The 100,441-nt window shown below is 65.9% G+C and carries 103 protein-coding genes and 1 tRNA gene (1 of these 104 only partly in view); 50 read left to right on the plus strand and 54 right to left on the minus strand.

The window, feature by feature from the left end; all coding sequences use genetic code 11:
* Positions 1–179, minus strand: partial view of a GNAT family N-acetyltransferase gene (locus ACX40P_RS13995; protein WP_459126976.1) — the 5' portion only. The gene continues 382 nt to the left of window position 1, outside the view; only the first 179 of its 561 coding nucleotides appear in the window; its start codon is at positions 177–179; the stop codon falls past the left edge of the window.
* Positions 176–2,056, minus strand: coding sequence for a signal peptide peptidase SppA (gene sppA / locus ACX40P_RS14000; protein WP_459126977.1), 1,881 nt, complete (start codon positions 2,054–2,056; stop codon positions 176–178). The genes ACX40P_RS13995 and sppA overlap by 4 nt, the downstream gene beginning before the upstream one ends.
* Before the next feature lie 563 nt (positions 2,057–2,619).
* On the opposite strand from sppA, the gene ACX40P_RS14005 reads away from it, so the two are divergent.
* The 6 genes from ACX40P_RS14005 (at position 2,620) to egtD (ending at position 9,191) form a co-directional block, all read left to right on the plus strand.
* Positions 2,620–4,017, plus strand: a complete 1,398-nt coding sequence (locus ACX40P_RS14005) for an MATE family efflux transporter (RefSeq protein ID WP_459126978.1) — start codon at positions 2,620–2,622, stop codon at positions 4,015–4,017.
* Positions 4,018–4,156: 139 nt separating this feature from the next.
* Positions 4,157–4,444 (plus strand): co-chaperone GroES, encoded by a 288-nt coding sequence (groES, locus tag ACX40P_RS14010; protein ID WP_459126979.1) that lies wholly within the window; start codon positions 4,157–4,159, stop codon positions 4,442–4,444.
* Positions 4,445–4,497: 53 nt separating this feature from the next.
* The gene (gene groL, locus ACX40P_RS14015; RefSeq protein WP_459126980.1) at positions 4,498–6,147 is read left to right on the plus strand and encodes a chaperonin GroEL; all 1,650 of its coding nucleotides are present in this window, start codon (positions 4,498–4,500) and stop codon (positions 6,145–6,147) included.
* Between the two features lie 198 nt (positions 6,148–6,345).
* Positions 6,346–6,903 (plus strand): cob(I)yrinic acid a,c-diamide adenosyltransferase, encoded by a 558-nt coding sequence (locus ACX40P_RS14020; RefSeq protein WP_459126981.1) that lies wholly within the window; start codon positions 6,346–6,348, stop codon positions 6,901–6,903.
* A 49-nt stretch (positions 6,904–6,952) separates the two neighbouring features.
* On the plus strand, positions 6,953–8,212 hold the full coding sequence (egtB, locus tag ACX40P_RS14025) for an ergothioneine biosynthesis protein EgtB (protein ID WP_459126982.1): 1,260 nt from the start codon (positions 6,953–6,955) through the stop codon (positions 8,210–8,212).
* A 1-nt stretch (position 8,213) separates the two neighbouring features.
* Positions 8,214–9,191, plus strand: coding sequence for an L-histidine N(alpha)-methyltransferase (gene egtD, locus ACX40P_RS14030; protein WP_459126983.1), 978 nt, complete (start codon positions 8,214–8,216; stop codon positions 9,189–9,191).
* Between the two features lie 115 nt (positions 9,192–9,306).
* Here the strand turns inward: egtD and ACX40P_RS14035 are convergent, their stop codons facing one another.
* From ACX40P_RS14035 to ACX40P_RS14045, 3 genes are all read right to left on the minus strand, one after another.
* Complete coding sequence (locus ACX40P_RS14035; RefSeq protein ID WP_459126984.1) at positions 9,307–9,714, minus strand: DUF2147 domain-containing protein; 408 nt, start codon at positions 9,712–9,714, stop codon at positions 9,307–9,309.
* 89 nt (positions 9,715–9,803) lie between these two features.
* Complete coding sequence (gene acnA, locus ACX40P_RS14040) at positions 9,804–12,488, minus strand: aconitate hydratase AcnA (protein WP_459126985.1); 2,685 nt, start codon at positions 12,486–12,488, stop codon at positions 9,804–9,806.
* A 221-nt stretch (positions 12,489–12,709) separates the two neighbouring features.
* Complete coding sequence (locus tag ACX40P_RS14045; protein ID WP_459126986.1) at positions 12,710–13,300, minus strand: PEPxxWA-CTERM sorting domain-containing protein; 591 nt, start codon at positions 13,298–13,300, stop codon at positions 12,710–12,712.
* Between the two features lie 275 nt (positions 13,301–13,575).
* Here ACX40P_RS14045 and ACX40P_RS14050 point away from each other — a divergent pair, with 275 nt between their 5' ends.
* Together ACX40P_RS14050 and ACX40P_RS14055 are read left to right on the plus strand one after the other, a co-directional pair.
* Positions 13,576–13,704: a hypothetical protein gene (locus ACX40P_RS14050; protein ID WP_459126987.1), complete on the plus strand. Its 129-nt coding sequence runs from the start codon at positions 13,576–13,578 to the stop codon at positions 13,702–13,704.
* Between the two features lie 111 nt (positions 13,705–13,815).
* Positions 13,816–14,319 carry a hypothetical protein gene (locus ACX40P_RS14055; RefSeq protein WP_459126988.1) on the plus strand — a complete coding sequence of 168 codons (504 nt, stop codon included), beginning with the start codon at positions 13,816–13,818 and terminating at the stop codon, positions 14,317–14,319.
* A gap of 10 nt (positions 14,320–14,329) precedes the next feature.
* Here the strand turns inward: ACX40P_RS14055 and ACX40P_RS14060 are convergent, their stop codons facing one another.
* From ACX40P_RS14060 to ACX40P_RS14120, 13 genes are all read right to left on the minus strand, one after another.
* A complete protein-coding gene (locus ACX40P_RS14060; protein WP_459126989.1) occupies positions 14,330–14,716 on the minus strand; it encodes a hypothetical protein in 387 nt (128 codons plus the stop codon).
* Positions 14,717–14,718: 2 nt separating this feature from the next.
* On the minus strand, positions 14,719–15,132 hold the full coding sequence (locus ACX40P_RS14065; RefSeq protein WP_459126990.1) for a hypothetical protein: 414 nt from the start codon (positions 15,130–15,132) through the stop codon (positions 14,719–14,721).
* A 38-nt stretch (positions 15,133–15,170) separates the two neighbouring features.
* The gene (gene gloB / locus ACX40P_RS14070; protein ID WP_459126991.1) at positions 15,171–15,902 is read right to left on the minus strand and encodes a hydroxyacylglutathione hydrolase; all 732 of its coding nucleotides are present in this window, start codon (positions 15,900–15,902) and stop codon (positions 15,171–15,173) included.
* A 2-nt stretch (positions 15,903–15,904) separates the two neighbouring features.
* Positions 15,905–16,354, minus strand: a complete 450-nt coding sequence (locus tag ACX40P_RS14075) for a VOC family protein (protein ID WP_459126992.1) — start codon at positions 16,352–16,354, stop codon at positions 15,905–15,907.
* A 150-nt stretch (positions 16,355–16,504) separates the two neighbouring features.
* Positions 16,505–17,266, minus strand: coding sequence for a tetratricopeptide repeat protein (locus ACX40P_RS14080; protein ID WP_459126993.1), 762 nt, complete (start codon positions 17,264–17,266; stop codon positions 16,505–16,507).
* Positions 17,263–17,973: an alpha/beta fold hydrolase gene (locus tag ACX40P_RS14085; protein ID WP_459126994.1), complete on the minus strand. Its 711-nt coding sequence runs from the start codon at positions 17,971–17,973 to the stop codon at positions 17,263–17,265. The genes ACX40P_RS14080 and ACX40P_RS14085 overlap by 4 nt, the downstream gene beginning before the upstream one ends.
* A gap of 42 nt (positions 17,974–18,015) precedes the next feature.
* Positions 18,016–18,402: a type II toxin-antitoxin system HicB family antitoxin gene (locus tag ACX40P_RS14090; RefSeq protein WP_459126995.1), complete on the minus strand. Its 387-nt coding sequence runs from the start codon at positions 18,400–18,402 to the stop codon at positions 18,016–18,018.
* 113 nt (positions 18,403–18,515) lie between these two features.
* Positions 18,516–19,574, minus strand: coding sequence for a M48 family metallopeptidase (locus ACX40P_RS14095; protein WP_459126996.1), 1,059 nt, complete (start codon positions 19,572–19,574; stop codon positions 18,516–18,518).
* Positions 19,574–20,644: a YjgN family protein gene (locus ACX40P_RS14100; protein ID WP_459126997.1), complete on the minus strand. Its 1,071-nt coding sequence runs from the start codon at positions 20,642–20,644 to the stop codon at positions 19,574–19,576. Before ACX40P_RS14100 ends, ACX40P_RS14095 begins: the two co-directional genes overlap by 1 nt.
* 104 nt (positions 20,645–20,748) lie before the next feature.
* A complete protein-coding gene (locus tag ACX40P_RS14105; RefSeq protein WP_459126998.1) occupies positions 20,749–21,627 on the minus strand; it encodes an alpha/beta fold hydrolase in 879 nt (292 codons plus the stop codon).
* The gene (locus ACX40P_RS14110) at positions 21,624–21,830 is read right to left on the minus strand and encodes a helix-turn-helix transcriptional regulator (protein WP_459126999.1); all 207 of its coding nucleotides are present in this window, start codon (positions 21,828–21,830) and stop codon (positions 21,624–21,626) included. Before ACX40P_RS14110 ends, ACX40P_RS14105 begins: the two co-directional genes overlap by 4 nt.
* Complete coding sequence (locus tag ACX40P_RS14115) at positions 21,830–22,243, minus strand: hypothetical protein (RefSeq protein ID WP_459127000.1); 414 nt, start codon at positions 22,241–22,243, stop codon at positions 21,830–21,832. Before ACX40P_RS14115 ends, ACX40P_RS14110 begins: the two co-directional genes overlap by 1 nt.
* A gap of 81 nt (positions 22,244–22,324) precedes the next feature.
* On the minus strand, positions 22,325–23,731 hold the full coding sequence (locus ACX40P_RS14120) for a glutamate ligase domain-containing protein (protein ID WP_459127001.1): 1,407 nt from the start codon (positions 23,729–23,731) through the stop codon (positions 22,325–22,327).
* 133 nt (positions 23,732–23,864) lie between these two features.
* On the opposite strand from ACX40P_RS14120, the gene ACX40P_RS14125 reads away from it, so the two are divergent.
* The 5 genes from ACX40P_RS14125 (at position 23,865) to ACX40P_RS14145 (ending at position 30,940) form a co-directional block, all read left to right on the plus strand.
* Positions 23,865–24,686 carry an LD-carboxypeptidase gene (locus tag ACX40P_RS14125; protein WP_459127002.1) on the plus strand — a complete coding sequence of 274 codons (822 nt, stop codon included), beginning with the start codon at positions 23,865–23,867 and terminating at the stop codon, positions 24,684–24,686.
* 13 nt (positions 24,687–24,699) lie between these two features.
* Positions 24,700–25,107: a cupin domain-containing protein gene (locus ACX40P_RS14130; protein ID WP_459127003.1), complete on the plus strand. Its 408-nt coding sequence runs from the start codon at positions 24,700–24,702 to the stop codon at positions 25,105–25,107.
* A gap of 177 nt (positions 25,108–25,284) precedes the next feature.
* Positions 25,285–27,306, plus strand: coding sequence for a threonine--tRNA ligase (thrS, locus tag ACX40P_RS14135; protein WP_459127004.1), 2,022 nt, complete (start codon positions 25,285–25,287; stop codon positions 27,304–27,306).
* Positions 27,307–27,364: 58 nt separating this feature from the next.
* Positions 27,365–27,895, plus strand: a complete 531-nt coding sequence (gene infC / locus ACX40P_RS14140; protein WP_459127005.1) for a translation initiation factor IF-3 — start codon at positions 27,365–27,367, stop codon at positions 27,893–27,895.
* A gap of 252 nt (positions 27,896–28,147) precedes the next feature.
* Entirely contained in the window at positions 28,148–30,940 is a 2,793-nt protein-coding gene (locus ACX40P_RS14145; RefSeq protein ID WP_459127006.1) for a TonB-dependent receptor, read from the plus strand.
* Positions 30,941–31,007: 67 nt separating this feature from the next.
* On the opposite strand, the gene ACX40P_RS14150 is transcribed toward ACX40P_RS14145, so the two are convergent.
* Positions 31,008–31,733 (minus strand): Crp/Fnr family transcriptional regulator, encoded by a 726-nt coding sequence (locus ACX40P_RS14150; RefSeq protein WP_459127007.1) that lies wholly within the window; start codon positions 31,731–31,733, stop codon positions 31,008–31,010.
* 175 nt (positions 31,734–31,908) lie between these two features.
* Between ACX40P_RS14150 and ACX40P_RS14155 the strand changes: the two genes are divergently transcribed.
* Positions 31,909–32,181: a hypothetical protein gene (locus tag ACX40P_RS14155; RefSeq protein ID WP_459127008.1), complete on the plus strand. Its 273-nt coding sequence runs from the start codon at positions 31,909–31,911 to the stop codon at positions 32,179–32,181.
* Positions 32,182–32,486: 305 nt separating this feature from the next.
* Positions 32,487–33,374 (plus strand): SDR family oxidoreductase, encoded by an 888-nt coding sequence (locus ACX40P_RS14160; RefSeq protein ID WP_459127009.1) that lies wholly within the window; start codon positions 32,487–32,489, stop codon positions 33,372–33,374.
* Positions 33,375–33,382: 8 nt separating this feature from the next.
* On the opposite strand, the gene ACX40P_RS14165 is transcribed toward ACX40P_RS14160, so the two are convergent.
* The 4 genes from ACX40P_RS14165 to ACX40P_RS14180 form a co-directional block, all read right to left on the minus strand.
* The gene (locus ACX40P_RS14165) at positions 33,383–36,130 is read right to left on the minus strand and encodes a [protein-PII] uridylyltransferase (protein ID WP_459127010.1); all 2,748 of its coding nucleotides are present in this window, start codon (positions 36,128–36,130) and stop codon (positions 33,383–33,385) included.
* A 138-nt stretch (positions 36,131–36,268) separates the two neighbouring features.
* A complete protein-coding gene (gene grpE, locus ACX40P_RS14170; protein ID WP_459127011.1) occupies positions 36,269–36,820 on the minus strand; it encodes a nucleotide exchange factor GrpE in 552 nt (183 codons plus the stop codon).
* A gap of 30 nt (positions 36,821–36,850) precedes the next feature.
* Positions 36,851–37,891, minus strand: a complete 1,041-nt coding sequence (gene hrcA / locus ACX40P_RS14175; RefSeq protein WP_459127076.1) for a heat-inducible transcriptional repressor HrcA — start codon at positions 37,889–37,891, stop codon at positions 36,851–36,853.
* Positions 37,892–38,084: 193 nt separating this feature from the next.
* Positions 38,085–38,582: a DUF6438 domain-containing protein gene (locus ACX40P_RS14180; protein WP_459127012.1), complete on the minus strand. Its 498-nt coding sequence runs from the start codon at positions 38,580–38,582 to the stop codon at positions 38,085–38,087.
* Positions 38,583–38,646: 64 nt separating this feature from the next.
* Between ACX40P_RS14180 and rph the strand changes: the two genes are divergently transcribed.
* The 3 genes from rph to ACX40P_RS14195 all read left to right on the plus strand — a co-directional run bounded on the left by rph (position 38,647) and on the right by ACX40P_RS14195 (position 41,621).
* Complete coding sequence (gene rph, locus ACX40P_RS14185; RefSeq protein ID WP_459127013.1) at positions 38,647–39,363, plus strand: ribonuclease PH; 717 nt, start codon at positions 38,647–38,649, stop codon at positions 39,361–39,363.
* The gene (rdgB, locus tag ACX40P_RS14190) at positions 39,360–39,989 is read left to right on the plus strand and encodes an RdgB/HAM1 family non-canonical purine NTP pyrophosphatase (protein ID WP_459127014.1); all 630 of its coding nucleotides are present in this window, start codon (positions 39,360–39,362) and stop codon (positions 39,987–39,989) included. Before rph ends, rdgB begins: the two co-directional genes overlap by 4 nt.
* A gap of 105 nt (positions 39,990–40,094) precedes the next feature.
* Positions 40,095–41,621: a tetratricopeptide repeat-containing sulfotransferase family protein gene (locus ACX40P_RS14195; protein WP_459127015.1), complete on the plus strand. Its 1,527-nt coding sequence runs from the start codon at positions 40,095–40,097 to the stop codon at positions 41,619–41,621.
* Between the two features lie 142 nt (positions 41,622–41,763).
* Here the strand turns inward: ACX40P_RS14195 and ACX40P_RS14200 are convergent, their stop codons facing one another.
* On the minus strand, positions 41,764–42,018 hold the full coding sequence (locus tag ACX40P_RS14200) for a hypothetical protein (protein WP_459127016.1): 255 nt from the start codon (positions 42,016–42,018) through the stop codon (positions 41,764–41,766).
* A 153-nt stretch (positions 42,019–42,171) separates the two neighbouring features.
* Here ACX40P_RS14200 and hemW point away from each other — a divergent pair, with 153 nt between their 5' ends.
* Complete coding sequence (hemW, locus tag ACX40P_RS14205; RefSeq protein ID WP_459127017.1) at positions 42,172–43,296, plus strand: radical SAM family heme chaperone HemW; 1,125 nt, start codon at positions 42,172–42,174, stop codon at positions 43,294–43,296.
* Here hemW and ACX40P_RS14210 read toward each other — a convergent pair.
* Positions 43,293–44,489 carry a penicillin-binding protein activator gene (locus ACX40P_RS14210; protein ID WP_459127018.1) on the minus strand — a complete coding sequence of 399 codons (1,197 nt, stop codon included), beginning with the start codon at positions 44,487–44,489 and terminating at the stop codon, positions 43,293–43,295. The two genes, hemW and ACX40P_RS14210, sit on opposite strands and share 4 nt — an antisense overlap.
* A gap of 12 nt (positions 44,490–44,501) precedes the next feature.
* Here ACX40P_RS14210 and rsmI point away from each other — a divergent pair, with 12 nt between their 5' ends.
* From rsmI to ACX40P_RS14230, 4 genes are all read left to right on the plus strand, one after another.
* The gene (gene rsmI, locus ACX40P_RS14215; protein ID WP_459127019.1) at positions 44,502–45,338 is read left to right on the plus strand and encodes a 16S rRNA (cytidine(1402)-2'-O)-methyltransferase; all 837 of its coding nucleotides are present in this window, start codon (positions 44,502–44,504) and stop codon (positions 45,336–45,338) included.
* A complete protein-coding gene (locus ACX40P_RS14220; RefSeq protein ID WP_459127020.1) occupies positions 45,335–45,688 on the plus strand; it encodes a YraN family protein in 354 nt (117 codons plus the stop codon). The genes rsmI and ACX40P_RS14220 overlap by 4 nt, the downstream gene beginning before the upstream one ends.
* Before the next feature lie 31 nt (positions 45,689–45,719).
* Positions 45,720–46,685, plus strand: coding sequence for a glutathione synthase (gshB, locus tag ACX40P_RS14225; protein WP_459127021.1), 966 nt, complete (start codon positions 45,720–45,722; stop codon positions 46,683–46,685).
* A gap of 312 nt (positions 46,686–46,997) precedes the next feature.
* A complete protein-coding gene (locus ACX40P_RS14230) occupies positions 46,998–47,606 on the plus strand; it encodes a DedA family protein (RefSeq protein WP_459127022.1) in 609 nt (202 codons plus the stop codon).
* Between the two features lie 4 nt (positions 47,607–47,610).
* On the opposite strand, the gene ACX40P_RS14235 is transcribed toward ACX40P_RS14230, so the two are convergent.
* From ACX40P_RS14235 to ACX40P_RS14255, 5 genes are all read right to left on the minus strand, one after another.
* On the minus strand, positions 47,611–48,495 hold the full coding sequence (locus ACX40P_RS14235) for a tyrosine recombinase XerC (protein ID WP_459127023.1): 885 nt from the start codon (positions 48,493–48,495) through the stop codon (positions 47,611–47,613).
* A gap of 278 nt (positions 48,496–48,773) precedes the next feature.
* On the minus strand, positions 48,774–49,427 hold the full coding sequence (fsa, locus tag ACX40P_RS14240; protein WP_459127024.1) for a fructose-6-phosphate aldolase: 654 nt from the start codon (positions 49,425–49,427) through the stop codon (positions 48,774–48,776).
* A 66-nt stretch (positions 49,428–49,493) separates the two neighbouring features.
* Positions 49,494–49,811, minus strand: coding sequence for a hypothetical protein (locus ACX40P_RS14245; protein ID WP_459127025.1), 318 nt, complete (start codon positions 49,809–49,811; stop codon positions 49,494–49,496).
* A 263-nt stretch (positions 49,812–50,074) separates the two neighbouring features.
* Positions 50,075–51,256 carry a hypothetical protein gene (locus tag ACX40P_RS14250; protein ID WP_459127026.1) on the minus strand — a complete coding sequence of 394 codons (1,182 nt, stop codon included), beginning with the start codon at positions 51,254–51,256 and terminating at the stop codon, positions 50,075–50,077.
* Between the two features lie 5 nt (positions 51,257–51,261).
* Complete coding sequence (locus ACX40P_RS14255) at positions 51,262–51,504, minus strand: hypothetical protein (RefSeq protein WP_459127027.1); 243 nt, start codon at positions 51,502–51,504, stop codon at positions 51,262–51,264.
* A 408-nt stretch (positions 51,505–51,912) separates the two neighbouring features.
* Here ACX40P_RS14255 and ACX40P_RS14260 point away from each other — a divergent pair, with 408 nt between their 5' ends.
* Entirely contained in the window at positions 51,913–52,209 is a 297-nt protein-coding gene (locus ACX40P_RS14260; protein ID WP_459127028.1) for a hypothetical protein, read from the plus strand.
* A gap of 141 nt (positions 52,210–52,350) precedes the next feature.
* Positions 52,351–53,217: a DUF6414 family protein gene (locus tag ACX40P_RS14265; protein ID WP_459127029.1), complete on the plus strand. Its 867-nt coding sequence runs from the start codon at positions 52,351–52,353 to the stop codon at positions 53,215–53,217.
* 236 nt (positions 53,218–53,453) lie between these two features.
* On the opposite strand, the gene uvrA is transcribed toward ACX40P_RS14265, so the two are convergent.
* A complete protein-coding gene (gene uvrA, locus ACX40P_RS14270; protein WP_459127030.1) occupies positions 53,454–56,351 on the minus strand; it encodes an excinuclease ABC subunit UvrA in 2,898 nt (965 codons plus the stop codon).
* A 193-nt stretch (positions 56,352–56,544) separates the two neighbouring features.
* Here uvrA and ACX40P_RS14275 point away from each other — a divergent pair, with 193 nt between their 5' ends.
* Complete coding sequence (locus ACX40P_RS14275; RefSeq protein WP_459127031.1) at positions 56,545–56,835, plus strand: hypothetical protein; 291 nt, start codon at positions 56,545–56,547, stop codon at positions 56,833–56,835.
* A gap of 10 nt (positions 56,836–56,845) precedes the next feature.
* Here the strand turns inward: ACX40P_RS14275 and ACX40P_RS14280 are convergent, their stop codons facing one another.
* Positions 56,846–57,256, minus strand: a complete 411-nt coding sequence (locus ACX40P_RS14280) for a BLUF domain-containing protein (protein ID WP_459127032.1) — start codon at positions 57,254–57,256, stop codon at positions 56,846–56,848.
* A 173-nt stretch (positions 57,257–57,429) separates the two neighbouring features.
* On the opposite strand from ACX40P_RS14280, the gene ACX40P_RS14285 reads away from it, so the two are divergent.
* The 5 genes from ACX40P_RS14285 to ACX40P_RS14305 all read left to right on the plus strand — a co-directional run bounded on the left by ACX40P_RS14285 (position 57,430) and on the right by ACX40P_RS14305 (position 61,259).
* Positions 57,430–58,011, plus strand: coding sequence for an SRPBCC family protein (locus ACX40P_RS14285; RefSeq protein WP_459127033.1), 582 nt, complete (start codon positions 57,430–57,432; stop codon positions 58,009–58,011).
* The gene (locus tag ACX40P_RS14290) at positions 58,008–59,195 is read left to right on the plus strand and encodes a zinc-dependent alcohol dehydrogenase (RefSeq protein ID WP_459127034.1); all 1,188 of its coding nucleotides are present in this window, start codon (positions 58,008–58,010) and stop codon (positions 59,193–59,195) included. The genes ACX40P_RS14285 and ACX40P_RS14290 overlap by 4 nt, the downstream gene beginning before the upstream one ends.
* Before the next feature lie 140 nt (positions 59,196–59,335).
* The gene (locus tag ACX40P_RS14295; protein ID WP_459127077.1) at positions 59,336–60,100 is read left to right on the plus strand and encodes an SDR family NAD(P)-dependent oxidoreductase; all 765 of its coding nucleotides are present in this window, start codon (positions 59,336–59,338) and stop codon (positions 60,098–60,100) included.
* 115 nt (positions 60,101–60,215) lie between these two features.
* Positions 60,216–60,632 carry a hypothetical protein gene (locus tag ACX40P_RS14300; protein ID WP_459127035.1) on the plus strand — a complete coding sequence of 139 codons (417 nt, stop codon included), beginning with the start codon at positions 60,216–60,218 and terminating at the stop codon, positions 60,630–60,632.
* Positions 60,633–60,773: 141 nt separating this feature from the next.
* Positions 60,774–61,259 (plus strand): hypothetical protein, encoded by a 486-nt coding sequence (locus ACX40P_RS14305; RefSeq protein WP_459127036.1) that lies wholly within the window; start codon positions 60,774–60,776, stop codon positions 61,257–61,259.
* Between the two features lie 16 nt (positions 61,260–61,275).
* On the opposite strand, the gene ACX40P_RS14310 is transcribed toward ACX40P_RS14305, so the two are convergent.
* Positions 61,276–61,725 (minus strand): vgr related protein, encoded by a 450-nt coding sequence (locus tag ACX40P_RS14310; RefSeq protein WP_459127037.1) that lies wholly within the window; start codon positions 61,723–61,725, stop codon positions 61,276–61,278.
* A gap of 89 nt (positions 61,726–61,814) precedes the next feature.
* Here ACX40P_RS14310 and ACX40P_RS14315 point away from each other — a divergent pair, with 89 nt between their 5' ends.
* On the plus strand, positions 61,815–62,558 hold the full coding sequence (locus ACX40P_RS14315; protein ID WP_459127038.1) for a hypothetical protein: 744 nt from the start codon (positions 61,815–61,817) through the stop codon (positions 62,556–62,558).
* 34 nt (positions 62,559–62,592) lie between these two features.
* On the opposite strand, the gene ACX40P_RS14320 is transcribed toward ACX40P_RS14315, so the two are convergent.
* The 4 genes from ACX40P_RS14320 to ACX40P_RS14335 form a co-directional block, all read right to left on the minus strand.
* A complete protein-coding gene (locus ACX40P_RS14320) occupies positions 62,593–63,252 on the minus strand; it encodes a PEPxxWA-CTERM sorting domain-containing protein (protein WP_459127039.1) in 660 nt (219 codons plus the stop codon).
* 144 nt (positions 63,253–63,396) lie between these two features.
* Complete coding sequence (locus tag ACX40P_RS14325) at positions 63,397–63,912, minus strand: PH domain-containing protein (RefSeq protein WP_459127040.1); 516 nt, start codon at positions 63,910–63,912, stop codon at positions 63,397–63,399.
* Positions 63,913–64,025: 113 nt separating this feature from the next.
* A complete protein-coding gene (locus tag ACX40P_RS14330; RefSeq protein WP_459127041.1) occupies positions 64,026–64,295 on the minus strand; it encodes a hypothetical protein in 270 nt (89 codons plus the stop codon).
* 9 nt (positions 64,296–64,304) lie between these two features.
* Positions 64,305–64,739, minus strand: a complete 435-nt coding sequence (locus ACX40P_RS14335; RefSeq protein ID WP_459127042.1) for a copper chaperone PCu(A)C — start codon at positions 64,737–64,739, stop codon at positions 64,305–64,307.
* 174 nt (positions 64,740–64,913) lie between these two features.
* Between ACX40P_RS14335 and dnaK the strand changes: the two genes are divergently transcribed.
* Both dnaK and dnaJ read left to right on the plus strand, forming a co-directional pair.
* Positions 64,914–66,821 carry a molecular chaperone DnaK gene (dnaK, locus tag ACX40P_RS14340; RefSeq protein ID WP_459127043.1) on the plus strand — a complete coding sequence of 636 codons (1,908 nt, stop codon included), beginning with the start codon at positions 64,914–64,916 and terminating at the stop codon, positions 66,819–66,821.
* 184 nt (positions 66,822–67,005) lie between these two features.
* Complete coding sequence (gene dnaJ, locus ACX40P_RS14345) at positions 67,006–68,139, plus strand: molecular chaperone DnaJ (RefSeq protein WP_459127044.1); 1,134 nt, start codon at positions 67,006–67,008, stop codon at positions 68,137–68,139.
* Positions 68,140–68,306: 167 nt separating this feature from the next.
* Here the strand turns inward: dnaJ and ACX40P_RS14350 are convergent, their stop codons facing one another.
* Together ACX40P_RS14350 and purB are read right to left on the minus strand one after the other, a co-directional pair.
* Complete coding sequence (locus ACX40P_RS14350; RefSeq protein WP_459127045.1) at positions 68,307–68,621, minus strand: hypothetical protein; 315 nt, start codon at positions 68,619–68,621, stop codon at positions 68,307–68,309.
* 175 nt (positions 68,622–68,796) lie between these two features.
* The gene (purB, locus tag ACX40P_RS14355) at positions 68,797–70,122 is read right to left on the minus strand and encodes an adenylosuccinate lyase (protein WP_459127046.1); all 1,326 of its coding nucleotides are present in this window, start codon (positions 70,120–70,122) and stop codon (positions 68,797–68,799) included.
* A gap of 187 nt (positions 70,123–70,309) precedes the next feature.
* On the opposite strand from purB, the gene ACX40P_RS14360 reads away from it, so the two are divergent.
* Positions 70,310–70,825, plus strand: a complete 516-nt coding sequence (locus tag ACX40P_RS14360; RefSeq protein ID WP_459127047.1) for an EF-hand domain-containing protein — start codon at positions 70,310–70,312, stop codon at positions 70,823–70,825.
* A 104-nt stretch (positions 70,826–70,929) separates the two neighbouring features.
* Positions 70,930–71,433 (plus strand): DUF1440 domain-containing protein, encoded by a 504-nt coding sequence (locus tag ACX40P_RS14365; RefSeq protein ID WP_459127048.1) that lies wholly within the window; start codon positions 70,930–70,932, stop codon positions 71,431–71,433.
* Between the two features lie 3 nt (positions 71,434–71,436).
* On the opposite strand, the gene ACX40P_RS14370 is transcribed toward ACX40P_RS14365, so the two are convergent.
* Positions 71,437–73,518, minus strand: coding sequence for a RelA/SpoT family protein (locus tag ACX40P_RS14370; protein WP_459127078.1), 2,082 nt, complete (start codon positions 73,516–73,518; stop codon positions 71,437–71,439).
* A gap of 52 nt (positions 73,519–73,570) precedes the next feature.
* Positions 73,571–73,870, minus strand: coding sequence for a CC_3452 family protein (locus tag ACX40P_RS14375; RefSeq protein WP_459127049.1), 300 nt, complete (start codon positions 73,868–73,870; stop codon positions 73,571–73,573).
* Between the two features lie 137 nt (positions 73,871–74,007).
* Here ACX40P_RS14375 and ACX40P_RS14380 point away from each other — a divergent pair, with 137 nt between their 5' ends.
* Entirely contained in the window at positions 74,008–74,499 is a 492-nt protein-coding gene (locus ACX40P_RS14380) for a winged helix-turn-helix transcriptional regulator (RefSeq protein WP_459127050.1), read from the plus strand.
* Here the strand turns inward: ACX40P_RS14380 and ACX40P_RS14385 are convergent.
* Together ACX40P_RS14385 and ACX40P_RS14390 are read right to left on the minus strand one after the other, a co-directional pair.
* Positions 74,496–75,278: a sulfite exporter TauE/SafE family protein gene (locus tag ACX40P_RS14385; protein WP_459127051.1), complete on the minus strand. Its 783-nt coding sequence runs from the start codon at positions 75,276–75,278 to the stop codon at positions 74,496–74,498. The two genes, ACX40P_RS14380 and ACX40P_RS14385, sit on opposite strands and share 4 nt — an antisense overlap.
* Positions 75,279–75,348: 70 nt before the next feature.
* Positions 75,349–76,254, minus strand: a complete 906-nt coding sequence (locus tag ACX40P_RS14390) for a peptidylprolyl isomerase (protein WP_459127052.1) — start codon at positions 76,252–76,254, stop codon at positions 75,349–75,351.
* 89 nt (positions 76,255–76,343) lie between these two features.
* On the opposite strand from ACX40P_RS14390, the gene ACX40P_RS14395 reads away from it, so the two are divergent.
* The 5 genes from ACX40P_RS14395 to terL all read left to right on the plus strand — a co-directional run bounded on the left by ACX40P_RS14395 (position 76,344) and on the right by terL (position 80,871).
* Positions 76,344–76,434, plus strand: a tRNA-Ser gene (locus tag ACX40P_RS14395).
* Positions 76,435–76,633: 199 nt separating this feature from the next.
* Positions 76,634–77,449 carry a hypothetical protein gene (locus tag ACX40P_RS14400; RefSeq protein WP_459127053.1) on the plus strand — a complete coding sequence of 272 codons (816 nt, stop codon included), beginning with the start codon at positions 76,634–76,636 and terminating at the stop codon, positions 77,447–77,449.
* Positions 77,450–77,535: 86 nt separating this feature from the next.
* The gene (locus ACX40P_RS14405; RefSeq protein ID WP_459127054.1) at positions 77,536–78,852 is read left to right on the plus strand and encodes a site-specific DNA-methyltransferase; all 1,317 of its coding nucleotides are present in this window, start codon (positions 77,536–77,538) and stop codon (positions 78,850–78,852) included.
* 2 nt (positions 78,853–78,854) lie between these two features.
* Positions 78,855–79,367, plus strand: coding sequence for a DUF5681 domain-containing protein (locus ACX40P_RS14410; RefSeq protein ID WP_459127079.1), 513 nt, complete (start codon positions 78,855–78,857; stop codon positions 79,365–79,367).
* Complete coding sequence (gene terL / locus ACX40P_RS14415; protein ID WP_459127055.1) at positions 79,360–80,871, plus strand: phage terminase large subunit; 1,512 nt, start codon at positions 79,360–79,362, stop codon at positions 80,869–80,871. Before ACX40P_RS14410 ends, terL begins: the two co-directional genes overlap by 8 nt.
* Positions 80,872–80,882: 11 nt before the next feature.
* Here terL and ACX40P_RS14420 read toward each other — a convergent pair whose 3' ends face one another.
* Entirely contained in the window at positions 80,883–81,437 is a 555-nt protein-coding gene (locus ACX40P_RS14420) for a hypothetical protein (RefSeq protein ID WP_459127056.1), read from the minus strand.
* Between the two features lie 268 nt (positions 81,438–81,705).
* Here ACX40P_RS14420 and ACX40P_RS14425 point away from each other — a divergent pair, with 268 nt between their 5' ends.
* Positions 81,706–82,824: a hypothetical protein gene (locus ACX40P_RS14425; RefSeq protein WP_459127057.1), complete on the plus strand. Its 1,119-nt coding sequence runs from the start codon at positions 81,706–81,708 to the stop codon at positions 82,822–82,824.
* Positions 82,825–83,198: 374 nt separating this feature from the next.
* Here the strand turns inward: ACX40P_RS14425 and ACX40P_RS14430 are convergent, their stop codons facing one another.
* From ACX40P_RS14430 to ACX40P_RS14450, 5 genes are all read right to left on the minus strand, one after another.
* Positions 83,199–83,549, minus strand: coding sequence for a nucleotidyltransferase domain-containing protein (locus ACX40P_RS14430; protein ID WP_459127058.1), 351 nt, complete (start codon positions 83,547–83,549; stop codon positions 83,199–83,201).
* The gene (locus ACX40P_RS14435) at positions 83,495–84,136 is read right to left on the minus strand and encodes a hypothetical protein (protein ID WP_459127059.1); all 642 of its coding nucleotides are present in this window, start codon (positions 84,134–84,136) and stop codon (positions 83,495–83,497) included. The genes ACX40P_RS14430 and ACX40P_RS14435 overlap by 55 nt, the downstream gene beginning before the upstream one ends.
* Complete coding sequence (locus ACX40P_RS14440) at positions 84,133–84,825, minus strand: HNH endonuclease (protein WP_459127060.1); 693 nt, start codon at positions 84,823–84,825, stop codon at positions 84,133–84,135. Before ACX40P_RS14440 ends, ACX40P_RS14435 begins: the two co-directional genes overlap by 4 nt.
* A 110-nt stretch (positions 84,826–84,935) precedes the next feature.
* Positions 84,936–86,645 carry a hypothetical protein gene (locus tag ACX40P_RS14445; RefSeq protein WP_459127061.1) on the minus strand — a complete coding sequence of 570 codons (1,710 nt, stop codon included), beginning with the start codon at positions 86,643–86,645 and terminating at the stop codon, positions 84,936–84,938.
* Between the two features lie 157 nt (positions 86,646–86,802).
* On the minus strand, positions 86,803–87,759 hold the full coding sequence (locus tag ACX40P_RS14450; protein ID WP_459127062.1) for a dsDNA nuclease domain-containing protein: 957 nt from the start codon (positions 87,757–87,759) through the stop codon (positions 86,803–86,805).
* Between the two features lie 521 nt (positions 87,760–88,280).
* On the opposite strand from ACX40P_RS14450, the gene ACX40P_RS14455 reads away from it, so the two are divergent.
* The 4 genes from ACX40P_RS14455 to ACX40P_RS14470 all read left to right on the plus strand — a co-directional run bounded on the left by ACX40P_RS14455 (position 88,281) and on the right by ACX40P_RS14470 (position 93,585).
* Positions 88,281–89,843 carry an AAA family ATPase gene (locus ACX40P_RS14455; protein WP_459127063.1) on the plus strand — a complete coding sequence of 521 codons (1,563 nt, stop codon included), beginning with the start codon at positions 88,281–88,283 and terminating at the stop codon, positions 89,841–89,843.
* A 3-nt stretch (positions 89,844–89,846) separates the two neighbouring features.
* Positions 89,847–90,701: an HNH endonuclease gene (locus tag ACX40P_RS14460; protein WP_459127064.1), complete on the plus strand. Its 855-nt coding sequence runs from the start codon at positions 89,847–89,849 to the stop codon at positions 90,699–90,701.
* Between the two features lie 543 nt (positions 90,702–91,244).
* Complete coding sequence (locus tag ACX40P_RS14465) at positions 91,245–92,339, plus strand: MrcB family domain-containing protein (RefSeq protein ID WP_459127065.1); 1,095 nt, start codon at positions 91,245–91,247, stop codon at positions 92,337–92,339.
* Between the two features lie 643 nt (positions 92,340–92,982).
* The gene (locus tag ACX40P_RS14470; protein ID WP_459127066.1) at positions 92,983–93,585 is read left to right on the plus strand and encodes an anthrone oxygenase family protein; all 603 of its coding nucleotides are present in this window, start codon (positions 92,983–92,985) and stop codon (positions 93,583–93,585) included.
* A 113-nt stretch (positions 93,586–93,698) separates the two neighbouring features.
* On the opposite strand, the gene ACX40P_RS14475 is transcribed toward ACX40P_RS14470, so the two are convergent.
* Positions 93,699–94,529: an aldo/keto reductase gene (locus ACX40P_RS14475; protein ID WP_459127067.1), complete on the minus strand. Its 831-nt coding sequence runs from the start codon at positions 94,527–94,529 to the stop codon at positions 93,699–93,701.
* Between the two features lie 90 nt (positions 94,530–94,619).
* Here ACX40P_RS14475 and ACX40P_RS14480 point away from each other — a divergent pair, with 90 nt between their 5' ends.
* The 3 genes from ACX40P_RS14480 to ACX40P_RS14490 are packed head-to-tail and all read left to right on the plus strand — an operon-like array spanning position 94,620 to position 95,633.
* Entirely contained in the window at positions 94,620–94,928 is a 309-nt protein-coding gene (locus tag ACX40P_RS14480; protein ID WP_459127068.1) for a hypothetical protein, read from the plus strand.
* A 1-nt stretch (position 94,929) separates the two neighbouring features.
* The gene (locus ACX40P_RS14485) at positions 94,930–95,436 is read left to right on the plus strand and encodes a nucleoside deaminase (protein WP_459127069.1); all 507 of its coding nucleotides are present in this window, start codon (positions 94,930–94,932) and stop codon (positions 95,434–95,436) included.
* Complete coding sequence (locus ACX40P_RS14490) at positions 95,433–95,633, plus strand: helix-hairpin-helix domain-containing protein (protein WP_459127070.1); 201 nt, start codon at positions 95,433–95,435, stop codon at positions 95,631–95,633. Before ACX40P_RS14485 ends, ACX40P_RS14490 begins: the two co-directional genes overlap by 4 nt.
* 191 nt (positions 95,634–95,824) lie before the next feature.
* On the opposite strand, the gene ACX40P_RS14495 is transcribed toward ACX40P_RS14490, so the two are convergent.
* From ACX40P_RS14495 to ACX40P_RS14510, 4 genes are all read right to left on the minus strand, one after another.
* Complete coding sequence (locus ACX40P_RS14495; protein ID WP_459127071.1) at positions 95,825–96,628, minus strand: aldo/keto reductase; 804 nt, start codon at positions 96,626–96,628, stop codon at positions 95,825–95,827.
* 533 nt (positions 96,629–97,161) lie between these two features.
* Positions 97,162–97,923 carry a DUF5677 domain-containing protein gene (locus ACX40P_RS14500; protein ID WP_459127072.1) on the minus strand — a complete coding sequence of 254 codons (762 nt, stop codon included), beginning with the start codon at positions 97,921–97,923 and terminating at the stop codon, positions 97,162–97,164.
* Positions 97,924–98,084: 161 nt separating this feature from the next.
* On the minus strand, positions 98,085–98,987 hold the full coding sequence (locus tag ACX40P_RS14505) for a reverse transcriptase family protein (RefSeq protein WP_459127073.1): 903 nt from the start codon (positions 98,985–98,987) through the stop codon (positions 98,085–98,087).
* Positions 98,988–98,991: 4 nt separating this feature from the next.
* Positions 98,992–99,294, minus strand: coding sequence for a helix-turn-helix transcriptional regulator (locus ACX40P_RS14510; protein WP_459127074.1), 303 nt, complete (start codon positions 99,292–99,294; stop codon positions 98,992–98,994).
* Between the last annotated feature and the right edge of the window lie 1,147 nt (positions 99,295–100,441).

Here is a 100,441-nt window from a genome sequence, read left to right on the forward strand (position 1 = left end):
TCGCCGCCGGTCGCGACCAGCCAGGGATAGAGACCGTCCGATGCGGCCATGCGCGTGCGCATCGTGCGCGTGTCGGGCGCCTCGCTTTCGAAGCTGACCGTGCCGCCGAGCACATAGGGCGCGTAGATCGCGGCGATGGCGGCGGCGTCCTCCGGCCGGGCGGGGCGGATCGCGATCACTGGAACAGCCGCGCGTAGAGGAGGTCGGCGAGCGACAGGTCGCGCAGCGATGCGGACGCCGGCGCATAGCCGACACATTCGACGCAGCGCGCCTGTACCGCCGATCCGGTCGCCAGCCGGCGGGCGTCGGCGATGGCCTGCGCGAAGAGCGTGCGGCGACCCTCGGCGATGCGGCCGATCGGATCGAGGCTCGCCTGATCGGCGGAACCGTCGTCGTCGGCGGGCGCGAGGCTGGCGGCGAGCTGCGCCTTCCAGTCGGGCGCCTTCTCCAGATAGACCGGGCGAACGCTCGCCGGATCGACGCCGGCGCGGCGGGCGGCCTCGGCGATGGCATCGGGCAGCCCGCCGAACCGGTCGACCAGCCCGAGCTGACGTGCGGTGCCGCCGTCCCAGACGCGACCCTGCGCGATTTCGTTGACGCGCGCCGGAGTCAGCTTGCGGGCGTTCGACACGAGGGTGATGAAGCGCAGGTATGCGTTCTCGACCCCCGACTGGATCACTCGATCGAATTCGGGGGCAAAGCCGCGGTAGATGTCGGGCTGTCCGCTGAGCGGCGTGGTCTGGACGCCGTCGGCGGTCACGCCAATCTTGGCGAGGCTGTTCTCGAAGCTCGGCAGGATGCCGAACACGCCGATCGATCCGGTGATGGTGTTCGGTTCGGCGAAGATCGTGTCGCCCGCGGTCGCGACCCAATAGCCGCCCGATGCGGCGATGCCGGCCATCGAGATGACGACCGGAAGCTTCTGCGCCTTCGCCTGCAACACCGCCTGCCGGATCTCCTCCGAGGCGAAGGTCGATCCGCCCGGCGAATCGACGCGCACGACCAGCGCCTTGAGCTCACGCTTGGCGAGGCCGTCGAGGATCAGGCGCGAGACGGTGGTGCCGCCGGCGGTGCCCGGCCCCGCCTTGCCGTCGACGATCTCCCCGGCGACAGTGATGATGCCGATCGCGTTGCCGCCGGTCGGGAGGGGATTGGCCTTCACCCAGTCGGCGAAGCGGATGGTGTTGAAGGTGCCGGCGGGCTTGGTCGCGTCGCGGCCGACCAGCTTAGCGACGCGCAGGCCGAACGCCGTGCGGTCGCCGAGGTAATCGACCAGCCCTAACGCCTTGTTCATTGCGGCGATGTCGCCCTTCGCGGCGAGCACCGCGGCGTCGGGGCGTGCCATCACCTCCGCGACGCGCGCCTTGGGCCGGGCGCGCGCGACGTTCTGTTGCCATTGTTCGAGGATCGCGCCGTACAGCGCCTGGTTCGCGGCGCGGGCCGGGGCGGACTGGCCGGTCAGCAGATAGGGTTCGACCGCCGATTTGAACTGGCCGACGCGATAGACGTGGACGTTGACGCCGAGCTTGTCGATCAGCCCCTTGTAATAGAGCTGCGACCCGCCCGGCCCCGAGAACAGCGCGCCGCCCATCGGGTTCACCCAGATTTCGGACGCATTGGCAGCGAGCAGATAGCCCGCGTCGGTATAGCCGGTGGCATAGGCGAGCACCGGCTTGCCGGTCGCGCGGACGCGGCCGATCGCGGCGGCGACTTCGGCGACGGTGGCGGGATAGCCGCCCATGAACCGGTCGAGATCGAGCACCACCGCCTTCACCCGCGTGTCGCCGCGCGCGGCATCGAGCGCGCGGACGACATCGCGGGCGCGGACTTCGCCGAGCGCGGTCGTGCCGCCGAAGCGGAACGGGTCGACCGCCTGCGGCTGCTCCACCAGCCGCCCGTCGAGCGCCAGCACCAGCGCGCCGTCGGTGATCGGCCGCACCCCCGGCCGTGCGTTCAGCACCGCGAAGAGCACGCCGAAGAACAGCAGCAGCAGGGCGAGGACCATCAAATCCTTGATGCCGACCAGCAGCCGCCAGGCCGCCCGAACCAGTTTCACGCGTGTGTTCTCCGATCAGGTTTGGGCGGACCGTAGCCGAGGGGCGGGGGTGGGGCAACGGGCTGTATTATGGGGGTAAGACGGGGTTTCGTCGAACGCACCGCCGTGCTCCCGCGGAGGCGGGAGCCCAGAGCCGCAAGCGTTGCCGTCCGTAACCCTGGGCTCCCGCCTGCGTGGGAGCGCGGGGTCACGCAAAGTTGACCGAAACGCGGTGCATTCGTCCCCTGTTGTCAACTTTGCCGCTTTTGCGTGCCGCTCGGTCGAGGGCACGTCGAGCAGATTGCCGCGATGTAGGACAGTGGTTTTCGCGCAGAGGCGCAGAGGACGCGGAGGTTGTTTGGCTTTGGTTCGGCTGCGCCCCAACCTTCGTCATTCCCGCGGAGGCGGGAATTCATTCTGGCAGAGCGTGGTGACTGCCACCGGGGGCGGTGCGTATTGATCCCCGCCTTCGCGGGGATGACGATTGTGGTGGGGGCAGTGCGTGACGTCGGGTGGCCGTGCGCGTGTGGTCGGGAGCCGATCGCGCTTTCCGTCCTGCGTCCGGCACTCTACGAGCGTCGCCCATGTCCGCCGCCCGCCGCCCGTCCGATGCCGTCAGGCCCGTCGATGTCCGGGCGGAGCTGTCCGCGCTGCTGCGGCTTGCCGGGCCGCTGGTCGGGGCGAACCTGATGCAGATGGCGGTGTTCGCGGTCGATGTCGTGTTCGTCGCGCGGCTGGGGCCGGTCGATTTTGCTGCGGCGACGCTGGGCGTGTTCCTGTTCAACCTGCTGGCGTTCGCGGGCGTCGGGCTGGTCGGGGCCGCCGAGCCGCTGATCGCCGCGGCGATCGGCCGGCGGCTGGGCGTGGTGCGGCAGGTGCGGCGGTCGTTCCGGATGGGGATGTGGCTGGCGGTCGCGGTGGCGGCGCTGGTGATGCTGATCCTGTGGATGGTCGAGCCGCTGCTGCTGCTGGCCGGGCAGGATGCGCAGGTCGCGGCGCGGGCGGGCGGGTTCTGCCGCATCCTGTCGTTCGCGACCGCGCCGGTGATCCTGTCGGCGCTGATGCGGCTGACCGCGGCGACGCTCGGGCGGCCGGGCTGGGCGCTGGGCGTCACGGGTCTGGCGCTGCTGGTCGCGGTTCTCGCCAATTGGTGCCTGGTGTTCGGCAATGCGGGCTTTCCGGCGCTGGGACTGACGGGGTCGGCGCTGGCGAGCGTCGTCGTGTCGGTCTTCACCAGCGCGGTCTACTGGGTCGTGCTGACGCGCGACCGGCGGCTGCGGCGCTATCGGCTGTTCGGGCGGTGGTGGCGCGCGGAATGGTCGCGGATGGTGGAGATCGCGCGGCTGGGTGCGCCGATCGCGCTTGGCTGGATGGCGGAGGGCGGGCTGTTCGGCGGCAGCGCGCTGCTGATGGGGCTGATCTCGGTCACCGCGATCGATGCGCATGCGGTCGCGCTGAACATCGCCGCCATCGCCTTCCAGATCCCGTTCGGCCTGGCGCAAGCGGCGACGATCCGTGTCGGCTTCGCTTACGGTGCGGCCGACACCGCGTGGATCGCGCGCGCGGGCTGGACGGCGATCGCGGTGGGGATTGGTGCGATGGTGGCGACCGCGACGGTGCTGTGGAGCGTGCCGACGTTGTTGGTGCGCGCCTATATCGATCCGGCGGTACACCCCGCGGTCGCGGTGCTGGCGGTCGAGCTGCTTGCCGTCGCGGCGGTGTTCCAGCTAGTCGACGGGGCGCAGGCGGTGGCGGCGGGCGTGCTGCGCGGGGTGCAGGATACGCGTGTGCCGATGATGATCCAGGTATTCGGTTACTGGTTCATCGGCTTCGGCGCGGCGGCGCTGTTCGGCTTCCGGCTGGGCTGGGGCGCGCAAGGCATATGGTGGGGACTGGCGGCGGGACTGGGCGTCGTCTCCGTGCTGCTGCTGTGGCGCTGGTCGTGGCGCAGGCGGGTCGTCGCCGTTCCGCACACGGCCTGACGCACAGGCCACGCATCCAGCCGAATTTTGTTCCCGCCGCCCGTTGACGATGCGCGGAGGGCTCCACATATGCGGGGCGCTGGCACTCGACGCGTTCGAGTGCCAATCCGTTTACGCCTGCAATAAAGGGACATGCTCCATGACTTTCCGTCCGCTGCACGACCGCGTGCTCGTCCGCCGCGTCGAGGCCGAGGAAAAGACCTCGGGCGGGATCATCATCCCGGACACCGCCAAGGAAAAGCCGCAAGAGGGCGAGGTCGTCTCGGCCGGCACCGGTGCGCGTAGCGAGTCGGGCCAGGTCCACCCGCTGGAAGTGAAGGCCGGTGACCGCGTGCTGTTCGGCAAATGGTCCGGCACCGAGGTCAAGGTCGACGGCGAAGACCTGCTCATCATGAAGGAAAGCGATATCCTCGGCATCCTCGGCTGAGCGCTTCCGTACCTCTCTACGTTCTCAACATTCGAATCTGAAAGGGTAGCCACATGGCAGCCAAAGACGTGAAATTCGGCCGCGACGCGCGTGAGCGCATCCTGCGCGGCGTCGACATCCTCGCCGATGCGGTGAAGGTGACGCTCGGGCCGAAGGGCCGCAACGTCGTCATCGACAAGTCGTTCGGTGCTCCGCGCATCACCAAGGACGGCGTCACCGTCGCCAAGGAGATCGAGCTGAAGGACAAGTTCGAGAACATGGGCGCGCAGATGGTGCGCGAAGTGGCCTCGAAGACCAACGACATCGCCGGCGACGGCACCACCACCGCGACCGTTCTCGCACAAGCAATCGTGCGCGAGGGCATGAAATCGGTCGCGGCGGGCATGAACCCGATGGATCTGAAGCGCGGCATCGATCTGGCCGTCACCAAGGTCGTCGAGGACGTGAAGTCGCGCTCGAAGCCCGTCTCGGGCTCGAACGAAGTCGCGCAGGTCGGCATCATCTCGGCCAACGGCGACCGTGAAGTCGGCGAGAAGATCGCGGAAGCGATGGAGAAGGTCGGCAAGGAAGGCGTCATTACTGTCGAAGAGGCCAAGGGCCTCGAATTCGAGCTGGACGTCGTCGAGGGCATGCAGTTCGACCGAGGTTACCTGTCGCCGTACTTCATCACCAACCCCGAGAAGATGTCGGTCGAGCTTCAGGATCCCTATATCCTGATCCACGAGAAGAAGCTGTCGTCGCTGCAGGCGATGCTGCCGATCCTGGAGGCCGTGGTGCAGTCGGGCCGTCCGCTGCTCATCATCGCCGAGGACATCGAGGGCGAGGCGCTCGCCACGCTGGTGGTCAACAAGCTGCGCGGCGGCCTGAAGGTCGCAGCGGTCAAGGCACCGGGCTTTGGCGATCGTCGCAAGGCGATGCTGGAAGACATCGCGATCCTGACCAAGGGCGAAGTCATCAGCGAGGATCTCGGCATCAAGCTCGAGACGGTGACGCTGGGCATGCTCGGCACCGCCAAGCGCGTCACGATCGACAAGGACAACACCACCATCGTCGATGGCGCCGGTGAAGCCGAGTCGATCAAGGGCCGCACCGATGCGATCCGTCAGCAGATCGAGGTCACGACTTCGGACTACGACCGCGAGAAGCTGCAGGAGCGTCTGGCGAAGCTGGCCGGTGGCGTCGCCGTCATCAAGGTCGGTGGTGCGTCGGAAGTCGAGGTGAAGGAGCGCAAGGATCGCGTCGACGACGCGCTGCACGCGACCCGCGCCGCGGTCGAAGAAGGCATCGTCCCCGGTGGCGGTACGGCGCTGCTGTACGCGACCAAGGCGCTGGACGGCGTCGAGGGTGCGAACGAGGACCAGACGCGCGGCGTGGACATCGTCCGCAAGTCGCTGACCGCCCTCGTCCGCCAGATCGCGCAGAACGCGGGTCATGACGGTGCGGTGGTTTCGGGCAAGCTGCTCGACGGCAACGACACGTCGCTCGGCTTCAACGCCGCGACCGACACCTACGAGAACCTGGTCGCGGCCGGCGTGATCGACCCGACCAAGGTCGTCCGCACCGCGCTCCAGAACGCGGCGTCGGTCGCCGGCCTGCTCATCACGACCGAGGCGGCTGTGAGCGAGCTGCCGGAAGACAAGGCGGCGCCGGCCATGGGCGGCCACGGCGGCGGCATGGGCGGCATGGGCGGCATGGACTTCTGATTTTCGACCGGGGCAGCGAAGGCTGCCCGAGACAGAAAATCGGATCGGCCGGCGAAGCCGAACGGCTTCGTCCGACGTCCCGACAGCGGCTCCGCCGCTGTCCGACCCAAGCAAAAAGAAAAGACCGGCGGAGCGATCCGCCGGTCTTTTCGCGTCTGCACACTGGCAACCACGCGCCGCCGATGCGAAGGAGCGCCCATGGTCAAGCTCACCAAGATCTACACCCGCACCGGCGACGCCGGTACGACGGGCCTCGTCGATGGCAGCCGCGTGTCGAAGGCCGATCCGCGCATGGCCGCGATCGGCGATGTGGACGAGGCGAATTCGGCGATCGGCGTCGCGCTGTCGTCGCTGACCGACGATGTCGTGCGCGCCGAACTGGGGCGCATCCAGAACGACCTATTCGATCTCGGTGCCGATCTGGCGACGCCGCTGGAGATCGAGGGCGCGCTGCGCGTCACCGCGCGGCAGGTCGAGCGGCTGGAACAGGCGATCGATACGCTGAACGCCGATCTGGCGCCGCTCCAGAGTTTCATCCTGCCGGCGGGCGATGCGGGCGCGGCGGCGCTGCACCTCGCGCGGACGGTGGCGCGACGGGCGGAACGCTCGGTGGTGGCATGTGGGGAGAGCACCCCGCTGTCGCCCGAAGTGGCGGCATATATCAATCGCCTGTCGGATTATCTCTTCGTCGCCGCACGTTACGTGAACCAAAGCGCGGGAAGCGACGTTCTGTGGGTTCCGGGAGCGTTGCGCTGACACCGCCGCCCCCTTGACGCGCGCGGCGCCTGGGCGGAATAAGAACGTAATGAGAACAGGGGCCGCCGATTCGTCGCTTTCGATACCGCTGGCGGATCGTTTCGCCGCCGTCCGCGCACTGACCGAGGCGCTGGTCGCGTCGCTCTCCGACGCCGATGCCACGGTCCAGTCGATGCCGGATGCGTCGCCGGCCAAATGGCATCTGGCGCATACCAGCTGGTTCTTCGAGACGTTCGTGCTGCGCGATCATGTCGCGGGCTATGTCCTGCACGACCCGCGCTTCCCGTTCCTGTTCAACAGCTATTACGAGGCGGAGGGCGCGCGCCATGCCCGCGACCGGCGGGGCATGATGACGCGGCCGTCGCTGGACGAGGTAGTAACGTATCGCGCGGCGGTAACGGGGGCGGTGCTCGACGCGCTGCCGACGCTGCCGGATGCGGCGGCGGAACTGGTGGCGCTCGGATGTCATCACGAGGAGCAGCATCAGGAGCTGCTGCTGACCGACGTGCTGCACCTGTTCGCTCAGAACCCGTGCGAGCCGGCGATCTGGCCGGGCGCGCGCAAGGTGCCGGTGGCGATGCCGGGACCGGTCGGCTGGATAAAACGGGCCGAGGCGGTGGTCGAGATCGGCCACGACGGCAGCGGCTTCGCGTTCGATTGCGAGGGGCCGCGCCATCGCGCGCTGGTACCGCCGCATGCCATCGCAGACCGCACCGTGACGAATGGCGAATGGGCGGCCTTCATAGACGATGGCGGCTACGCCGATCCGCGTTGGTGGCTGGCGGACGGCTGGGCATGGGTGAAGGCGGAAAGCATCGCCGCGCCGCTGTACTGGGAGCGCCAGGACGGGGCGTGGACGCGCTTCGGGCTGGACGGGCGGCGTGCGGTCGATCCGGCGGCGCCGGTGACGCACGTCAGCTTCTTCGAGGCGGATGCCTATGCCGCATGGGCGGGCGCACGACTGCCGACCGAATTCGAGTGGGAAGCCGCGGCGAGCGCGCATGAGGCGACCGCGGGCAACTTTCTCGACGCCGCCGGGCCGATCGAGCCGCGCCCGTCGGCTGGCGGGCCGGCGTTCTTCGGCGACGTGTGGGAATGGACCGGTAGCGCGTACCGACCCTATCCAGGCTTCGTCGCGGCGGCCGGTGCGGTCGGCGAATACAACGGCAAGTTCATGTCCGGGCAGTGCGTGCTGCGTGGCGGATCGTGCGCGACGCCGCGTGGCCACGCGCGGGCGAGCTATCGCAACTTCTTCTACCCCCATCAGCGCTGGCAGTTCACCGGCGTGCGCCTCGCAAAGGACCTCTGACATGCTGAAGCAGGAGGTCGAGGACGGCCAGGCGAGCCTCGCCGATCCGCAGTTTCGCCACGACGTCGTCACGGGACTCGCGCTGCGACCGCGCGCGATTCCGGCGCGGTGGTTGTACGATCGTGCGGGGTCGGAGCTGTTCGAGCAGATCACCGACCTGCCCGAATATTATCCGACGCGGACCGAGATCGCGATCCTGGCCGACTGTCGCGCCGATCTGGCGCGGCGCGTGCCGGCGGGGGCCGCGGTGGTGGAATTCGGATCGGGATCGTCGACCAAGACGCCCGCGCTGATCGAGAGCGTGCAGCCTGCGGCTTATGTGCCGATCGACATCTCGGGCGATTTCCTTCGCGACAGTGCCGCGGTCGTGCAGCGGCAGTTTCCGGATGTGCAGGTGTTACCGCTGGAGGGCGATTTCACGCGCCCGCTGACGCTGCCGGCGGCGGTGGTGGATCTGCCGAAACTGGGGTTCTTTCCGGGATCGACAATCGGCAACATGCTGGCGGCGGGTGCGGTCGACCTGCTGCGGTCGATGCGCGCGTCGTTGGGCGAGGGCGCGATGCTGCTGATCGGGATCGACCGGATCAAGCCGGTCGATGTGCTGGTGCGCGCCTATGACGATGCGGCCGGCGTGACGGCGGCGTTCAACCTGAACCTGCTGACGCGCATCAACCGCGAGCTGGCCGGCACGATCCCGCTCGATGCCTTTCGCCACCGCGCGATCTGGAATGATGATCGCGCGCGGATCGAGATGCATCTGGAAGCGGTGCGCGATGTCGCGTTCGAGGTGGAGGGGCGGCCGTTCGAGATGGCTGCGGGTGAGACCATTCACACCGAGAACAGCCATAAATATGGCCCTCGCGATGCCCGGCTGCTGCTGCGCGGTGGTGGGTGGACGCCGGTGGCGGAATGGACCGATCCGGATGATCGGTTCGCGCTGATCCTGGCGGAGGCGCAGGCGGAGCGGCGGGCGCCGTGAGGCTTCGCGGGGCGGTGCTTACGTAAAGCCGTGCTCCCGCGAAGGGGGGAGCCCGGAATTTCGAAGCGCGTCGTCCGTAACCCCGGCTCCCGCCCGGCGGGAGCACTGGCCCGATTTACCGCGTGCGCGTCCAGTCCTGCGTCTTGCAGAATGGGCCGATACAACCCTTTACCTTCAACGTGTTACCCACCGCGCGCAGCTCGGAGCGGTAGGTGCGCCCGCTTTCGGGATCGTAGATGCGCCCGCGCCAGCGGTCGTCGTCGGCGGTGAAGCCGGTCAGGATCGCCATGCCCTGGATGGGCCGGGTGCGCAGCTTCGCGTCGGGGTTGTTGGCATCCACCGCCGGCCCGCCGGCCCGGGGCTTCAGGATGCGGACGATACGGCCGCACATGGTCTGGCCGCAGGGTGCGACCTCGACGATCGCCTTGCCCTCCAGCGTCAGCCAGCGGCCGGTGACGGGCGCTGGGGCGGCGAGGGCGGGGGTGGAAACGACGAGGACGGCGGAAACCAACAAGGATCGCATTTTTGTTCCGTTTCCCGTCATCGGTCGAACTTCGACAATCGCAGCGATACCACGGCGCGGCGCCTGTAGGACAGGCGCCGCCCGTCCGATCACGCGGCCAGCTTGCGCAGGACGTACTGCAGGATGCCGCCGCTCAGGAAATATTCCAGCTCGTTGACGGTATCGATCCGGCAGCGGGTCTGGAAATCCTCGGTCGAACCGTCGGCGCGGGTCAGCGTGACCGTCACGTCCTGACGCGGGCGCAGGCCGGCGACGCCGGTGATCGTGAACGTCTCGCTGCCGTCGAGCTTCAGCGTCTCGCGCGTTACCCCTTCCGCGAACTGAAGCGGGACGACGCCCATGCCGACGAGGTTCGAGCGGTGGATGCGCTCGAAGCTCTCCGCGATCACGGCGCGGACGCCGAGCAGGTTGGTGCCCTTCGCCGCCCAGTCGCGCGACGAGCCGGTTCCATATTCCTTGCCCGCGACGACGACGAGCGGCGTGCCGTCCGCCTTGTGGCGCATGGCGGCGTCGTAGATCGGCATGATTTCATCGCCGTAGCGGCTCATGCCGCCCTCGACGCCGGGGACCATCTCGTTCTTGATGCGGATGTTGGCGAAGGTGCCGCGGACCATGACGTTGTCGTTACCGCGGCGCGCGCCATAGCTGTTGAAGTCGGCGCGCGAGACCTGGCGTTCCATCAGCCAGGCACCGGCAGGCGAGTCCGCCTTGATCGAGCCGGCCGGCGAGATGTGGTCGGTGGTGATCGAATCTCCGAGGATCGCCAATGGCTTGGCGTCGGTGATGTCGGTGATGGGTGCGGGATCCATCGTCATGCCGTCGAAATAGGGCGGATTGGCGATGTACGTCGAAGCAGCCGGCCACTTGTAGGTGTCGGATTTTTCGGTCGAAATCGCCTGCCAATGCCGGTCGCCCAGATAGACGTCGGCGTAGCGGGTCCGGAACATGTCGGACGTTACGTACGAGTCGATCATCGATCGCACCTCGTCATTCGTGGGCCAGATGTCTTTCAGGTACACGTCGGCGCCGTCCGAACCCTGACCGATCGGCGTGGTGACCATGTCCTGCGTGACCGTGCCCTTCAGCGCATAGGCGACGACGAGCGGCGGCGAGGCGAGGAAGTTGGCGCGCACGTCGGCCGACACGCGGCCTTCGAAGTTGCGGTTGCCCGACAGGACCGAGGCGGCGACGATGTCGTTGCCGTTGATCGCGTCCGAGATCGGCTGCGCCAGCGGACCCGAGTTGCCGATGCAGGTCGTGCAGCCGTAGCCGACGAGGTTGAAGCCCATCGCGTCGAGATCCGACGTCAGCCCCGAGCGATCGAGATAGTCGGTCACGACCTGCGATCCCGGCGCCAGCGAGGTCTTGACCCAGGGCTTCGGCGTCAGGCCCTTCTCGCGCGCCTTGCGGGCGACGAGGCCGGCGGCGACGAGCACGGAGGGGTTGGAGGTGTTGGTGCAGCTGGTGATCGCGGCGATGACCACGTCGCCGTCACCGATGTCGTGATCGCGGCCGTCGACGGCGACGCGCTCGGCGCCTTCCTTCTTGTAGACCTTGGTCAGGTCGCCGTTGAACACCTCGTCCACCTTGCTGAGCGAGACGCGGTCCTGCGGGCGCTTTGGGCCGGCGAGCGAGGCGGTGACCGACGACATGTCGAGTTCGAGCGTGTCGGTGAAGATCGGGTCGGCGGCGCCGTCCTCCCGCCACATGCCCTGCGCGCGGCAATAGGCCTCGACCAGCGCGATGTCCGCGTCCGGGCGGCCCGACAGGCGCAGATAGTCCATCGTGCGATCGTCGATCGGGAAGAAGCCGCAGGTCGCGCCATATTCGGGCGCCATGTTGGCGATGGTCGCGCGGTCGGCGAGCGTCATCTCGGCGAGGCCAGGGCCGTAGAATTCAACGAAGCGACCGACGACGCCCTTCGCGCGCAGCATCTGCGTGACGGTGAGCACGAGATCGGTGGCGGTGATACCCTCCCCCAGCTTGCCGGTCAGGCGGAAGCCGACGACTTCGGGGATCAGCATCGACACCGGCTGGCCGAGCATCGCTGCCTCCGCCTCGATCCCGCCGACGCCCCAGCCCAGCACGCCAAGGCCGTTGATCATCGTCGTGTGGCTGTCGGTACCGACCAGCGTGTCGGGATAGGCGATCGGCGTGCCGTCGCCATGATCGCCCGACGCGTCCGACGACCAGACGCCGCGACCGATATATTCGAGATTCACCTGATGGCAGATCCCGGTGCCCGGCGGCACGACGGAGAAGTTGTCGAGCGCCTTCGACCCCCACTTCAGGAACTCGTAGCGCTCCATGTTGCGGCTGTACTCTAGGTTGACGTTGTCCTCGAACGCCTGCGGCGTGCCGAATTCGTCGACCATGACCGAATGGTCGATGACGAGGTGAACGGGCACCTGCGGATTGATCTTGGCGGGGTCGCCGCCGAGCTTCGTAATCGCGTCACGCATCGCCGCCAGATCGACGACGCAGGGTACGCCGGTGAAATCCTGCATCAGCACGCGGGCCGGGCGATACTGGATCTCGCGGTCCGAGCGCGCATCCTTCTGCCAGTCGATGATCGCCTGTACGTCCTCGACCGTGACGGTCTTGCCATCCTCGAACCGGAGCATGTTCTCCAGCAGCACCTTCATCGAGAAGGGGAGGCGCGAGATATCGCCGAGCTTCTCCGCGGCCTTCGCCAGCGAGAAATAGTCGTAGGTCTTGCCCCCGGCGTCGAGGGTCGAGCGAGTAGCGAGCGTGTCCTGGCCGATGGCGGTCATGTGGGTGACGGTCCTTCCCTGTCGTGGCCCGGCGGGCGGCAGGGTGGGCGGCACGGGGCCGCACGACGCCGACGGGCGGATAGCGCGTTTGTCGGGGGCCGTAGCAGGGGGGGCGGGGAAGGGGAAGGCGCTGGCGTTCAAGAAAAACGGCATGAAGAAAGGCCGCCGACCCATGTGGATCGACGGCCTTACCTTACCTTTCGTCCGCGAGGGACGGACGGTCAGGCGAAACGGATGCGCGCGGTCGTCCGGCGGTTGCGACGCATCGCATAGCCCATGCCGCCGAAGCCGATCAGCATCATTGCCCATGTGGCGGGCTCGGGAACGGCGCCGCTGACGGGGGGCATGGCGACGGCGGCGGTGATGAGTCCCTCTCCGATGCGGGAATTACGCTCGTTCGCGGCGTCGCGTTCGGCAAAGCTGGTCGCCGTCGGGCGGCCAAAGATGGTGTCGGCGAGGCGGTAGTTGATGAAGATCGAGCGGCGCGTCTGGTCCGGGCCGGTCACGTTGAACGAAATGCCGCTCGAGAAGATCTCGCTGCTGCTGTTGACCGATGTGAAGGTGAAGCCCTTGGTGGCGATCGGCGCGCCGTTGGGATTGGAATCGAGCGTAAACGACCCCTCCCCCGTCGTGAGCGTGAAATCGAGGATCGTGGCGCGATCGTTGCTGGTCGTGAACGAGCCCGAGACGGCGGCGCCGTCGCGGAAGACGCCCTTGCTGATGGTGAAGACGAGCGCCGCTTGCGCGGTGGTGGCGGTGGTGATGCCGGCGAGCGAGATGGCGGCCGCGAGCAGCCCCTTGAACATGGTCATGATATGATTCCCCCGATGGCTCGGCGACGGTGTCGCGGGCCCGATTCCTTGTCCGACGAATTCGGTATCGGGTTAATTAGCGGGTAATTTTTGCCGCGAAACAGGCTTGCTATCCAGATTGGATCACGTCCCGTTTCGATACGGCGGGGACGCATCCCGGTCCACGTGCGGCGCGCCTCGCGGCACAGCCGACGGCGCCATGCGCATCTTTTCGCTGTCCTACATCGTCATGCCGCCATAGCTGGGCCGGCTTCACGTCATGCGGAGCCGGACCGATGCTGCCACCCAAGCCCTACACGCGCTGGACGAGCGATACCGAAACCGCGTTCCTGATGGCGCTGAAGCTGACGGGGCGGGTGCGCGACGCAGCCGCCGCGATCGGACGAAGCCTGGCGACCGCCTAGACGCGGCGGGCGCGCTATCCCGACTTCGCCGAACGCTGGGCGTCGGCGACGGCGGAGGCGCAGTCGCGGTGGAACGACGCGCACGGCCCCGAGCGACCGAACGAACCGGCGATGGGGCGCGAGCGGCTGGACGGATGGACGCCGGTGCGTCGCCGCGCGTTCCTGCGGGCGCTGTCCGAGACGGGCAATATCCGCATCGCGTGCGAACGGGTGAAGATCAGCACCAGCGCCGCCGCCCGGCTGCGCAAGGCACAGCCCGCCTTCGCCGCCGCCTGGGACGCCGCGCTGGAGCGCGCCGGGCCGATGCTGGAACAGATCGCGTGGGAGCGGGCTGTCGAGGGATGGGAGGAGGCTATTGTCGTGAAAGGCAAGATCGTCGGATATCGGCGACGCTATTCCGAAAGCCTGTTGCGCACGCTGTTGCAGCAGGAGGGGAAACGGAGCGGCGGCTCGACCCGGCCGAAGGGACCGCACGAATTGCGGATCGCGGCGCACGAGGCGGCGCGCGCGGCGGGCGGCATCTTCACCGATCGCGGGACCGAGGAGAAGACCGATGCGTATCTGAGGAAGCAGCTGGACGCGCTGGCCAAACGGTTGCGCGCGGAGGGGAAGTGAACCGCGGGCGTTATCGCGGCCGGTCGTACGGGACGAACGGGCCCAGGCGGCAATAGGGGCCGGGGATGCTCGTCTGGCGCGGAAGCGTGCGGAAACGGTCGTTGCGGCAGACCCGGCTGCCGAAGAGTTCGATCACCACGATCGGATCGCCGCGCAGCGCCGCGCAGCCGTCGACGGGATCGTTGCGGAACAGCCGGCCCTCCGCCTGATACAGCAGGCTTTCGCCGACGATGCGCGGGCCGGCGGTGGCGGGTAGCGCAATGCAGTCCTGCGGCTTGCCGGCGGTACGACCCTCCAGCGCCTCCGCCATCTCGGTTTCCGTATCGACGCGACTGCCCCGGTCCGCGGCGGCGGTGCAGCCGGCGAGCGCGAGCGCGGCGAGCAGCGCGGTGCGCATCGTCAGCGCTCGCCCGTCTTCGTATAGGGTACGAACTCGCCGAACGAGCACGCGCCGCTGGGGAAGGCGCTGGTGCGATCGACGGTGCGGACGATGTCGCCGCTGCAATAGGAGGCGCTGGTGCTGCGCGTCACGACGATGTCGTCGCGCTTCAGACCGAAGCAGCCGCCGCTCGTCTTCGTCACCCAGAGCCGGCGTCCGTCACGATAGACCAGCGTGTCGCCGTAGATCTCCTGCTGCGTCTGATAGGGGCGGAAGCAGCTTTGCGGCCGGCCGGGGGTGTAGCCGGCGAGGCGCTTGTCGAGCTTGGCCTGCACGCGCGAATCCTCGGCGGCCTGGCGCTCGGCCTCCTGCGCGGTGGCGGTGCAGCCGGCGAGCAGCGCCAGCGTGAGGGTGAGCATGGCGGCGCGGCGCATCGAATGTCTCCTTCAGGTCCCCCGCGCATGATAACGCATCAGCCGCGGAATGCATCCTTGCCGGCGCGCAGTTCGGCGAATTCCGCGGCGTCGCGGGCGCGCAGGAACGGATTGGTGGCGCGCTCGACCGCGATGGTGGTGGGGAGGGTCGGTTTGCCCTCGGCGCGCAGTCGGTCGACCTCGGCCATGCGGGCGGCGAGCGCGGCGTTGTCGGGATCGACGGTGAGCGCGAAACGGCCGTTGGACTGGGTGTACTCGTGTGCGCCGTACACGACCGTCGCGTCGGGCATCGCGGCGAAGCGCTCCATGTTGGCGAACATCTGGTCCGCCGTCCCCTCGAACAACCGGCCGCAGCCCATCGAGAACAGCGTGTCGCCCGAGAACAGCAGGTCGTCGTCGGCGAAGTGGAAGACGATGTGACCGGCGGTGTGGCCGGGGGTTTCCAGCACGGTCGCGACGTGATCGCCGATGCGGACCTGGTCGCCCTCCGCCACCGTCACGTCGAGGTTGGCGATCTTCGCCTCTTCGGCCGCCGGGCCGGTCAGCGGGGCCTGCGTCGCGGCCACGACGCCGGCGTTGCCGCCGGTGTGGTCGGGATGCCAGTGGGTGTTCCAGACCTGCGAGATCGTCCAGCCGCGGTCCCCTGCCGCGGCCAGCACCGGATCGGCCTCGCCCGGATCGATCGCGACCGTCTCTCCGCTGGCGTCGTCGTGGATCAGCCAGACGTAATTGTCGCTGAGCACGGGAACGCAGGCGATTTGCAGCGCCATGCCTACCACTCGCCGGTGTTCGGCATCGACTGCCACGGTTCGGCGGGGGGCAGTACGCCGTCCTGCAACAGCTCGATCGAGATATTGTCGGGCGTACGGACGAACGCCATGTGGCCATCGCGCGGCGGGCGGTTGATGGTGTAGCCGGCGTCCATCAGGCGGCGGCAGGTGTCGTAGATATCGTCGACGCGGTAGGCCAAATGGCCGAAGTTGCGCCCGCCGGTGTAGCGCTCGCCCTCCTCGCCGTCTCTCGGCCAGTTCCAGGTCAGCTCGACCTCCGCATTCGCGCGTTCGCCGGGCGCGTTCATGTCCTCGGGCGTGGCGAGGAAGATGAGCGTGAAGCGGCCCGCCTCGTTCTCCAGCCGGCGGACTTCCTTGAGGCCGAGGATGTCGAAGAAGCGGATCGTCGCGTCGGGATCGGTGACGCGGATCATGGTGTGGAGATATTTCATGCGCTGACCCTTGGGTGATGTGCGGGAGGGGTAACGGGCGAGGGGGCGGGGTGTTGCAGGTTCACGCGAGACATTACCGTACGGCCTAAGCGAAGTCGAAGGCCTGCGCTCCGCCACGTGCTTCGACTTCGCTCAGCACGAACGGTGGTTTTATCGCTCAGCCTCGAATTGCGCGAGCGCCGCCTTCGCCGTGCGTTCGACGGGGGTGCCGGCGCCGAGCTTCGCCGCCTTCGTCCAGCCGCCGCGGGCGCCCAACTCGTCGCCGGCCTGTGCGGCGATGTTGCCGGCTTCCAGCTGTACCGCGGCGTCGTCTGGCGCGCGGGTGAGGGCTTCGGCGATGTCCTTCTGCGCGCGCGGGGCATCGCCGGCGCGGCGGGCGAGGGTGGCGGAGAGCAGCCAGGCGAGCGGATCGGCGGGGGCGTTGGTGAGCGCGCGATCGATGTCGAGGCGCGCGCCGGGCAGGTCATTCGCGGCGACGCGGGCGCGGGCGCGGTCGAGCTGCGCCTCGCCCAAAGCCAGTCCGGTGAGCTTGCCGGTGGCGAGTGCGGCATCGAGCGCGGCGCGGGCGCGCACGGCATCGCCCGCCGCCAGCCACGCATTGCCCGCCTGTGCCCAGTGATCGGCGGTGCGATCGGCGGTGCCGACCTCGCGCGTGATCTCGGCGCCGCGCGCCGCCGCCTCGAACGCTGCGGCGGCGGCGGCGTAATTGCCCTGCGTGGCATAGGCCATGCCGAGGCACTGGTCGGCGAGCACGCCGCCGCCCGCGAGCTTCCACGCGGAGGCCGCCGCCGCGCCGCCGGGGCCGGGCGCGGTCGCCGCCGCGACGCAGCGTTCGAAGCGTCGCTCGCGCGTGTCGGCCGGGCCGGGGGCGAGCGGGGCGGTGGCTTGCAGGAGGAGAAGGGCGAAGATCATGGCGTCAGCATCTCGATCACGCTGATGAGCGTGCCGATATCGGCATCGCGGGACAGCCGGTGGTCGCCGTCCTTGACCAGCACTGCCTGCACATCGGCTGAACGCAGCGTCTCGGCCAGACGCAGCGACAGCTCCCACGGCACGTCGGCATCGCGCTGGCCGTGGATCAGGCGGACGGGGCAATCGATGGCGACGACCGGCTGCATGACGAGCAGCCGCTGACCCGCTTCGACGAAGGCGCGGGTGGTGACGGTGTCGCCATAGGGCGAGGTGCGGACGAGGCGGCCGTCGCGCTCCAGCGTCGCATATTCGTCGTCGGTGAAGCCCCAGGCGGTGAAATCGGGCGCGGCGGCGATGCCGACCAGCGCGGCGACCCGGTCCGGCCGGGCGAGCGCCACCAGCAGCGCGATCCACCCGCCCATCGACGATCCGACGAGCACGACCGGCCCCTCCACCAGCTCGTCGATCACCGCCAGCGCGTCGTCGCGCCAGTCGGCGAGGGTGAAGTCTTCGAACGCGCCGGGACTCTCGCCGCAGCCGGCATAGTCGAACCGAACGCAGGCGCGGCCATGCGCCTTCGCCCACGCCTCGACCGCCAGCGCCTTGGTGCCCGACATGTCGCTGGCATAGCCGGGCAGGAAGACGAGGGTCGGCGCGCGGCCGGGGGTGACGCGGACGGCGAGGGGGCGATTGGAAGCGGGGGGCATGGGGGGCGTGTAAGGTGGGAAATGCGGCGCGGTTATGGCCTGTCAGAGCATCGCCGCGAGCTTCGCGCGCGCCGCGTCGGCGAGAAAGCCGGAGCGGTTCTTCGCCACGCGATCGATACGGGCGAGCAGTCCTTCATCGATCGAAACCTGCACGCGAACGGCCCGGCCGGGGCGCTCGCCACGAACGAGGATGCGGGCGACCTCATCCACCTCATCATCGGTTGCGATGTCATCGAGCGTCGAAGGACGGGGGATCGGGTCGCCATATTCGGCCATCACGGCGAGATGCCCACTCAACGCCTCCTCCGCACCAATCGCGGCGTCCTGCATCGTATCGCCGGCGGACGTGCAGCCGGGCAGGTCGGGGAAGAACACGCTGAAGCCTGCGCCGGCGCGCTCGATGATGGCGGGATAATGAACAGTCGCCATGATTCGGGTCTCCTTCGGCCGACCCTGTTGGCGCGGCTATCGCAGGCGCACGCCGCTTTGCCGCTCGATACTCTTTAACGTTCCGATCGATTTCAGTCGCGGATGATGGCTCCCTATAGAAACGGCGTATCGCTCTTCACCGGCAGCTTGCCCGTCGTGCAGATGGCGCGCAGCGCCTGCCAGTCGGCGGGGGACAGGGCGGGGGTGTCGCCGCGGTGGGACTTCGCGCTGGCTTCGAAGCGGGTGCGGCGGGTTTTCGAGAGGGGGTGGCTGGAGAGATAGCCGAGCGCCATCTGCGGCAGCGCGTCCTCCATCTTCCCCAGGCGCGCGAAGAACTGCGCGGTGGGCAGGGGCGAGATGCCGACGGTGGTGAGCGCGGTGATGGCGTAGGTGTCGGCGGCTTCCTCCGCGCCGCGCGAGTAACGGGCGGCGACCAATGTGCCGAGCGTGTTGCCGACGTCGCCGGTGAAGCTGGCGAGCAGCAGGCCGATGCCCGCCTGTCGCGCCATCGCGGTCAGCACGTCGCGGTGGCGGACGTGGCCAATCTCGTGCGCCAGCACGCCGGCGACCTCGTCGGGCGACTTCGCGTCTTGCAACAGCCGGTCGAAGATCACGATGCGGCCGCCGGGCAGCGCGGCGGCGTTGACCATCGGGATGGCGACGACGCGCAACTCCAGCGGCTCGCCGCCCGGATCGAGCCGGCCGGCGAGGCGGTCGAGTGCGGCCTGACCCGCCGGGCCGGCACAGACGCGACCACTGAAATCGCCGAGCATCGCATCGCCGATGCGGCGTTCCCACGCCATCGGCACCGCCTGCGCCACCCAGCCGGGTGCGGCCATGCCGACCGCGACGACACCGGCCGCGACCACCGCGAGGACACCCGCCGCCGGCCACAGCCCGACCCGGTCGATCCAGCGGCCATAGCGTTCGTGCGCGGGCAGGTGGCGGGCGAGGTCGGCCGGCACGTCGCCGATCAGCGCGAGCCGCCAGCCGTCGCGATCGCGCCGCCCGAGCAGCCGCTCCCCCGCCGGCGCGTCGCGGGCGATCAGCGTGTCCCACGCGATCGGGCCCTCACGCCAGTCGCCTTCGCTCAGCGTCAGGCCGGCGGCATCGGCGTGTACCACCGGATGGCGGCGACGCGCGGTGACGCCGTCATAGTGCCAGACCTCCATCACACCGCGCCGATGTCGAACGCGTCGAGCAGCCCCTCACCCTGCCCCGGACGCCGCGTGGTCGAGACGGTGAGCGTGTCGAGATCGACCTCGCCGTACGCTTCGAGATGGCGGATGAAGAAGCTCCAGTGCCGATAGCCGAGGAAGATCGCACCGATGCCGAGCGTGCAGACCACCAGCGCGACGTCGCCGAGGTAGAGCTTGATCCAGTCGCGCGTGCGCGCGTCGAAGCCGAATCCGAGGTGGCCGAGCGTCAGGTGGCCGATGCATTCGCGATAGAACACCGCGTAGAAGGTGATCGGGAAGACGATGAAGACGAGGACGTAGAAGATCGGCAGGATCGCGAACAGCGCTGCGAGCGCTGAATCGGGCACGATCGATCCCACTGCCATTGCCGTTGCGCCCGACAAGGCGGCGACGGCGATCATCGCCGGAATGGCGAGCGCGACGCAGATCATCATGCGCTTGAACACCGGCCAGGCGCTCGCGCCGCTGGTGAAGTTGTGCGGGCCGAAGCTCATCCGCGCCCATTTCTCGTTCCACAGCCCGACCAGCGACCACGGGATCAGCAGGCCCAGCGCGAAGCCGCCGACGATCGGCATCCACGTCGCCTGCACCGCATAATCGAACCCCTGATCGTCGCTGCCGCCCGAGATGCCGTGCCAGACGGTGCGGCTGAGCCGGTAGCGCAGCGCGCGGAAGCGGGCGAGACCGAAGAGGAAGAGGATCGCGAGGTAGAACAGGATGCCGAGCAGCCCGGCGAACAGCGCCTGATCGCGCGCGATCAGCGCCTGGATGCCGAGCTGGAGCAGCAGCATCGGCACGCCGATGACGAGGAGGACGAGGACGAAGCCGATGAACAGCTCCTTGCCCGTGCCGGTCCATTCCAGCCGGTCGTCGATGAAGCGGGTGTGCGCCCACAGATAGCGCCGCTCGCGCGTCTTCGCCCAGAAGCGGTAGATGCCGAGCGTAACGATCATCAGCAGCAGGTTGGTGAAGGCGATCGGCGCATAGTCGCGCCACGTGCCGTCGAAAGAAAAGGCGCTGCGCGGCGCCGACGTCGTTTGCATATCCAAAGATCTGTCCCCCCAAGTCCCCACCCGCATTTGAGCGGGCGGGGCGGGGGGCGGTCAAGGGGTCGGCGGGCGGCGGGGTGCCCAGATTGGCACGTCGCTTATTTCAGGAAGGTCCGCAGTGCGGCTTCGAACGCCTTGGGCTGGTCGAGCATCACGAAATGCGCGGCGTCGGCGACGGGCACGTAGGTGACGTTCGGTGCGGCGGCGTAGACGCGGTGGTAGATCGCTTCGCCGGGGGCCGGATAGACGAGTGTGATCGGCAGCGTGAGCGAAGCGACGTCGGGGCGCAGATCGGTCGTCATGTCCTCGTACATCGCGGCGGCGGAGACGCGGGGGTCGGTGGCGAGCGCCCAGGCCTTCACCTGCGCGCGGCCGGCCGGGGTCGCGGCGAGCGTGTTGGCGATGCCCTCCGCCGCGGCGATCACGCCGAGGTCGGCAGGCTTGCCATAGGCGGCGGCCATGCCATCGCGCATCGCGCGGGCCTGCGGCTCGACCTGCGCCACCGTGGCGCCGGGGAAGAACAGGTCGCCGATGTAGGGCAGCGAGTCGACGATCATCAGCCGGCCGACCTGGGTCGGGTGCGCCTTCGTCAGCATCATGCCGACGAGGCCGCCCATCGAATGGCCGACGACGGCGGGCTTGCCGTACTTCCGCGCGGCGATCTCGGCGGACAGGTCGGCGACGATACCGTCGAGGATGCCGGGCTTCAGGTTGGCGCGGGGATCGTCGCCGGCGAAGCCGTTGACCTGCACGGTCAGCACGTGATGGTCGGCCTTCAGCGCCGGCACCACGCCGTCCCACACCGCGCGCGGGGAGGACAGGCCAGGGATCAGGATGACGACCGGTCCAGTGCCGCCCTCATCGCGGATCGAGATGTGGTCGCGCTGGACGAGCGCCGGGGCGGTGGCGGCGGGGCGGGCCTGGGCATGTGCTGCCGAGGGAAGTGCCGCGGCGAGCAGGAGAGCGATGCGGATCATTGGTTTTGCTCCTTCGGGTTCACGAAGATCGCCTCGATCGGCTGGCCGAACACGTCGGCGATGCGGAAGGCGAGAGGGAGGGACGGGTCGTAGCGGCCGGTCTCGATGGCGTTGACGCTCTGGCGCGACACCTCGAGCAGGTCGGCGAGATGCTGCTGGCTCCAGCCGCGGTCGGCCCGCAGCGCGCGCATGTGGTTCAGCATCAGTCGCCGCCCGCCTTGCGGTCGCGCAGGGACTGCACGCACTGCGCCGCGCCCCATCCCATGCACCACAGGATGAACGCCCAATAGGCGGGCGCGTGCGGCACAACGCCGCCGTCCTCCAGAAAGCCCCAGGCGCTGGCGACCGAGAGCATGAAGGCGAGGCCGACGAGCATCGCCTGGATGACGCGGGCGCGCAGGAATTCGTCGCGCTCCTCGACCACGTACAGGCCGATGACGCCGATGACGCCGATGATCGGCAGCGCGGGCAGGATCGACAGCGCGACCAGCAGCACGCCGGTCGGCTGCCAGTGCTTGATCGCCCAGACCGCGAAGAACAGCGCCGCGACATAGGCGAGCATCGTCGGCCAGAACCGGCGCAGATAGCGCCGGCCGGCGGGGGTGGTGGACCGCATGATGGATCTCCTTGACATGATTCGTTGACAAGCTCGCTTTACGTCAAGCGAGCTTGTCATGTCAAGGAGGCTTTACGAAAGCTAGTTGGGGGTGCGTTCTTGCAGCCACCCCACCATGTCGCGCGCGAGCAGGCCGAGCGTGTCGTCGCGGGCGCCCATCACGACGATGCGGTCGCCGGGCTTGGCCTCCGCCACCAGATGCGCGGCGGCGGCGGTGCGGTCGGGGATGTGACGGGCGTTGCGGCCCGAGGCGGCGACGTCGTGGACGATGTCGGCGCTGGTCACTTCGCGCGCGACGGTGCCGCCCTGGAAGACCGGGTCGGGCAGGACGAGGTGATCGTCGGGCGTCAGTTCCGCGCCGAACATCGCCACCAGTTCGCGGCGCATCACCTTCAGCGGGCCGTAGCCGTGCGGCTGGAACAGGACGAGCAGGCGGCCGGGGAAGGCGTGGAGCGTGCGCAGCGTCGCGGCGATCTTGTCGGGGTTGTGGCCGAAGTCGTCGATCACCGCGACGCCGTTCGCCTGCCCCGCGAGATCGAAGCGGCGGGCGAGGCCGGTGAACGCCTCCACGCCGGCGACCGCGTCCTCGATGCTCACCCCCGCGGCGACGGCGGCGGCGATGGCGGCGAGCGCGTTGGCGACATTGTGCTCGCCCGGCACCGACAGTCGAACGGCGCGGGTGTCACCGCGCCGGTCGAGCGTGAAGCGGATCGCGAACGGCTCGGGCGAGAGGTCGCGCGCGCTGTAGTCGGCGTCGCGGCCGACCGCGACGGTGACCGTGCGGTCGCCGTCCAGCGTCGCGGCGAGCGCGGCGGCTTCGGCATCGCCGATGTTGACGATCGCGGTGCGGGCGTGGCGCGCGAAGTCGCCGAACAGGGTGCGGAGTTCGTCGAGCGACTTGTGGTCGAGGCTGACATTGTTCAGCACCGCGACGTGCGGGCGGTAGAGCGCGATCGAGCCGTCGCTTTCGTCCACCTCGCTCACATAACAGTCGGTGCCGCCGACCAGCGCGCTGGCAAAGGGGGCGTCCGCGCGGGCATAATCCTTCATCACCGCGCCGTTCATGACGGTGGGGTCGCGGCCCGCGACATCGAGGATGCGCGCGATCATGCCGGTGACGGTCGACTTGCCGCTGGTGCCAGCCACGCCGATCGACAGCGGCGCGGCGTTGAAGAGATCGGCGTTCAGCTGTGCGCGTGTCAGGCGGGCGGCGCCGATCCGGGTGGCGGCGACTATGTCGGCGACGCTGTCCTCGACGGCGGCCGAGGCGACGACGATCTGTTCGGGCGAGACGATGCCGCTGCCGTCCTGGGGGTGGAGCGCGATGCCGAGCGCCTGGAGCGCGGCGAATTTGGCGGGGACGCGGCCGGCGTCGAGGCCGCGATCCGACCCCTCCACCTGCGCGCCGCGGCCGGCGAGGATCATGGCGAGCGGCATCATGCCCGAACCGCCGATGCCGACGAAGAAGTAGCGTTTGCCGTGCTGCATGGGTGCGCGCTATCGATGGGTCGAGGGGGATGCAAGCGCACCCCGCCCGTTCGGCCTGAGCGCAGTCGAAGGCCTGCGTGCCACCACGTGCTTCGACTTCGCTCAGCACGAACGGATGTGGAGTGTTGAAATCGTGAAGATCGCCGTCGTCGCCCCCGCCCGTTCGATCAGCCGCGAAGGCGTCGCGCGCGTGCAGGCGTTCGCGTCGCTGTTCTATCCGGGCGTCGATCTGGTGGTGGACGAGCAGGTCTTTGCCGAGGCCGGGCATTTCGCCGGGCCGGACGCGCTGCGCGCCGAGGCGTTCCTGCGCCATGCCAACGATCCGAGCGTCGATGCGATCTGGTTCGGGCGTGGCGGATACGGGTCGAACCGGATCCTGGCCGAAGTGATGCCGCGGCTGGGGCCGGCGGCGCATACGAAAAGCTACATGGGCTTCTCCGACATCGGGTTCCTGCTCGGGGCGCTGTACGCGCGGCGGATCGGGCGGCCGATCCACGGGCCGATGGCGTCGAACGTCAGCGAGGCGTCGAAGGGCGCGAGCGTGGGCCGCGCGCTCGGCTGGCTGGTGAACCGCGACCGCAGCGCGCTGGAGCCAACATTGGGCGGGCGGCCGGCGGCGGCGTTCAACCTGGTCATCCTGTGTTCGCTGATCGGGACGCCGTGGATGCCCGACCTGACCGACCACATCCTCTATATCGAGGAGGTGGGGGAGGCGGCGTACCGGATCGACCGGCTGCTGTTCCAGATGGCCAACGCCACCCAGCTGAAGGGGATCGCGGGCGTGCGGCTGGGCTACGTCACCGACGTGCCGGCGGGCGATACGGAAGTCGAGTTCGGCGAGACGTTCGAACAGATGATGACGCGCTGGTGCGGCGACATGGGCGTGCCGTACCTCGGCCGCGCGCGGATCGGGCATGATGCGGACAATATGGTGGTGCCGTTCGGGGTGGTGTGAGGGAGGACGCGCGATGATCTGGATGCTGTTGATCGGGGCGCAGGTTGCGCCGGCGACCTATGACGCGGTCGCCGCCGCACCCGCCAGCCACCGCGTGCTGATGGAGGACGATCACGTCCGCGTCCTGCGCGTCGAGGTGGCGCCCGGCGCGATCGAGCCGGTCCACGATCACCGCTGGCCGAGCATCATGTATTTCGAACGGCCGCAGCCGATCACCTATATCGTCTACAAGCTGGTCGACGGCCGGCCGGTCGAGACCGAGCGCGTCGATGCCCCCGCCTTCCCGGTGGCGCAGACGGTGCGCGGCGAGCCGGAGGGGCTGCACGCGGTGATGAACCGGGGGTCGGCGCCGTTCCTGGCGGTGCGGGTCGAGTTCAAGGACGGTGGCGTGCCCGGACCTGCTTCGCCGCCGCGACCGTAGCGCATATAGACCTTCACCCCGAACCGTTGCGGTGATCGCCCACTGGAAACAGCGTGAGTGGCGATCCCGCCTGCGCGGAAACACGGGTGACGGATGGGCTGGCGTCGCGCCAGCCTTGCGCTCGGGCTCGGTCCCACGGCATAGGCGGCGGACCTTTTCCCAGCAGGCGATCCTTCCATGTCCGCGCATTTCCGTATCACGCTGCCCGACGGTTCCGTCCGGGAGGTAGCGCCGGGGACTACGCCGGCGGACATCGCCGCGGCGATCGGGCCGGGCCTGGCCAAGGCGGCGATCGCGGCGCGGGTGGATGGCGAGCTGCGCGATCTGTCGCGGCCGTTCGGCGGCGATGCGAACCTCGCGCTCGTCACGCAGAAGGACGAGAAGGATGCGCTGGAGCTGGCGCGGCACGATTATGCGCATGTGATGGCGGAGGCGGTGCAGCAGCTGTTTCCCGGCACGCAGATCACTTTCGGCCCGGCGACCGACGACGGTTTCTACTACGACTTCGCGCCCAGGGACCGGGCGTTCACTGAGGACGACCTGCCAGCGATCGAGGCGGCGATGCGCGCGATCATCGCTCGTAATGAGCCGTTCGTGCGCGAGGTGTGGAGCCGCCAGCAGCTGATCGACCAGTGGCGGCAGCAGGGCGAGACATTCAAGGCGGAATGGGCGGCGGAATTACCCGAAGGCGAGGAGCTGACCGTCTATCGCCAAGGCGAGTGGCTCGACATGTGCCGCGGGCCGCACATGCCGTCCACCGGGCGGCTCGATCCCGCCGCCTTCAAGCTGACGCGCGTGTCGGGTGCCTATTGGCGCGGCGACCAGAACAACGCGATGCTCAGTCGCATCTACGGCACCGGCTGGCTGAACAAGAAGCAGCTCGACCAGCATCTCTTCCGCCTGGAGGAGGCCGCCAAGCGCGACCATCGCCGCATCGGGCAGGACATGGACCTGTTCCACCTCCAATCGGAAGCACAGGGATCGGTGTTCTGGCACCCCAACGGCTTCGTGCTGTGGCGGCAGCTGGAGGCGTATATGCGCCGCCGGCTCGACGCGCACGACTATCAGGAGGTGAAGACCCCGCAGCTGATGGACGCGCGCCAGTGGGAACAGTCGGGCCACTGGGGCAAGTATCGCGAGAACATGTTCGTCGTGCCGGACGAAGTGCCGAACATCGAGGACGAGGGCGCGGTGCTGTCGGGCGAGGGCGACCTGATGGCGCTGAAACCGATGAACTGCCCGGCGCACGTGCTGATCTTCAAGCAGGGCATCAAGTCGTACCGCGACCTGCCGATCCGCATGGCCGAATTCGGCTGCTGCCACAGGAACGAGCCGCACGGCGCGCTGCACGGCATCATGCGCGTGCGCCAGTTCACGCAGGACGACGCGCATATCTTCGTGCGCGAGGACCAGGTGGTCGAGGAGGTGCGCAAGTTCTGCGAACTGCTCGACGCGGTGTACCGCGACCTCGGCTTCGAGGATTATGCGGTGAAGCTGGCGCTGCGCCCTGACAAGCGCTTCGGCGACGATGCGATGTGGGACAAGGCGGAGGCCGAGCTTCGCGCGGCGGTGCTCGAATCGTCGCTGTCGGACGACATCAAGGCGAAGTTCGAGGAGCTGCCGGGCGAGGGCGCCTTCTATGCGCCGAAGCTGGAATTCCACCTGACCGACGCGATCGGGCGGACGTGGCAGGTCGGGACGATCCAGTCGGACCGCGTGCTGCCCGACCGGCTCGACGCGAGCTATGTCGGCGAGGACGGCAACCGCCACCGGCCGGTGATGCTGCATCGCGCGATCCTTGGCACGTTCGAACGCTTCATCGGCATCCTGATCGAACATCACGCCGGGCGCTTCCCCGTGTGGCTGGCGCCGGTGCAGGCGGTCGTCGCGACGATCGTCAGCGATGCGGATGAGTACGCGAACGCGGTGGCGGCGAAGCTGCGCGCAGCGGGGCTGCGCGTGGCGACCGACCTGCGCAACGAGAAGATCAACTACAAGGTGCGCGAGCATTCGCTGGCGAAGGTCCCCGCGCTGCTGGTGGTCGGCAAGCGCGAGGCGGAGGAGGGCAAGATCGCCGTCCGGCGCCTCGGGTCCGACCGGCAGGAGTTCGTCGCGCTGGACGAGATGGTCGCCCGGCTGGTGGAGGAGGCGACGCCGCCGGATTTGCGGGACGGCGTGACACCTTTCGTTCAGGCGTAAAATTCCCTATATCGAGTCTCAGAGTAACACCGAAGGAGACCTCACTATCCGTCCGCCCATGATGCGCCGACCGATGCAGCCGGCATTGAACGGCCCCCGGTTCAACGAATTCATCCAGAGCCAGAAGGTCCGCGTGATCGATCACGAGGGCGAGAATCTGGGCGTGATGTACACGCGCGAGGCGATCGCCGCCGCCGCGGAACTCGGGCTGGACCTGGTCGAGGTGTCGCCGAACGCCGACCCGCCGGTCGCCAAGTTCCTCGATGTCGGCAAATACAAGTACGAGGCGCAGAAGAAGGCGAATCTCGCCCGCAAGTCGCAGAAGACGCAGGAGATCAAGGAGATCAAGATGCGTCCGAACATCGACGACCACGACTATGACACCAAGATGAAGAAGGTGGTCGAGTTCATCGGCGAGGGCGACAAGGTGAAGGTCACCATGCGTTTCCGCGGTCGCGAGCTGAGCCATGGCCAGCTGGGCATGAACGTGCTGCAGCGTGTCGCCGAGCAGGTCGCCGAGGTCGCGAAGGTCGAGGCCTATCCGCGCATGGAAGGCCGGCAGATGCTGATGGTGCTGGCGCCCAAATAAGCTTTTCGAATTGACGGTACGGTAGCGGCCGTTCGTGACCCTGGAGGTTGCGGACGGCCGTTTCGCAAGCGGGTGCGACAGTGTCACAGGTGGCGCGAAGCCAGTTTCACAGTGCAACCCATATTGTGACATTCCTGCACCGTCCCGACCCAAAGACGTAAAATCGTAATTTGGGTCTGGATTTGCCGACGCGAGTCCGGCACTCTCTCTTCCAAGAAAACAAAGTTTTTCGAAAAGAGAGGATTGCCACCCATGCGTAAGCTGACGCTGTTCGTGTCTGTTGCCGCCGCCGCCATCGCCGCTCCGGCCTGGGCGCAGTCCACGGCCCCGGCGCCGCAGGATGCGACCAATACGGCCGGGACGACCACCACCGCGGCCACCGAGCAACAGGACGACCCGCGCACCTACGCCGGCGACATCGTCGTGACCGCGACGCGCCGTGCGGAGCGGCTGGCCGACGTGCCGGTCGCAGTGTCGGCGGTGTCGCAGGAGCAGCTGCAGCTATCCGGCGCGAACGATATCCGTTCGCTCAACCAGCTCGCCCCGTCGCTGCTGGTGTCGTCCACCGGTACCGAGGCGAACGGATCGGCGCGTATCCGCGGCATCGGTACGGTCGGTGACAACCCGGGCCTCGAAAGCTCGGTCGCGGTGTTCATCGATGGCGTCTATCGCTCGCGCACCGGTGCCGGTCTGAACGAACTGGGCGAAGTCGAGCGGATCGAGGTGCTGCGCGGGCCGCAGGGGACGCTGTCGGGCCGCAACGCATCGGCGGGCGCGATCAACATCATCACCAAGCAGCCGTCGTTCCGCGGCATCGAGGCGATGGGCGAGGCGACGCTGGGCAATTACAACGCCTATCGCTTCCAGGGCGCGCTGAACCTGCCGCTGGGCGAGACGCTCGCCGCGCGGGTGGACGGCATCTATTCGAAGCGCGACGGCTTCTATTACGATCCGGCCAACAACACCGACATCAACGATCGCGACCGCTATTTCGTGCGCGGGCAACTGCGGTTCGAACCGTCGAGCGACCTGTCGTTCCGGCTGATCGGCGACTATACCAAGCGCGACGAGAAGTGCTGCGCGGCGATCTACGTCGGGCGGACCGAGAACCCGTTCGTCGGCGACCTGAACGAGCCGGCGACCAGCCTCGCCCCGCTGTCGACCAACGGCAACAACATCGTCAACGTGATTCGCGACCTGGGCCAGCCGCTCAACCGCGTGCGCACGCCGGGCTACGACCGGACGGTGTCGACCTCGCGCGGCCGCAGCTTCGCCGGCGAGACGCAGGACTGGGGCGTGTCGGGGCAGATCGACTATGACTTCGGGCCGGCGTCGATCACGTCGATCACCGCCTATCGCGACTATCATTCCGATCAGGGCAGCGACACCGACTATTCGACCGTCGACATCCTGTATCGCGCCGCCAACGGCAATTCGTCGCGCCAGTTCAAGACGTTCAGCCAGGAACTGCGCCTGCAGGGCGAGGCGTTCGAGGGCAAGCTCGACTGGCTGGTCGGCGGCTATTACGCGAACGAAGACCTGACGGTCGTCGACAATCTGCGCTTCGGTAGCCAGTACGGCCGCTTCGCGTCGTGCCGTCTGGTATCGGGCGGTCTCGGCGCCTTCTATTCGCCGACCACCGCCGGGTGTCTCTCGCCGATCGGTCGCGCGATCCTGAACAATCCGGCGACGTCGCCGCTGGGGGCCGCAGGTGCCAGCATCGTCGCGGCGATCGACCGGCTGGATGGCATCAACGACAAGGGCTCGACCGCGGATCGCTATCTGCAGAACAGCCGCAACTATGCGTTCTTCACGCACAACATCTTCCACATCACCGACACGCTCGATGTGACGGTCGGCATCCGTTACACCAACGAGCGCAAGCGGCTGAACGCCAGCTTCACCAACGACAACACCGGCTGTACCGCGAACCAGGCGGCGCTGGGGGCGATCGGCGCGCTCAATCCCGCAAGCCCGCTGTTCGCGACCGCCGCCGGCATCGTCGGCCTGTCGTGCCAGGGCAATTCGACCGCCGAGCTGAACGGCGTGTCGATCAACAGCGAGCGCGGCGAGGACCAGTTCACCGGGACCGGCGTGCTGTCGTGGAAGCCGACCGACGCGTTGCTGGTCTATGGCAGCTGGTCGAAGGGCTACAAGGCGGGCGGGTTCAACCTCGACCGCTCCGCGCTCAAGAACCCGGTCGCGTCGTTCGCGTCGCAGGGCGGGGCACAGGCGCTGACCCGCAACCTCGGTTTCGATCCCGAGATCGTCGATGCCTATGAAGTCGGTGCGAAATTCTCGCGCGGTGGCGTCACGCTGACGGCGGCGGCGTTCCGGCAGGAGTTCAAGAATTTCCAGCTGAACACCTTCAACGGCACCGTTTTCCTCGTCGCCACGGTCAACGCGTGCAAGACCGGGCTGAACGGTGGCGACCGTGACACCAGCGCGGCGACCGGCGGCTGCACCGGCGGCACGGACTATGGCGTCGTGTCGCAGGGCGTCGAGCTGGAGGCGAACCTTTCGCCGATCCGCGACATCAACTTCGCGATGGGTCTGACCTACGCAGACACCAAGTATCGCAACAATCTGGTCGGGTCGGCCGCCGGCCTGCCGCTCGATCCGGCGCTGCGCGTGCTGCCGGGCAACCGCCTGTCGAACGCACCGGAATGGGTCGCGACCTCGTCCTTCTCGTGGACGCCGGAGCTGACCGCTTCGGGCATCTCGGGCCTCTTCTACATCGACGGCCGTCTGAGCGACGATTACAACACCGGATCGGACCTGTTCCCGCAGAAGCTGCAGGACAGCTTCTTCGTCGCCAATGCCCGCATCGGCATCCGCGGGCCGAAGGAGCGGTGGGCGCTGGAGTTCTGGGGTCAGAACATCTTTAACAAGGACTATGCGCAGGTCGCGTTCAACTCGCCGTTCCAGGCGGGGACGACCTCGGCACCGTTCGTCGACCCGCAGTATCCGGGTGGGCGCCAGATCTTCTCGCAGTATCTGGCCGAGCCGCGCACCTATGGCGTGACCGGGCGGGTGCGGTTCTGAACCGACCCTGCGAGCGGGATGACCTTGCGGTAGAGCGCAAGCGTCGTCCCGCTCCCGGGCCGCGCGTTTAGCCCCGCGCCGCCAGCCGCCGTTTACGGTGCAGATAATTCTCGTCGAACCCGGCGATACGGGCGAGGCGACCGATGTCGGCGATCACCAGGCTGCCGCGTTGCAGCGTCATCGCACCCTCTTCGCGCAGTTCACGCAGGATCCGGTTGACGTGGACCGGGGTCAGTCCGACCGCGTCCGCCAGCACGACCTGCGACAGCGGGATCGGCTGATCGTCGCTCTCGATCGTGCCGGAATTGCGCGCACGCACATGCAATTCGCACATCAGGTGCGCGATCCGTTCGCGGCTGGTGCGCCGGCCCATGCTGACGATCCAGGCGCGCAGCGTACCTTCGTCCACCAGTTGCGAGACGTACATCGCGCGGGCGATTCGGGGGCTGGCGTCGATCAGACCGTCCATCGTCTCGCGATCGATCATGACGACCGACGCCGGTGTCAGCGTCTGGATGCTGTGATCCATTTCGGCGAGCAGCCCGGCGTGGAGATCGCAAGAATCGCCCGGCATCATGAACGCCATGATCTGACGCGTGCCACCCGGCAGCACCTTGTAGCGGCAGGCCCAGCCTGCGGTCAGAATGATGACCGGACCCGGCCGATCGCCCTCCCGAATAATATCGCGCAGTCGCGGCCATGTCCTAGGATGTGCGGTCGCGGCGGTCAGCGCGGCGATATCGACATCGTCCAGCGGCACGAGCCGGTTCAACTTGTCGATAAATCGGTTCATCTCCTATCTTTGCACAGCGGTCCGTCTCGCGAAATCATACCGATATTATAAATTGATAATATGGATTGTAGATTAATTTTGCGGGTCGGGTATGGGGAGGCCATCGTCGACCGCGTTTTCAGGCCTCGACGGCTGGAAGTGTTTCAAGCTTCCGCCTGAGAGAGCGAGCTTTCCGATGAACGACAACGACGCCGACGCGGTGCTTTCGAACGATGTGGGGCAGTCGCCGTTACCGTACGGCTATGCAGCGTATCTGCTGATCGAAAGCCTGCTGCACGAACTGATCGCACGCGGGGCGATCAGCACCGAGGACGCGATCGGCATCGTCGGCATCGCCATCGATACGAACGTCGCGCTGGCCGACAGTCAGACGGCCCTGCCGACGCGCAGTTCCGCCGAATTGTTGGAACGGCTGTCGCTCAGCCTGCGCGCCGACGTGTCCGCGTGAGCGATTCTCGCTAAGGCCAGCGTCGCAGCACGCGGGGTAATGCGCACGCCGCGACGTCACACCGTAACGTGGCCGATCGGCCTCTCCGGCCAAATCGCGTTGCCTCGGCTCATCGCGAGGCTATAAGCGACCGCGTCGAAAATGGCAGGCTCGGTCTGGGTAGGCCCGCGCCCCTTCCTGACGGGAGGCTCTGTTCCGGCCCATGCCGTGAACCCCCGACAGTCCCGGTGCCGCAAGGCATCATCGGGTCTGTCCGGGTGCCGTCACGACGTCGCTCTCCGGCAGGCCATCGCAGGAGAATATCGATGCCGGTATCCGGTCCCATCCTCGTCTTTCTCGCCAATGGCGATCAGGGAAGCGCCGTCGTCCGGGCGGCCCGACTTCGCGGACATGTCGTCCGCGCGCTGATCCGCACGCCGCCACGCGGGGCGCCCCCGGCATCCGATGTCGCGATCGGCGACCTGGACGATCCGGCCAGCCTGCGCGCGGCGGCGCAGGGGTGCGCGCACGCCGTGGTGCAGGTGCCGACGGCCGCGGAGTCGGTCATGGTCCGGCAGATCGGACACGCGCTCGACACGCTGCGTCACGCCGGCGTCGGTTCGCTCGTTCTCAAATTGGCCAGCGCCAGCCGTGCTCGACCGTGCAGCGAGCCGAGCTTCGTCGCGAATGCTGCGGTCGAGGCGCTGGTCGGGCGGGCCGGCATACCCTTCGCGATCGTGCGGCCGACCATGTATCTCGATAATCTGCTGAAACCGTCCGCCCGTGCCGATATCGCGGAGCGTGGATTGTTCTCCCCGCCAATCTCAGTCGGCCAGCGCATCGCGTGGACTTGCGTGGACGACTGCGCGCTGGCGGCGGTCATGTTGCTGGAGCAGGACCGTTTCGGCGGCGACCACCGCATCGCCGGGCCGGAGAGCGTGACCGGCGACGAACTTGCGGCGCGCCTGACGATCGGGCTGGGCAAGACCATCGCCTATCGCGCCGAGCCGCTGGATGTCTTCGAGCGGGACGTGGATGCGGCGATGGGACCGGGCATGGGCGCCCGCATCGCGTCCAAGTTCCGCTATTTTCGCGACCATCCCGACGACGCCGACCGGATACTGGCGGGGGTGCAGGAACCAGGATCGCTGCCCGGCTTCGTCCCGACCAGTATCGCGACATGGGCGCGGCAGCGTCGCGATGCATTCGGATGAGGCGCGCCTCACGCCGCCGCCGACATGTCCCCGTCGCCGGTCGCCGCGTCGATCAGGCGCTTTTCCACCGCCTTCACTCGCGCGGTGCCGTCGATCTTGTCGCCGATTAGGTCGGTCACATAAAAGGTGTCGACCGCGCGTTCGCCATAGGTGGCGACATGGGCGGAGTGGATCGTGACCTTCGACTGGAACAGCGCATGCGCCAGATGGTGGAGCAGCGCGGGGCGGTCGCGGGCGTTGACCTCCACCACGGTGAAGCGGTTGGAGGCGGCGTTGTCGATCAGCACGTTGGCGTGAACGCGGAAGGCGTCGGCGCGGGGACGCGGCGGCGCCTTGGCCTTCAGCCGGTCCCGTAGCGGAATGCGGTTGGCGAGCGCGTCGGCGATGCTCATGCGGATGCGCGCGAGCTGGCCGTCGTCGGCGAACGGGCGCCCGAGCGCGTCCTGCACCACGAAATTGTCGAGCGCCATGCCGGTGCGCGTGGTGTGGATACGCGCGTCGATGATGTTGCCGCCGGCGGCGTGGATCGCGCCGGCAATGCGGTAGAACAGCCCCGGGTGATCGCTGGCGTAGACGGTGACGAGCGTTGCGCCCTGCGCCGGGTCGGGCACGGCCGCGATCGACAGCGGCTCGCTGCCCGCGCCGTCAATCAGGCGAACGTTGGCCTCCAGCACTTCGGGGGGCTCCGCGACCCAGTAGCTCTCGGGCAACTCACGGCGCAGCGCCGCCATTCGCGTCTCGTCCCAGCCGAGGGCGGTGGCGAGATCGGCCTGCTTGGCGGCGACGCGCTCGCCACGACCGCGCTGCTTGTGGCCGAGGCGCAGTACCTCCTCCGCGGCTTCATAGAGGTTCTGGAGCAGCTGGCGCTTCCACCCGTTCCAGACGCCGGGGCCGACCGCGCGGATATCGACGACGGTCAGCACCATCAGCATCATCAGCCGCTGCGGCGACTGCACGGCCTGCGCGAAGTCGAGGATGGTCTTGAAGTCGCTCAGGTCGCGCTTGAACGCGGTAGCGGACATCAGCAGGTGCCAGCGTACGAGCCACGCCACGGTTTCGGTCTCCGCCGCGGTCAGGCCGAAGCGTGGGCAGAGCCGTTCGGCGACCGCGGCACCCAGGATCGAATGGTCGCCGCCGCGCCCCTTGGCGATGTCATGCAGCAGAACGGCGACATACAGCGCGCGGCGCGAGACGATCTGATCGAAGATCGCCGACGACAGCGGATGATCCTCGCGCAACTCGCCCTTCTCGATGCGCGACAGCAGGCCGATGGCGCGGATAGTGTGTTCGTCGACGGTGTAGTGGTGGTACATGTCGAACTGCATCTGCGCCACGACGCGGCCGAAATCGGGCACGAAGCGGCCGAACACCCCCGCCTCGTTCATCCAGCGCAGCACCATCTCGGGGTTGTTGCGTCCGCACAGCAGGTCGAGGAACAGGTCGTTCGCGCGCGGATCGTTGCGCACCCCGTCCGCCAGCCGCGCATCGCGCGCGGCGGCGCGCATCGCGAGCGGGTGGATCTCCAGCGCATGTTGTTCGGCGAGCGTGAACATCTCGATCAGGCGGACGGGATCGGCCTGAAGGAAGTCGTCGGACGGCAGCGCCATGCGCCCGCGATCGAGCACGAAGCCATGCAGCTTGGACGGGCGGCGGCGGATCGTCGGAAGGCCGAAGCGACGTCCGCGTGCGGCGAACTTTTCGTCGATGTGCGCGACGAAGACGCCGGTCAGGTCGCCGACCGCCTTCGCCTGCAGGAAGTACATCTGCATGAAGCGCTCGACCTTCGACTTGCCGGGCCGGTCGGTGAAGCGCATCCGCTCGGCGATCTCGCGCTGCATGTCGAAGGTCAGGCGGTCCTCGTGACGCCCGGCGATCTGGTGCAGGTGACAGCGCACCGCCCACAGGAAATTGTCGGCGCGGTGGAAGCGGCGATATTCCTCGCGGGTGAAGAGCCCGGCATCGACCAGCTGCGCCGCGCGCTCGACATGATAGGCGTATTTGCCGATCCAGAAGAGCGTGTGGAGATCGCGCAGGCCCCCCTTGCCCTCCTTCACATTGGGTTCGACGACGTAGCGGCTGTCGCCCATCTTCTTGTGGCGCACATCGCGCTCGGCGAGCTTCTCGGCGATGAAATTGCTGGCGGTGTCGGCCTGCACCTCGGTGCGGAAGCGGCGGATCGCTTCGTCGTACAGCTCCGCATCGCCCCAGACGTAGCGCCCCTCCAGCAGGGCGGTGCGGATCGTCACGTCGGCCTTCGCCTGGCGCACCATGTCGTCGAGCGAGCGCGACGAATGGCCGACCTTCAGCCCCATGTCCCACAGCGAATAGAGCATCGATTCGATGACCTGCTCGCTCCAGCCGGTCTGTTTCCAGGGGGTGAGGAAGCCGATGTCGATGTCGGAATGCGGCGCCATTTCGCCACGCCCGTAGCCGCCGACCGCGACCAGCGTCATACGCTCGGCGGCGGTGGGGTTGGTGTTGCGATAGAGGCGCTGGGTGGTGAAATCCCACAACAGGCGCAGCACGCGATCGGTGAGGAAGGCGCCCGCGTTCGCCGCATCCAGCCCGCGCGACGGGTGAATGGCCAGCCGCGCGGCGATCTCCGCCCGCCCGGCGTCGAGCGCGATCTTCAGCCGTGTCGTCGCTGCGAGGCGCATCGCGGCGGCGTCGCCGTCGGGAATCCGAACGAGATCCTCCGCGACGATCCGCCGGTCGATCAGGCCGCGTTTGTTCGAGAGATGGTCGAAATTGGTCATCTTCCCCGGTTACCCGATCCTCTCCGGGACGGGGAGGGGAACCAGCGACGCTGGTGGAGGGGGATCGCCGCGAACGCATCGCCCGTGGCACGCCCCCTCCACCGCTGCGCGGTCCCCCTCCCCGTGCCGGGGAGGATATTATTCGCCCTTCGCCACGCCCACGAGCGCCGGGCGGAGCAGGCGGTCCTTCAGCATATAGCCCGACTGCATCTCCTGCACGATGGTGCCGGCCTCCGCGTCCTTGGTCGGGACCTCGAACATCGCCTGGTGGCGGTTGGGGTCGAGGCGCTCGCCGATTGCGGTGATCTTGCTTATGCCGTGGCGGGAGAAGACGCTGTCAAGTTCGCGGCCGGTCGCCTCGAGCCCGGTGACGAGGCCCTTCATCTTCTCGTCCTCGCGCAGGTCGGCGGGGATGGCGGCAAGGCCGCGGGCGAGGTTGTCGGCGACGGACAGCAGGTCGCGCGCGAAGCCGGTGACGGCATAGGCGCGCGAATCCGCGGCCTCCTTCTCGGCGCGGCGGATCATGTTCTGCGCGTCGGCGCGGGCATAGAGGGTCGCGGCCTTCGCCTCGGCCACCTCGGCCTCGAGCGCGGCGATGCGATCGGTCTGCGCAACCTCGGGTGCGGCTTCCGCCGTCTCTTCGCGCAGGTCCGCGGTCTCGGTTTCGGGCGTGTTCGTCTCGTCGCTCATACTCGTCCGTTTCTCAGTGATTGGTGCGCGTCACGCCAGCAGTCGTGCCAGCGTCGCGGCCGTGAAATCCACCATGGGCACGACCCGCGCATAGTTCAACCGCGTCGGGCCGATCACGCCGACGACGCCGACCACCTGACCGTCGAGCGCGCGCACCGGCTGGGCGATCACCGACGATCCGCTGAGCGCGAACAGCCGGGATTCGGCACCGATGAAGATGCGTGCGGCGTCCGACCCACGCGCGGTTTCGAGCAGGCGGGCGATCTCCTCCTTGCCCTCCAACTCGTCGAGCAGGCCACGGACACGGTCGAGGTCGGCGGCGGCTTGCGGATCTATGAGATTGGCCTGTCCGCGCACGATGAGGACGGGCCGGCTGCCGCCGTCCTCGCTCCAGACCGCGAGGCCGCGTTCGACGAGGGTGCGTGCCGCCTGGTCGAGCGCGATGCGGCCATCGGCGATCTCGTGCGCGATCCGCGCGCCCGCCTCGGTCAGGGTCGTGCCGGCCAGCATCGCGGTCAGATAATTGGCCGCAGCCGTCAGCGCGGAGGCGTCCATCGCGTGCGGCAGGTCGACGACGCGGTTTTCGACCGAGCCGTCCTCCCCCACCAGCACCGCGAGTGCGCGGTTGCCGCCGAGCGGCAGAAAGCCGAACTGGCGCAGGCGCGGCTCGCGCTTTGGGACGAGGACGAGGCCGGCGCAGGCCGACAGACCGGATAGCGCCGCGGTGGTGGCGGCGATCGCCTCCTCGACAGGGCCCCGCTGCGCCGCGCTCGCGCCGATCGCCGCGCGCTCATGCTCGGAGGGGGCGACCGCGTGCATCATGCCGTCGACGAAGAGGCGCAGGCCGGTGTCGGTCGGCATCCGCCCGGCGGAGGTGTGCGGGGCGGCAAGCAGGCCGGCGACCTCCAGATCCTGCATCACCCCGCGGATCGAAGCGGGCGACAGGCTGAGCCCCGAAACCTGCGCGATCGTCTTCGATCCCACCGGCGCGCCGGTGTCGAGATAGCTCTGGACGACGATGCGGAACACGTCGCGCGCGCGGTCGGTCAGCTCAGGGATCGTCGGCGACATGCCCGACGATGTAGGACGGGCGGGCGGTGCCCTCAACGCTTTCCCGCTTTCGACCAGCACCGGGTTCTTACCCAAGCCGTGCTCCCGCGAAGGCGGGAGCCCAGGGTTACAACGCGCGACGCCTGTGGCTCTGGGCTCCCGCCTGCGCGGGAGCACGGTAGCGAATTTGCTGGGAGCGCCGCAACGAAGCGGGTCAACGCTTTCCGATGAACGCGCCGATCGGCAGCATCGCAGGGGCGTCGCGCAGGGCGGCGGACAGTGCTTGGTTGTTCGCTGCACAGCCATAGTAGAAATAGAGCGACATGCTGTCGCCGATCGCGCGGGTCCAAGTTACCTCGGCGCTCGGCATGTCGGTGGGCGCGTTGCCGCAGTCGGGCGAGCCGTGGGATATCCGGCGCTCGCCGCTTTCGGGGCGATAGGGGGCGAGTTTCGCGGCGAGCGCGTCGTACTGCGCGCGGCTCAGACGGAAGCTCCGCTCGCCGATGACGGCGGTGTGCTGCGTACCGACGAAGGTGCCGACGCCGTCCGGGCGGACGGTGACCGAATAGACCGGGCAGGTGCCGAAACACGGGGCGGTCGCGTAGCGGATCGAGTCCGCCTCGATCGCGACGGGCTTCGACCCGGCGGTGTCGGGACGGGGGACGGGCGAGCAGGCGGCGAGCGCAAGCAGCGGCAGGAAGTAGCGGATCATGCGGGGCACACTGGCGCGGGCGGCGGCGGGCGTCTAGGTCCGTCCGCGATCACAGGAGATACTTATGCGACCCTCCGGCCGTGCGCCCGACGAAATGCGCGCCATCACCATCCAGCCGAACTTCACCCGACATGCCGAAGGATCGGTGCTGATCGGCTTCGGCGATACCAAGGTGCTGGTGACCGCCAGCATCGAGGAGAAGGTGCCGCCGTTCCTGCGCGGGCGTGGCGAAGGCTGGGTGACCGCCGAATACGGCATGCTGCCGCGCGCCACGCACACGCGCGGGAGCCGCGAGGCGGCGAAGGGCAAGCAGTCGGGGCGCACGCAGGAGATCCAGCGGCTGATCGGTCGATCGTTGCGCGCGGTCACCGACCTGAAGCTGCTGGGCGAGCGCCAGGTGGTGCTGGATTGCGACGTGATCCAGGCGGACGGCGGCACGCGCACCGCGGCGATCTCGGGCGCCTGGGTCGCGCTGCGCATGGCGGTCGACGGGTTGCTGCAGAGCGGCAAGCTGACCACCGATCCGATCGTGAAGAAGGTCGCGGCGATCAGCTGCGGCATCTATGAGGGCACGCCGGTTCTCGACCTCGATTATCCCGAGGATTCGAACGCGATGGCGGATGCGAACTTCGTGCTGACCGGCGACGGCAAGCTGGCCGAGGTGCAGGCGACCGCGGAAGGCGCGACGTTCGACGAGGAGGAACTGCTGCGGCTGCTGCGGCTCGCGCGGATCGGCTGTTCGCAGATCTTCGCGGCGCAGGATCGGGCGACCGGGCGATGAGCGGCGAGGGCAAGGAGCCACAGGCGATCCGGAAGCTGAAACCCGGCAAGCTCGTCATCGCCAGCCACAACGAGGGCAAGGTCCGGGAAATCCGCGCGCTGCTGGCGCCCTATGGCATGGACGTGGTGTCGGCGGCCGAGCTGGACCTGCCCGAGCCCGAGGAAACCGGCACGACCTTCGTCGCGAATGCCGAGCTGAAGGCGTTGCAGGCGGCCGACCTGTCGGGCCTGCCGGCGTTGAGCGACGACAGCGGGCTGTGCGTCGAGGCGCTGAACGGCGATCCGGGCATCTTCTCGGCGCGCTGGGGCGGACCGGACAAGGATTTCGGGCTGGCCATGCAGCTGGTCAACGATCGCATCGCGGCGGCGGGGCCGGACGTGTCGCGCAATGCGCATTTCGTCTGCGCGCTGGCGCTGGCGTGGCCCGACGGGCACGTCGAGTGGTTCGAGGGGCGCGTCGATGGCACGCTGGTGTGGCCGCCGCGCGGCACGCATGGTTTCGGTTATGACGCGATGTTCGTGCGCGATGGCGACGATGCGACGTTCGGCGAGATCGATCCCGACGTGAAGCATTCGGTGAGCCACCGTGCCGATGCATTCGGGCAGCTGGTCGCGGCGGTGTTTTAGATCGCACGCCGTTGCACGGTTTCCCGGATCGAGATCGGCCGTAAATGCCATGTCTCGCATCCGGATGGTCCCATCGCTACCCATCCGAGTGGAAGGGGTGGGGCGATGGCCGATTCGGTAGCGTTGGGGGTGCAGGCGGCGCAGGCGCGGCGGCCGGCGGAGGCGGTGCGCTGGTTTCGCATGGCGGTGGCGGAGAAACCGGGCGACGTGCGCGTGCGCAGCTGGCTGGGGCAGGCGCTGTGCGCGAGCGGCGAACAGCTGGAGGGCGTCGCGGTATTGAAGGACGTTGCACTGCGGCTCGCGCGATCGCCGACCGCGCCGGCCCGTGCGCCGGCCATCGCGATCGCCGTGGAGCTGCAGCGGCTGACGGCGGTCGCCGAGTCGCTGGAGGTGATCGACGTGCTGCTGCGCGCGGACCCGCGCAATCCGCAGATCGCCTATATTCGCGCAACGGCACTCGGCCAGCTCAACCGGCCCGCCGATGCGCTGAAGGCGGGGCAGGCGGCGGCGGCACTGGCGGGCGCGAACCCGGCGGCGACGCTGCTGCTCGCCAGCCTCGAACATGATGCGAAGATGGATGACGCGGCATCGGCGCGGCTCGACGGGTTGCTCGCCGTGGCCCCACCGCCGCGCGAAGCGTATCGCGCGCACAAGCTGCGCGCCGCGATCCTCGACCGGCGCGGGGCGCATGCCGACGCCTTCGCGGCGCTGGCGGCGGCGGAGCGGATCGCGCCACAGGTGCCGGACCTCGCCGCGCTCGACCGCGCGCTGATCCCACGCGTGCTGGATGAGGCGCGGGCCGGCTATACGCCCGAGTTGATGGCGCGCTTCGCCGGACACGCGTTCGGCGACCGGGCGCCGCCGGTGTTCGTCGTGGGCTTCTTCCGCTCGGGCACGACGATGATGCAGCAGATCCTCGCCAGCCATCCGCGCGCGTTCGTCGCGGACGAGGCACCGCTGGTGCAGGCGGCGATTGGCGCGCTGCACATGCTCGACCCGTCGCCGCGGTCTATACCGGCGAAGCTTGCCGGTCTGGATGTCGATGGCGTCGCTCGCCTGCGCGACGCCTATTGGGCGGCGGCGCGCGGGCGGTTCGGGGAGGCGGCGGTCGCGGGGCCGGTGTTCGTCGACAAGTTCACGATGAACACGATCGAGATGGGCTTCATCAGCACGATCTTCCCCGACGCGCGCGTGATCTTCATGGTCCGCGACCCGCGCGACGCATGCATCAGCGCCTATATGCAGCAAATGCCGCCGAGTGCCGCGACCGCGCATCTGCTCGACTGGACCGCGACCGCGCGATTCTATGCCGCGGTGATGGACTGGTGGCTGGCGGTGCGGCCGATGCTGAGCCTGAGGTGGTGCGAGGTGCGCTACGAGGATCTGGTCGAGGATTTCGAGGGCACGCTGCGTCCGGCACTGGCGACGGCCGGGCTGGAGTGGGACGAGGCGCTGACCCGCTTCCACGAGCGCGCGGCGGGCCGGTTCGTATCGACGCCGAGTCGGTTGCAGGTCGGTCAGCCGCTGTATCGCAGCGCGCTGGCGCGGTGGCGGCGATACGAGGCGCAGGTGGCGCCGGTCGCGCCGGTGCTCGCGCCCTATATAACGGCGTTCGGCTATCCAGCGGTATGAAAGAACGGCCCGACGCCGCTAGGGCGCCGGGCCGGTGAGTGGGCCTGTCTATGGAGCTTCCAGGCAGTGCGATCATATCCCACTTACGGGGTAGGAGAAGCTAGCCTCGCTACGTACGTCGATAGATCAGCTTGCCCGTGGCTCAGTTCGCCGTGTTCAGCACGTCGTTGCCGGCGGCATCGAGCGTGTTCGCCGACGCGTCCGTCGCATTGTCCAGCGCCAGTGCGGTGTCGTTGCCCAGCGTGTCGACCGCGGTCAGGTTGTCGCTGAGCACGTCGCTGTCGTTCAGGACGATGTCGTTGCCGAGCGTCGTATTCTCGGTGGTGCTGTTGCCACCGCAGGCGGCGAGCGACAGGGCGGCGACGGCAACCGCGGTGGTGATGGCGAACTTCTTCATGATTACCCTTTCGATGTGTCTTCATCCGGCACGCGGATGCGGTCACGGTCTAGCGAACTCCGACCGATATCATAGGAAAGAAATTCTTGTGGGCTTCGTGGCCGGGCGGTCGGCGATGACTTTCACGGCGGATGCGCGCATAGCGCCGCCGGCATGACCCGACCGCACACCGACGATCTGGCGCTGTACGTCCACTGGCCGTTCTGCGTGTCGAAATGCCCGTACTGCGACTTCAACAGCCATGTCCGCGAGGACGTCGACCAAGCGGCGTGGCGGGCGGCGCTGGTCGCCGATGTGGCGCATGAGGCGGCGCTGTTGCCCGGGCGGCGGCTGGCGTCGATCTTCTTCGGTGGCGGTACGCCGTCGCTGATGCCGCCCGAGACGGTCGCGGCGGTGCTGGATGCGGCCGAACGGGCGTGGGGCTTCGCCGACGGGATCGAGATTACGCTGGAGGCGAACCCGTCCTCGGTCGAGGCGGCGCGGTTCGGCGATCTGGCGGCGGCGGGAGTGAACCGGGTGTCGCTGGGCTTGCAGGCGCTGGACGATGCGGCGCTGCGCTTTCTGGGGCGGGCGCATGATGTGGAGGAAGGGCTGGCGGCGCTCGATGTGGCGCAGCGGGCGTTTGCGCGGGTCAGCTTCGACCTGATCTATGCGCGGCCGGGGCAGGGGCTTGCGGAGTGGGAGCGTGAGCTGGCCCGGGCGTTGTCCTATGGCACCGAGCATCTGTCGCTCTATCAGCTGACGATCGAGCCGGGGACGCGCTTCGCGACGCTGGCGGCGAAGGGCGACCTGAGGATCCCCGATGGCGATACCGCCGCCGACCTGTTCGAGACGACGCAGGCGATGACGCGCACCGCCGGCCTGCCGCGCTACGAGGTGTCGAACCATGCGCGGCCGGGGGCGGAGAGCCGGCACAACCTGACCTACTGGCGCTACCGCGACTATGCCGGCGTCGGTCCCGGTGCGCATGGGCGGCGGGCCGGGCTGGCGACGGTGCGGCATCGCAAGCCGGAGAATTGGCTGGCCGCGGTGGCCCGCAACGGCCACGGCATCCAGAGCGAGGAGCCGCTGGACCCGATACAGCGCGGGCACGAGACGCTGGTGATGGGGCTGCGCATGGCCGAGGGGATCGTCGCCGATCCCGACCGGGTCGATACCGCCGCGGTCGAGCGGCTGGTCGCGCAGGGGCTGATGACCCGCAGCGGCGACCGGATCGCGACGACCGATGCGGGGATATTGCTGCTCGATTCGATCCTGCCGCTGGTGGCGCGGGACTAACGCCCGCCGAAGCCCTGCGGGGCCGGCGAAACCGTCGTCGTCGCGCCGCCCTTGATCTCCTGCACCTCCAGCGCGCGTTCGGCGAGGCCGTCGCGGCCGAAGCGGAACGCGCCGTCCAGCCCGGCGAAGCCGTCGCGATCGGTCAGCTTCGTCTCGGGGAAGGCATCCCCCACCCGCCAGTCGCGGGCGATGCGGACGGTGAGCAGCACCGCGTCATAGCCAAGGCTCGACAGGCGATAGGGTGTCGTGCCGAAGCGGCTGCGATATTTGGCGGCATATTGGCGGAAGAGCGTGTCGGAGACGCTGGCGAACCATGCGCCCTGCAACGCCGGGTTGGCGCCAACGCCGGCATCGGCGTTCCACAGCTCGGTCCCGAGGACGCGCGCGCCGCCGCCGCCGTTGCGGCGGAGCGCCGGCACGGCGAGGCTGGCGGTGCCGGCGCTGTCGGCGATCAGCACCGCCTGATAGGGCGCGTTGCGACCGATCCGGCCGACCGCGGCGGCGATCGCACCACGATCGTAGGTCTGGACCGAGGTGACCGTGCCGCCGGCCCGCTCGACCGCGCGCAGGAAGGCGGTGGAGGCGCGCTGGCCGTACAGGCCGGTTGGCATCAGGCCGGCGAACTGGGTGATGCCGCCCTTGCGCGCATAGTCCACCACGCGCTCGATCGACTGGGCGGGGGCGTAGCCCATCAGATACGCCCCGTTGCCGGCGACCCCGGCATCGTTGGAGAAGCTGAGCACCGGCACCCGCGCCGCGCGGGCGATCGGCGTGACCGCGCGGACGTCGTCGGCGAGCAACGGCCCTAGGATCAGCCGCGCGCCGTCGGCGATGGCGCGCTGCGCCGCCGCGGCGGCACCACCGGCGGTGTCGTAGTTGGTGATGCGGACCTGCTGATTGTTGAGGTCGAGCAGCGCGAGCTGGGTCGCGTTGGCGAGGCTGCGCCCGACCGCGCCGTTGCTGCCCGACAGCGGCACGAGCAGCGCGACGCGGTGGCGTTGCGTATCCTCGGGGATGCCGGGGCGGATCGGACCGGGCGTCACCGGGCGCGGCGCCTCGCGCGGCGGGGCGGGCGGCGGGGCGGTCGTGCGCGGCACGATCGTCGAACAGGCGCTGACCAGCGCGGCGCAGGCCAGTGCCAGACCCCGCCACATTGCACTGCGCGGTTGCAGCCGCCGTACTGCCTCGACCATAGCTATCCCCTGATGAACGCGAAACTCTCCCCCGGCCTCTACATCGTCGCGACACCGATCGGCAATCTCGGTGACCTGTCACCGCGCGCCGCCGAGGTGCTGGCCGCCGCCGACGTGATCGCGGTGGAGGACAGCCGCGTCACCGCGACGCTGCTCCGCCACATCGGCACGAAGCGGCCGATGACGCCGTATCACGACCATAATGCCGAAGGGGTGCGCCCCGGGCTGGTTGCGCGGATGGGGAGCGAGGTGGTGGCGCTGGTGTCGGATGCCGGCACGCCGCTGATCTCCGATCCCGGTTACAAGCTGGTGCGCGATGCGCGGGTGGCGGGGCATCAGGTGGTGACGGTGCCGGGGCCGTGCGCGGCGGTGGCGGCGCTGACGCTGGCCGGGCTGCCGACCGACCGCTTCCTGTTCATGGGCTTCCTGCCGTCCAAGGCGGGGGCGCGGGCGAGTGCGATCGCCGAGGTGGCGGGCGTGCGCGCGACGCTGATCTTCTACGAATCCGGCCCGCGGCTGTCCGCGGCGTTGGCGGCGCTGGCCGAGGGGCTGGGCGACCGCGAGTGCGGGGTGGCGCGGGAGATCACCAAGCGGTTCGAGGAGTGCGTGACGGGGACGCTGTCCGACCTGTCCGCGCGCTACGCCGATGCGCCGCCCAAGGGCGAGATCGTCATCATCGTCGCGCCGCCCGGCGACGTGGTGGTCGAGACGAGCGAAGCGGACGTCGACGCCGCGCTGATCGACGCCATGACCCGGCTGCCCGTATCGAAGGCGGCGGGCGAGGTGGCGAAGGCAACCGGCCTCGACCGCCGCACGCTTTATGCACGCGCGACGGAGCTGAAGGGGTGAGGGACCGCCGCGCCGCCGAAGCGGCCGGGCGCCGGGGCGAGCGGATCGCGGGGTGGTGGCTGCGGTTGAAGGGGTGGCGCATCCTCGACCGGCGGGTTCGGACGCCGGCGGGCGAGGTCGATCTGGTCGCGCGGAAGGGTGCGCTGGTGGCCTTCGTCGAGGTGAAGCTGCGCAAGAGCGATGCCGAGCTGGACCATGCGATCGACCAAAGGCGGCTGGCGCGGGTCGCGGCGGCGGCGGAGTATCTGATGCCGCGCTATGCCGGGCCGGGCGACGACATCCGGGTGGATGTGCTGCTGCTGGCGCCCGGGCAGATGCCGCGGCACATCGAGAATGCGTGGATCGGGTGACTTCGCGTTCGTCGCTGCCTACATGGCGGTCATGACCAAGCCTTTGACCGTCGCCGTCCAGATGGACCCGATCCAGTCGATCAATATCGCGGGCGATTCGACCTTCGCGCTGATGCTGTCGGCGCAGGCGCGCGGGCACGCACTGTTCCACTATGCGGCGGAGGACCTGAACTATTCGGCCGGCCGGGTGTGGGCGAAGGCGCATCCGGTCACCGTGCAGCGGGTCGAGGGCGATCATTTCGCATTCGGCGAGGCCGTGTCGCTCGACTTGGGCGCGGACGCCGATGTCGTGCTGATGCGGCAGGACCCGCCGTTCGACCTGGGGTATATCACCGCGACGCACCTGCTGGAGCGGATTTCGGACCGGACTCTGGTCGTCAACGATCCGGCGAGCGTGCGCAATGCGCCCGAGAAACTATGGGTGCTCGACTTCGCGCAGTTCATGCCGCCGACCTTGGTGACGCGCAGTCTGGACGAGGCGCGCGCGTTCCTGGCCGAGCATGGCGAGATCGTCGTCAAGCCGCTGCACGGCAATGGCGGCAAGGCGATCTTCAAGGTCGGTTCGGACGGTGCGAACCTGTCGGCGCTGATCGAGGTGTTCAACACCGCGTACCGCGAGCCGCACATGGTGCAGGCGTTCCTGCCCGCCGTGGCGAAGGGCGACAAGCGCATCGTGCTCGTCGACGGCGAGGTGGTCGGCGCGATCAACCGCCTGCCGGGCGAGGGCGAGATCCGGTCCAATCTGGCGGTCGGCGGGTCGGCGGTGAAGACCGAGCTGACGCCCCGCGAGCGCGAGATCTGCGCGGCGCTGGCGCCTGAACTCAAGCGGCGCGGGCTGATCTTCGTCGGCATCGACGTGATCGGCGGCGAGTGGCTGACCGAGATCAACGTGACGTCGCCGACCGGGCTGGTGGCGATCGATCGCTTCGACGGGGTCGATACGGCGGCGATGATCTGGGAGGCGATCGAGGCGAGAGTGGCGGCTCGTAAGGCGTAAATATGCGGCCTTTGTTGTGAAGCGACCTCCTCTCCACCGTTCGCCCTGAGCTTGTCGAAGCCTGTCCTGAGCGACTGCCGCAGGCAGGCAGTCGAAGGGGGCTGCCTTTTCTTCCTCCCGCAGGATTCGTGGCACGAAGAAAGGGCGGTGCTTCGACAAGCCCAGCACGAGCGGGATGGGGGTGGCGACGAAGCGAGAGTGCAATGTGGTCGGCATGGTGGACGCGGGAATATGTCCGGGGTGACGGCCTTGTGAGCCGCACCTTGTCGCATCCACGAACCCAACCGGCTTCCCACGAGTTACCCTCCACCAATGACCGGCTTCATCATCGACGGTATCGCCTGGGGCGGGTACATCGGCATCTTCCTGCTCATGGCGTTGGAGAACGTCGTGCCGCCGGTGCCGTCCGAGGTCATCATGGGCCTGGGCGGGATCGCGGTGGCGCGCGGGCAGATGGAGATGGTGCCGCTGATCCTGTGGGGAACGGCGGGCACCACCGCGGGCAATTACTTCTGGTACGCGGTGGGACGGCGCTTCGGTTATCTCGGGCTGCGGCCGATCGTCGACCGCTGGGGCCGGTGGCTGACGGTCGAGTGGGAGGATGTCGAGAAGCTGCACCGCTTCTTCCTGAAGCACGGTGGCAAGACGGTGTTCGTCTTCCGCTTCCTCCCGACGTTTCGGACGATGATCTCGCTGCCCGCCGGCATGGCGAAGATGCCGCACTGGCGCTTTGCGCTGGCGACGTTTCTGGGCAGCGCGATCTGGAACACGGTGCTGGCGGGAGCGGGGTTCTATCTCGGCTCCAACTTCGACAAGCTCGACCAATATGTCGGGCCGGTGGCGATCGGGATCAGCGTCGCGATCGTGATCGGCTACATCTACCGTGTGCTGACGTGGAAGCCGCGGGCGCAGCGCGCCTGAGGGATCATGCGCGCGGGTGCGCATTGCGATAGACGTCGAGCAGGTGCGCGGCATCGACCGCGGTGTAGACCTGCGTCGAGCTGAGACTAGCGTGGCCGAGCAGTTCCTGCAGCGCGCGCAAGTCCGCGCCGCGGCCGAGCAGATGGGTGGCGAAGCTGTGGCGTAGTGCGTGCGGCGTGGTGCGATCACCCAGCGCGAGGCGGCCGCGCGCGGCCTGCACGCCCTTGCGCACCACGCCGGCCGACAGCGGCCCGCCCTTCGCGCCGCGGAAAATCGGATCACCCTTCGCCAGCGGCCATGGCTGTAGAGACAAATATCCGGTGATGGCGTCGGCGACCTGCGGGAGCAGGGGCACGACGCGGGTCTTTGCGCGCTTGCCGGTGACGACCATCGTCGGCCCCAGCGGCAGGATCGACGGGGTGAGCGCCATCGCCTCGCCGATGCGCAGGCCGGCACCATAGAGCAGCATCAGGATCGCCCAGTCGCGCGCGGCGATCCACGGTTCGGCCGCGGCATCGGCCACGTCCTGCGCCAGCGCGACGGCGTCGTCTGGCGCGATTGGGCGAGGGACGCCCTTCTTGACGCGCGGGCCGGTGATGCGGGGGACGGCGGAGGCTGCGTTGGCCCAGGTGAGGAAGCCGCGCACCGCCGACAGCTCGCGCGCGGCCGACGCGTTGGTGAGGCCGGTGGTGCGGCGGTGGGCGAGATAGGCGCGCAGGTCGGCAGTGGTGAGGGTGGCGAGGTCCTCGCGCCCGACCGGGCCGCCGCGGTGGCCTTGCACGAACGTCATGAGGCGTTCGGCGGTCGCCTGATACGCGCGCACCGTGTGCGCCGAGCGCCGCCGGTCGCGGGCGAGATGCTGGGCGTAGGCGGCGGGGAGGGGGTGCATGGCCGGGAGGGTAGGCGGGTGGGGGCAGGTAGGACAGGGGGTTTCCGCCCCACCCCGTTCGTGCTGAGCGAAGTCGAAGCACCGCACTTCGGGCCTCAAGCGCCCCGCTCGCGGGTCAAAGAACGGTGCTTCGACTTCGCTCAGCACGAACGGGTGTGTTGGGCATCACTTCCCCACCGGGGCCGACACGGAAGTGAATTCCGTGTCGTCGGACGGGCGTTGCCCGCCGGCCGGCATCGGCTGTGCTTGCGCACCGCCGCGGTGCTGTGCTCCGCGGCTTAGCCGATGCTTTGCCCCGTCTTTGCCCAGTCGGCCATGAACCCCTCGATCCCCTTGTCGGTCAGCGGGTGCTTGACCAGCTGGCGGATCACCGAGGGCGGGGCGGTCATGACGTCGGCGCCGAGTTTCGCGCTTTCGAAGACGTGGATGGGATGGCGGACGCTGGCGACGAGGATCTCGGTGGCGAAGGCGTAATTGTCGTAGATCAGGCGGATGTCGCTGATGAGGCCCATGCCGTCGAGGCCGGTGTCGTCGTGCCGCCCGACGAAGGGCGAGACGAAGGTCGCGCCGGCCTTTGCCGCCAGCAGCGCCTGGTTGGCCGAGAAGCAGAGCGTCACGTTGACCATCGTGCCGTCGTCCGTCAGCGCCTTGCAGGTCTTCAGCCCGTCGATGGTCAGCGGCACCTTCACCGCGACGTTGTCGGCGATCTTCCGCAGGATTTCCGCTTCCCGCATCATGCCGTCGTGGTCGAGGGCGACGACTTCGGCGGAGACGGGGCCGGGGGTGATCGAGCAGATTTCCCGCACCACCTCGAGGAAATTGCGGCCCGCCTTGTGGATCAGCGAGGGGTTGGTCGTGACGCCGTCGACCAGGCCGCTTTCGGCGAGGTCGCGGATTTCGGCGGTGTCGGCGGTGTCGACGAAGAACTTCATGGCTTTCCCTTCCCGAGGTGCCGCGACCCTATATGGCCGCGGGCGCGCTCGGGACAGGGCGAATCGTCAGCCCATGATCGATGGCGCCGGGCCGGTGGCGGGGCGCAGGCTCTCGCGCTCCGCCGCGCTGACCGGGGCGGTCGGATCGGGGCGGAAGGCGTCAGGTGCACGGTCCGTGCCGGGGCGGGGCGCGTCAGGGGCGAGATCGGGCGCGGCGTGCTCGGCGCCCTCGACCTCGTCCGCCATCCAGTCGCGGCGGGTGGCGAAGATGCCCACGAGCGCGGCGAGGCCTCCGACGACGGCGGCGCCGATGCCGAAGGCGGCGAGGTGGTTGGGCTTGCGGGCGGCGGGGGTGCGGGCGCGCTTTTGCGGAGTACGAGACATGGTGGTTTCCTTCGGTGTTGGCCGAGGGAACGCGAGCGGAGGGGGCGTGTTCCCCCGGCGCGGCAAGGCCGTAGCGAAGCAGCGGTCGCGCGAACCGCGCCGGGCCGGCCAGCGGGGCTCAGGCCCCTTCCGACGGCGCGGCTTTGCCGCGGCGTGACCCTACGCAGCTCCCTACCCAAGGAAGAAGGGCAGCCCTTTGACAAGCTCAGGGCGAACGGGAGGGGTGGTGCGACCCGAGGAGGGCTCTCGACCGCGCTCGATCCCTATTCGAGGCGAACGGGCTCTTCTGCTTCCTCCGCCTCCAGTTCCGCGACCTGTCGCGCCAGCTCCTCGAACAGCGCGTCGCGTTCGGCGAGTTCGGCGGCGTAGCGGTTGGGGGTGGAGTCGGGGTCGAGGCGCTCCATCAGCGGTTCCTCGGTGCTGCCGAGCGAGCGGACATAGTCGTCGTCGCCGAAATCGCCCTCTTCCCAGCCGTCGAAGCCGGGGGGCGGGGGATAGTCGGACACCCATTCGCGACGCTGATCGTCCCACCACACGCGTTCGGGCGGGGCGGGGGGCTCGGCCGGGTCAGCCGAATGTTGAGAAAGTTGAGACGTGTGAAGCGTCTCGACGGGCTCCGGCTCCGGCTCGGGCGCGAGGGCGAGCAGGCCGGCGGCCTCGGCGCGGCGCCACTGGTCGGCGGTCCCGTCCGCGCGGGCGGCGGGATCGAGATCGGCGGTGTCGACCTCTCCGGCCACGCCGGCGCGGGTGCGGACATAGCAGTCGGCGCGGCCGAGCGCGGCGATCGGCTCCAGCGCGGCGCTCTCCCCCTCCGTCACGCGCAGCGCGAGGAACAGGCCGGCACGGGCGTTGCCGGCATCCTCGCCGATCAGGTCGAGATAGCGGTCCCATTCCTGCGCCGCGAGCCTCGCCGCGCGCGCGTCGCCGGTGCGATCGGGCAGGTCGGCATTGGCGATCTTGTCCAGCCGGGTCAGCAGCGCGAGCGCGAGGCGGTTGTCGTAGCGGTGGCGCTCCACGGTCGAGCCGTCGGGGCGGACGATCGTATCGGTCTGGCCGCGAAAGGCGCGCTGCGTCAGCTCGTCGACCATGCGGTTGCGCTGGAGCAGCAGGGCCGCGTTCCAGCCGATGTTGAACGCCGCGCCCCTCGCCCGCGCGCGAAAGGCATAGGCGGACGCCGCCGACAGGCCGACGATGGCGCAGGCGTCGTTGACGGTCAGCCCCTCCGAGATGTGGGTGAGGAACTTGCGCTGGCGCTCCGCCGTCCAGCCGTCGTGTCGGCGCGAGGGCGTCATCACCCCGCCCCCGGCGCGCGCGCCGTCGCGGGCGAAGGGCTCCATATCGGCGACCGCGTCACGCTGATCCTCCGCCAGCACGCGGTCGTAGCGCTCCTCGGGCGTCTCCCCGGCCCGGGGCCGCGCGACGGTGATCGAGTCGATGGGGGTCATGTGGGTCACAGGCCGTACTCCCGATAGGCGCGGGCGCGGGCGGCGGCGTGGTCGGCGGCGCGGCGGCGGAAGAGCGCGTCGTTCGCGTCGCGCTGCTCGGCGACGCGCGGGGGGACGGGCGGCACGTTGCCGATCAGGCGGTTGTCGAGGAGCCACTGCCAGCGGGCGACCGGATCGCGGGTGTCGGCGTGGCCGGTCGGCTCGACCCATGTGGGTAGGGCGGGCAGGTGGCTGATGTCTTGCGGCATGATGTGATCCCCCGGTTGTTCAGGGGGAGACCAGTTATAGAGGTTGGCGGGTGTAGGACAGCCCCCGGCGCGGCGAGGCCGTAGCGACAGCTACGGACGAGCGCAGAGCGCCGGGGCGGCCGGCGGGGCCAGCAGCCCCGTCCGACGACGCGGCTTTGCCGCGCGCCGGCTTCATTTGAGATCGCGAGGCAGTTTAACGGATGGAAAATGCGATCCAATCACCCTTGAACGCTTTCTAAAACCTTGACACCGCCAAGGCGAATTTGACAGGTTCACATTCATGGCAAACGATCACATCACTGCTTACTCGTGAGAGTCACCAGAGCAAATTGGTTGGTGAACACCTGTTTATTAGGTCTGTTGCCAGTTTTTGCTCGCTTAATTGTATGGGTAACTTATCGAGCAGGCGTGGAAGCATTTGCAACAGCCGATTTTGTCGCGTTTGGCTTGGTGTTGCACAGCGCCAACATCAACGAAGTAAACAGGGTGGCGCAAAACGATGAGGTATGGAAAACCGTTCATAACGGAGTATCTATAATTTTTCTCGTTGTGTATGCCTTGTTATTATTCACAACAATTATCCCGGCTAGTCAAATTAATGTTTTCAATGCGATTCGGGCAGCTATTGTTCTAAGTTTTGTTTCTTTAATTATCAGCGCATCGATATTTTTTCGATCTAACTCCGTTTCGGAGTTGGTGCCATGATTCAAAATATCATTGCAAATCTTGCAAATTTTTCAGGCGTAATTGCGATTGTGGCATCAGTCTTAGGGGTAGGAGTGTCTGTTTGGTCAATATTCCGAACACGAAAAAAGTTTTATCAAGATTATGTTGGGAGAAAGCGGCATGATTAGAAACTTTATTTATGCCGATTCTGCTAAAATTAGGTCAATTTCATCTCAGATATTTGAAGGAGTAAGTGAGGGTTTTATCTCGTCAAAAACCACTAAAAGTAAAGAGTTTGAAAATCAGTCTGGGCCAATTGGTAGCGGAAAACTTCTTGGGGACATATTTTCTCAGTCAGATTCGTCTACAGAATTTGGATTTCTTGAAGATTTTGCTTATACTCTTCTAGAGAAACGTTTAGAAGAAAATGAATGTGTCGATATAGTCAATTCAGAAACCTCGGAAGTTTCTGTAAATAAAGCTTTTGTGAAGATAACTGCCCCGTTAGTTATTAACGACTTAAAACATACTGCGAAGACATTGGCAGATTTCAATTTTGTCACTGAAGCGTTTTGGCGAGTGACGAACGAGCCCATGAACTGGACTCCTACTGTAAAATTAGTCGCAGACAGCGACATAAAGAAGAAGGTTGCCGAAAATGGGGCCTATTTTAACAAAAAGGTTTCGGATGCAGCGGCCTACATCTTAAATTTTGGTTATGGAAACTTGATCGAGGCTAATATGACGTCAGGAGGTTATATCTGGTCGGGCCCGATCAAGCGACAATTTCTAAGGGATGACGAGGATATGATAATTCATAAATATTCCAGAACTTCCCAATCCGATTTTGTCATGTTAGGTATCGTTACGCAAAAAGGCAGCATAGGCGATAACGATATTACAATACCTGATGTTGCTGATGCAGATGGCCTCAAGAATGCTATGAGGACTCTATCTAGACATCTTCGCCAATTTGAAAAAACATACTCTGCACCGGCTAAGAACGAAATAATTATCGACCCAATAGCCATATACTCGATACTATAATTTCCTTCCCAAAAGACCTGTTATAAATTATCATCTTGCGCTCCGCTCATTCACATCTTCGGGTCCCTCGACGACGCGTCAGCTTCGCCCAGAGTAGGCTTTTCGCCACTGCGCTAACCTAAAGCGGCGCCAGATACCGCGCCGTGCAGCTCCGCTCCACCTTCACGACATCCTCCGGTCCTTCGACTACGCCGCCGCTCACGCGCCGATCTGCTCAGGACAGGCTCGTCTCCATGCTACTGTCGCAACAGCGGGGCGAGATAGCGGCCGGTGAAGCTCTTCGGTTCTTTTGCGACGGTTTCGGGGACGCCCTCCGCCACGATCTCCCCACCCTTCACGCCGCCTTCCGGGCCGAGGTCGAGCACCCAGTCCGCCGTCTTGATGACATCCAGATTGTGTTCGATCACCACCACGGTGTTGCCCTGCTCGACCAGCGCGTGGAGCACTTCCAGCAGCTTGCGGACGTCCTCGAAGTGCAGGCCGGTGGTGGGTTCGTCGAGGATGTAGAGCGTGTTGCCGGTGGCCCTGCGCGACAGTTCCTTGGCGAGCTTCACGCGCTGGGCCTCGCCGCCGGACAGGGTCGTCGCCTGCTGGCCGACCTTGACGTAGCCCAGACCCACTTCGGCCAGCATCGCCATCTTGTCGCGGATGGGGGGCACGGCCTTGAAGAACTCGACCGCGTCCTCGACGGTCATGTCGAGCACGTCGGCGATGCTGTGCCCCTTGAACTTCACCTCCAGCGTCTCGCGGTTGTAGCGGGCGCCGTGGCAGACGTCGCAGGTGACGTAGACGTCGGGGAGGAAGTGCATCTCGATCTTCAGCACGCCGTCGCCCTGGCACGCCTCGCACCGGCCGCCCTTCACGTTGAAGCTGAAGCGGCCGGGCTTGTAGCCTCTGGCCTGCGCCTCGGGCAGCCCCGCGAACCAGTCGCGGATCTGCGTGAAGCTGCCGGTATAGGTCGCGGGGTTGCTGCGCGGGGTGCGGCCGATCGGCGACTGGTCGATGTCGATGACCTTGTCGAGATGCTGGAGGCCGGTGATCCTGTCGTGCTTGCCGCTGAGGATGCGCGCGCCGTTCAGTTCACGCGCGGCGGCGGCGTAGAGCGTGTCGATGGTGAAGCTGGACTTGCCCGAGCCCGACACGCCGGTGATGCAGGTGAAGGTGCCGAGGGGAATGCTGGCCGTCACGCCCTTCAGATTGTTGGCGGTGGCGTTCTGGACGGTGAGCTTCTTGCCGTTGCCCTTGCGGCGCTCGGTCGGGAGCGGGACCATGCGCGTGCCGTTGAGGTAGTCGGCGGTGACGCTGCCCTTCGACTTCAGCAGCTGCTTCAGCGTGCCCTGCGCGACGATCTCGCCGCCGTGGACGCCGGCGCCGGGCCCCATGTCGATGACGTAGTCGGCCATGCGGATCGCGTCCTCGTCATGCTCGACGACGATGACGGTGTTGCCGAGATCGCGCAGGCGCCGGAGGGTCGCGAGCAGCATGTCGTTGTCACGCTGGTGCAGACCGATCGAGGGTTCGTCGAGGACGTAGAGCACGCCCGACAGGCCGCTACCGATCTGGCTGGCGAGGCGGATGCGCTGCGATTCGCCGCCCGACAGCGTGCCGGACGTGCGGTCGAGGTTGAGATAGTCGAGGCCGACGTTGTTGAGGAAGCCGAGACGCTCGAGGATTTCCTTCAGGATGCGCTCGGCGATCGCGGTCTGCTGCGGGTTCAGCGTTTCGGGAATCGCGGTGAACCAGCCGAGCGCGTCGACCACCGAGAGGCGGGTGGCGTGGCTGATGTCCTCTCCGGCGATCTTCACCGCGCGCGCCTCGGGCTTCAGGCGGGCGCCGTGGCAGGTCTCGCACGGGCGGCTCGACTGGTACTTCGACAGCTCCTCGCGCATCCACGCGCTCTCGGTCGAGAGCATGCGGCGGGTGAGGTTGCCGATGACGCCCTCGAACGGCTTCTTGACGTCGTAGCTCTTGCGGCCGTCGATGAAGGTGAGGGTGACGGGCTTGCCGCGGGTGCCGTTCAGGATGACGTCGCGCGCCTCCTCGGGCAGGTCGGCCCAGGGGGTGTCGAGCGCGAAGCTATACGCCTTCGCGAGGCTGCCCAGCACCTGCATGTAATAGGGCGAGGGCGGGTTGGACTTCGCCCAGGGGACGACGGCGCCCTTCTTGATCGAGAGCGAGTGGTTGGGGACGACGAGGTCTTCGTCGAACACCAGCTTCTCGCCCAGACCGTCGCAGGCCGGGCAGGCGCCCTGCGGCGCGTTGAAGGAGAAGAGGCGCGGTTCGATCTCGGGGATGGTGAAGCCGCTGACGGGGCAGGCGAATTTCTCGCTGAAGACGATGCGGTTGGCGGGGACGCCGGCGTTCTTCATCGCGCCGCCGGCGGATGCCTCATCCTCGCGGCCGGGCACGACGCCGTCCAGCAGATCGGCATAGGCGAGGCCGTCGGCGAGCTTCAGCGCGGTTTCGAAGCTTTCGGCGAGGCGGGTGGCCTGGTCGGCGTTGACGACGATGCGGTCGACGACGACCTCGATGTCGTGCTTGTACTTCTTGTCGAGCGCGGGTGCCTCGTCGATGTCGTGCAGCTCGCCGTCGATGCGCACGCGGCTGAAGCCCGCCTTCTGCCACTCGGCGAGTTCCTTGCGATACTCGCCCTTGCGGCCGCGCACGACGGGGGCGAGCAGGTAGAGGCGCGTCCCCTCGGGCAGGGCGAGGACGCGATCGACCATCTGGCTGACGGTCTGCGCGCTGATCGGCAGGCCGGTGGCGGGGGAGTAGGGGACGCCGACGCGCGCCCACAGGAGGCGCATGTAATCGTAGATTTCGGTGACAGTCGCCACGGTCGAACGCGGGTTGCGGCTGGTCGTCTTCTGCTCGATCGAGATGGCGGGCGACAGCCCCTCGATATGATCGACGTCGGGCTTCTGCATCAGTTCGAGGAACTGGCGGGCGTAGGCGGAGAGCGACTCGACGTAGCGGCGCTGACCCTCGGCATAGATGGTGTCGAAGGCGAGGGAGGATTTGCCCGAGCCCGACAGGCCGGTGATGACCGTCAGCGTGTCGCGCGGGATGTCGACGCTGACGTCCTTGAGATTATGCTCGCGCGCGCCGCGGACGGAGATGTGGGTCAGGCTCATGGGGGAGGGTTCTACTTCTGTTCTGAGCGGAAGGCTATCCACCCGGAGATAGGGAGCGAGCGCCGGTTGCCAATCCGCAGGGGCGGGCTTTCCAGCGAGCGGGGCGGCGAAGGCACTTTTGCGGTTCGTCAATCGTTTAGGGGCAGAAGGGTCTCATGCGGCGGTCCCTGCCGCGCCAACGGGAGACGATCCCATGACCAAGATGTTCCTGACTGCCGCAGCCGCGATCGGCGTGGCACTGTCCTGTCCGGCCGCGCAGGCCGCAGACCACCCGTTCGGGGCGGCCACGGCGGTGGATAATGCATCGCTCGCTCAAAGCTATGGCACCTACCGGCCGCCCGTGTTCACGCTGACGGTCGGCCAGATGAAGGCGATGCAGGATGCGATCGCGCGAGACGATTTCCGCGTGACCGGCAGCATCGGCGCGGTGGTGATGGACAATTGGTGGTTCGATCGCGCCGCCGATGCGGTGCCCGCGCGATAGCGTTCGCGCCTCAATATCGTTCGGGCGGCAGGATCAGGTCCATGAACGACGCGATCGCGGCGTCGTCACGCGCGCCGAGGCGGGATATGCGGGCGCGCAGGTGATCCGGCAGCCGTCCGGCCGGGGCATAGGCCATCGACCAGTCGGCGAAGAGCCGCTCGTCCGCCGGTTCGTCGATCAGGATCGTGATGTCGTGATGGCGGCTGTCCACGCCGATGCGTGACATCGCCTGGTCGACGCTTTCGAGCGGCCCTTCCAGCACCTGCGCGAAGCGGGTGCCGTCGCACCACAGCATCCCTGATATGCCGTCGATGCCATTGTTGTGGCGCGAATTGGCGAGGATGGCGTTCATCGCGTCCTCGCCGACATGGTTCGTCGCGATGCTGGTGTAGATGATGCGGCGAGAGGGTTGTTCCGTCAAAGCCGCGAAATGATAGCGGCGCAGTTCGGCATCGCCAAGTCGTTACATGGTCGATCCATGTTATCCGGGCTCATAAACTGATCTGCATTAAGTGCAGATGAAACAATCGCTTTCCGGCGGAACGGCGTATGGGGCGAAGTGTTCTTGAAGCTCACGCCAGTCGGGAGCCCACTGTGCCAGAAACCCACGAGCAGCAGGACGATGCACCCGCGTCGTCATCGAAAGAATTGCGCGGCGCTGATGCCGCTGCGGCGGCCGGAATCGATGGGCCGGGCGAGTCCATCGTCGGGCGCGTCGTCACGATCAATCGCCCCGCCGCCGAGCTGTACGCCTATTGGCGCGACTTCTCGAATCTCGCGACCTTCATGGACAATGTCGTGTCGATCTCCGGCGACGGCACGCGGTCGCACTGGGTGGTGAAGGCGCCGGGCGGTACCACGGTCGAATGGGACGCGACGGTGACCGAGGAACGCGAGGGCGAACTGATCGCCTGGGCGTCCGAGCCGGGCGCCGATGTCGCGAACAGCGGGCGCGTCGAATTCAAAGATGTGGGCGACCGCGGCACGGTCGTCACTGCGACCATCGCTTATGACCCGCCGGCCGGCATCGTCGGCAAGATCATCGCCAAGATGTTCCAGCGCGAACCCGCCATCCAGGCCCGCCGCGACCTGCGCCGCTTCAAGCAGCTGATGGAGACCGGCGAGATCGCCACCGCGTCACGCACGCAAGAGCAATTGAAGGAAGAACGCGCATGAAAGCGTTGGCCTGGCATGGGAAGCACGATGTCCGCATCGACAACGTCCCCGATCCCGAAATCCTGAACCCGCGCGACGCCATCATCAAGGTGACGTCGACTGCGATCTGCGGGTCCGACCTGCATCTGTACGACGGCTACATCCCGACGATGCAGGCGGGCGACATCCTGGGCCATGAATTCATGGGCGAGGTGATCGAGACGGGTCCGAAGTCGACCCTGAAGAAGGGGCAGCGCGTCGTCGTGCCGTTCACGATCGCGTGCGGCAGCTGCTATCATTGCGGCAAGCACCAGTATTCGGCGTGCGACAACGGCAACCCCGCCGACAATCAGGACATCGGGCAGGAACTGTACGGCCAGCCGATGAGCGGACTGTTCGGCTACAGCCACCTGACCGGCGGCTATGCGGGCGGACAGGCGGAATATGTCCGCGTGCCGTTCAGCGACGTCGGGCCGATCGTGATCCCGGACGGGGTCGACGACGACACCGTGCTGTTCCTGTCGGACATCCTGCCGACCGGATGGCAGGCGGCGGAGAATGCCGACATCGAGCCGGGCGATACGGTCGCGGTGTGGGGCTGTGGCCCGGTCGGGCTGTTCGCGGTGCAGTCCGCGTTCCTGATGGGCGCGCACCGCGTCATCGCGATCGATCACTTCCCCAAGCGGCTGGAGCTGGCCGCGAAGTTCGGGGCGGAGACGATCAACTTCGAACAGACCGACACCTACGACGCGCTGATGCAGATGACCGGCGGGATCGGTCCCGACGCGGTAATCGACAGCGTCGGTCTGGAGGCGCACGGCTTCTTCGTCGACAACGTCATCGACCAGATCAAGAAGTCGACCTTCCTCGGCACCGATCGCATCCATGCCATCCGTCAGGCGATCGTCGCGTGTCGCAAGGGCGGGCGCGTGTCGATGCCGGCCGTCTATGGCGGCATCGTCGACAAGTTCCCGCTGGGCGCGTTCATGGAGAAGGGGCTGACGCTGAAGACCGGTCAGACCCACGTCCAGCATTACATGCCGGCGCTGCTCAACGCGATCATGGAGGGGAAGATCGACACGACCTTCCTCATCTCGCACCGCATGGACCTGACCGAGGCGCCCAAGGGCTACAAGATGTTCCACGACGACCAGAACGAGGTGACGAAGATCGTGCTGAAGCCGGGGATGTTGCCGGGAGTCTGAACCTCCGTTCGTGCTGAGCGAAGTCGAAGCACCTTTGCGGAGAGGTGCCCTTCGACTTCGCTCAGGGCGAACGATGAGCGGTTCGAAAGTGCTTCGACTTCGCTCAGCACGAACGGATCTGGTATCTAATAAGGAGAACCATCATGACGAAATTCGCGATCATCACCGGCGCATCGGCCGGGATCGGCGCCGAGCTGGCGAAGCTGGCCAAGGCGGACGGGTATGAGTTGCTGCTGGCGGCCGACACGCCGTTCGATCCGGAGGTGGCGGCGCTGGGCGAGACGATCCAGGTCGATCTTTCGACGTTCGAGGGCGTCGACGAACTGCTGGCGCGTGCGGGCGGGCGTACGGTCGATGTCGTTTGCGCGAATGCCGGGCATGGGCTGGGTCACGCGTTCCTCGACCAGTCGGTGGACGACTGGCGGCATGTCGTCGACACCAACATCACCGGCACGGCGTACCTGATCCAGAAGGTGCTGGCACCGATGGTGGCGCGCAACGACGGCAAGCTGCTGGTGACCGGATCGGTCGCGGGCTACATCCCCGGCAGCTTCCAGGCGGTGTACAACGGCACGAAGGCGTTCGTGGACAGCTTCACCGAGGCGCTGCGCAACGAGATCAAGGATGCCGACGGCGTCACGCTGACCACGCTGATGCCCGGACCCGTCGACACCGACTTCTTCGAGCGCGGCGACATGATGGACACGAGCGTCGGCACCGATCCTAACAAGAGCGATCCGGCCGATGTCGCCAAGGACGGCTGGACGGCGCTGATGGGCGGCAAGGCGTCGATCTTCTCGGGTTGGAAGACCAAGGTGCAGGGCGTGCTCGCCAACGTCACGCCGGGATCGGTGCTGGCCGAGCAGCATCGCAAGATGGCCGAGCCGGGCAGCGCGAACGACTGAGCCGGCCCGAAACGGAACATAGAGGCGGGGCGGGGACCGGAGCGGGTTCCCGCCCCGCCCTTGTCTTCGCGCCCCGGTGTCTTAGATTGGCGATACACTGATCTCGGAGGCGGCGATGGCGAAGAAGGACAAGGCGGGCAAGCGGATCCCCAAGACGATCGGCGGGCTGAAGATCCCGAAGGAACTGCGCAAGTCGGGCGAGGCGCTGATCGCGACCGCCACCTCGCCGCAGGGGCGCAAGATGATCGGCGCGGGTCTGGCGATGGTGGCCGCGACGATCGCGACCAAGGCGCATGCGCCGACGCGCGAACCGGACGCGGGCGACGAGGGGCTGCGCGACAAGCCGGTGACGGATACGGCTCCGCACCTGAACGCAGGCGCGCCGGTGCCGCCGGTTCCTCCCGTGCCGCCCGTCGCTCCGGTGCCGCGGGCAGGTGGTGAGCGACCGCCGCTCGATCCGGATCGGATCGTCGAGGCGGTGACCGCGGCGACGGGGGCGTTCTTCGACGGGCTGTTCGGGCGGAAGCGGTAGGGACGGCTCGACCGGCCCGGACGGCGATCATTGCTTGGTGCGCCAAAGGGTTTGCGCCTCTGTGAAGAAAGCTTGCTGGTTCCGGCCCCGCCATTGCGGTTCGTCCTTCGCTGCCTAGCTGACGGCACGAAGGGAATTTCCATGCCGAATTTGTTTGCCCGCCTGGTCTGTGTCGCTGCGCTCGGGGTCACCAGCGCGTGCTCGGGGGCGCCGGACGATGCAGACGCCAATGCGGTTGCGCAGAACGTCAGCCTGCGCAACCTGACCGAAACCGTCGGCACGCCGGTGAAAGCCGCGGCGCAGGATCAGGGCGACCTGATCCCGACGCCGTCGGACAAGGACGGCCGGCACTATCTGTTGCGGCAGCGAACGCCGCTGACCGGCGACACGATCTTCGGCAATCTGCGCGAGGAGCGCGGCGGCAAGGTCGCTTATTCGCGCATCGAATTGTCGTGCGAGAAACGGCAATTCCGGATCGTCTCTGTCGGGCAGCGCCGCACGACCGTCGAGTTCAAGAAGAACGGCGACGGCCCGCTGCGCCCGATCGACGGGCTGCCGCTGCGCGAGGACATCGCGGCGTTCGTGTGCGAACGCGCCGGGACGCCGCTGGCGAAGGGTGCCGGCTGACGCTTCGGGCCCGGACTCAGAACGGCAGGATCGACTCGTACTGCCGCAGGTCCGGCGCGCCCGGCACGATGCGGCCGGCGCGGAGCAGGAAGGCGTGGCGGACGATCTCGGCCTGTTGTTCGAGGCCGTAACGCTTGAGCGGCCAGCCGGGCTTGATGCTGTAGCCATATCGGCAGAAGGGATGGCGGGCGAGCGGCAGGCAGATGCCGCGCTGGTGCTGCCAGACGTGGGTCATCTCGTGGATGAACAGCCCCTGCGCATCGGCGGGGGCGTGGCCGAAATCGTCGCGGTAGAGCGATCCCTTCGGATGGAAGTGGATGCAGCCGCTGGGCGCCATCACCGTCTCGCGCGGCTGGAAGAACGCCCATTTCGCCTTCGCGACGCGCACGGGGCCATAGTCGATCGCGTCGCCGAACACGGCGCGGGCGAGGTCGGTTTCGGCCGGGGTGAGCGGGCGGCGGTCCATCGTTCCCAAGGATAGGGTGTCGCCGGCGTTCAGCAAGGCGACAGCCGCGCGATGATCGGATGCGTAACGATACTCGGGAGAGGGTGGCGATGGGTCGGGTGGTTGCGAGCGTGGTGGGGCTGGCGGGCGTCGCGGTCGGCGGATGCATGGGGACCGCGCCGACCGGCTTCGCCGACATCGCCGCGCGGGGCGAGGCAGTGGCGGTCACGGTGCCGCTGTGGATGAACGGCGAGCTTAGGGTCGCAGCGGACGGCGTCGGCCGCGTCTCGCGGCGCGCGGCGGGGCGCGAGGAGGCGGTCGGCGTGTTCGGCGCGGTCGCGGTGACCGAGCGGACGGTCGATCGCTATGGCCGCATGCACTTCGATGTGACGGGCGCGGGCGTCGGCGGGCAGCTGTCGGGCGACTGCACGTACAACCGGCGCGAGGCGCGTCTGGAGGGTTGGGCTGTCACGATCAGCGAGCCGGTAGAGCCGCTGCGGCTGCGCTGCACCTTCGCACGGGACGGGGCGGGGATCGGATCGCTGACGCTGGATGGCATGGTCGAGCGGGATGGGGTCACGACGCTGACCCGGCGGCTGGGCGAGGCGCGGGTCGGCGGGGCGGCGATCGACCTGCGATCGATGCACCGTATCGGCGACGGGCGCGGCCTGACTGTGGATACGCCGGTCGGCTATACGTTCGTGGATCGGGGCGGTCGCACCATCGGTGGCGTCAACATCAACGGCACGCGGCGACGCGATCTGGTGCTACCCGCCGGGCCGGAACGCGGGGCGGCGCTGGCGGCGGGGATCGTGCTGTCGGTATTTTGGGATCCGGAGGATACGGACGACTGAAATCCGTCCGTCTCCCCCGATTCCACGCGCCGGCTCAGGCGAAGCGGATGCGGACGCTTGGCGCACGGCGACGGCGCAGGGCAAAACCGATGCCACCGAAACCGAACAGCATCATCGCCCAGGTCGCGGGCTCGGGAACGGCGGCGACCGCGTTGGTGACGGTCGCGTTGCTGGCATAGAAAAAGGCTGAGCTCCCGAATGGGACGTTCGACGTCGTCGCGCCGCTGCTGTTGCGAACGCTGTTGGCGGTGAGCGTATAGTCGAAGCCCGAGAAGGAGAAGCTGGAGTCGGTTAGATTGCCGCTGCCGTAGACCACCATACCGCCGCCGCCGCTGTTACCGCCCAGAGCTGTGCCGGTATTGCGGCTGCCCTGGTCATCTAGCAGCGTCACCGTCGAGGACCCGCTGAACTGATTGCCGTTGCTGCCCAGGAACAGAAGCTGGAAAAACTCGAAGGGTGCCTTGTCGCTGATCGTGAGGCGCTGGCCGTTGGTGAACTGGACGCGACCGGTGATGACGTCGCCGGACGACAGCGCCGAGATCGCGGTGACCGGTACGGAGACATTGATCTGGCTGTTGAGCTGGTCGACCGTATAGCCGGTCAGGTTGACCGTCAGGTCGCGGACGAACGTCGCGGCGTCTGCCGGAGACGACAAGACACAGGCGGCAGCAGCCACCAGAAACAACTTCTTCATGATAAGAATACCCCCGAAACCTCCCGCGCCTTGCCGCGGGGCCATGGCGGCGGGTTAACAGGTTGTTCACCCGGAACCAGCGGTATTCCTTACAAAAACCGGTGGGTCCGTTTCGGTACGATGGACGCCGTTTGGAACCGACGATCACATATCCTCGTGCACCATGTCGACCTCCCGCACGCCACGCAGGCGGCGGGCGGCGACGACGCGGGTGCGCAGTTCCTCGCGGCGCTGGCGGGCGCGCTCGACGTGGCGGAGGACCAGCGCGGTGCCGCGCGTCGTCTCGTCCGAAGAGGTGACGGTGATCGTGCCGATATCGACCCACTGGTTGATGATCGAGAAGTCGATGCGCACGTCCTTCACCCGGTACAGCTCGACCTCGTCGATGGACTTGGCGAGGATGCCGCGGTAGAGGATCAGCCGGTCCTCGGCCAGTTCGTAGGTCGTGGCGATATTGCCGAGCCACACGCCGGCGAAAATGGCGAGCGCGATCAGGCTGAGCAGCAGCGGGGCGGCGGGTGGTACGGTGTCGGTGGTGCCGCTGACCACGACCATCAGCACGGGTCCGGCGAGGAACAGCAGGATCGTCGCCCAGCCGGCGAGCGTACCCTTCAGCCAGCCGCGCGTGGACGAGCGGAAACGGTCGATGACATGCGGCATGTGTGAGCCCTCCCGAATTCGGTCATATCCGCTCGCCCTGAGCTTGTCGAAGGGCTGTACTTCTTCGGGCCGCCGGGTGTTCGACACGAAGAAAGGGCAGGGCTTCGACAAGCTCAGCCCGAACGGGGGGAGGGGGTCTCTTCGACTTCCACGACTTCGAATTCCCAGCTCTGCCAGCCGCGCGTGGTCGCGGCGTCGGCCAGCGCGGTGCGTTTGCGTTTCGCCTCGGCGAGCGACTTGGTGTGGCCCCAGAACACTTCGGTGCGCCCGCCCGCGAGCACCGCGACGATGCGCCAGTAGTGGGTGAAGGGGAGCGCGGTCGGGCCGATCGTCTTGACGTAGCCGTCGGGGAGCGTCGCGGTCAGGTAGCGTTTGCGCGGCACGTCGTGGGATCAGGGTGCGCCATCGCCCGCCGCGCGAACCTTCGCCTGGGCCTCGATCGTCTTGCCGTCGGCGAAGGACAGGGTGATCGCGGTGGTGTCGCCCGCCTTCAGCGCGGGGTTCACGTCGAAGAGCATGATGTGCTTGCCGCCGGGCTCCAGCGCGACGGTCCTGCCCGCATCCACCGCCACCGAGGGCACCGCGCGCATCGACATCACGCCGCGCGCGTCCTTCGCGCTTTCGTGCAGCTCGGCGCGCGCTGCGGCAGGGGAGCGCGCGGCGGTGAGCGTCAGCGGCGCGTCGCCGGCGTGCAGCGTCAGATAGGCGGCGGCGGGGCGGCCGGGCACAGCGTTGAGCTTTACCCATGCCCCGTTCACCGCCGCTTGCGGCGCCGCACCGCAGCCGGCGAGCATGAACAGGGGAAGGGCGATGATCCACGAGCGCATGCGCGTCTGCTCCGAAACAGGAAAAACCGACGTTTCCCTACGCCCCGCCCACCACTTGCGGCAAGCGTGCCCCCACCTATATCGCGCCGGTAACGATTGGTTCCATGCCACCGCCAAAGTGGCACGGGCCGTGTAATTCAGTGTGTTAGAACCCTGGGGGTACAGGCAAGACATATGGCTAAAGTAATCGGTATCGACCTCGGCACGACCAACAGCTGCGTTGCGGTGATGGAGGGCGGCAAGCCCAAGGTGATCGAAAATGCGGAAGGCGCGCGCACCACGCCGTCGATCGTCGCCTTCGCCAAGGACGGCGAGCGGCTGGTCGGCCAGCCGGCCAAGCGCCAGGCGGTGACGAACGGCGACAACACGATCTTCGCGGTGAAGCGCCTGATCGGCCGCCGCTTCGACGATCCGGTCACCAAGAAGGATACCGAGCTGGTCCCCTACGACATCGTGCGCGGGCCGAACGGCGACGCGTGGGTGAAGGCGGGCGGCGAGGATTACAGCCCGTCGCAGATCAGCGCGTTCACGCTGCAGAAGATGAAGGAAACCGCCGAGAGCTACCTCGGCGAGACGGTGACCCAGGCGGTCATCACCGTGCCCGCGTATTTCAACGACGCCCAGCGTCAGGCGACCAAGGACGCCGGCAAGATCGCCGGCCTCGAAGTGCTGCGCATCATCAACGAGCCGACGGCGGCGGCGCTGGCCTATGGTCTGGAGAAGACCGAGAACAAGACGATCGCGGTCTATGACCTGGGCGGCGGTACGTTCGACATCTCGATCCTGGAAGTCGGCGACGGCGTGTTCGAGGTGAAGGCGACCAACGGCGACACCTTCCTGGGCGGCGAGGATTTCGACGCCAAGATCGTCCAGTATCTGGCCGACGGCTTCAAGAAGGATGAGGGCATCGACCTCACCAAGGACAAGTTGGCGCTGCAGCGTCTGAAGGAAGCCGCCGAAAAGGCGAAGATCGAGCTGTCGTCGGCGGCATCGACCGAGGTCAACCTGCCCTTCATCACCGCCGACCAGAACGGCCCGAAGCATCTGGTCCGCGCGATCAGCCGCGCCGATCTGGAGCGTCTGGTCGACGACCTGATCCAGCGCACGCTGGAGCCGCTGAAGAAGGCGCTGTCCGATGCGGGCCTGAAGGCCGATGCGATCGACGAGGTCGTGATGGTCGGCGGCATGACGCGCATGCCCAAGGTGCGCGACGTCGTGAAGTCGTACTTCGGCAAGGAGCCGCACACCGGCGTCAACCCGGACGAGGTCGTCGCGATCGGCGCCGCGATCCAGGCGGGCGTGCTGCAGGGTGACGTGAAGGACGTGCTGCTGCTCGACGTGACGCCGCTGTCGCTCGGCATCGAGACGCTGGGCGGCGTGTTCACGCGCATGATCGACCGCAACACGACCATTCCGACGAAGAAGTCGCAGACCTATTCGACCGCCGACGACAACCAGGGCGCGGTGACGATCCGCGTGTTCCAGGGCGAGCGCGAGATGGCGGCGGACAACAAGATGCTGGGCCAGTTCGACCTGGTCGGCATCCCGCCGGCACCCCGCGGCGTGCCGCAGATCGAGGTCACCTTCGACATCGACGCCAACGGCCTGGTCAACGTGTCGGCCAAGGACAAGGGCACCGGCAAGGAGCAGCAGATCCGCATCCAGGCCTCGGGTGGTCTCAGCGACAGCGATATCGACGCGATGGTCAAGGACGCGGAGAAGTTCGCCGACGAGGACAAGAAGCGTCGTGCGGGCGCCGAGGCGAAGAACAACGCCGAGAGCCTGATCCACACGACCGAGCGCCAGCTGGAAGAGCATGGTGACAAGGTCGATGCGTCGCTGAAGTCCGAGATCGAGGCGGCGGTGGCCGATGCGAAGACCGCGGTCGAGGGCGGCGACGCCGATGCGATGACCGAGAAGTCGCAGGCACTGGCGCAGGTCGCGATGAAGCTCGGCCAGGCGATCTACGAGAAGCAGCAGGCGGCGGAGGCTTCGCCCTCGGCCGATGCCGCCGGCGATGCGCCGAACGAGGACGTGGTCGACGCCGAATTCTCGGACGTGGACGACGACAAGAAGGCGTAAACACTTCCTCCCTCTCCCCGTCGGGGAGAGGGCCGGGGAGAGGGGCAGTGCAGCAGGCGGACGGTCTCGGTGAGACATCCCCCTCTCCCAACCAATTTCAGGTCGGATCGTCCCCCGGACGATCCTGAACCGTCTGGGGGACGGTTCACCTGAAATTCCCCTGAAGGGGAGAGGGCTATAAGCGATGACCACCGAAGTAGATTTCTACGAGCTGCTCGAATGCAGCCGCACCGCCGACGATGCGACGATCAAATCCTCGTATCGCAAGCTGGCGATGAAGTATCACCCCGACAAGAACGGCGGGTGCAAGGACCACGAGGCGAAGTTCAAGGCGGTCAGCGAAGCCTATGACTGCCTGAAGGACCCGCAGAAGCGGGCCGCCTACGATCGGTTCGGCCATGCCGCGTTCAAGAACGGCGGCGGTGGCGGGCATGGCGGCGGCTTCGGGGGCGGGGCCGATTTCGGTGGCTTCTCCGACATCTTTGAAAGCGTCTTCGGCGAGTTCATGGGCGGCGGCGGTCGCGGTGGCGCGCAGCAGCAGCGGCGCGGCGCCGACATGCGCTACGATCTGGAAATCACGCTGGAAGAGGCGTTCCACGGCAAGTCCGACGAGATCACCGTCGACGTGTCCGGCGAATGCGACGCTTGCGACGGGACGGGCGCGACGCCCGGCACCGGCCAGCGCAGCTGCCCGACCTGCGCCGGCCACGGCAAGGTGCGCTCGCAACAGGGGCCGTTCGTGTTCGAGCGCGCGTGTCCCGGCTGCAACGGCGCGGGCGCGATCATCTCCGACCCGTGCAAGGCGTGTCGCGGCGAGGGCCGCGTCGAGGTGACCAAGACCATCCCGTTCGACATTCCGCCGGGCGTCGACCATGGTACGAAGCTGCGACTGAGCGGGCGCGGCGAGGCGGGTGCGCGCGGGGCGCCGGCGGGTGATCTCTACGTCTTCCTGCACGTCAAGAAGCACGCGCTCTTCGCGCGCGAGGGCACGACGCTCTACGCGCGCGCGCCGATCAGCTTCACCACCGCCGCGCTCGGCGGCGAGATCGCGCTGCCGGGCCTCGACGGCGAAACCCACACAATCCGCGTCGCACCCGGCACGCAGAGCGGCCGCGAACTGCGCCAGCGCGGCCTCGGCATGCCGGTGTTGCAAGGGCGCGGGCGCGGCGACATGGTGGTGCGCATCGACGTCGAGATGCCGAGCAAGCTGTCGGCGAAGCAGCGCGAATTGCTGGAAGCGTTTCGCGAGACCGAGACGGGCGAGGAATGTCCGGAGAGCACCGGGTTCTTCGCGAAGATCAAGGCAGCGCTGGGGTAGAACCGCCGTGCTCCCGCGCAGGCGGGCGTCCAGAGTCGCAACGCTGCCTCTCATAACCTAAGTTGCCGTCTGCGCGACAGCACGGATAGCTGGTACAGGAAAACGGCGAACCCCGAGGAGGTCCGCCCGTCGCGCGTGGCGCGACAGGCGGGATTGCCCGGGTACGTTCAGGCCACGAAGATCGTGGCGATGACCAGCGCCTGGGCAACCAGCGTCGCGGCGAAGGTCGCCGCGGTTTCGAGGTTGCGCATGGTGGGTCTTTCGTTCTGCGCGGCGGGATCGCCGCTGCAGGCCGCTATCGGCGGCTGAGGGCGCTGTAATCCCGTTGTAATAATCTTGCACGTGCGCATTCGATTATTGCTGTTGCTTGAAATGCATGCGTGGGGCGAAACGATGGCGGGTGTGCCCTGGATATTACCGATGCGGTAGGATTTGGTGGAGGATGCCCGCCTGATCCGTTCGTGCTGAGCCTGTCGAAGCATGGTTCCTTGCGCCGCGAACGCTGCTCCAGCGGCACGAAGTACGGTCCTTCGACAGGCTCAGGACGAACGGGGGAGGGCCGGGGGGCGTCGTGGCGAAGCCACGCCGTCGGTCGTCGCTGGGCGACGCCGGCCGGGCTGACGGCGAGACGAGGATTAGCGGAGCTAATCCTCTCCGTCAGCGGAACACCCGCTCGAAGATCGTGTCGACGTGCTTGAAGTGATACCCGAGGTCGAACCGCTCGGCGATTTCATCTGCGGATAGCGCCGCCGTCACGTCCGGGTCTGCCTGCAGCAGTTCCAGCAGCGACAGCTCGCCGTCGCTTTCCCACACCCTCATCGCGTTGCGCTGGACGTAGCGGTACGAATCCTCGCGGCTGACGCCGGCCTGTGTCAGCGCCAGCAGTACGCGCTGCGAATGGACGAGGCCGCCCATGCGGTCGAGGTTCTTCTGCATGCGCGCCGGATAGACGAGCAGCTTGTCGACCACGCCGGTCAGGCGGGCGAGCGCGAAGTCGAGGGTGATGGTGGCGTCGGGGCCGATATAGCGTTCGACCGACGAATGACTGATGTCGCGTTCATGCCACAGCGCGACATTCTCGAGCGCCGGGGTGACATAACCGCGCACCATGCGGGCGAGGCCGGTCAGATTCTCGGTCAGCACCGGGTTGCGCTTGTGCGGCATCGCCGACGACCCCTTCTGGCCCGGCGAGAAATACTCCTCCGCTTCCAGCACCTCGGTACGCTGCAAATGGCGGATCTCGGTCGCGAGCCGCTCGATCGAGCCGGCGATCACGCCCAGCGTCGCGAAATACATCGCGTGCCGGTCGCGCGGAATCACCTGCGTCGAGACGGGTTCTGGGGTCAGGCCGAGCTTGGCGGCGACGTGCTCCTCGACGCGGGGATCGACGTTGGCGAAGGTGCCGACCGCGCCCGAGATGGCGCAGGTCGCGATCTCCGCGCGCGCCGCGACCAGCCGCGCGCGGCAGCGGTCGAACTCGGCATAGGCCTGCGCGAGCTTCAGCCCAAAGGTGACCGGCTCGGCATGGATGCCGTGGCTGCGGCCGATCGTCGGGGTGAGCTTGTGCTCGAACGCGCGGGCGCGGAGCGCGGCGAGCAGCGCGTCCAGATCAGCGAGCAGGATGTCGGACGCACGGGCCAACTGCACGGCGAGCGCGGTGTCGAGCACGTCGGACGAGGTCATGCCCTGATGCAGGAAGCGCGCCCAGTCCTCGCCCGAATGCGCCTTCACCTGTTCGGACACCCAAGTGAGGAAGGCAATGACGTCGTGCTTCGTCACCGCCTCGATCGCGTCGATGGCGGCGACGTCGATCGCCGGGTTGGTCGCCCACCACGCCCATAGCGCGTCGGCGGCGGCGCGCGGCACGACGCCGAGGTCCGCCAGCGCCTCGGTCGCATGCGCTTCGATCTCGAACCAGATGCGTAGGCGTGATTCCGGCGCCCACAGGGCAGTCATGTCGGGGCGCGAATACCGGGGAATCATGGGGTCTGTCCTGCTCAGCGGGCGATGGGCCGGGCGTTAGCAGGGACGAGTCGATGCCGGCAACGGTCGATTTCTTGAAATGCGTGACTTAAATACTACATCGTTATCAGCGAAGTTCATTCGCGGTTCGTCCAAGTCCGTTTTGACACGAGCGGACTATATCGAACCGCAGCGAAGGAGAAATATCATGATGAAGACAGCCATGATGGTCAGTGCACTTGCCATTGCTACACCTGCATTTGCGCAGGAGGCTCAGTCCGCGCCGGCGAGCCCGACGACGACTGCACCGACGGCCGACCAGACTGCACCGGGACGGACGCCGCTGACAGCGGCCGATCCCGCGACCGCAGCGCCGCCGGCCCAGACCGCCGAGGCGGCGCCGGTGACCCCGGCGCAGGAAGCGCCGGCCCAGGTCGCAGCGGCGCCCGCGGCGGCACCGCCGGCGACCGGCGCGACGCAGATCGCGCAGGTCGTGAGCACCGAGTTCCCGACCTATGACAAGAATGCCGACGCGAAGCTGGACAAGGCCGAGTTCGGCGCCTGGATGGTCGCGCTGAAAACCGCGAGCGATCCGTCGACCAAGGCGGGCGATCCGGCGACGACGAAGTGGGTGTCGGGTGCGTTCGCATCGGCCGATACCGACAAGTCGAAGGGCGTGAGCCAGGCCGAGTTGACGAAATATCTGTCGCAGAACGCCGGCTGATATCGATCACGATGCGGCAACGGCCGTCGATCCCACCCGGATCGGCGGCCGTCGTCGTTTCGGGCCGTTCGCAACCCGGCGCCGCGCCGCTCGTTCGGACGGGCATGGCAAGCATACGCAAGCGCGCGACGACCGCGCCCCGCCCCGTACTCGGTCTCGCCGCCGGCCTTGCCGCAGGGCTGGTCGCCGCCGCGGTGATGGAGCTGTTCCAGTCCCAGACCGCCGAAGCCTTCGGTGTGGAGGGCGATCCCGCCGACTCCGCCACTGCGAAGACCGCGAATGCGGTCGTCGAAGTCGCGACCGACGCGCCGCTGCCGCGCGAGGATCGGCCGGGTGCCGGGCGGCTGGTCCACTATGCGGTCGGTGCGGCGCTGGGCGGGGCCTACGGCCTCGTCGCCGAATATCGGCCCGGCGTGGCGAGCGGGTTCGGCAGCGGCTACGGCCTCGTCACCTCCGCGCTGCTCGACGAAGGTACGGTGCCGGCGCTCGGGCTGGGCGAGGCGCCGGCCGAGACGCCGCTCGGTACGCACCTCTATGGCGCGGCGGCGCATCTGGTGTTCGGCGTGGTGCTTGAGGGGACGCGGGCGCTGCTCGGCGGGCGGCGCTAACAGTCAGACCCGCTCCGCCTCGCTGACCGCATCTGCCGCGCGCAATGCCGCCAGCAGGCGGGTGAGGTGGCTGGCGTTGCGCACCTCCAGCTCGATCGTGTTGGTGTGGAAGGTGGTGTCGCGGTTGTCCATGCGCAGGCCGAGGATGTTGGCCTTGTGCGCGCCGATGACGGTGGCGATCGCGCCCAGCGCGCCGGGTTCGTTCTTCAGCGTGACGGCGATGCGCGCGGTGCCGCCCTCCGCCGTGTCGCCCCAAGCGAGGTCGACCCATTCGCCGTCCTCGTCGATCTCGGGGCAGCCGATCTCGTGCACCATGATGCCTTCGCCGGCGCGGCGGATGCCGACGATGCGGTCGCCGGGCACCGGGCGGCAGCATTCGGCGAGGTCGAAGGCGACGCCCGGCGTCAGCCCGGTGATCGAGATGGCGTGACGCTGCGGCGGCGCACGGTGGTCGTCGTCCTCGCCGGCCGATCCCGGCATCAGCGCCTCCATCACCGCGCCGTCCGACAGCGAGCGGCGCGCGATCGCGGAGAACAGCGCATCTTCGCCCGACATCTTCAACCGGCGGATCGCGGCGGGGAGCGCATCGGGGCCGATCGCGGCAGGCAGGCGTGCGACGATGTCGTCGTAGAGCTTGCGGCCCAGCGCCTGCGTCTCGTCGCGCTCCTTGTGCCGCTGATGCCGCCGGATCGCGGCGCGCGCCTTCCCGGTGATGGCGAAGGACAGCCAGTTGGGCTGCGGCGCCTGACCCTTCGACCGCAGGATCTGCACCGAATCGCCATTGGCGATCTCGGTGCGCAGCGGCACCATCCGCCCGTTGATCTTGGCGCCCACCGCCTGGTCGCCGAGATCGGTGTGGACGGCATAGGCGAAGTCGATCGGCGTCGCGCCCTTCGGCAGCTGGATCAATTCGCCCTTCGGCGTGAACGCGAAGATGCGGTCGACGTACATCGCCATGCGCGTATGTTCGAGCAGCTCCTCGGCGCTTTCGGCGGCGTCGAGGATCTCGACCAGATCGTTGATCCACGGCACCTGCGTATCGGGGCGCACCGCATCCTGTTTGTACGCCCAGTGCGCGGCGATGCCGTATTCGGCCTGCGCATGCATCGCGCGGGTGCGGATCTGCACCTCGATCCGCGCGGTCTCGCCGAACACGACCGTGGTGTGGAGCGAGCGATAGCCGTTGCGCTTGGGTGTCGAGACATAGTCCTTGAACCGCCCCGGCACCGCAGGCCATTTGCGGTGGATGACGCCCAAGGCCCGGTAACATTCCTCCTCGGTCTCGACGATCGCGCGGAACGCCATCACGTCGGACAGCTGTTCCAGGCTGACGTGGCGTTCCGACATCTTGCGCCAGATCGAATAGGGATGCTTCTGGCGTCCGCCGACCTCGGCATCGATGCCGGCGCGGTCGAGCAATGTCTCGATCCCGTGCGCGATCTTCTCGATCCGGTGGCCCTCGCCCTCCAGCGCCTCGAGCCGCTTCTTGATCGATTCGTACGCCTCGGGCTCGAGTTCGCGGAAAGCGAGCGTCTGCATCTCCTTCATGAACTCGTACATGCCGATCCGCTCGGCGAGCGGCGCATAGATATCCATCGTCTCGCGCGCGATGCGGCGGCGCTTCTCGGGCTTGGCGATGTAATGCAGCGTGCGCATGTTGTGCAGCCGGTCGGCCAGCTTCACCAGTAGAACGCGGATGTCGTCCGACATCGCCAGCAGGAACTTGCGCAGGTTTTCCGCGGCGCGCTGGTTCTCCGACTGCGCCTCGATCTTGCTGAGCTTGGTGACGCCGTCGACCAGCCGCGCGACGCTGGCGCCGAACAGCCGCTCGATCTCCTCCGACGTCGCGACCGTGTCCTCGACCGTGTCGTGCAGGATCGCAGTGACGATCGTCTCGTCGTCCAGCCGCAGGTCGGTCAGGATGCCGGCGACCTCGATCGGGTGGCTGAAGTAGGGATCGCCCGATGCGCGCTTCTGCGTCCCGTGCGCATTGACGGAGAAGACGTAGGCGCGGTTCAGCATCGCCTCGTCGGCCTGGGGATCGTAGCTCAGGACACGATCGACGAGTTCATATTGGCGCAGCACGGTGCCCGGGAGAGTGGGCACCGCGCTCACGCTTTGCAATCCGCTTTTCGTATTACTTCGCGCGCGCGTTGCACTTGGTCAGCGCTTCGGGCGTGAAAGCGGCGCCGCCGGCGGTGAAGGATTCGACCGCGCCGACGCGCTGCACGACCAGTTCGCACAGCACCGCGTCACGCTCGCCGCTGCGCGGGGCCGAGCACAGGCCTTCCGCGCACTTCCACAACGTGCTGCGCGTGACCAAAGTCGGCTTGGCCGGGGCGGCGGCGGGCTTCGCGCTGTAATAGCTCTGCGCGGCGGCCGGCATGGCGGCGGTGAGGGCGAAGGCGGCGAGTGCGAGCGTGGCGAACTTGGTCATGATATCGGCCCCTGTCGAAATACGTTGCAGTTCGCTACCTATCGCGAACACCCTTGCGTTGCAATATGCAACCTATGCTGCGGAGCAATATTTCGTGACGGCTTCGCGGGGCGCGATTTTCGGGTTAGGAGCGGGCGATGGGTGCCAAGCTGCATGACCAATTGCGCGACGTCGTCACGTGCAGCCTGCCGGCCGCGCTGGAGGCGATGGGCGACCGCTGGTCGCTGGTGATCCTGCGCGCCGCGTTCAACGGCCTGCACCATTTCGAGGAATTCCAGTCGGAACTGGGAATCGCCCGCAACATCCTGTCGAGCCGGCTGGCGCGATTCCTGGAGCACGGCATCCTGGAGCGCCGACCGCTGCCCGACGATCGCCGCAAGATCGAATATCGCCTGACCGACAAGGGCTATGCCCTGCTGCCGACGATGATCGCGCTCCGGCAATGGGGCGAGCGGTGGGAGACGGGGGTGCCGGCGACCCCGGTACTGGTCGACCTGCGTGACGGCCAGCCGATCCGGCCGGTGCGCGTGCTGTCGCACGACGGACGCGCGCTGGAGGTGACCGACCTGAAATGGGTGCTGCCCGAGGATGTGGGCAAGGGTGGAGTGGCGGACGCCGACGCGCGCTAAAGCACCAGCTTGGCGCCGACGATCGCCAGCGTGACGGCGAGGACGGGGATCAGCACGCGTTCCGACACGCGCGACGCCAGCAGGCTGCCGATGATGATGCCGGGGATCGAGCCGATCAGCAGCGCGAGCAGCAGGGCGCCATCGACCCGCCCCATCGCGATATGGCCGATTCCCGCGATCAGCGTCAGCGGCACCGCGTGCGCGATGTCCGAGCCGACCAGCGTGCGCACCGGCAGGCGCGGATAGAGGATCAGCAGCGCGGTCATGCCGAGCGCGCCCGCGCCGACCGAGGTCAGCGACACCAATGTGCCGAGCGCCGCACCCAGCGCCACCGTCGCCGCGGCGATGCGGCGTTCACTCAGCGCGTCGAACCACGGGCCCGCCCCGGCGACGATTCGCGTGCGGAACAGGATCGCCACCGCGGTCAGCATCAGCGCGATGCCGAGGATCGCGGCGAGGCCGGCGCCGCTGCCCTTCGTCACCGCGCCCGACTGCGACAGCAGCAGCAGGGTGATCGCGGTGGCGGGCACGCTGCCGCTCGCCAGCCGCCGCACCACCCGCCAGTCGACCGATCCGTGGCGGCCGTGGACGAGCGTGCCGACCGACTTGGTCGCGGCGGCATAGAGCAGGTCGGTGCCGACCGCAGTCGCCGGGTGGAAGCCGAAGGCGAGCACCAGCAAAGGCGTCATCAGCGATCCGCCGCCGACGCCGGTCAGCCCGACGAGCATGCCGACGAGCAGCCCGGCGATGGAATAGAGCGGGTTGATGGCGGCCAACATCGCGCGACCATGACGCCGCCGCCGCAGAACGCGACGCAGAAAATCTTTCGCGCCGTCGTTTGGGGGCCTTCTACGGCGTCTTGCGCACCGGCGGCAGCGCGTTGCAGATGTCGGCGCCGCCCGCCGGCACGGTGAAGAACGGCGGCTCGCGGTTTTCGCGCGCGGTGATCCACAGGCGGAAGCGGGCGTTGTCGGTCGCGCGATACTGGTAATGCGGGCGCTCGGCGGCGGGCAGGTCGCTGGCGAGCCGCGCGGTGGCGATCGGCATGAACAGCTTCGGGTCCTCGTACAGCCCCAGCCCGCCGCCGGTCCCGCGCGGCAGCGTCGACAGCGCGTCGATGCCGTCGATCACGCGGCCGACGATCGCGATGTTGCGATCGAGATGCCGCGGCGAATGGCCGATGTTGGCATAGAGATCGCCGCCGCTGCCCGTCGACGGCGCCAGATCGCGCGCCACGCCAACCATGCCGTAACAATGCGGGATCCAAGCCTCCCGTCCATTGGTCGCGATCGGCCAGCCGTCGCGACTGTAGCCTGCCCTGGTCGCATAGGGATCGGGCTTCGACAGCGTCGCGACCGCGTCGAACTTCGGCCAGCTGTATTCGGCGGGCGGATTGGCGACGACGCCGGGCGGCAGCGGCTTCTTCTCGGTCGAATCGCCCCATTGCGCGACATAATTGTCCTGCACGCGGTAGACGCTCTCGCCGTCCCACCACTTCGCCTGCGCGATGCGGCGGATGTTCGCAACGTGCGCCGGCGTATAGCGTGCCGCCAGCCGCACGACGACGCGCCGCCCGTTGCCGAGCGTGAAGACCAGCAGCTCGTCGTCGGGAATGGCGACCCAGTCGGACGGCTGCGCGTCATAGGGCTTGGCGGCGGGGGCGGGGGTGGAGGTGATCGCTTGCGGTGCCGCCTGCGCGGGACCCGGGACCGACGCCGCCTGGGCGAGCGCGAGCGAAAGAACGATGGCGATCATGCCGACGAAGGTCGCATGCCGGCGCAGCCGACGCAATCGACTTGCAGGCCGCGCCACTTCCCCCTAGCACGCACCCCTCCAGAGCATGCGGAGCGGTGGCCGAGTGGTCGAAGGCGCTCGCCTGGAAAGTGAGTATACGGCAAAACCGTATCGAGGGTTCGAATCCCTCCCGCTCCGCCACCTAGTCTGCCAACAGCCTAATCTCTGTCGCTCGGACTGCGAAAACCGCGCAGTTCTGCGCCGTTTGCCGCGCCGACGGTGCAACGGAGAACTGTCTTCACCCCCGATACATGCGTTCCCGGCCGGCGGTTCTCCGGCGACGTCGGCCGTGGTACCGTATGGCAGTTACTGGGAAAGTAGTGGGAAAAAGCGCACTTCGATGCCAAAATCGCCGCCTCGAAGGCCCGCGAAAGCGAGGATTTGCGTCGATGTTGAAGAGCGCTTCCCATCTTTGAAGCAGTGGGAAACGTGGTATGAAAAATCACCGGATTTAACCTCGCTTCGATCGCAGGCTGGCATGCTGCGTCAGGTGTCGGATTTGATCAGTCAGTCGGTTGACCGCTATCCCGAATTCGTAGCTGAGCGCGGTTATTTGGAAATCGATGAGGACCGGCTGCGTAACTTGGTCGCCGGACTTGATCTCGACCCTGACGTTTCTGAGCAGGTGCTGGAAGATGTCAGGCTCACCATCGACTGGTATTTACTGCCGCAACGTCGTGCCGCACTCGGTCTCGACACGCGACAGCAGATCGATGCAATGCGATCCGCCGCCAGCAAAGCGCGACAGCTGCGCGATACGCTGTCCGAAAATCTTCTGGGCCTTGAAGACCTGTTGCCCACACTCGACGATGTTCGTGAAAACGAAACGGGCGACTTCGATCTACGCCAATTTCAAAGCACGTTATCCGCCTTCCTCATCTTAGCTGAGACTGCAATAAATGCGATCAAGCCTGGCCGCGGCGGTCGGAGCTCGCTGACACGTCGGGACTACGCCCTCGCCATGCTGATCCTAGCGATCGAGCAGGCGGTCGGCGAACAGGTTCGCACTTCGCGTGCTGATGAGGTCTGGCGCTTCACCACGCGGGCGGGCCAGTTTGTCCGCGATGTGATGAGGATGCTTGGCTGGCCCGACGAGCGCGTCTTAGTCACCGTCGTCCAGCGCATCAGCCGTGTGCCGCGTAAAAAAATGGCATGACCTCAGCAGGTGTTTTGTTACGCGTTCGCTAACCGCTCAGTCCTGATAGCTGCCTTGCCACCTTCGACACAAAGGGGTGGTTTAAGATGGTTGTCAGCAATTTCCCAAAGTCTGGTTATTCCTGGGTGGCGCCGAACACCCTGACCCCGCCGAACCGCAAGGTTCGACGGTTCACTGAGAAGAAGAAAAAGAAGCTCAGGGCAAGCTTCGCTGAGTTCGGTTGGGTCAACCCGCTGATCGTCGACGAGAGTAATCGGGTAATGTGCGGCGTCGGTCGCCTGATGGTGGCGCTCGAGGATGGTCACGACCTCGTTCCGATCGTTCGTGTCGTCCACATGACCGAAGTGCAAAAGCGAGCCTACATCATCGCTGACAACCGGATCGCCGAAGAAGGCGGCTGGGACAAGGACATGCTGCGGACGGAGCTCTCGGGCCTGGTCGAGCTCGGTTACGACGTCGAGCTGACCGGGTTCGACACGCTCGAGATCGACACGATGTTGTCGATCGGCGAGCCGGAGCCGCCCGAGGACAACGTCCACCTGCCGACCGATATGGTCACACCGGTCTCGCGCTTGAACGACCGGTGGCACATCGGCGCGCACCGCGTGCTGTGCGGCGATGCCCGCGATGCCGCCTGCTACGAGCGGCTGCTCGATGGCGACCGGGCCCATCTGATTTTCACGGATCCCCCGTACAACTGCGCCATCGCTGGAAACGTCTCCGGCCTGGGCAAGGTCAAACACGACAACTTCGTCATGGGTGTGGGCGAGCAGTCGATGCCCGAGTTCGCGCACACGCTGTTGCGCCCGGTGTTCCGCTGCATCGTCGCGAATGCCATGCCCGGCGCTATCGCATTCGTTTGCATCGACTGGCGCGCGGCGCCCTACCTCCACGATGCAGCTCAGGGGGTGTTTCACGAGCAGAAGAACCTGATTATTTTTAACAAGACCAACGCCGGCATGGGCACCTTCTACCGCTCGGCCCACGAGCTGATCTTTGCCTACAAAGTGAGCCCCGGCACCCACATCAACAATTTCGGCCTCGGCGAGGGCGGCCGTCACCGCAGCAACGTTTGGACGTACGCGGGCGCCAATACGTTTCGCGCTGGACGCATGCAGGATTTGGCTGATCACAGCACCGTCAAACCGAAGAAACTCGTGGCAGACGCCATCCTGGACTGCTCAAAGCGCGGCGGCATCGTGCTGGATCCGTTTCTGGGGTCTGGCACGACGCTGGTCGCGTGCGAGATGACCGGCCGGGTCGGTCGGGGGATGGAACTCGATCCCAAGTACGTCGACGTCATCCTGCGCCGGGTCTCCGAAGAAACCGGTTGCGAGCCGATGCTCGACGGGGTCACCCCGTTCAGCGTGGTCAAGGCCCAGCGCGAAAGCGAGGAGTCGTGATCATGAGCGATAATGAAAACACCCCGAAGCCCGGATTCCGCAAGGACGGCAAACCGCTGAAGGAAGGAAACACGCGCGAGGACGGCAGCTTCTTCATCGGTAAGAACCGTCCCGATCCCAAGACGCAGTTCCAGAAGGACGACGGCCGAGAGCGCGGTCGCCGTCCGAAAGGCACCAAGAACTTGCTGACCGAATGGCGCGAGGAGCTCGCTGAGAAGATCGTCATGACCGAAGGCGGCAAGCCGAAGAAGGTCACCAAGCGGCGCGCATTGATCAAGACCAAGATCGACCGCGGTCTGAAACGGAGCGATCGAGCCAACGAAGAAGCGCTGCGCTACGCTGAGCTCTGCGAAAAGCGCGATCCGGGTGTGCAGGAGGACGACCTGAAGATCATCGAAGTTTGGCTGGCGGGGGTGCAGCAGACCCGCGACAGCGACGACTTCGACGACCCGAGCGCGCTCACGCGCGAGGGCGAGGACGACACTGATCTGCCCAAGGGCGAGAGCGATGGTTAGGTCGCCCGACGATCGGCCCGAGATGAAAGCTGTGCTGCCGGCGCTCATCCGGCAGCGGTTCGACGTATTCTTGCGGTTCGCGTTTCGTGAACTTGCGGGCAACCGCGAGTTCACGCCCGCGTGGCACATCGACGCGATCGAGCGGCAGCTGCATCTGCTGGACAGTCGCGAGATCACCCAGCTGATCGTCACAATGCCGCCGCGGCATCTGAAGTCGATCGTGATCTCGGTGGCGTGGGTGGCGTGGATCCTCGGTCGCGAACCGCAGTCGAAGTTCACCTGCGCATCGTACGATCTCGATCTGGCCGAGAAGCACGCGCGCGATTGTCTCAAGATCATCGATTCCGCTTGGTACCGCAGTGCCTTCCCGAACATGCGATTGACCAAGCGAGCGGTGCTCGACTTCGAGACCTATGCAGGGGGCGGCCGCCTTTCGACTTCCGTCGGCGGTGGTGTCACGGGACGCGGTGGCGATTGGATCATCCTCGATGACCCGATGAAGGGCGACGAAGCCCTATCCGACACGGTGCGCGCGAAGACCAAGGATTGGTTCTTCAACACGCTGCGAAGCCGCGCCGATGACGATAAGACGCGGTACATCATCGTGATGCAGCGACTGCACGAAGAGGATCTCGCTGGGTACCTGCTCCGACAAGGAGGCTGGGAGGAGCTGCGCCTCTCCGCGATCGCAACGCGCGACGAAGTAATCCCGCTCTTGGGCGGGCGGGTTCACTATCGCCGCGAAGGATATCCGCTGACTCCGAGCCGGCAGTCGCTCGCTTATCTCAAGCGTCGGCAGGCCGAAGACCCGTATGTGTTCGCGGCCCAGTACCAGCAGGACCCGATCGGCCGCATCGGCGCATTCGTCATGCCCGATTGGTTCAAAACCTATGACGAGCCGCCGTGGACCGGGCATGTGGCGCAGAGCTGGGACACGGCCGTCAAGGCTACGGTGCGCAGCGACTGGTCGGTCGGCATCACCGCTCGCTTTTACCAGGGGCGTTGGTACATTCTCGACGTATTTCGCGAGCGGGTCGAATTTAGCGACCTCTACGCTGCCGTTCGCGCGTCCTGCACAAAGTACAAGGTCGAGCATCTGCTGATTGAGGACGCATCGAGTGGCGCGCAGCTGATCGAGCGCCTGCGCCGCGAGATGGGTCCGAACGATCCCTATGCGGTGGCGGTCACGCCAACCGGTGAAAAGGTCGCGCGGTTTGAAGCGCAGGCCAGTCGCATCAAGGATGGTCAGGTCGTCCTTCCGCGCACCGCGCCGTGGCTCCATGAGTTTTTGGCCGAGGTCACGCGGTTCCCGGGCGGCGGCAAGGACGATCAGGCTGATGCCCTGGCGCAACTGCTCGCCAACCCTCCGCCTGTGCTCGATCTGCCAATCAATGCAGGTCCGGAAACATACGTCGAGGATGAATATGGCGGCTCCTGGAGTGGTGGTGACTGGGGCGACGGTGGTGTCTCGTCGATTGAGGATGATGGTTGGGGTCCAAGCTGATTGATGGGTCATCACTGGACGGTTTTGATCGGTGATGCCTCATGGCTGAGCAGGCGCTGGATCTCGTCGTCGGCCACTTGAGGGCAGCTGGCCATTTTCTTGACGACCATCGAGTTGATCAGACCCTCAATGCCGTCCGTTTTCGCAAACTGGGTCGATGAGATGCCGCCGCGGAGCACGCCGTTGCGGAACAGTGCGGAGTAGGTTTTGCGCCCGGTGTAGCCACCAAACGAGTTCTTCGCGTTGAACGCGATCGACACCTGCCAGCTGACCGGCTTGCCTTCCTTCAGCTTGATGCTGCGCGCCGGGCACAGAGTGAAGTCGCGGATTGAGTATGGGTCCGCCAGCGTATTCTTTAGTTCGGCCAAGATCAGTGGGAGTAGCGCGCCCGGCATCAGTTCGAAATAGCCGGTTGGGTCGACGTCGGCGGGCGTGGCAGTGGCCAGCGCTATAGCGAGAATGAGCATGTCGGTCTCCGGTTGGAGGCCGGCATGATCGCTGCCTCCACCACCGAATGCCCAGAACTCTGCTGGGTGTGCGCCGCTGCTTTTCAGGCGCGCCGCCACACATGCTCGACACACGCACGAAGTCCAGTCCCTCTTGCGGTGCGAGCCGCCGGGCGTCAGAAGAGCAGCGCCCCACCGAGAGGAGGGGCGGGGCGTAGTAACCCCGCTTGAACCAGCCGGTCACGGAGCAATCCGAGGCCGGGTGGCATGCGCGCATGTCCAGCCGGCTTGCCGGTAAAGGCGCATGCGCTCGTTGGTTCAGCGGGTTACTAACATCCGGCTTCGGCCGTCGTCCCGAGAGGTACATAGGGCGACAAGGGGCTGGGATATGATTTTGACGCTGATCGAGCGCATCCGCGAGCGGTTGGCGCAGAACGCCTACGTAAATGAAGCCGCGATAAGCCACGGCGTGGTGACCCCTGTGCTGAATGCGCTTGGGTGGGACAGCGCCGATCCGCAGCAGCTGGTCCCGGAGTACACTACCGACCGTGGCCGCGTTGATTTTGCGCTATTCGGGCTTGGCCACCGCCCGGCAGTGTTCGTCGAGGTGAAGGCAGTCGGTCGCGCCGTCTACGGCGATAAACAGCTATTTGAGTACGCGTTCCACCAAGGCGTGCCTTTGTGCGTACTCACCGACGGGCGCGAGTGGAGTTTTTACCTGCCGAGCGGGCAGGGCTCCTACGAAGATCGCCGCGTCTATCGCCTGCAGCTTGATGATCGCGATCCTGAAGAATGCGAGCGCATCTTGGTGCGATATCTTGCTCGCGATCGAGTGCGGGATCAGTTGGCGTTCGAAGATGCCCAGCGAGATTATCGTGACGCCGCTGGTCAGCGCGAAGCGATTAGCATCCTGCCACGAGCGTGGAGCGAGATGCTGGCGACGCCTGAAGAACTGTTGGTCGACGCCGTTGCCGATAAGGCGGAAGCCATGTGCGGCTACAAGCCGGATGCAAAATCGGTGCTCGCCTTCCTGCGGACGCTGAGGGCAGCCGGACAGCGCCAGAGCGAGCCGGTGGCGCCCCCGCCGGAATCGCGAGTCAGGAATGCCGTCGTGGCCGTCGACGATACCGCGCCCTCCGATGCGCGGCCGCCTGCCCGGTCAATGCAGGAAGGCATCACGTTTATCATGCTCGGCAAGGAGCATCATTGTGCCAACGCCAAACTCGCTACGGTTGAGGTACTTCGCAACCTAGCCATCAGGGATCCGTCACGCATCCCGGCGCTCGCCGACGCCGTGCGAACACCGACGCTCAACCGCATTGCGCACACACCGGCCGAGATAAATCCGGGTCGACCTGAGCTTGCCAACGCAGCTGAGTTTGCACCCGGTTGGCTGGTGGGACTGAATATTTCGAACCGCGACAAAATGCGACTGATCCGCGCAGCTGCCGAGATCTATGAACTCACCTTGCCGGAAGACTTGCAGATTGAGCTACCCAACGGCTGAAACTGGGTGGAGAGCGGCCGGTCCGCTTTCGGGCAGCGACTGGCGTAAGCTACCCTTCGTTCAGGCTCGGCTCGTTGGCAGTTTCGCGCCCCAATTGTCGCCATTCAGCCCTCTCCGCTGCGATCCCAAAAGCCGTCGTTCGCATCACGCCGACGCCGTGCCGTCGCGAATGTGAACTTGGAGACTCACCAGTCGCTTGCTCGCGACATGTCGAACGGCAGCGATCTGTGGAAGCCGATGTTCAACGTTCGCCCGCCCAAGATTTCAGCAGGGCGAAGTCTGGGGCATTAGGAACCAGTCGGCTTTCAAAGGTCAAAGTGGCGAAGTTGCCTTCACAGCTGTGCCGTGGGCGGTGGAAGTAAAACCCGATCGCGCTATGCGCGTGGCGCTACAGACATGGCCAAATCCACGAGCGGTATGCATCGCTCCTTGAGCACGAACTCGCTCCGATCCGCTTCTGATGGCAACATGCAAAGAATGTGGAGTGGCAATTGTCGGCCGGCCGACTGCATTTCCGCTTTGAGATTGGATAGCGTTTCGCCGCTGGGGCCAACGACGAGTATGTCGATGTCTTCGCCGACACCGTTCAGGGTCGAGCCGAACATATAGGCGTCGAAACTAGCCAGGGATTCGCAACGCGTCAGCAGGTGAGCTGCGATCGCGCCCGCCTTCAGGATCTCTGGTGGATGTAGTCCCTCAGCTCTTCCCATCGTGTCACCTTGCATCCGAGCTCGTTTCCCGCATCGATCGCTTCTTTAGATGGGCTCCCGTTCGGGTTGATGTTCCACGCAACAGCCATCGGACCAAACCGGTTCCAAAGGCTGCGAACCGCGTCGGCGGTGGGTTCGTACTCGGCGATCATGCCTAGCCGGAAAACGACGCCGCTCTTGAGCCTGACCGAATAGACGCGATCGAACTCGCGGACGACTTGGGCAACACGACCATATTGTCGAAGGAGGCGGTCCGAGAAGAAATATGTCTTGTGTGACGCCGTCTTAGCGTTTCCATCCATGGCAGCCGAAAAGAGCGTTCCAAAGCTGCCCCAGCCCACACCATGATCCTGAAGATAGCGGATCGCGTCTCCTTCCCAGATACAGCTGGAGCGATAGCCGCAGAGGAAGTCCATGGCCGGAAATCGCTGTCTGTAATATGTGGCGGTCGCTAGGTCGATTATCTCCCCAGGCGCTATGGCAGCTAGCACGTTTGGCTGATCCGGGGTCATGACCTTGATCAGGTCGTCCTCCACATGAACTGCAGAAGATCGCCCCGGTTTTGCAAAATTCGCGAGCGCGTAGTTGATTTGCCAATTCACGCGAAGATGCCTTCCATTGCCCGAGGGAAGCGACTTGCGCGGCCAGCGACGCCGCAGACATGGCGTTCGGACAGGCCGCGCACATGTTCCTGATATTCTGCGAAGGTCCGGCGCTCCTCATCGGTGGCTAGTCCGAGGTTCGCCTCGATTATCGCCTGCATGCGGTAGTGGTTGGGTAGGATAACGCTCCTCACACGCTGCTCCCAAACGTGCGCCGCCTCGGACTCTGGATCATATTCGAACTCGGCCCCGTCCACGGGGGCGCATCGCTCCCAGATCGCCTTGTTCTCAGCAAGGACCGCGGCGACTGCCTCGCGCACTTGCCCGCGCTCGCCATATGCCTTGATACCCTGCTTGAGCGCCAGGTTCGCAAGATGGGCCTGCTTCCAATCAAGGAGAAGCTGGCGGGGATAGGCGTCGGGATCCTTGTCGACAATAGTATGGCAGGTCGGGCACAAGAGCAGCAAGTTGTCGAAGGAATCAGCATCAAAATCCTCCTCCGGCCTGTCCTCGTAGCGCGGACCAGCGTCACCATGCGGGATCACGTGCGCCATCTCCGCAATGTGCTTGTCGCCTCCCAACTCGACCGGGAACAGGGCGTCGAGACATTCCGGCCGCTGACAGTGGCCCGATGCCGCGGCAAATAAGTGCAGCCGGGTGGCCGCCGGAATAGCCTTGCGTTGCGCCATCAATCCTCCGCCCGATCTACAGCTGCCCTTACCGAAGTGCCGGCAAAGCGACGCGAATTTTGTGAACCTCGCCGCGCGCCGTTCGAACGCGCTGTCCTACGCTACCGCGGTCAGAGCAGTTCGCCCTGGTCCTGTCCCAGCATTTTGTTGATAAACGGGCGCATGTACAGGTTCACCTCGTCAAACTCGTCCTTCAAAAGCAACGATTCCTTTGTGGTTGGTTTGATGCGGTGCCCCTCATAAGCGACATCGTGTAGCGACACCGTCCCGAGTACGAGCTGCATGTCCCTCGGGCGATGCTTGAGAGCGAAGGCAATGATCGCAGCAGCGTTCTTCTCATCCTGATCCTGCTGAAGCGGTGTATCGAGGATGATCGGGCACAAGCACGATGTCGTGAATTCGCGGATCGTGTGCAGCAGCGCGTAATGATAAGCCAATATTGCCCTGGGGCCGTAGCTCCCCGTCTCGTTTATCTTCGGCGCGACGCTGCGCCGCGCTGCCGCGCTAAACTCGACCCCGAGCTCCCATGCAAACTCGCGCAACTTCTTGGCGTAGAACACCAGAATCTCGGCCTTGCGCTTGGCGCTGCTATGAACCCGCATGCGCTCTACCGCATCAAGTTCCTCAACGAGCCAGCCACCAATAGCGTCGTCGATCGCCGCGCGCTCGGACACGATCGTCGCATCGAGGATGCGTTCGCTCTCGTCGTTGAGCATGTCGCGCAGCTTAATCTCCCCGCGATTCTCTTCGAGGATTGTATCGATCCGCGCTATCCGGCTCCCATAGTTCTGCAAGGACTCTAGTTGGCGCCTGATATCGGTCTCGACCTCGCTCAGCGAGTGTCGAGATGAGGCTAGAAAACCGCGGCAGGCGTCGGCATCACTGATCAGACCAAAGCGGTTCGCAAAGTCATTCTCGTGAACGGTGCTGCAAGTCGGGCAGATGACCTGCGTGTCCGCGAGATCCTGCACGAATTTGAAGTCTGCATCGAGTTCGGCGAGCGCGGTCCGGGCGATCTCGACTTCCTCCACTAGGACCGCCCGGCGTGACTGCAACTCGGACAGCTTGCCTTTCACCGCGTCGTAAATGCTGCGAAGCTCGTTCAGCTCAGCCAGCAATTGCTCGATCTGAGTCGCAAACATTTCCGGCGTGAAGGTGACGCTGAGGGCCGACCGTCCCGCGCGCAGGCGCTGGTTGGCGCGATCGAGGGCGCGTCGCTCGGACTTGAGCTCATTCTGCTGGCGAACGGCTTCGGCCTTGTCCGCCTGCGCCGCATAATATTCGCGAGGGCGGATTCCAGTATGATATTCAAGGATGCTGCGGCGATAATCCTTGATCATCGCGAGCCCCTTGAAGGAGCTCCAGCTGTCATCCCATCCGCGATCCTGATCCTGATAAAAGGGCATGAAGCAAAATTGGGGCGGTGGGACGACGAGCGCGTCCGACTTCGTCGCCAGCTGGATCGTGAAATTCAACAAGTCGGCAATGGCCGGACCAACTTCCTTGACCAGCGCGCTACCGGTCCACAGCAGCACGTCGGTGACGTCGAACAGCGCGAACTGATTGTCGACACGCATGATCGTATAGGCCTGATCGTCGACGTTGAATTCGAGCAGTGTCGAAACCGCCGCCTTGCTCCATTTCGGATTCAAGACCTGCGGATCAGCCCCGAACGCGCTATAGATAGACTTGATGAGATGCGACTTGCCGGTGTCGTTGCCTCCGAAGACGACAGTCGTCTTGTCGTCAAAGCTCTCCTGTCTGGCTTTCTCCTCGGCGCGAGACAGAAGCAGCAGCCTTCGCAATTTCAAGTTTTTCATGCGTTTTCTTTCTGAGGCTCCTCACAAGTCGCTTATATTGTTCAAGTTTTATGGTGCGTGTATATTTCATAAACGATCATCGCCTTCAGTCTCGCGGGGCTAAATGGTGACAGATATTTCTTCGCGACGGTTTCGGCCTTGCTGTAGATCGCCTCGATCATCGCAGCAGATCTAGAGCCGTATCATCGACTACGCCGTCCAAGCCGCCCTGGATCGCCAGGCGAATGCGGTGAACCGCTCCATCAGCCGAATTGAGCGCAACCGAGCGGTAGATCGCATATTCGCGACTTATGATCAGGGCCTCGGCAAAGGGGGCGTTGAGATCCGGCGCGATGTGGCTCCATTCCGGCGACCGTGCGGCACTTTCGATCGTGTCCAGCCATTCCTGCACATTCGCCTTGGTCAGGCTCTTGTCTTTCACGACCTGCTGCAGGCTCACATAGTTGCCCTTGAAATGGGCCTTGCGCCGACATTCATCGGCGATCGCTTGATAGACGGCTTCGGGACTGAATGTCACCGGGCCGAGCTGATCGGCGATGAAACTCTGCAGCTTGCCTTTCGTATGCGAGACAACATCGCCGAGGCTGAGGTTGGTATGAGCAAATCCGAGGAGGCCGACCTGTGCCGTCGTTGCCTTTGGAAAAGCGCCCTGCACCGATTTGAGGATCTTGGCGAAATCAACGGGTTCACATTCGGTGAAACGAAACGCAGCCTTGGTTCCGTTCAGGCTGCAAAGTTGATTGGACACGAAATCCACCGACAGGACGGCGTCCTGGAATTTGTCGATGTTGTGGAACATCTTGTCGACGATCGAGGGCTTTTCGCTCGTGCCGGCCTCGGACTTGACCTTTTCGCGTTTCAGCAGCGACGACAATGTCCAGCCGCCGATGGTGGCCTTCGACTTCACCTGATAGAATTTGACTGTCGCTGGATCGGACGGGCTGTCCAGAAGCGCGACGTCATCATGAAATTCGAAAACGATCGCATAGTCGCCCTGACTTTGGTGCTGCTCGAACAGTAGGGCTAGGCCCCACATCGTCTGATAGTCATAACGATCCGATGTCGCGGCATTCTCTCGCTCGGCGACGCTGATAAGATCCGATGCCAGTGACAACTGCGCTGCTCCCCCACGGACATGCGAATGACGATCCTACAGGCTTCTGGTCGTGATCGACAATCGGTAAGTCCACCGAACATCCGATGACATGTGTTATTATGTGCGCCGTTTGCGTTCACATCGACAGCAAAAAATGCGGTCGCTGGATTCAAACCGCCTTCGTCCCTCCGGTTCCTTTGTCTTCAGTTCGTTCCCACGTCGCCTTTCCCGTTTGTGTGACTGAGACTAATCAGGCGGGAAACAGCCCAGTTGCCGCCATTCAGCGCTCCACGGCAGCGATGTCGGCTTTTGCTAGGTGGCGTCCCGAAAGCTGCCAGGCCGCTACCGGCCCACTTTCAGTCGCTCATGACGGCGCACATTGCGCGGCAGGCTCTGGGCCGGTTGCAGCTTGGCAGCTTACGGGTTCCAAATTGCGCGGAACTGGTTGCGCATTCCCTTAAAGCCGTAATTCCGCCATACAAGACTTTTGGTCGTTGCGATCACGTCAATCGTCGAGCCGTCGGAAGGGAGATGGGCCGTTGAAATTTGTCGTCGAGTTCCGATCAGGCGAATCGCCTAAGACCAACCGCTATCCTCATGCCGTTCTCGTTCAAGACAACTGGGACGACTATGGTTACAAGACGACGTTCAACGTAACGCTGCATGTATCTGCGGACGAAAAGTATGAGCTTGGCAGTATCAAGGTGATCGAGGCGGGCCGCACCAGCGGCTATACTGAGATGCCGAAGCGGTCGTTCGAAGAGCTTCCCGCTGGCCATGCCTCATTAGGTGGCGACCTCGAATACTACGAGACACTGTACAAACTGGGTCGCGGCGTCTTCGAGCCCTATCTGCGGGGACTCCGCGACGTTGCCTTCGACGACGAGATCAAGGCAAGTGTTGAGGACAGCGAAGCCTACAGGGTATCGCTTCTGCGCTTCAGTGGTGCTGAGCGAACGATCAACGACGCCTCGCGCCTGCTGCGCGCCGCGGCCTTACCGACAAAACGGCGCAGTGCCGGGTTCAAGGTCAAGTTCAAGACTAGGGTGGCACGTCACTCGAACGCTTTCACGGTCGAGTTCGACTTTCGGCGGCGCGGCCGATTGCCGAACCGCATCAACGCCCTGATCGGCTACAACGGCACGGGCAAAACGCGGCTACTCTCAAATCTTGCGATCGTGGCAAGCGGATATGGCTATGGCAGCAAGGAAGACCTGCTGGACAATGCGGCTGGCCGGTTCGTCGGCACCGCTCCGCCATTCAAGACCGTTGTCGTAATCTCCTACAGCGCCTTTGACACTTTCGTCATTCCAGGGCGTACCGAGCAAGAGAAGGAAAAGCTCGAAGAAAGCGGCGAAATCTTCGGGTACGTCTATTGTGGACTTCGCGAGCGCTCGGACGACGACGGGCCCAATGGTGAGCAAGCCTACCGGCTGCGCACCCCGGCAGAGATCGAGGCCGAGTTTCTGTCAGCACTTGAGCGCGTGCGCGAGGCCGACCGACTCGAAGCCCTTCTCGATGTGCTCAAGCCGCTGCTGCGCGATCCGTCGTTCCAGCGCATTGGGTTGACCCAGCTCTACGCCAATCGGGACGATGAAGAGTTGGGCGAATTGTTCCGAGGACTAAGCAGTGGGCACAAGGTGGTGCTCAAGATCGTGACCGAACTCACCGCGCATATCTCGGGGTCCGAACCGACGCTGGTCCTGATCGACGAGCCTGAGACCCACCTTCATCCACCTCTGCTTGCTGCGTTTCTAAAGAGCGTGCGGGCATGTCTCGATGCCTTCGACGGCTACGCCGTGATCGCGACCCACTCGCCAGTGGTCCTGCAGGAGACACCGGCGAAATTCGTTCAGGTGCTCCGTCGGGCGGCCGACCAAAACCGCGTCGCCGCGCCCGGTGTGGAAACCTTTGGGGAGAGCATCGGCGTCATTACCCAAGAGGTATTTAACCTCGGCGACGGCTCGACCGACTGGCACGAGACTTTGAGCGCGCTCGCCCGTCGGAATACGCTAGAGGAGATCGAAGAAGCATTCGGCCGGAAGCTGGGCTTCGCGGCGCGCTCTTACGTCCTGAGCATACGCGATGAGATCGAGGAGTAGCGGATGCGTTCCATTCCGTTGCTCGCCGTCGATGCGATGCGCGTATTCGATGCGATCGCGACGGCCAAGCACGCGCCAAGACGGGCGCGCATGCGGGCGGCGCGAGAGCGCGTGCTCGAAGCCTATGACGCGTATGAACAGGCTGCTCCAGAGGTGGGCGACCTTAACGAAGCCGCGCTGACCGGCCATCAGAAGGAAGCGATGCGGCACGCCTTCATGGTCGAGACGGCGCCGATGACGGACCTCCGCGGCAACTTGCTCAAGCGGGTCAGCGTCGCTCGCTGCCCGTTTTGCGGGATCAGCGAATCTTCCACCCTCGATCATTATCTGCCGAAGGAGCAGTATCCCGAGTTCTCGGTTTTCCCGAAGAACCTCGTCCCGAGTTGCGCCGTGTGCAACACGCGCAAGCGGGATCGCGTTCTGGACGAAGGCACGGACGTGCGGCTGTTCTTACACCCGTGCTTCGACGCAATCCCTAATCTGGCATTCCTGACCGTGCGCATACGCATGGAAGAGGATGCATTGGTGTTGTCCTACCGCCTGACGAGGCCGGCCGGAATGACGGTCAGAACCTTCCAGCACCTCCAATCGCATTTCCGCCTTCTCGGTCTAGCCGATCGGTATCGACTGATGGGTCTGGAGCATCTGGGCGGCCAATATCGGGCGCTCCGGCGAGCGTATGGAGCGGGTGAGGATGCCGAGCGCGTTGCGGATAAGCTCATCGAAGGAGCAGAGGATTTCGAGGAAGCGGCCGGGCCAAATTACTGGCTTGCCAAGCTTTACCGGGCACTAGCTGGCAATGATGACTTCTGCGACGGCGGCTTCGAGGCGGTGCGAGTCCAAACGCGACCTCAGTAATTTGCGGCTTGATCACCAGCACGAGCTAGTCTCCGCCGTCCGGCGATCGCTATCAGCATTTTAAGATACGAGTCGAAGAGCGCATGGTGGAGATCGATCGGCGGAGGCGGCACACTGCGACCTGCGAGGAACGTCAAAAGGCCGGTCCTCTGACAGCTCTCCAGGCGAGCAAATAGTGGCTGCTTCCATCGTGCGGTCACGCTCATCGCGACGTTCCGCTGTCGGCCCGGTTATTGCCGTTGAAGTACGTGACCAATGTCTGCTTCAGTGGGCAGCGTTCCTGGAAGCCGCCGGTCGGCAACCGGCCCACTTTCGGCCGTTCGCGACGCCCGACGCTACAATGGCAGCTACTGGGCCGATTGCGGAGTGGCAGCTTCCAGGAATGACAGCCGATAAAGCAGCCGTACCGTCTACCATTGGCGGATAGCCGAAGCCCGACTTCGTTGGGGTACCGGCACCCAGTACTGCCGTGCGCAGACGAATTTCTTGGCTTGCCCCGCCGCATCCGATGCTCGAAGCATCACCGTTACGAGGGCAGCCAAAATGCGCGAGAAGTTTGCGGAGGTACTTGACCTCCAACTTGAATACTCTTCCTTGAAAACACCTTCGATGGATCGTCGCGGGCTGCTAATTCGAAACGCAATACCCGATGAAATGCGACTGTGGCTGGCCGCAGCTATGGGAGCTGCAGACCCTTTTAAGGGTCGTCTGAATGTTCAAGGTCGCGACGGCACTGGCCCCAAAACCTTCATACCCTGGGTGCGCATCCACTCGCCTGAGTTGTCGCCTAGCGCGACCAAGGGCTGGTACGCGGTGTACCTTTTCGAAGCCGATGGTGGGGGAGTGCACCTGTGTATCAGTCATGGCTCAACCCGTTTTGACGGAAGCGCCTTTATTCAGCGTCGGGCAGAGGAGATCGCGCCTCTGATGATGTGGTCGCGCAACCTTCTCGGGGCTGAAGCCGCCCAAGCGAATTTCGGCCCTGGCATCAATTTGGGTTCAAAAGGAGATCTGGCGATCGCGTATGAGGCATCGACCGCGTTTTCGCGGCGTTACGCTCGCGACGCTTTGCCGGACGATTCCATACTCGCCGAGCATGCAGCGCGTGCGGTATCACTTCTCGGACAACTGTATCGCTCGATCGAGCTAGGCCACGGACCAGAAGCCGATCCACCGGAGATTGCCGCTGCTCAGGTTGCGATTGAGGAGATCGGACAACCGCTTTCCAAACGGAAGTCGGGCCAAAGCTTCGGGCTGACCGGTGCCGAGCGACGACTAGTCGAATTACATGCCATGACGATCGCGCAAGGATGGCTAAGCGATAACGGTTTCACATCAATCAGGGATGTCAGTGCTAAGCGTCCGACCGACTTCGAGGCGAAGAAGGAAGGTTTGACCTATTCCATTGAGGTAAAGGGAACGACCGCAGGGCCGGACACGATATTACTGACTCGCAATGAGGTCGAGCTGCACCAGCATTGCTACCCGGCCAACGTGCTAATCGTGGTCCATTCGATCCACCTTCTCGACATGCGCAAAAAGGCAGCGGGTGGAGAGCTGCTGGCAAAGATCGGGTGGAAAATCGAGAGTGAAGCGCTGAACCCCATCGCGTTTCGGTGCGCGGTCGAGTGGCCCTGAAGGCGCCGCGCTGCCATCGCCTCCCCGGAGACGCGCGCCGATTTGTCGAATGACTGAATTTGGAGCTCGTAGCTGCCATTCCGTCAACGATGTTCAATCATCAAGCAGGGGCTATAAGCAGCTATGACACCAGACGCTTTGACGCCTTTAGCCGGTGACGCGCAGCTGTCTTTGCGGATAGGCGAAACTATCGTTGTCGAAGGGACTGTTACTGCCCGAGGGTTTGTGGGCATCGGCGTGATCGTTGGAGCCGCCTTGCTCGGCTCCGCTGCGATTGTGATGGCAGCGAAGTCTCGTCCCCGGCAGCTTTCCGGATCATCAGCGCCAAGCCTCAACGGCTGAATTTGGGGCGCGTAGCTGCCGTCTGCGGTCGTGATGAACGGATGTCCGGTTTTGGGGAGACCGTAGCGGGGCCTCAGCGTCCGTAACTGGGTCAAAGCGGACCAGCGGCTTCGACCCAGCTTCGACCGTTCGAGCTGCTTGGGCCGCTCCCCGAAGGCAGCCGCTCGTTCATCTCGGCGTGAACAGGCATTAGGTCTTGTTAAGCCCTCGAGAGGCGTGAGGGGGTGGCTTGCTGCTTCGCCGATTTCAGGAGATGATCCGAAGGAAGCGAACGCAACGTTCGCGCTCGACGGGGGCCGCCATGGCGAGCAGGGAACGAATAACACGAGTATTCCTGTGGCTTGCCGTCCTGGTTGGAGGGCCACTGCTCGGCGCCAAGCTGTTCGACCTTCTCGTTCTTGCTGGCGCGTGGAGCGCCCACCCGCCTGCCTCTCTTGCGATGATGCCTTACGGCAAGGCCTGGCCGGTCGATACTGGCTTGTTCTTCATTCCGCTCTCGGCAGGCATGCTGGTAGCCGGGTTCGGGGCACTTATAGGCGGCTGGCGAACTCCGTGGCGTTACCGATGGCTGCTCTGCCTCCCCTCGCTCGGCATTTTGCTCCTACTCATCCTGACAGTTGTCGCATTCTGGCCGATGAACGCCGCGCTCTACTATCACGGCATTGCGTCCGCCAAAGACACCATCACGGACGCGCAGTCGATCGCGATGGCGCAACGCTGGGTGACGCTGGACTGGGTTCGAGTAGCGGGCGCGATAGCTGCCTTCGTGGCGCCCCTGCGAGCGCTCACCTTGCCGTGGCCGCAAGACGCCGCTCCGAAAGACCCGCCTTCAGTGCGCGTTGCGCTGGCGGTTGCAGTTCTCGGAGTGGCCGCTTTCGTCGTCTGGTTCGTGTCGAATCTATGACTGCACCGGGAGACGCCTGCTCGGCAGCATCTCGGCAGGACGCCCCAGTTCCTTCCCTTCAGCCTCACCACTTCGGTATACAGAACCAGACGTTCGTTCGGCAGCCGGTGGACCTAAAGCATAGCAAGCGGCACGGGACCGCTCGGCACTGGGAACATGGCGTTGAGCCGAGCCACAGTCTCGGGCGAGAGCGCGAGGTCGGCAGCTGCCAGGTTCTCTCGCACGTGGTCGACAGTACCGGCTTTGGGGATCGCGATCACGCCGTCGCGCGCCAGCAACCAGGCAAGGGCCACCTGAACCGGCGTAGCGCCCAGCTCGCCCGCCAGCGTACGCAGCCCCTCATCCCTGACGAGCCGGCCCTGTTCGACCGGACTGTACGCCATCACCGGCATGCTTCGCGCCGCCAGCCAGGGTAGCAGGTCGTGCTCCGGGCCGCGGCGTGTCAGGTTGTAGAGGATCTGGTCGGTCGCGCACGCCTTCCCGCCGGCCGCAACGAGTTCTTCCATGTCGTCGGTATCGAGATTGCTGACGCCCCAGCGCAGGATCTTGCCGGCGTCCACCAGCCGCTCCATCGCGTCCACCGTCTCGCCGAGCGGCACCCTGCCGCGCCAGTGCAGGAGGTACAGATCGAGCCGATCGGTGCCGAGCCGTTCCAGGCTCGCCTCGCACGCTCGAGGCAGTCCGCTTCGGGAGGCGTTCTGCGGATAGGCCTTGCTTACCAGGAAGACGTCGTCGCGACGGCCGGCCACCGCCTCGCCGACCAGCCGCTCGGACTCGCCATCCGCATACATTTCCGCGGTGTCGATCAGCGTCATGCCAAGGTCGATGCCGGCACGCAGTGCCGCGATCTCGTCGCCGCGCCGCCGCGGGTCCTCGGCCATCATCCAGGTGCCCTGACCCAGGGCGGGCACATCGGTGCCATCAGGCAGTCGAACGGTTTTCATCGACGGCTAACGCGCGATGCGCGGACCCGGTGCCTTGCCAAACGTTATGCCCCCGACCCCGGCTCCTGTCGGCGGCACCGGAGAACGATCATGGGAACGACGCTGACCGCCACCTTCGAGACGCGGCGCGAGGCCGAGATGACGGTCGAGCGCCTGGTGCAGGAGCACGGCATCGAGCGAACGGACATCTTCATTGCCGCAGACGGCGACGAAAACAGCGTTGGCGAAGAACAGGCGGGCTCCGACGGGGACGCGGGCGAGCCTAGTTCCGGGCAGCGGGGCGAAGCACCGCTGCACGGAGCCGTCAGCGTATCGGTCGACATCGACGACGACGCGAAAGCCGCCAAGGTCCGCGAAGCCTTCGCCGAGTTCCACGCTGACGACGTGAGTGAGGCCTGAAATGGAGGGCGTCGTCTCGTCGCCGACGGATGAGCTTTGGATGCGCCGCGCGATCGAGGTCGCTCGGTCGAAAGGCTCCGATCCTTCGACCTCCCCGCTCGGCTGCGTAATCGTGCTCGACGGGCGCGAGATCGCGGCGGAGCGCAACCAGACGCAGGAATTGCCGGACGCCACCGCGCACGCCGAGATGATGGCGATCCGCCGGGCGTGCGAGGGCACCGGCGAGATGGAACTGCGCGGCGCGACGCTCTACTCGACGCTCCAGCCGTGCGGCATGTGCACCATGGCCTCGATCTGGTCCAAGGTCGGTCGCGTGGTCTACGGCGCAGGGCGCGACGACGTACACCCGATGTATTTCGAGGCACGGCACGTCGACACGCTGTCGTTCATCACCGACGCCTACCGTGACGACATCACGATCGAGGGCGGCTGCCTGCGCGCGGAATGCGCGACGCTCTACTACCCGCCGGATGCCGACCTGCCGCCCGACGAGCAGGCGAACCTGTGAGAGGGCCCGACAGCATCGACGTCAACGTCGCTACCGCAGAAGAGATCGACGCGCTTCCTGCGCTGAAGGGGCATGGCTTCGAGATCGTCCGCTACCGCGAGGAGCGTGGCTGCTTCAACGCGCTGCGGCAGCTGGAGGAGCTGCCCGGCCTCGCGGGCAAGGTCGCGGGCCTGGACAGGACGGTGCGCTTCGGCTGACATCAGGCCCGCCCGGTGACCGCCCACTAGTTGTTAAGACCCATTTCTAGCCGTTTAAACCAGCTTTGCCGCTTCCCAACTTCGGCCGTTCGTTCATCATCGTGTGATGGCCCTGTTCCGGCAGCCCATGGCGAGGCCGCCCGGCCAGTCAGCCGCTGATTATGCCGGCGAGTAGCTGGGCAAGTTCGATATTAGCCGCCAAAGCTGCGCGGATCTGGACCCAGCCGCCCCTCCGCGGAATCTAGCGAGTCTATGGCGGCGATGTCCTCGTCGTCGAGTGTCAGGTCCAGCGCGGCGACATTGTCCGACAGATGCTCGTGATCGCTCGCTTTCGGGATCACGGACAGGCCGTGGGCGAGATGCCAAGCTATCACCACCTGTGCCGCGCTCCGACCATGCTTGTCCGCGATCCGAACAATCGGCTCGCGCGCTAGCAAGCCTTTACCCTGGCCCAGCGGGCTCCAGCTCTGCGTCACGATTCCGTGCTCGTCGTGATACAAACACGCTTCGCGTTGCTGAAAAGTTGGATGCAACTCTATCTGATTTACCGCGGGGGTAACGCCTGTTGCATCGACGATGCGATCGATATGTTCGGGCAAAAAGTTGGATACGCCGATCGACAGCGCTTTTCCCGCGTCTCGCAGGTCAACCATCGTTTTCCAAGCCTCGACATAGCGGTCTTGCGTCGGAACCGGCCAATGCATCAGGTACAGGTCAACTGCGTCAACTCCAAGCAGCGCTAGGCTTTCGTCCAGCGCGGCTGCCGCGTCGCCGTGCCGCGTGTTCCAGAGCTTGGTCGTGATCCAGGTGTCGGCGCCCTTGATACCGTCGCCCACACCCATCTCGTTGTCGTAGATAGCGGCGGTATCGACCAGCTCGAAGCCGACGTCGAGCCCGGTCCGCACCACCATGGCGGCGGCCGAGTTGTTAATCTGCCAGGTGCCCATGCCAAGCTTAGGCATTAAACGATTATCGTTAAGTGTGAGGTTTGCCATCGCGCTCGAACCGCCGCGCCGACAGCCGGTTCCCTCCGCCCAATAATTGGCCGCTGCGAACAGGCGGGTAGGCGTTAGCTTGATCGTGTTCGCACCTACCGGCGATGAGACGGACGTCACTAGACCGACCGACCGCTACGACGACGTGTTCGGCTTTCTCACCACCTGCGGCTTCGATGCGCTCGAGTGACAGCCTCGACCCAGTTTTGGGCATTCACCAGTCATCTGGGCTCGCCCAAATCTAAACGCTCGTTCATCTTATCATGCGGACACACTTCATGGCGTGGCCGCCACTGATATTCAGGTTCACCCTCATGGCGGCAACTGGGTCGATTCCGGTTAGTCTACGATTTGGAGCGTAAGACCAAGAATCAGACTTCAAGCGATTTTCTCACCGAATCATCTAACCTCGGCGCTTTGGAATTTTCAGACGGCGACCTACGCCGCGGTGGCGGGCCGTGCTTCGTGGCGGCTGCGGTTCGAGCTGGCCGCGGGGGTGCCTCGTGATCGAAAAGGTGATGGCACAGGGTGCACTACGAAAGGTCGCTGGCCTCGCCGCCCGTCGTTTTCGTAACGAAGCTATGCTCGTCGTCCGGGTCAATTGCCCCCATCGCCTCGATCAGGATTTTCAACTGTTGCGATAGCTGATTCTGGCGAGCGGCGTGCTCTGGCAGCCCATGAACTTCGGCTATTGTATCAACCGCTCCGGCGACGCCCATGAAAACGCATCCCAGCAGAAGTGCGAAATGCTCCATCACCCATAGGTATTCGAAGGCGGTGCGATCACGGGCGGGGGTATCCCGGCTTCCCTGCCAGAAGTAGTTCACGCCATAATAGCTACCATGCAGAAGCTCGGAGGCCGGCCTGTAGATGCCGAAGAAGGCCGACCCAAGCCCTATTCCCCCTCGCCGGCTTTTCGCTGTTATCGAGGCAATCCGGTCCTCGAGGCTTACTTCCGTCCATTCTCGAACCTCCGTGCCCCGCTTCCTGCGCGTGAATTCATCAAGCGCTTCGTCAAGGCCGGGAAAATCCTCGATCTGCATGCCGACGTCGCGCGACATGGCGATCTGGAGGTCGCCGATGCGCGCCTCGCGGTCGAGGTCACGCCACCGCTTCTGACGCATATGGCGGATAGCTTTTTCCGCGAGTGCATTTCCTTCGACCGTGATGAAGGCAGCGTTGATGGCAGTTTCTACCGCCGAGCGTGCGATGCCGAAACCATCGCGGATCGCCATGTCGCGCTCGCGCGTGAGCGCCAGCACGCTGTGCACCGAGACGCCGACAGCCTGTAGCATAAGCGCCGGCATCCATAGTGACGGACGGCCTCTTGTAGGATCCAGTGCCTGGAGCGCGCCGATGACTGAATCCAGAGATCGCGTCTGTTCCAAGAGCAGTTCTCGTCCGCGGCTGTGAAATCCAGCAAGCTCGGAGATCGGAGGTCCGGGACCAGTCAACTTCATATCTGCTCGACTTGGCGTTTCTGGGCGATGCGTCCGGCTATTTGACCGTCGAGCATACGCTTGAGAAAGCGCCCCTTGGCACGATGCCTTTCACCGCGCAGCTCGAACAAGCGCTTGAGCTGCCTGTTCGGCAATTTCGTGCGATCACGATCGACGATGACCCCGGTGATATCGGCGGGGCGATCAATCAGGCTAAGCTCCTTCTCTGCCTTTATTTTCATTCCATGCTTGTGGACCGCACGCTTTATCTCCCAGATCACTTCCTTGCGGATCATCGGACCTGAGATGGTGATATCGTCGGCATATACGCTGTGCCTCAATCCCGCCCGGCCTACGGAACTTTCGATCTCTCCCCACATCTTCAGATTGGAGAAATATGCCAGGATGGGGCTGCAGGGTGATCCTTGTGGCAGGCACTGGCGCCATGTGGTGATGTGCACAAGGATAGCGGTAACGTCCGGCGAGCATTCGAGCGCATCTCGGAAGAAATGGGCGACGTTGTTGGCTGTGCAGCTCGGAAAATAATCCGCAATATCCAGAAGCCAGAAGGCCCTCGCCCCTTTATGATGCGCCGCGTTGTCCACGTAGGATCGTCCCTTGACAGGACTGAAGAGCCAGTCGGGCGAAGTGACCCGGCTCAAAAGGCTTGCAATCCGGGATTGTATAGCCTTCAGGCCACAGTCCGGAATGTCGATAGGCCGGTAGTGGGCCGCGACCTCGGCGGCTGGCTCGACGTTCAGCCACTTGTGTTTATCGGTTTTGTGCTTCCACCGACGTTCGTAGAGATCATCCCGGGTGGCGATTGCCGCGAGCGCGGCTTCCGAAACATGCAGGACGGCCGCGAGCTTCTTGCGGGTCCGCAGGCGGAAAAACGGGCTGTCGCGCAAGGTGTATGGCATCGAGCTATGCCGCGTTCGCATCCGCCTTCTTCTCGATGAAGCTCAGCAGATCGAGAACCGTCGATGCTATCTTCGTCCTGACCTTCTCGCCGCGCTTGGCGCTGGGAAGTTCCTCGGCGAAAAACATTATCGCGGAGACCGGAATTTTGAACTCGGCCGAGTATTTCTCGACCAAATCCAGGGACGGAGTCTTATTTCCGTTCTCGATCTCGGAGATGTGTGACTTCGAAACCTTGAGACGCTCCGCAAGCTCGAATTGCTTGAGATCGTGGAATACACGAATCAGCCTGAGGGCCTCGCTTATCATTATCATTCCTAACACTATGGGCTTTTAGATATTAGGTTGGCGGTTTACTTAAAGAACTGGTGGTCCATCAGCACGTAGCGGATGGCCCGGTAGATCATGAAGCCCACCGAAATGGTGAACTTCAAAGTATTTGGGTTGCGGAGTCGCCCCCAGATCCCACGACGCTGCTCAAGAGCTTTACCTCGCAGCCCACGTCGCCGCCGTCGTCGGTGTGTGATCTTAGAAAAAGCCATGGCTTTTCCCTTCTCTGTTCGCCCTGGCGGTCGATCCGGAATGAACCGGCCTGACCAGGGATTCTCGCCGAACAGAGGGCGGACCCGACGACTACACCTGTTACCTAGAGACGATAGCAATTCTCGCTATCGTCTCTGCTTCGCCCGTCTCGCCCGGGACATCCCCGTCGCCGGGGCCATCGCGGATGAGCGGATAAAACGGCAGAGGGTCTGATCCCTCCACGCTTTGGCGCATGCCAAAGCTAAATATGAGAACTTCTTCCGTTATTCACACCACGCCTGCCTATGCTAGCCGGGTCGCGAACGCAATAACAAAGTTCACTGTAGGTGAACTTTTTTAGGCGGACCGCGTTTTTTGAGAGGTTCACGTCAGCGGAAGTTGCGCGTCCTCATCTTGATGCCCTCGACAGGCTCACCCGGAATGATGACCGATCCCAACCACAGGTCTGGGGATGTCGATGTCGCGAGTACCGTCGACCGCATTCGGAGAAACCTAAACTTTTGTCGAACGACCGATATTGGGGCGCGTAGCCGCCTGGGGCGAGCTGTGAACGAACGGCGGCTTGGGTCACCCCAAATGCCGAAAGCTGCCGTGCTGCTTTCCACCCATCAACGGGAATTTGAGGCTCCGTCCCGCCGACTGAACGAACGTCTGCTTTCCACGATCAGCGCCCTAAAGCGGACAGACCGCTTTCCCCAAAGGCGACGTTCAAAACGATCAAACGGGCAACATATAGGGTCTGGCAGCTTCGTCGTTGAGACGTTGCCGAAGCAGAAGCGCCGTGAAATTATCGGGCATGACCGCAAGCGACATGCAGGACCTGATCGTGAACACTCTCACCCGCGATAGGGGCGGGACCAAACGTCAGTGGCGGATCGCGGTGGGACCTGTTCGCGTACGCAGTGCGGAGACC

Source organism: Sphingomonas sp. RS2018 (assembly GCF_054489605.1).

Bases quoted from the DNA above. Each gene is read 5' to 3' on its own strand.
- ACX40P_RS14005 (WP_459126978.1), top strand. From the start codon at position 2,620: ATGTCCGCCGCCCGCCGCCCGTCCGATGCCGTCAGGCCCGTCGATGTC.
- groES (WP_459126979.1), top strand. From the start codon at position 4,157: ATGACTTTCCGTCCGCTGCACGACCGCGTGCTCGTCCGCCGCGTCGAG.
- groL (WP_459126980.1), top strand. From the start codon at position 4,498: ATGGCAGCCAAAGACGTGAAATTCGGCCGCGACGCGCGTGAGCGCATC.
- ACX40P_RS14020 (WP_459126981.1), top strand. From the start codon at position 6,346: ATGGTCAAGCTCACCAAGATCTACACCCGCACCGGCGACGCCGGTACG.
- egtB (WP_459126982.1), top strand. From the start codon at position 6,953: ATGAGAACAGGGGCCGCCGATTCGTCGCTTTCGATACCGCTGGCGGAT.
- egtD (WP_459126983.1), top strand. From the start codon at position 8,214: ATGCTGAAGCAGGAGGTCGAGGACGGCCAGGCGAGCCTCGCCGATCCG.
- ACX40P_RS14035 (WP_459126984.1), bottom strand. From the start codon at position 9,714: ATGCGATCCTTGTTGGTTTCCGCCGTCCTCGTCGTTTCCACCCCCGCC.
- acnA (WP_459126985.1), bottom strand. From the start codon at position 12,488: ATGACCGCCATCGGCCAGGACACGCTCGCTACTCGCTCGACCCTCGAC.
- ACX40P_RS14045 (WP_459126986.1), bottom strand. From the start codon at position 13,300: ATGACCATGTTCAAGGGGCTGCTCGCGGCCGCCATCTCGCTCGCCGGC.
- ACX40P_RS14050 (WP_459126987.1), top strand. From the start codon at position 13,576: ATGCTGCCACCCAAGCCCTACACGCGCTGGACGAGCGATACCGAAACC.
- ACX40P_RS14055 (WP_459126988.1), top strand. From the start codon at position 13,816: ATGGGGCGCGAGCGGCTGGACGGATGGACGCCGGTGCGTCGCCGCGCG.
- ACX40P_RS14060 (WP_459126989.1), bottom strand. From the start codon at position 14,716: ATGCGCACCGCGCTGCTCGCCGCGCTCGCGCTCGCCGGCTGCACCGCC.
- ACX40P_RS14065 (WP_459126990.1), bottom strand. From the start codon at position 15,132: ATGCGCCGCGCCGCCATGCTCACCCTCACGCTGGCGCTGCTCGCCGGC.
- gloB (WP_459126991.1), bottom strand. From the start codon at position 15,902: ATGGCGCTGCAAATCGCCTGCGTTCCCGTGCTCAGCGACAATTACGTC.
- ACX40P_RS14075 (WP_459126992.1), bottom strand. From the start codon at position 16,354: ATGAAATATCTCCACACCATGATCCGCGTCACCGATCCCGACGCGACG.
- ACX40P_RS14080 (WP_459126993.1), bottom strand. From the start codon at position 17,266: ATGATCTTCGCCCTTCTCCTCCTGCAAGCCACCGCCCCGCTCGCCCCC.
- ACX40P_RS14085 (WP_459126994.1), bottom strand. From the start codon at position 17,973: ATGCCCCCCGCTTCCAATCGCCCCCTCGCCGTCCGCGTCACCCCCGGC.
- ACX40P_RS14090 (WP_459126995.1), bottom strand. From the start codon at position 18,402: ATGGCGACTGTTCATTATCCCGCCATCATCGAGCGCGCCGGCGCAGGC.
- ACX40P_RS14095 (WP_459126996.1), bottom strand. From the start codon at position 19,574: ATGGAGGTCTGGCACTATGACGGCGTCACCGCGCGTCGCCGCCATCCG.
- ACX40P_RS14100 (WP_459126997.1), bottom strand. From the start codon at position 20,644: ATGCAAACGACGTCGGCGCCGCGCAGCGCCTTTTCTTTCGACGGCACG.
- ACX40P_RS14105 (WP_459126998.1), bottom strand. From the start codon at position 21,627: ATGATCCGCATCGCTCTCCTGCTCGCCGCGGCACTTCCCTCGGCAGCA.
- ACX40P_RS14110 (WP_459126999.1), bottom strand. From the start codon at position 21,830: ATGCTGAACCACATGCGCGCGCTGCGGGCCGACCGCGGCTGGAGCCAG.
- ACX40P_RS14115 (WP_459127000.1), bottom strand. From the start codon at position 22,243: ATGCGGTCCACCACCCCCGCCGGCCGGCGCTATCTGCGCCGGTTCTGG.
- ACX40P_RS14120 (WP_459127001.1), bottom strand. From the start codon at position 23,731: ATGCAGCACGGCAAACGCTACTTCTTCGTCGGCATCGGCGGTTCGGGC.
- ACX40P_RS14130 (WP_459127003.1), top strand. From the start codon at position 24,700: ATGATCTGGATGCTGTTGATCGGGGCGCAGGTTGCGCCGGCGACCTAT.
- thrS (WP_459127004.1), top strand. From the start codon at position 25,285: ATGTCCGCGCATTTCCGTATCACGCTGCCCGACGGTTCCGTCCGGGAG.
- infC (WP_459127005.1), top strand. From the start codon at position 27,365: ATGATGCGCCGACCGATGCAGCCGGCATTGAACGGCCCCCGGTTCAAC.
- ACX40P_RS14145 (WP_459127006.1), top strand. From the start codon at position 28,148: ATGCGTAAGCTGACGCTGTTCGTGTCTGTTGCCGCCGCCGCCATCGCC.
- ACX40P_RS14150 (WP_459127007.1), bottom strand. From the start codon at position 31,733: ATGAACCGATTTATCGACAAGTTGAACCGGCTCGTGCCGCTGGACGAT.
- ACX40P_RS14155 (WP_459127008.1), top strand. From the start codon at position 31,909: ATGAACGACAACGACGCCGACGCGGTGCTTTCGAACGATGTGGGGCAG.
- ACX40P_RS14160 (WP_459127009.1), top strand. From the start codon at position 32,487: ATGCCGGTATCCGGTCCCATCCTCGTCTTTCTCGCCAATGGCGATCAG.
- ACX40P_RS14165 (WP_459127010.1), bottom strand. From the start codon at position 36,130: ATGACCAATTTCGACCATCTCTCGAACAAACGCGGCCTGATCGACCGG.
- grpE (WP_459127011.1), bottom strand. From the start codon at position 36,820: ATGAGCGACGAGACGAACACGCCCGAAACCGAGACCGCGGACCTGCGC.
- hrcA (WP_459127076.1), bottom strand. From the start codon at position 37,891: ATGTCGCCGACGATCCCTGAGCTGACCGACCGCGCGCGCGACGTGTTC.
- ACX40P_RS14180 (WP_459127012.1), bottom strand. From the start codon at position 38,582: ATGATCCGCTACTTCCTGCCGCTGCTTGCGCTCGCCGCCTGCTCGCCC.
- rph (WP_459127013.1), top strand. From the start codon at position 38,647: ATGCGACCCTCCGGCCGTGCGCCCGACGAAATGCGCGCCATCACCATC.
- rdgB (WP_459127014.1), top strand. From the start codon at position 39,360: ATGAGCGGCGAGGGCAAGGAGCCACAGGCGATCCGGAAGCTGAAACCC.
- ACX40P_RS14195 (WP_459127015.1), top strand. From the start codon at position 40,095: ATGGCCGATTCGGTAGCGTTGGGGGTGCAGGCGGCGCAGGCGCGGCGG.
- ACX40P_RS14200 (WP_459127016.1), bottom strand. From the start codon at position 42,018: ATGAAGAAGTTCGCCATCACCACCGCGGTTGCCGTCGCCGCCCTGTCG.
- hemW (WP_459127017.1), top strand. From the start codon at position 42,172: ATGACCCGACCGCACACCGACGATCTGGCGCTGTACGTCCACTGGCCG.
- ACX40P_RS14210 (WP_459127018.1), bottom strand. From the start codon at position 44,489: ATGGTCGAGGCAGTACGGCGGCTGCAACCGCGCAGTGCAATGTGGCGG.
- rsmI (WP_459127019.1), top strand. From the start codon at position 44,502: ATGAACGCGAAACTCTCCCCCGGCCTCTACATCGTCGCGACACCGATC.
- gshB (WP_459127021.1), top strand. From the start codon at position 45,720: ATGACCAAGCCTTTGACCGTCGCCGTCCAGATGGACCCGATCCAGTCG.
- ACX40P_RS14230 (WP_459127022.1), top strand. From the start codon at position 46,998: ATGACCGGCTTCATCATCGACGGTATCGCCTGGGGCGGGTACATCGGC.
- ACX40P_RS14235 (WP_459127023.1), bottom strand. From the start codon at position 48,495: ATGCACCCCCTCCCCGCCGCCTACGCCCAGCATCTCGCCCGCGACCGG.
- fsa (WP_459127024.1), bottom strand. From the start codon at position 49,427: ATGAAGTTCTTCGTCGACACCGCCGACACCGCCGAAATCCGCGACCTC.
- ACX40P_RS14245 (WP_459127025.1), bottom strand. From the start codon at position 49,811: ATGTCTCGTACTCCGCAAAAGCGCGCCCGCACCCCCGCCGCCCGCAAG.
- ACX40P_RS14250 (WP_459127026.1), bottom strand. From the start codon at position 51,256: ATGACCCCCATCGACTCGATCACCGTCGCGCGGCCCCGGGCCGGGGAG.
- ACX40P_RS14255 (WP_459127027.1), bottom strand. From the start codon at position 51,504: ATGCCGCAAGACATCAGCCACCTGCCCGCCCTACCCACATGGGTCGAG.
- ACX40P_RS14265 (WP_459127029.1), top strand. From the start codon at position 52,351: ATGATTAGAAACTTTATTTATGCCGATTCTGCTAAAATTAGGTCAATT.
- uvrA (WP_459127030.1), bottom strand. From the start codon at position 56,351: ATGAGCCTGACCCACATCTCCGTCCGCGGCGCGCGCGAGCATAATCTC.
- ACX40P_RS14275 (WP_459127031.1), top strand. From the start codon at position 56,545: ATGACCAAGATGTTCCTGACTGCCGCAGCCGCGATCGGCGTGGCACTG.
- ACX40P_RS14290 (WP_459127034.1), top strand. From the start codon at position 58,008: ATGAAAGCGTTGGCCTGGCATGGGAAGCACGATGTCCGCATCGACAAC.
- ACX40P_RS14300 (WP_459127035.1), top strand. From the start codon at position 60,216: ATGGCGAAGAAGGACAAGGCGGGCAAGCGGATCCCCAAGACGATCGGC.
- ACX40P_RS14305 (WP_459127036.1), top strand. From the start codon at position 60,774: ATGCCGAATTTGTTTGCCCGCCTGGTCTGTGTCGCTGCGCTCGGGGTC.
- ACX40P_RS14310 (WP_459127037.1), bottom strand. From the start codon at position 61,725: ATGGACCGCCGCCCGCTCACCCCGGCCGAAACCGACCTCGCCCGCGCC.
- ACX40P_RS14315 (WP_459127038.1), top strand. From the start codon at position 61,815: ATGGGTCGGGTGGTTGCGAGCGTGGTGGGGCTGGCGGGCGTCGCGGTC.
- ACX40P_RS14320 (WP_459127039.1), bottom strand. From the start codon at position 63,252: ATGAAGAAGTTGTTTCTGGTGGCTGCTGCCGCCTGTGTCTTGTCGTCT.
- ACX40P_RS14325 (WP_459127040.1), bottom strand. From the start codon at position 63,912: ATGCCGCATGTCATCGACCGTTTCCGCTCGTCCACGCGCGGCTGGCTG.
- ACX40P_RS14335 (WP_459127042.1), bottom strand. From the start codon at position 64,739: ATGCGCTCGTGGATCATCGCCCTTCCCCTGTTCATGCTCGCCGGCTGC.
- dnaK (WP_459127043.1), top strand. From the start codon at position 64,914: ATGGCTAAAGTAATCGGTATCGACCTCGGCACGACCAACAGCTGCGTT.
- dnaJ (WP_459127044.1), top strand. From the start codon at position 67,006: ATGACCACCGAAGTAGATTTCTACGAGCTGCTCGAATGCAGCCGCACC.
- ACX40P_RS14350 (WP_459127045.1), bottom strand. From the start codon at position 68,621: ATGCTTCGACAGGCTCAGCACGAACGGATCAGGCGGGCATCCTCCACC.
- purB (WP_459127046.1), bottom strand. From the start codon at position 70,122: ATGATTCCCCGGTATTCGCGCCCCGACATGACTGCCCTGTGGGCGCCG.
- ACX40P_RS14360 (WP_459127047.1), top strand. From the start codon at position 70,310: ATGATGAAGACAGCCATGATGGTCAGTGCACTTGCCATTGCTACACCT.
- ACX40P_RS14365 (WP_459127048.1), top strand. From the start codon at position 70,930: ATGGCAAGCATACGCAAGCGCGCGACGACCGCGCCCCGCCCCGTACTC.
- ACX40P_RS14375 (WP_459127049.1), bottom strand. From the start codon at position 73,870: ATGACCAAGTTCGCCACGCTCGCACTCGCCGCCTTCGCCCTCACCGCC.
- ACX40P_RS14380 (WP_459127050.1), top strand. From the start codon at position 74,008: ATGGGTGCCAAGCTGCATGACCAATTGCGCGACGTCGTCACGTGCAGC.
- ACX40P_RS14385 (WP_459127051.1), bottom strand. From the start codon at position 75,278: ATGTTGGCCGCCATCAACCCGCTCTATTCCATCGCCGGGCTGCTCGTC.
- ACX40P_RS14390 (WP_459127052.1), bottom strand. From the start codon at position 76,254: ATGATCGCCATCGTTCTTTCGCTCGCGCTCGCCCAGGCGGCGTCGGTC.
- ACX40P_RS14400 (WP_459127053.1), top strand. From the start codon at position 76,634: ATGCCAAAATCGCCGCCTCGAAGGCCCGCGAAAGCGAGGATTTGCGTC.
- ACX40P_RS14405 (WP_459127054.1), top strand. From the start codon at position 77,536: ATGGTTGTCAGCAATTTCCCAAAGTCTGGTTATTCCTGGGTGGCGCCG.
- ACX40P_RS14410 (WP_459127079.1), top strand. From the start codon at position 78,855: ATGAGCGATAATGAAAACACCCCGAAGCCCGGATTCCGCAAGGACGGC.
- terL (WP_459127055.1), top strand. From the start codon at position 79,360: ATGGTTAGGTCGCCCGACGATCGGCCCGAGATGAAAGCTGTGCTGCCG.
- ACX40P_RS14425 (WP_459127057.1), top strand. From the start codon at position 81,706: ATGATTTTGACGCTGATCGAGCGCATCCGCGAGCGGTTGGCGCAGAAC.
- ACX40P_RS14430 (WP_459127058.1), bottom strand. From the start codon at position 83,549: ATGCAAGGTGACACGATGGGAAGAGCTGAGGGACTACATCCACCAGAG.
- ACX40P_RS14440 (WP_459127060.1), bottom strand. From the start codon at position 84,825: ATGGCGCAACGCAAGGCTATTCCGGCGGCCACCCGGCTGCACTTATTT.
- ACX40P_RS14445 (WP_459127061.1), bottom strand. From the start codon at position 86,645: ATGAAAAACTTGAAATTGCGAAGGCTGCTGCTTCTGTCTCGCGCCGAG.
- ACX40P_RS14460 (WP_459127064.1), top strand. From the start codon at position 89,847: ATGCGTTCCATTCCGTTGCTCGCCGTCGATGCGATGCGCGTATTCGAT.
- ACX40P_RS14465 (WP_459127065.1), top strand. From the start codon at position 91,245: ATGCGCGAGAAGTTTGCGGAGGTACTTGACCTCCAACTTGAATACTCT.
- ACX40P_RS14470 (WP_459127066.1), top strand. From the start codon at position 92,983: ATGGCGAGCAGGGAACGAATAACACGAGTATTCCTGTGGCTTGCCGTC.
- ACX40P_RS14475 (WP_459127067.1), bottom strand. From the start codon at position 94,529: ATGAAAACCGTTCGACTGCCTGATGGCACCGATGTGCCCGCCCTGGGT.
- ACX40P_RS14480 (WP_459127068.1), top strand. From the start codon at position 94,620: ATGGGAACGACGCTGACCGCCACCTTCGAGACGCGGCGCGAGGCCGAG.
- ACX40P_RS14485 (WP_459127069.1), top strand. From the start codon at position 94,930: ATGGAGGGCGTCGTCTCGTCGCCGACGGATGAGCTTTGGATGCGCCGC.
- ACX40P_RS14495 (WP_459127071.1), bottom strand. From the start codon at position 96,628: ATGGCAAACCTCACACTTAACGATAATCGTTTAATGCCTAAGCTTGGC.
- ACX40P_RS14500 (WP_459127072.1), bottom strand. From the start codon at position 97,923: ATGCTACAGGCTGTCGGCGTCTCGGTGCACAGCGTGCTGGCGCTCACG.
- ACX40P_RS14505 (WP_459127073.1), bottom strand. From the start codon at position 98,987: ATGCCATACACCTTGCGCGACAGCCCGTTTTTCCGCCTGCGGACCCGC.
- ACX40P_RS14510 (WP_459127074.1), bottom strand. From the start codon at position 99,294: ATGATAAGCGAGGCCCTCAGGCTGATTCGTGTATTCCACGATCTCAAG.